The 112515-nt window shown below is 61.1% G+C and carries 108 protein-coding genes and 3 pseudogenes (1 of these 111 only partly in view); 65 read left to right on the top strand and 46 right to left on the bottom strand.

Annotated elements, in window-relative coordinates; translation table 11 throughout:
- The 8 genes from ACM6JM_RS01630 to ACM6JM_RS01595 all read left to right on the top strand — a co-directional run.
- Positions 1–538: the 3' portion of a LysR family transcriptional regulator gene (locus ACM6JM_RS01630; protein ID WP_039770870.1), read on the top strand. It extends 362 nt beyond the left edge of the window; the window shows 538 of its 900 coding nt (coding positions 363–900); its start codon lies beyond the left edge, outside the window; its stop codon occupies positions 536–538.
- Positions 539–698: 160 nt separating this feature from the next.
- Complete coding sequence (fdhD, locus tag ACM6JM_RS01625) at positions 699–1541, top strand: formate dehydrogenase accessory sulfurtransferase FdhD (RefSeq protein ID WP_414881207.1); 843 nt, start codon at positions 699–701, stop codon at positions 1539–1541.
- Positions 1538–2023 carry a cyclic pyranopterin monophosphate synthase MoaC gene (gene moaC, locus ACM6JM_RS01620; RefSeq protein ID WP_039770876.1) on the top strand — a complete coding sequence of 162 codons (486 nt, stop codon included), beginning with the start codon at positions 1538–1540 and terminating at the stop codon, positions 2021–2023. Before fdhD ends, moaC begins: the two co-directional genes overlap by 4 nt.
- Positions 2020–2271 carry a MoaD/ThiS family protein gene (locus tag ACM6JM_RS01615; RefSeq protein WP_007957033.1) on the top strand — a complete coding sequence of 84 codons (252 nt, stop codon included), beginning with the start codon at positions 2020–2022 and terminating at the stop codon, positions 2269–2271. Before moaC ends, ACM6JM_RS01615 begins: the two co-directional genes overlap by 4 nt.
- Before the next feature lie 3 nt (positions 2272–2274).
- Positions 2275–2736 (top strand): molybdopterin synthase catalytic subunit MoaE, encoded by a 462-nt coding sequence (moaE, locus tag ACM6JM_RS01610; RefSeq protein ID WP_285414341.1) that lies wholly within the window; start codon positions 2275–2277, stop codon positions 2734–2736.
- Between the two features lie 391 nt (positions 2737–3127).
- Entirely contained in the window at positions 3128–4471 is a 1344-nt protein-coding gene (gene chrA, locus ACM6JM_RS01605) for a chromate efflux transporter (RefSeq protein WP_414881206.1), read from the top strand.
- A gap of 424 nt (positions 4472–4895) precedes the next feature.
- The gene (locus ACM6JM_RS01600; protein ID WP_103386505.1) at positions 4896–6260 is read left to right on the top strand and encodes a glutamine synthetase family protein; all 1365 of its coding nucleotides are present in this window, start codon (positions 4896–4898) and stop codon (positions 6258–6260) included.
- Positions 6261–6407: 147 nt separating this feature from the next.
- Complete coding sequence (locus tag ACM6JM_RS01595) at positions 6408–7691, top strand: NAD(P)/FAD-dependent oxidoreductase (protein ID WP_039770885.1); 1284 nt, start codon at positions 6408–6410, stop codon at positions 7689–7691.
- 48 nt (positions 7692–7739) lie between these two features.
- Here the strand turns inward: ACM6JM_RS01595 and ACM6JM_RS01590 are convergent, their stop codons facing one another.
- Both ACM6JM_RS01590 and ACM6JM_RS01585 read right to left on the bottom strand, forming a co-directional pair.
- Positions 7740–8525: a DeoR/GlpR family DNA-binding transcription regulator gene (locus tag ACM6JM_RS01590; protein WP_414881205.1), complete on the bottom strand. Its 786-nt coding sequence runs from the start codon at positions 8523–8525 to the stop codon at positions 7740–7742.
- 269 nt (positions 8526–8794) lie between these two features.
- On the bottom strand, positions 8795–9307 hold the full coding sequence (locus ACM6JM_RS01585; protein ID WP_414881204.1) for a transporter suffix domain-containing protein: 513 nt from the start codon (positions 9305–9307) through the stop codon (positions 8795–8797).
- Between the two features lie 131 nt (positions 9308–9438).
- Here ACM6JM_RS01585 and ACM6JM_RS01580 point away from each other — a divergent pair, with 131 nt between their 5' ends.
- Genes ACM6JM_RS01580 through ACM6JM_RS01570 form a run of 3 tightly spaced genes read left to right on the top strand, consistent with a single transcriptional unit; the run spans position 9439 to position 13109 of the window.
- Entirely contained in the window at positions 9439–10992 is a 1554-nt protein-coding gene (locus ACM6JM_RS01580; protein ID WP_414881203.1) for an efflux transporter outer membrane subunit, read from the top strand.
- A complete protein-coding gene (locus ACM6JM_RS01575) occupies positions 10985–12082 on the top strand; it encodes an HlyD family secretion protein (RefSeq protein ID WP_074687831.1) in 1098 nt (365 codons plus the stop codon). The genes ACM6JM_RS01580 and ACM6JM_RS01575 overlap by 8 nt, the downstream gene beginning before the upstream one ends.
- Entirely contained in the window at positions 12072–13109 is a 1038-nt protein-coding gene (locus tag ACM6JM_RS01570) for a DUF2955 domain-containing protein (RefSeq protein ID WP_414881202.1), read from the top strand. The genes ACM6JM_RS01575 and ACM6JM_RS01570 overlap by 11 nt, the downstream gene beginning before the upstream one ends.
- On the opposite strand, the gene ACM6JM_RS01565 is transcribed toward ACM6JM_RS01570, so the two are convergent.
- Positions 13094–13534 (bottom strand): hypothetical protein, encoded by a 441-nt coding sequence (locus ACM6JM_RS01565; RefSeq protein WP_414881201.1) that lies wholly within the window; start codon positions 13532–13534, stop codon positions 13094–13096. The genes ACM6JM_RS01570 and ACM6JM_RS01565 overlap by 16 nt on opposite strands.
- A gap of 176 nt (positions 13535–13710) precedes the next feature.
- On the opposite strand from ACM6JM_RS01565, the gene ACM6JM_RS01560 reads away from it, so the two are divergent.
- Complete coding sequence (locus ACM6JM_RS01560) at positions 13711–14310, top strand: hypothetical protein (RefSeq protein ID WP_414881200.1); 600 nt, start codon at positions 13711–13713, stop codon at positions 14308–14310.
- 28 nt (positions 14311–14338) lie between these two features.
- Here ACM6JM_RS01560 and ACM6JM_RS01555 read toward each other — a convergent pair whose 3' ends face one another.
- From ACM6JM_RS01555 to ACM6JM_RS01535, 5 genes are all read right to left on the bottom strand, one after another.
- Positions 14339–15358 (bottom strand): AbrB family transcriptional regulator, encoded by a 1020-nt coding sequence (locus tag ACM6JM_RS01555; protein WP_414881199.1) that lies wholly within the window; start codon positions 15356–15358, stop codon positions 14339–14341.
- A 28-nt stretch (positions 15359–15386) separates the two neighbouring features.
- Positions 15387–15809: an HD domain-containing protein gene (locus ACM6JM_RS01550; protein ID WP_414881198.1), complete on the bottom strand. Its 423-nt coding sequence runs from the start codon at positions 15807–15809 to the stop codon at positions 15387–15389.
- A 15-nt stretch (positions 15810–15824) separates the two neighbouring features.
- Positions 15825–16214: a hypothetical protein gene (locus tag ACM6JM_RS01545; RefSeq protein WP_414881197.1), complete on the bottom strand. Its 390-nt coding sequence runs from the start codon at positions 16212–16214 to the stop codon at positions 15825–15827.
- A gap of 202 nt (positions 16215–16416) precedes the next feature.
- The gene (locus ACM6JM_RS01540) at positions 16417–16830 is read right to left on the bottom strand and encodes a hypothetical protein (RefSeq protein WP_085655704.1); all 414 of its coding nucleotides are present in this window, start codon (positions 16828–16830) and stop codon (positions 16417–16419) included.
- Between the two features lie 62 nt (positions 16831–16892).
- Complete coding sequence (locus ACM6JM_RS01535) at positions 16893–17318, bottom strand: hypothetical protein (RefSeq protein ID WP_039770908.1); 426 nt, start codon at positions 17316–17318, stop codon at positions 16893–16895.
- Between the two features lie 586 nt (positions 17319–17904).
- Between ACM6JM_RS01535 and ACM6JM_RS01530 the strand changes: the two are divergent.
- A pseudogene (locus ACM6JM_RS01530) lies at positions 17905–18179 on the top strand (fructose-bisphosphate aldolase).
- Between the two features lie 233 nt (positions 18180–18412).
- Positions 18413–18598: a hypothetical protein gene (locus ACM6JM_RS01525; RefSeq protein ID WP_039770912.1), complete on the top strand. Its 186-nt coding sequence runs from the start codon at positions 18413–18415 to the stop codon at positions 18596–18598.
- Between the two features lie 83 nt (positions 18599–18681).
- Here the strand turns inward: ACM6JM_RS01525 and ACM6JM_RS01520 are convergent, their stop codons facing one another.
- The 4 genes from ACM6JM_RS01520 to ACM6JM_RS01505 all read right to left on the bottom strand — a co-directional run bounded on the left by ACM6JM_RS01520 (position 18682) and on the right by ACM6JM_RS01505 (position 23902).
- A complete protein-coding gene (locus tag ACM6JM_RS01520) occupies positions 18682–19230 on the bottom strand; it encodes a cupin domain-containing protein (RefSeq protein ID WP_011333561.1) in 549 nt (182 codons plus the stop codon).
- Between the two features lie 205 nt (positions 19231–19435).
- On the bottom strand, positions 19436–20719 hold the full coding sequence (locus ACM6JM_RS01515) for an NAD(P)/FAD-dependent oxidoreductase (RefSeq protein ID WP_039770913.1): 1284 nt from the start codon (positions 20717–20719) through the stop codon (positions 19436–19438).
- 53 nt (positions 20720–20772) lie between these two features.
- On the bottom strand, positions 20773–22263 hold the full coding sequence (locus ACM6JM_RS01510; protein ID WP_414881196.1) for an aldehyde dehydrogenase: 1491 nt from the start codon (positions 22261–22263) through the stop codon (positions 20773–20775).
- Positions 22264–22525: 262 nt separating this feature from the next.
- Positions 22526–23902: a glutamine synthetase family protein gene (locus ACM6JM_RS01505; protein ID WP_011333558.1), complete on the bottom strand. Its 1377-nt coding sequence runs from the start codon at positions 23900–23902 to the stop codon at positions 22526–22528.
- A gap of 282 nt (positions 23903–24184) precedes the next feature.
- Between ACM6JM_RS01505 and ACM6JM_RS01500 the strand changes: the two genes are divergently transcribed.
- The 5 genes from ACM6JM_RS01500 to ACM6JM_RS01480 all read left to right on the top strand — a co-directional run bounded on the left by ACM6JM_RS01500 (position 24185) and on the right by ACM6JM_RS01480 (position 29268).
- Complete coding sequence (locus ACM6JM_RS01500) at positions 24185–24946, top strand: gamma-glutamyl-gamma-aminobutyrate hydrolase family protein (protein WP_085613021.1); 762 nt, start codon at positions 24185–24187, stop codon at positions 24944–24946.
- Positions 24947–25166: 220 nt separating this feature from the next.
- The gene (potA, locus tag ACM6JM_RS01495) at positions 25167–26309 is read left to right on the top strand and encodes a polyamine ABC transporter ATP-binding protein (protein WP_007957110.1); all 1143 of its coding nucleotides are present in this window, start codon (positions 25167–25169) and stop codon (positions 26307–26309) included.
- Positions 26306–27220, top strand: coding sequence for an ABC transporter permease subunit (locus ACM6JM_RS01490; RefSeq protein WP_064595393.1), 915 nt, complete (start codon positions 26306–26308; stop codon positions 27218–27220). Before potA ends, ACM6JM_RS01490 begins: the two co-directional genes overlap by 4 nt.
- Positions 27217–28101: an ABC transporter permease subunit gene (locus ACM6JM_RS01485; protein WP_414881195.1), complete on the top strand. Its 885-nt coding sequence runs from the start codon at positions 27217–27219 to the stop codon at positions 28099–28101. Before ACM6JM_RS01490 ends, ACM6JM_RS01485 begins: the two co-directional genes overlap by 4 nt.
- Positions 28102–28170: 69 nt before the next feature.
- Positions 28171–29268: a polyamine ABC transporter substrate-binding protein gene (locus ACM6JM_RS01480; protein WP_039770922.1), complete on the top strand. Its 1098-nt coding sequence runs from the start codon at positions 28171–28173 to the stop codon at positions 29266–29268.
- A gap of 261 nt (positions 29269–29529) precedes the next feature.
- Here the strand turns inward: ACM6JM_RS01480 and thpR are convergent, their stop codons facing one another.
- A complete protein-coding gene (thpR, locus tag ACM6JM_RS01475; protein ID WP_210709525.1) occupies positions 29530–30069 on the bottom strand; it encodes an RNA 2',3'-cyclic phosphodiesterase in 540 nt (179 codons plus the stop codon).
- A gap of 107 nt (positions 30070–30176) precedes the next feature.
- Here thpR and ACM6JM_RS01470 point away from each other — a divergent pair, with 107 nt between their 5' ends.
- The gene (locus ACM6JM_RS01470) at positions 30177–30371 is read left to right on the top strand and encodes a hypothetical protein (protein ID WP_007957125.1); all 195 of its coding nucleotides are present in this window, start codon (positions 30177–30179) and stop codon (positions 30369–30371) included.
- Positions 30372–30386: 15 nt separating this feature from the next.
- Here the strand turns inward: ACM6JM_RS01470 and ACM6JM_RS01465 are convergent, their stop codons facing one another.
- Positions 30387–30740, bottom strand: coding sequence for a DUF1428 domain-containing protein (locus tag ACM6JM_RS01465; protein ID WP_039770926.1), 354 nt, complete (start codon positions 30738–30740; stop codon positions 30387–30389).
- Between the two features lie 2 nt (positions 30741–30742).
- Positions 30743–31822, bottom strand: coding sequence for a hypothetical protein (locus ACM6JM_RS01460; protein WP_414881194.1), 1080 nt, complete (start codon positions 31820–31822; stop codon positions 30743–30745).
- A 223-nt stretch (positions 31823–32045) separates the two neighbouring features.
- On the opposite strand from ACM6JM_RS01460, the gene ACM6JM_RS01455 reads away from it, so the two are divergent.
- The gene (locus ACM6JM_RS01455; RefSeq protein WP_039770930.1) at positions 32046–32318 is read left to right on the top strand and encodes a hypothetical protein; all 273 of its coding nucleotides are present in this window, start codon (positions 32046–32048) and stop codon (positions 32316–32318) included.
- A gap of 43 nt (positions 32319–32361) precedes the next feature.
- Here the strand turns inward: ACM6JM_RS01455 and ACM6JM_RS01450 are convergent, their stop codons facing one another.
- Positions 32362–32568, bottom strand: coding sequence for a hypothetical protein (locus ACM6JM_RS01450; protein ID WP_064382340.1), 207 nt, complete (start codon positions 32566–32568; stop codon positions 32362–32364).
- A gap of 234 nt (positions 32569–32802) precedes the next feature.
- On the opposite strand from ACM6JM_RS01450, the gene ACM6JM_RS01445 reads away from it, so the two are divergent.
- From ACM6JM_RS01445 to paoC, 4 genes are all read left to right on the top strand, one after another.
- Positions 32803–34557 (top strand): L-lactate permease, encoded by a 1755-nt coding sequence (locus ACM6JM_RS01445; protein WP_064595387.1) that lies wholly within the window; start codon positions 32803–32805, stop codon positions 34555–34557.
- A 242-nt stretch (positions 34558–34799) separates the two neighbouring features.
- Entirely contained in the window at positions 34800–35423 is a 624-nt protein-coding gene (gene paoA / locus ACM6JM_RS01440) for an aldehyde dehydrogenase iron-sulfur subunit PaoA (protein WP_408980501.1), read from the top strand.
- Positions 35420–36376 carry an FAD binding domain-containing protein gene (locus ACM6JM_RS01435; protein ID WP_103387348.1) on the top strand — a complete coding sequence of 319 codons (957 nt, stop codon included), beginning with the start codon at positions 35420–35422 and terminating at the stop codon, positions 36374–36376. Before paoA ends, ACM6JM_RS01435 begins: the two co-directional genes overlap by 4 nt.
- The gene (gene paoC / locus ACM6JM_RS01430) at positions 36373–38571 is read left to right on the top strand and encodes an aldehyde oxidoreductase molybdenum-binding subunit PaoC (protein ID WP_414881193.1); all 2199 of its coding nucleotides are present in this window, start codon (positions 36373–36375) and stop codon (positions 38569–38571) included. The genes ACM6JM_RS01435 and paoC overlap by 4 nt, the downstream gene beginning before the upstream one ends.
- Positions 38572–38655: 84 nt before the next feature.
- On the opposite strand, the gene ACM6JM_RS01425 is transcribed toward paoC, so the two are convergent.
- On the bottom strand, positions 38656–39999 hold the full coding sequence (locus tag ACM6JM_RS01425) for a dicarboxylate/amino acid:cation symporter (RefSeq protein WP_039770940.1): 1344 nt from the start codon (positions 39997–39999) through the stop codon (positions 38656–38658).
- Positions 40000–40096: 97 nt separating this feature from the next.
- Positions 40097–41152 carry a tartrate dehydrogenase gene (locus ACM6JM_RS01420; RefSeq protein ID WP_039770942.1) on the bottom strand — a complete coding sequence of 352 codons (1056 nt, stop codon included), beginning with the start codon at positions 41150–41152 and terminating at the stop codon, positions 40097–40099.
- A 136-nt stretch (positions 41153–41288) separates the two neighbouring features.
- On the opposite strand from ACM6JM_RS01420, the gene ACM6JM_RS01415 reads away from it, so the two are divergent.
- Positions 41289–42203, top strand: coding sequence for a LysR family transcriptional regulator (locus ACM6JM_RS01415; RefSeq protein ID WP_039770944.1), 915 nt, complete (start codon positions 41289–41291; stop codon positions 42201–42203).
- Here ACM6JM_RS01415 and ACM6JM_RS01410 read toward each other — a convergent pair.
- Complete coding sequence (locus ACM6JM_RS01410) at positions 42200–43144, bottom strand: aldo/keto reductase (RefSeq protein WP_414881192.1); 945 nt, start codon at positions 43142–43144, stop codon at positions 42200–42202. The genes ACM6JM_RS01415 and ACM6JM_RS01410 overlap by 4 nt on opposite strands.
- Positions 43145–43255: 111 nt before the next feature.
- On the opposite strand from ACM6JM_RS01410, the gene ACM6JM_RS01405 reads away from it, so the two are divergent.
- The 3 genes from ACM6JM_RS01405 (at position 43256) to ACM6JM_RS01395 (ending at position 45855) form a co-directional block, all read left to right on the top strand.
- Positions 43256–44026, top strand: a complete 771-nt coding sequence (locus ACM6JM_RS01405) for an alpha/beta hydrolase (protein ID WP_414881191.1) — start codon at positions 43256–43258, stop codon at positions 44024–44026.
- A gap of 130 nt (positions 44027–44156) precedes the next feature.
- Complete coding sequence (locus ACM6JM_RS01400; protein WP_102688483.1) at positions 44157–45023, top strand: CAP domain-containing protein; 867 nt, start codon at positions 44157–44159, stop codon at positions 45021–45023.
- Between the two features lie 403 nt (positions 45024–45426).
- Complete coding sequence (locus ACM6JM_RS01395; RefSeq protein ID WP_163974653.1) at positions 45427–45855, top strand: nuclear transport factor 2 family protein; 429 nt, start codon at positions 45427–45429, stop codon at positions 45853–45855.
- A gap of 66 nt (positions 45856–45921) precedes the next feature.
- Here ACM6JM_RS01395 and mqo read toward each other — a convergent pair whose 3' ends face one another.
- Complete coding sequence (gene mqo, locus ACM6JM_RS01390) at positions 45922–47571, bottom strand: malate dehydrogenase (quinone) (protein ID WP_414881190.1); 1650 nt, start codon at positions 47569–47571, stop codon at positions 45922–45924.
- 433 nt (positions 47572–48004) lie between these two features.
- Here mqo and ACM6JM_RS01385 point away from each other — a divergent pair, with 433 nt between their 5' ends.
- From ACM6JM_RS01385 to ACM6JM_RS01375, 3 genes are all read left to right on the top strand, one after another.
- Positions 48005–48430 (top strand): nuclear transport factor 2 family protein, encoded by a 426-nt coding sequence (locus ACM6JM_RS01385; RefSeq protein ID WP_039770952.1) that lies wholly within the window; start codon positions 48005–48007, stop codon positions 48428–48430.
- A 159-nt stretch (positions 48431–48589) separates the two neighbouring features.
- On the top strand, positions 48590–49825 hold the full coding sequence (locus ACM6JM_RS01380; RefSeq protein WP_414881189.1) for an AAA family ATPase: 1236 nt from the start codon (positions 48590–48592) through the stop codon (positions 49823–49825).
- Positions 49822–50328 carry a hypothetical protein gene (locus ACM6JM_RS01375; protein ID WP_285414306.1) on the top strand — a complete coding sequence of 169 codons (507 nt, stop codon included), beginning with the start codon at positions 49822–49824 and terminating at the stop codon, positions 50326–50328. The genes ACM6JM_RS01380 and ACM6JM_RS01375 overlap by 4 nt, the downstream gene beginning before the upstream one ends.
- Before the next feature lie 42 nt (positions 50329–50370).
- Here the strand turns inward: ACM6JM_RS01375 and ACM6JM_RS01370 are convergent, their stop codons facing one another.
- Both ACM6JM_RS01370 and ACM6JM_RS01365 read right to left on the bottom strand, forming a co-directional pair.
- A complete protein-coding gene (locus tag ACM6JM_RS01370) occupies positions 50371–51096 on the bottom strand; it encodes a methyl-accepting chemotaxis protein (protein ID WP_371916419.1) in 726 nt (241 codons plus the stop codon).
- 129 nt (positions 51097–51225) lie between these two features.
- Positions 51226–51984: pseudogene (locus tag ACM6JM_RS01365) on the bottom strand (MCP four helix bundle domain-containing protein); the annotation flags it as partial.
- A 247-nt stretch (positions 51985–52231) separates the two neighbouring features.
- Here ACM6JM_RS01365 and ACM6JM_RS01360 point away from each other — a divergent pair.
- On the top strand, positions 52232–52546 hold the full coding sequence (locus ACM6JM_RS01360) for a DUF2388 domain-containing protein (RefSeq protein ID WP_414881188.1): 315 nt from the start codon (positions 52232–52234) through the stop codon (positions 52544–52546).
- 114 nt (positions 52547–52660) lie between these two features.
- Positions 52661–53065: a hypothetical protein gene (locus ACM6JM_RS01355; protein WP_178082889.1), complete on the top strand. Its 405-nt coding sequence runs from the start codon at positions 52661–52663 to the stop codon at positions 53063–53065.
- On the opposite strand, the gene ligD is transcribed toward ACM6JM_RS01355, so the two are convergent.
- The 4 genes from ligD to ACM6JM_RS01335 form a co-directional block, all read right to left on the bottom strand.
- Complete coding sequence (gene ligD, locus ACM6JM_RS01350; protein ID WP_414881187.1) at positions 53066–55612, bottom strand: DNA ligase D; 2547 nt, start codon at positions 55610–55612, stop codon at positions 53066–53068.
- A gap of 17 nt (positions 55613–55629) precedes the next feature.
- Entirely contained in the window at positions 55630–56583 is a 954-nt protein-coding gene (locus ACM6JM_RS01345) for a methyltransferase (RefSeq protein WP_414881186.1), read from the bottom strand.
- Between the two features lie 11 nt (positions 56584–56594).
- A complete protein-coding gene (locus ACM6JM_RS01340) occupies positions 56595–57971 on the bottom strand; it encodes an iron-containing redox enzyme family protein (RefSeq protein ID WP_414881185.1) in 1377 nt (458 codons plus the stop codon).
- 167 nt (positions 57972–58138) lie between these two features.
- On the bottom strand, positions 58139–58864 hold the full coding sequence (locus ACM6JM_RS01335; protein ID WP_414881184.1) for a tellurite resistance TerB family protein: 726 nt from the start codon (positions 58862–58864) through the stop codon (positions 58139–58141).
- 261 nt (positions 58865–59125) lie between these two features.
- Here ACM6JM_RS01335 and pcsA point away from each other — a divergent pair, with 261 nt between their 5' ends.
- Positions 59126–59848: a phosphatidylcholine synthase gene (pcsA, locus tag ACM6JM_RS01330; protein WP_039767868.1), complete on the top strand. Its 723-nt coding sequence runs from the start codon at positions 59126–59128 to the stop codon at positions 59846–59848.
- Between the two features lie 63 nt (positions 59849–59911).
- Here the strand turns inward: pcsA and ACM6JM_RS01325 are convergent, their stop codons facing one another.
- Both ACM6JM_RS01325 and ACM6JM_RS01320 read right to left on the bottom strand, forming a co-directional pair.
- Positions 59912–60724 carry a class I SAM-dependent methyltransferase gene (locus ACM6JM_RS01325; RefSeq protein ID WP_103387128.1) on the bottom strand — a complete coding sequence of 271 codons (813 nt, stop codon included), beginning with the start codon at positions 60722–60724 and terminating at the stop codon, positions 59912–59914.
- Between the two features lie 25 nt (positions 60725–60749).
- A complete protein-coding gene (locus ACM6JM_RS01320; protein WP_007957179.1) occupies positions 60750–61022 on the bottom strand; it encodes a DUF4242 domain-containing protein in 273 nt (90 codons plus the stop codon).
- Between the two features lie 229 nt (positions 61023–61251).
- Here ACM6JM_RS01320 and ACM6JM_RS01315 point away from each other — a divergent pair, with 229 nt between their 5' ends.
- Positions 61252–61713, top strand: coding sequence for a GNAT family N-acetyltransferase (locus ACM6JM_RS01315; RefSeq protein ID WP_103387127.1), 462 nt, complete (start codon positions 61252–61254; stop codon positions 61711–61713).
- 18 nt (positions 61714–61731) lie between these two features.
- Here ACM6JM_RS01315 and ACM6JM_RS01310 read toward each other — a convergent pair whose 3' ends face one another.
- From ACM6JM_RS01310 to ACM6JM_RS01300, 3 genes are all read right to left on the bottom strand, one after another.
- Positions 61732–62946, bottom strand: a complete 1215-nt coding sequence (locus ACM6JM_RS01310; RefSeq protein ID WP_414881183.1) for a cytochrome c biogenesis protein DipZ — start codon at positions 62944–62946, stop codon at positions 61732–61734.
- Positions 62947–63023: 77 nt separating this feature from the next.
- Positions 63024–63362, bottom strand: coding sequence for a hypothetical protein (locus tag ACM6JM_RS01305; RefSeq protein WP_039767845.1), 339 nt, complete (start codon positions 63360–63362; stop codon positions 63024–63026).
- A gap of 29 nt (positions 63363–63391) precedes the next feature.
- Positions 63392–63661 (bottom strand): DUF2790 domain-containing protein, encoded by a 270-nt coding sequence (locus ACM6JM_RS01300; protein ID WP_039767844.1) that lies wholly within the window; start codon positions 63659–63661, stop codon positions 63392–63394.
- Positions 63662–63967: 306 nt separating this feature from the next.
- Here ACM6JM_RS01300 and ACM6JM_RS01295 point away from each other — a divergent pair, with 306 nt between their 5' ends.
- From ACM6JM_RS01295 to ACM6JM_RS01280, 4 genes are all read left to right on the top strand, one after another.
- Positions 63968–64708, top strand: coding sequence for a response regulator (locus tag ACM6JM_RS01295; RefSeq protein WP_011333526.1), 741 nt, complete (start codon positions 63968–63970; stop codon positions 64706–64708).
- The gene (locus ACM6JM_RS01290; RefSeq protein WP_103387125.1) at positions 64705–66009 is read left to right on the top strand and encodes an ATP-binding protein; all 1305 of its coding nucleotides are present in this window, start codon (positions 64705–64707) and stop codon (positions 66007–66009) included. Before ACM6JM_RS01295 ends, ACM6JM_RS01290 begins: the two co-directional genes overlap by 4 nt.
- 92 nt (positions 66010–66101) lie before the next feature.
- Entirely contained in the window at positions 66102–68282 is a 2181-nt protein-coding gene (locus ACM6JM_RS01285) for a hypothetical protein (RefSeq protein WP_414881182.1), read from the top strand.
- Positions 68269–69303 carry an NAD(P)/FAD-dependent oxidoreductase gene (locus ACM6JM_RS01280; protein ID WP_414881181.1) on the top strand — a complete coding sequence of 345 codons (1035 nt, stop codon included), beginning with the start codon at positions 68269–68271 and terminating at the stop codon, positions 69301–69303. Before ACM6JM_RS01285 ends, ACM6JM_RS01280 begins: the two co-directional genes overlap by 14 nt.
- 2 nt (positions 69304–69305) lie before the next feature.
- Here ACM6JM_RS01280 and ACM6JM_RS01275 read toward each other — a convergent pair whose 3' ends face one another.
- Positions 69306–70055: a DUF2063 domain-containing protein gene (locus tag ACM6JM_RS01275; protein WP_285414287.1), complete on the bottom strand. Its 750-nt coding sequence runs from the start codon at positions 70053–70055 to the stop codon at positions 69306–69308.
- Entirely contained in the window at positions 70048–70887 is an 840-nt protein-coding gene (locus ACM6JM_RS01270) for a DUF692 domain-containing protein (RefSeq protein WP_103387122.1), read from the bottom strand. The genes ACM6JM_RS01275 and ACM6JM_RS01270 overlap by 8 nt, the downstream gene beginning before the upstream one ends.
- Before the next feature lie 343 nt (positions 70888–71230).
- Here ACM6JM_RS01270 and ACM6JM_RS01265 point away from each other — a divergent pair, with 343 nt between their 5' ends.
- Positions 71231–72277: a class I SAM-dependent methyltransferase gene (locus tag ACM6JM_RS01265; RefSeq protein ID WP_074687794.1), complete on the top strand. Its 1047-nt coding sequence runs from the start codon at positions 71231–71233 to the stop codon at positions 72275–72277.
- 81 nt (positions 72278–72358) lie between these two features.
- Positions 72359–73207: an NAD-dependent protein deacetylase gene (locus ACM6JM_RS01260; protein WP_414881180.1), complete on the top strand. Its 849-nt coding sequence runs from the start codon at positions 72359–72361 to the stop codon at positions 73205–73207.
- Here the strand turns inward: ACM6JM_RS01260 and ACM6JM_RS01255 are convergent.
- Positions 73191–74069 carry a LysR family transcriptional regulator gene (locus ACM6JM_RS01255; protein WP_039767829.1) on the bottom strand — a complete coding sequence of 293 codons (879 nt, stop codon included), beginning with the start codon at positions 74067–74069 and terminating at the stop codon, positions 73191–73193. The genes ACM6JM_RS01260 and ACM6JM_RS01255 overlap by 17 nt on opposite strands.
- A 274-nt stretch (positions 74070–74343) precedes the next feature.
- On the opposite strand from ACM6JM_RS01255, the gene ACM6JM_RS01250 reads away from it, so the two are divergent.
- From ACM6JM_RS01250 to ACM6JM_RS01240, 3 genes are read left to right on the top strand one after another with little or no spacing between them, the layout of a single operon-like run.
- The gene (locus ACM6JM_RS01250; RefSeq protein ID WP_007956274.1) at positions 74344–75042 is read left to right on the top strand and encodes a CoA transferase subunit A; all 699 of its coding nucleotides are present in this window, start codon (positions 74344–74346) and stop codon (positions 75040–75042) included.
- A gap of 24 nt (positions 75043–75066) precedes the next feature.
- Complete coding sequence (locus tag ACM6JM_RS01245) at positions 75067–75732, top strand: CoA transferase subunit B (RefSeq protein ID WP_039767826.1); 666 nt, start codon at positions 75067–75069, stop codon at positions 75730–75732.
- A gap of 11 nt (positions 75733–75743) precedes the next feature.
- Positions 75744–76925 carry an acetyl-CoA C-acetyltransferase gene (locus tag ACM6JM_RS01240; RefSeq protein ID WP_039767824.1) on the top strand — a complete coding sequence of 394 codons (1182 nt, stop codon included), beginning with the start codon at positions 75744–75746 and terminating at the stop codon, positions 76923–76925.
- Between the two features lie 106 nt (positions 76926–77031).
- On the opposite strand, the gene ACM6JM_RS01235 is transcribed toward ACM6JM_RS01240, so the two are convergent.
- Positions 77032–77634 (bottom strand): NADPH-dependent F420 reductase, encoded by a 603-nt coding sequence (locus ACM6JM_RS01235; protein ID WP_011333514.1) that lies wholly within the window; start codon positions 77632–77634, stop codon positions 77032–77034.
- 115 nt (positions 77635–77749) lie between these two features.
- Here ACM6JM_RS01235 and ACM6JM_RS01230 point away from each other — a divergent pair, with 115 nt between their 5' ends.
- Positions 77750–78643, top strand: a complete 894-nt coding sequence (locus ACM6JM_RS01230) for a LysR family transcriptional regulator (protein ID WP_103387117.1) — start codon at positions 77750–77752, stop codon at positions 78641–78643.
- Positions 78644–78757: 114 nt separating this feature from the next.
- Here ACM6JM_RS01230 and ACM6JM_RS01225 read toward each other — a convergent pair whose 3' ends face one another.
- Positions 78758–80077 carry an Nramp family divalent metal transporter gene (locus ACM6JM_RS01225; protein ID WP_039767861.1) on the bottom strand — a complete coding sequence of 440 codons (1320 nt, stop codon included), beginning with the start codon at positions 80075–80077 and terminating at the stop codon, positions 78758–78760.
- A 76-nt stretch (positions 80078–80153) separates the two neighbouring features.
- Positions 80154–80693 (bottom strand): chalcone isomerase family protein, encoded by a 540-nt coding sequence (locus tag ACM6JM_RS01220; protein ID WP_039767821.1) that lies wholly within the window; start codon positions 80691–80693, stop codon positions 80154–80156.
- Positions 80694–80840: 147 nt separating this feature from the next.
- On the opposite strand from ACM6JM_RS01220, the gene ACM6JM_RS01215 reads away from it, so the two are divergent.
- The gene (locus tag ACM6JM_RS01215; protein ID WP_414881179.1) at positions 80841–81614 is read left to right on the top strand and encodes a hypothetical protein; all 774 of its coding nucleotides are present in this window, start codon (positions 80841–80843) and stop codon (positions 81612–81614) included.
- Positions 81615–81701: 87 nt separating this feature from the next.
- Positions 81702–82268, top strand: a complete 567-nt coding sequence (locus tag ACM6JM_RS01210; protein ID WP_064595309.1) for a hypothetical protein — start codon at positions 81702–81704, stop codon at positions 82266–82268.
- Positions 82269–82271: 3 nt separating this feature from the next.
- On the opposite strand, the gene ACM6JM_RS01205 is transcribed toward ACM6JM_RS01210, so the two are convergent.
- From ACM6JM_RS01205 to ACM6JM_RS01190, 4 genes are all read right to left on the bottom strand, one after another.
- Positions 82272–82988: an alpha/beta hydrolase gene (locus tag ACM6JM_RS01205; RefSeq protein WP_414881178.1), complete on the bottom strand. Its 717-nt coding sequence runs from the start codon at positions 82986–82988 to the stop codon at positions 82272–82274.
- Between the two features lie 66 nt (positions 82989–83054).
- On the bottom strand, positions 83055–84167 hold the full coding sequence (locus ACM6JM_RS01200) for a succinylglutamate desuccinylase/aspartoacylase family protein (RefSeq protein WP_414881177.1): 1113 nt from the start codon (positions 84165–84167) through the stop codon (positions 83055–83057).
- 128 nt (positions 84168–84295) lie between these two features.
- Positions 84296–85075 (bottom strand): ABC transporter substrate-binding protein, encoded by a 780-nt coding sequence (locus tag ACM6JM_RS01195; protein WP_039767817.1) that lies wholly within the window; start codon positions 85073–85075, stop codon positions 84296–84298.
- A gap of 253 nt (positions 85076–85328) precedes the next feature.
- Positions 85329–85763, bottom strand: a complete 435-nt coding sequence (locus ACM6JM_RS01190; protein ID WP_039767816.1) for a rhodanese-like domain-containing protein — start codon at positions 85761–85763, stop codon at positions 85329–85331.
- A gap of 100 nt (positions 85764–85863) precedes the next feature.
- Here ACM6JM_RS01190 and ftrA point away from each other — a divergent pair, with 100 nt between their 5' ends.
- Entirely contained in the window at positions 85864–86853 is a 990-nt protein-coding gene (gene ftrA, locus ACM6JM_RS01185) for a transcriptional regulator FtrA (protein WP_039767815.1), read from the top strand.
- Here ftrA and cobF read toward each other — a convergent pair.
- Both cobF and ACM6JM_RS01175 read right to left on the bottom strand, forming a co-directional pair.
- On the bottom strand, positions 86822–87577 hold the full coding sequence (cobF, locus tag ACM6JM_RS01180; RefSeq protein WP_039767814.1) for a precorrin-6A synthase (deacetylating): 756 nt from the start codon (positions 87575–87577) through the stop codon (positions 86822–86824). The two genes, ftrA and cobF, sit on opposite strands and share 32 nt — an antisense overlap.
- The gene (locus ACM6JM_RS01175) at positions 87574–88146 is read right to left on the bottom strand and encodes a histidine phosphatase family protein (RefSeq protein ID WP_414881176.1); all 573 of its coding nucleotides are present in this window, start codon (positions 88144–88146) and stop codon (positions 87574–87576) included. The genes cobF and ACM6JM_RS01175 overlap by 4 nt, the downstream gene beginning before the upstream one ends.
- A 319-nt stretch (positions 88147–88465) precedes the next feature.
- Here ACM6JM_RS01175 and ACM6JM_RS01170 point away from each other — a divergent pair, with 319 nt between their 5' ends.
- The 8 genes from ACM6JM_RS01170 (at position 88466) to ACM6JM_RS01135 (ending at position 96723) form a co-directional block, all read left to right on the top strand.
- The gene (locus ACM6JM_RS01170) at positions 88466–89320 is read left to right on the top strand and encodes a MurR/RpiR family transcriptional regulator (protein WP_039767812.1); all 855 of its coding nucleotides are present in this window, start codon (positions 88466–88468) and stop codon (positions 89318–89320) included.
- Between the two features lie 2 nt (positions 89321–89322).
- Positions 89323–89967, top strand: a complete 645-nt coding sequence (locus ACM6JM_RS01165) for an isochorismatase family cysteine hydrolase (protein ID WP_039767811.1) — start codon at positions 89323–89325, stop codon at positions 89965–89967.
- Positions 89964–91295: a glutamine synthetase family protein gene (locus ACM6JM_RS01160; protein WP_163974621.1), complete on the top strand. Its 1332-nt coding sequence runs from the start codon at positions 89964–89966 to the stop codon at positions 91293–91295. The genes ACM6JM_RS01165 and ACM6JM_RS01160 overlap by 4 nt, the downstream gene beginning before the upstream one ends.
- Entirely contained in the window at positions 91279–92031 is a 753-nt protein-coding gene (locus ACM6JM_RS01155; protein WP_285414258.1) for an N-formylglutamate amidohydrolase, read from the top strand. The genes ACM6JM_RS01160 and ACM6JM_RS01155 overlap by 17 nt, the downstream gene beginning before the upstream one ends.
- An 87-nt stretch (positions 92032–92118) precedes the next feature.
- Positions 92119–93468 carry an APC family permease gene (locus tag ACM6JM_RS01150; RefSeq protein ID WP_414881175.1) on the top strand — a complete coding sequence of 450 codons (1350 nt, stop codon included), beginning with the start codon at positions 92119–92121 and terminating at the stop codon, positions 93466–93468.
- A 118-nt stretch (positions 93469–93586) separates the two neighbouring features.
- Complete coding sequence (locus ACM6JM_RS01145) at positions 93587–94603, top strand: arginine N-succinyltransferase (protein WP_039767807.1); 1017 nt, start codon at positions 93587–93589, stop codon at positions 94601–94603.
- A 55-nt stretch (positions 94604–94658) separates the two neighbouring features.
- The gene (gene astA / locus ACM6JM_RS01140) at positions 94659–95693 is read left to right on the top strand and encodes an arginine N-succinyltransferase (RefSeq protein ID WP_074687779.1); all 1035 of its coding nucleotides are present in this window, start codon (positions 94659–94661) and stop codon (positions 95691–95693) included.
- Positions 95694–95853: 160 nt separating this feature from the next.
- On the top strand, positions 95854–96723 hold the full coding sequence (locus ACM6JM_RS01135) for an isocitrate lyase/PEP mutase family protein (protein ID WP_007956238.1): 870 nt from the start codon (positions 95854–95856) through the stop codon (positions 96721–96723).
- A 78-nt stretch (positions 96724–96801) separates the two neighbouring features.
- Here ACM6JM_RS01135 and ACM6JM_RS01130 read toward each other — a convergent pair.
- The 3 genes and pseudogenes from ACM6JM_RS01130 to ACM6JM_RS01120 form a co-directional block, all read right to left on the bottom strand.
- A pseudogene (locus tag ACM6JM_RS01130) lies at positions 96802–96993 on the bottom strand (hypothetical protein); the annotation flags it as partial.
- Between the two features lie 129 nt (positions 96994–97122).
- Complete coding sequence (locus tag ACM6JM_RS01125) at positions 97123–98349, bottom strand: M20/M25/M40 family metallo-hydrolase (protein ID WP_414881174.1); 1227 nt, start codon at positions 98347–98349, stop codon at positions 97123–97125.
- Positions 98350–98433: 84 nt separating this feature from the next.
- Entirely contained in the window at positions 98434–99507 is a 1074-nt protein-coding gene (locus ACM6JM_RS01120; protein WP_039767803.1) for a diguanylate cyclase, read from the bottom strand.
- A 190-nt stretch (positions 99508–99697) separates the two neighbouring features.
- Here ACM6JM_RS01120 and ACM6JM_RS01115 point away from each other — a divergent pair, with 190 nt between their 5' ends.
- The 8 genes from ACM6JM_RS01115 (at position 99698) to ACM6JM_RS01080 (ending at position 112299) form a co-directional block, all read left to right on the top strand.
- On the top strand, positions 99698–101152 hold the full coding sequence (locus ACM6JM_RS01115) for a flavin-containing monooxygenase (RefSeq protein WP_074687777.1): 1455 nt from the start codon (positions 99698–99700) through the stop codon (positions 101150–101152).
- A gap of 16 nt (positions 101153–101168) precedes the next feature.
- Positions 101169–102107, top strand: coding sequence for an alpha/beta fold hydrolase (locus ACM6JM_RS01110; RefSeq protein WP_039767801.1), 939 nt, complete (start codon positions 101169–101171; stop codon positions 102105–102107).
- Positions 102108–102218: 111 nt separating this feature from the next.
- The gene (locus ACM6JM_RS01105) at positions 102219–103595 is read left to right on the top strand and encodes a VOC family protein (RefSeq protein ID WP_414881173.1); all 1377 of its coding nucleotides are present in this window, start codon (positions 102219–102221) and stop codon (positions 103593–103595) included.
- Between the two features lie 314 nt (positions 103596–103909).
- Complete coding sequence (locus tag ACM6JM_RS01100; RefSeq protein WP_039767797.1) at positions 103910–104425, top strand: Hcp family type VI secretion system effector; 516 nt, start codon at positions 103910–103912, stop codon at positions 104423–104425.
- 130 nt (positions 104426–104555) lie between these two features.
- Entirely contained in the window at positions 104556–106598 is a 2043-nt protein-coding gene (gene tssI, locus ACM6JM_RS01095) for a type VI secretion system tip protein TssI/VgrG (protein WP_414881172.1), read from the top strand.
- Positions 106588–107325, top strand: coding sequence for a DUF4123 domain-containing protein (locus tag ACM6JM_RS01090; RefSeq protein ID WP_414881171.1), 738 nt, complete (start codon positions 106588–106590; stop codon positions 107323–107325). The genes tssI and ACM6JM_RS01090 overlap by 11 nt, the downstream gene beginning before the upstream one ends.
- Positions 107325–111986 (top strand): RHS repeat-associated core domain-containing protein, encoded by a 4662-nt coding sequence (locus tag ACM6JM_RS01085; RefSeq protein ID WP_414881170.1) that lies wholly within the window; start codon positions 107325–107327, stop codon positions 111984–111986. The genes ACM6JM_RS01090 and ACM6JM_RS01085 overlap by 1 nt, the downstream gene beginning before the upstream one ends.
- Before the next feature lies 1 nt (position 111987).
- Positions 111988–112299, top strand: coding sequence for a hypothetical protein (locus ACM6JM_RS01080; protein ID WP_414881169.1), 312 nt, complete (start codon positions 111988–111990; stop codon positions 112297–112299).
- The last annotated feature ends 216 nt before the right edge of the window (positions 112300–112515 follow it).

Here is a 112515-nt window from a genome sequence, read left to right as displayed (position 1 = left end):
CAGCCTGTCGTCGCTGAGTTCGGACGAGATCATCGAAGGCCTGGGCAACAATCAGCTGGATCTGGGCGTGTGTTATCTGGACCACGTCAACCCGAACTATTTCGAGTTCTTCGAGATCGGCGAAACCCGCGTCGGCCTGCTCTACGACACCCGCCACTTCCATTTCGAAGGCCCGGAAATGAGCTGGGAAGACGCCGCCGAACTGCCGCTGGGGATGATCACTACCGGCATGCACTACCGCAAATCCATCGACCTGAGTTTCCGCAGTCGCGGGTTGAATCCGCAGCCGATCCTGGAAAGCGACTCGACCTATCAACTGCTGCAGGCGATTCACCAGGGCTTCTGCTGCTCGATCATGCCGCTGGACAGCGGGCTGGAAGAGCCGATCGAACATCTGGCTTTCATTAACCTGCCGGATGCCAGCGTGCTCGCGCCGCTGGGGCTGGTGATGCGCAAGACCGAACCGCGCTCGGCGATTGCCGAGAAGTGTTTTGCCGAGGCGCGCAAGATGTTCGGGATCGAGGCGCCTGCCGTTTAACCCTCCCCAAGTTGCCTGAAACGTTGCACTTCGGTGCAACGACTTCAGGTGCGCCTGCGGTCATCGACCAATCCAATCACTGCATCGGAACAAGCGATTGGACGCACTTTTCCCTGCCCCGTAGCCTGAACCCACTTCAGCGCTTCGTGGGACTTTCAAGATGCTGTGCCAAGTTGAACAACTCATCGAACCGGGCGACGCCAACGCCCCCGCGCCACAACCGGCGCAAGTGGCCTACCGCGAATACCTCGACGACGCGCCGGTGTCCCACGCGGCGCTGGCGGCGGAAATCGCCCTGGCCATCAGCTACAACGGCCTGAATCAGGCGGTGATGATGGTCTCTCCAGGCAACATCGAGGACTTCATTCGCGGGTTCAGCCTGAGCAACGCCATCGTCGACCGCCTCGACGATATCCACGACATTCGCCTGACCCATTTCGACCAGGCCTGCCAGGCCGACGTGCAGATTTCCAGCCGCGCGTTCTGGGCCCTGAAGGATCACCGGCGGCAGATGGCAGGCACCAGCGGTTGCGGCCTCTGCGGCGTGGAAGCCCTTGAGCAGGCGCTGCCGCAACTGGAGATCCTGACCCCGACACCCTTGCCACCTTCCGCACATTTCGAGGGGATCCGCCAACGCATCGAACAGGCCCAGCAACTGGCCCGCAGCAGCGGCGCCCTGCACGCGGCGTTGTACTTCGACGCCGACGGCCAAGCGTTGCTGTGCCGCGAAGACATCGGCCGCCACAACGCCCTCGACAAGCTGATCGGCGCCCTGCAATTCGAAGGTCTCGATGCGCGTCAGGGCTTCGTCGTGGTCACCAGCCGTTGCAGCCTCGAACTGATTCACAAAGCCGTGCGCGCCCGCCTCGGCACCCTCGTCAGCCTGTCTGCCCCCACCGCGCTGACCGTGCGCTGGGCGCTCAAGCACCGCTTGAACCTGATCCACGTCCCGCACCGCAACGCCCCGCGAATCTACAGCCCGATCCAGGAGCCCACCGCATGAGCAACACCCTCACCCACCTCGACGATCAGGGTCGCGCCAACATGGTCGACGTCAGCGACAAAGCCGCCACCCGCCGCGAAGCCACCGCGCAAGCCTGGGTGCAGATGCGTCCGGAAACCCTGCAAATGATCCAGTCCAACGGCCACCCCAAGGGCGATGTGTTCGCCGTGGCGCGGATCGCCGGGATTCAGGCGGCCAAGCGCACTCATGAGTTGATTCCACTGTGTCATGCGCTGCTGCTCAGCTCGATCCACGTCGAGCTCAAAGCCTGCGAACCGGACCGCGTACAGATCACCAGCACCTGCCGCCTCACCGGCCAGACCGGCGTCGAACTCGAGGCCCTGACCGCCGCCAGCGTCGCCGCACTGACGATCTACGACATGTGCAAGGCGGTGGACCGGGCGATGGTCATCGGCGACATCCGCCTGCTGAGCAAACAGGGCGGCCGCTCCGGCCACTTTCAATGGGAGAACCCGCAATGATTCTGATCAACTACTTCGCCAGCTACCGTGACCGGCTCAATCTGGGCGGTGAAAAGATCCCGGCCAGCGACACCCTCGCTTGTGTCGAGGATGTACGACAGATGCTGATGCAGCGCGGCGATGTCTGGCGTGAAGTGCTCGGCGCCGGCAACCTGATGTGCGCGGTGAATCAGGAGCTGTGTCAGCCGGATCAGGCAATCGAGGATTTCGACGAGATCGCGTTTTTCCCGCCAGTCACGGGGGGTTGAGGCATGGGTGTTCGAGTCCAGCGTAAAAGCTTCGATGTCGGTCAGTTGATTGCGGATTTACATGCGCGCAATCCACGGGTCGGCGCGGTGGTTAATTTCATTGGTTATGTGCGGGATCTGAACGTCGGGCAGTCGGTGACCGAGCTGTTTCTGGAGCACTATCCGGGCATGACCGAAAAGGCTCTGGAGCAGATCGCCGAACAGGCCCGCGAGCGGTGGCCGCTATTGGCGGTGGAGATTGTGCATCGGGTCGGTGCGTTGTCGGTGACCGAACCGATCGTGTTCGTTGGCGTCAGCAGCAAGCATCGGCATGCGGCGTTCGAGGCCTGTGCGTTCATCATGGATGTGCTGAAAACGCGTGCGCCGTTCTGGAAGCGTGAGACTACCCAGGAGGGTTCGCAATGGGTCGAGGCTCGGGAGAGTGATCAGAATGCGGCGTTTCGCTGGAGTCTGGCGCATGCCTGAAGACCGAAAGCCCTCACCCTGGCCCTCTCCCAGAGGGAGAGGGAACCGACCCGGGGATATTGCAGTACTACGCCGACCTGAACCTATAGCGTTGAATCCGGATGCCGGTCTGAACGCATAGGACTGAATCCGAATGCCAGTCTGAGGGCAGTTTGCCGAATCCGAATACTGAACTGAACGCATAGTGTTGAATCCGGATGCCCGTCTGAGGGCGGTGTGCTGAATCCATAATCGACTCGATTCTTCAGGTCGATGTATGACGCAAGACACCTCGGTCGGCCCCCTCTCCCTCCGGGAGAGGGCTGGGGTGAGGGCTGCAATCTCGATACCACTCCTTAACAAAAGCCTGATTAGATAGCCGCTCCACCACAACTCGACTCAGGAGCCACACTTGAGCCAAACGCCAAAAGACTTGCCCCGTCCTCAACCCATCACCCTGCGCCAGGCCTGGCCGTTCTGGCTCAAACTCGGCTGCATCGGCTTCGGCGGCCCCGCCGGGCAGATCGCGATCATGCATCAGGAACTGGTGGAGCGCCGGCGCTGGATCTCGGAGCGACGTTTCCTGCATGCGCTCAACTACTGCATGTTGCTGCCAGGCCCCGAGGCCCAACAACTGGCGACTTACATCGGCTGGCTGCTGCACCGAACCCCTGGCGGCATATTGGCCGGAGTGCTGTTTGTATTGCCTTCGCTGCTGATTCTGATCGCTCTGTCGTGGGTCTACATCGCGCTCGGCGATGTGCCGGCGGTAGCCGGGGTGTTTTACGGAATCAAACCGGCGGTGACCGCGATTGTGTTGCACGCGGCCCATCGCATCGGTTCGCGAGCGTTGAAGAACAGTTGGTTATGGGCGATCGCCGGGGCAGCGTTCGTGGCGATTTTTGCCTTCAACCTGCCGTTCCCGCTGATCGTGCTCGGCGCGGCATTGATCGGTTATTTCGGCGGACGCTGGGCGCCGCAGCGGTTCAGCAACGGCGGCCATCGCGGCGGCGAAAAATCCTTCGGCCCGGCGCTGATCGATGACGACACACCGCCGCCCGAACATGCGCGGTTCAACTTGCCGAGGCTGCTGCGTCTGGCGCTGATCGGTACGCTGCTGTGGTGCCTGCCGATGGCGTTGCTGACCGCGTTGTTCGGCTGGGACGGCACCTTCACGCAGATGGGCTGGTTCTTCACCAAAGCGGCGCTGCTGACATTCGGCGGTGCTTATGCCGTGCTGCCCTACGTGTATCAGGGCGCGGTCGGACATTACGGCTGGCTGACGCCAACGCAGATGATCGACGGCCTGGCCCTGGGCGAAACCACGCCGGGGCCACTGATCATGGTCGTGGCGTTTGTCGGGTTCGTCGGCGCTTACGTGCAACCGACGTTCGGTCCGGAACACGCGTTCGCCGCCGGAGCCTTGGCCGCGACGCTGGTGACCTGGTTCACCTTCCTGCCCTCGTTCCTGTTCATCCTCGCCGGCGGGCCATTGGTGGAGTCGACCCACAACGAATTGAAGTTCACCGCGCCGCTGACCGCGATCACGGCGGCGGTGGTCGGGGTGATCCTCAATCTGGCGTGTTTCTTTGCTTACCACGTGTTCTGGCCCGCCGGTTTTACCGGTCAGCCCGATGTGTTCTCGATCGTGCTGGCCCTCATGGCCGCCCTCGCCCTGTTCTTTTTCAAGCGCGGCGTGATCGAGGTGTTGATCGTTTGCGCCCTCGTCGGGCTGGGGTTTTACCTGCTGCGCTGAACCGGGGTGCACGCCAACGCCTGCGGAAACAGGCGTTTACTTATCCGGGGATTCCCCCTTACTATCCAGCCACACCGGCATGGCGGGACGCTCCCGCCGCCGACGTTTTCCGCCAACGGAAACACGCGTCATGAGCACGTCACTCCAACAATCAGAATCGTTGAACGTCTCTGCACTGCGCGCCCTTCTTCACAGGGGCCGCGCATGAATCGCATCGTCAATCTCCCCATGGCCCTGAGCCGTTCCAAGCTGCGTCACTCCGCACGCCCGCCGGATATCTGCCTGCCCGTCTGATCGCGCCGGTAAAAATCGCGACAGCTCCCCCTCTTTTTTCGATATCCCTGCCAGGACGCCCGCGCCTTTTGCCGAGCTGCGTCCGGCCCGAATCTGCGCGCCTGTGCGGCGCCATCGTGAGTGATTGATTATGAAATTCGCAGCCATTGAAGACGCCCGTCATTTTCTCGAGCAGAACCCCGACATCGACATGATCGAGCTGTTCATCCTCGACGCCAACGGCGTGCCGCGCGGCAAGCTGTTGCACCGCGAAGAACTGCTCGCCGTGTACGAAAGCGGTCGCCCGCTGCCGAGCACCATCCTCGGTCTGACTGTGCATGGCGAAGACGTGGAAAACTCAGGCCTGGTGTGGGACGTCGGTGATATCGACTGCCGCGCCTACCCGCTGGAAGGCAGTCTGGTGCGCCTGCCGTGGCGGCAGATTCCGACTGCGGCGGTGCAGGTCAGCATGCACCCGGAACAAGGCATGCCGGCGAGCATTGCCGACCCGCGCCATCTGTTGATCAAGGTCATCGACCGCTTGAAAGCCGAGGGTTACCACCCGGTCATGGCCTGCGAGCTGGAGTTCTATCTGCTCGACGCCAAACGCGATCACAACGGTCGTCCGCAACCGGCGCTGGATGCCGACGGTGGGCGACCGCGACACACGCAGGTCTACGGTTTGCGTGAGCTGGAGCAGATCGAACCGTTCCTTGCCGACCTCTACAGCGCCTGCAAACTGCACGGCATTCCGGCGCGCACGGCTATCTCGGAATACGCGCCGGGCCAGGTGGAAATCACCCTCGAACACGGCGATGCGCTGGAAGCAATGGACCAGGCCGTGCGCTACAAACGGCTGGTCAAAGCCGTAGCGCACAAGCACGGGATGCAGGCGACGTTCATGGCCAAACCGTTCGATCACCTGGCCGGCACCGGCATGCACATGCACGTCAGCCTCGCCGATGCCGAGGGGCGCAATCTGTTCGCCTCCGAGGATCCGGCCGGCACCCCGCTGTTGCGCACGGCGATTGGCGGGATGCTCGCCTCCCTGCTCGATTCGCTGCTGCTGTTCTGTCCGAACGCCAACTCCTACCGCCGTTTCCAGGCCAACAGCTACGCACCGCTGGCACCGACCTGGGGCGTCGACAACCGCACCGTCAGCCTGCGCGTGCCCGGCGGCCCGGCCAACACCCGACACATCGAACACCGCATCTGCGGCGCCGATGCCAACCCCTATCTGGCAGCGGCAGCGATCCTGGCGGGCATTCATCGCGGGATAAAAGAAGACATCGATCCGGGTGAACCGGTGGAAGGCAACGGTTACGCGCAGGCGAAAGAATTGCTGCCGACCGACTGGCTGACCTCGCTTACGGCGCTGGAGAATTCGGCGTGGGCGCGGGATGCGCTGGGGCAGGAGTTTCTCGGGGTCTATCTGGCAGTGAAACGTGCGGAATACCGGCAGTTCATGGCCGAAGTGGGTGAGCAGGACTGGCGCTGGTACCTCACAGAGGCCTGACGCCTCCCACTGAACCCTGTGGGAGCCAGCCTGCTGGCGATAGCGGTGTGTCCTTCACCATCCATGTGTCTGACAGGCCCTCATCGCCATCAGGCTGGCTCCCACAAGGATTGCACTCTGCCTCCCGAATTTTGTGTGGACACTGAAATGACTCAACGCAGCAATTCCTACTACACCGCGACCCTCAACCGCGACACCGACTACCCGACCCTGCGAGGCCGGCACCAGGTCGATGTGGTGATCATCGGCGGAGGCTTCACCGGCGTCGCCACCGCCGTCGAACTGGCCGAAAAAGGCCTGAAAGTCGCCATCGTCGAAAGCCACAAGATCGGCTGGGGCGCCACCGGGCGCAATGGTGGGCAGGTCACCGGCAGCCTGTCCGGCGACGGCGCGATGCGCAAACAGATGCGCAATACATTGGGCGATGAGGTCGATGATTTCATCTGGCACCTGCGCTGGCGCGGCCACGAAATCATCAAGCAACGGGTCGAGAAATACACGATCGATTGCGACCTCAAGCACGGCCACTTGCACGCCGCCTACAAGCCGAGCCACATGGCCGGTTTGCGCAGCGACTACGACGAAGCCGTGCGCCGAGGCATGGGCGATGAGGTCAGTCTGCTCGACCGCAGCCAGGTGCGCGATCTGCTGCAAAGTGAGCTCTACCACGGCGCCATCAAGAACACCCGCAACATGCACCTGCACCCACTCAACCTGTGCATCGGCGAAGCGCGGGCGGCGCAAAGCCTCGGCGCGCAGATCTTCGAAAACAGCGAAGTGCTGGAGATCATTCACGGCGACAGCCCTGGCGTGCGCACCGCCCACGGCCGGATCGACGCCAATCAGGTGCTGCTGGCCGGCGACGTCTACCACAAACTCGAGCCGGGCCAGCTCAAGGGCAAGATCTTCCCGGCCATGGGCGGCATCGTCACCACCGAACCATTGGGCGATCTGGCCAAACAGATCAACCCTGAAGACCTCGCCGTCTACGACTGCCGCTTCGTCCTTGATTACTACCGCCTCACCGCCGACGGGCGCCTGCTGTTCGGCGGCGGCGCCAACTACAGCGGCAAGGACTCACGAGACATCGCCGGCGAACTGCGGCCGTGCATCGAACAGACTTTCCCGGCGCTCAAAGGGGTGAAGATCGATTACCAGTGGAGCTGCGCGATGGGCATCGTCATCAACCGCATCCCGCAACTGGGCAAGCTTTCGGACAACGTCTGGTATTGCCAGGGTTACTCCGGCCACGGCATCGCCACGACCCACATCATGGGCGAGATCATGAGCCGGGCGATCACCGGGCAGATGCAGCAGTTCGACACGTTTGCCGCGTGCTCGCACATTCGCGTGCCGATGGGCGATCTGCTGGGGAATCCGATGTTGGCGGCGGGCATGTGGTACTACCAGATGCTGGAAAAACTGCGCTGATCGAACAGGCCCCATCGCCAGTGATGGGGCCTTTTTTGCCGCAAAACCTCAGTCAGGCAACTGCTCCACCTCAATCCCCAACCGCCGGTAGTCCTCAATATTCCCCGACGCCACATGCCGCTCGGTGATCAGCGTGTGCAAGCGCTCGCACGGCGCCACCACAAACGGCTCCACCGCACCGAGCTTGTCCGCCGTGGTCACGGCAATCACCCGCGCCGCACAGTCGAGCAGCGCCTGCTTGACCGGCACTTCATCGAAATGCAGCGAGGTGATGCCCACCTCCGGATGAATCGCGCAGACCCCGGTGATCGCCAGATCCGCCTTGATCCCCGACAGCAGACGCAACGCCTCGTGACCGCCAGCAGACAGGGTTTTCGGATTCAACTGCCCGCCTGCCAGAATCACCTTGATGCCCGGGTATTCGGACAACGCGATCGCCGTCATCGGTGAGGCCGTGACCGCCGTGAGGCTGATGTCCCTGGGCAACGACCGCGCCACCTGCAACGAGGTGGAACCGGAATCGAACATCACCGTCTGCCCGTTGCGCACCTGCTGCGCCGCCAACTGCGCCAGACGAATCTTCACCTCGTCGATCTCATCCAGCCGGGTGAAGTAATCCTTGCCGGTGTCCTTGGGCCTCGGCAGCGCGCCGCCGTACACTCGCTGCACCAGTCCGGCGTTGTCCAGCTCGGCGAGATCGCGGCGGATGGTGTCTTCGGACACCGCAAAATGCTGGCTCAACTCGGACGCCATGACCTTGCCGTCACGTTCGAGGATCAGAAGGATTTTCTGCCGACGCAGGGACGGAAGCTCGGAAGCGGAATGATCGTGCATGGTTTTGCCTGTTTGTGCCTTTAATTGCAGGTTTGCGCGAGCTTAGCCAAGCAAACCGGCAAACACAACGCCGGTATCAATGGCTTCGATCATTGGAATCACGAAGCCGAATTTTTTCTTTTGACCCGCCCCCGGCAGAATGGCCCCACTTTCAAAAGGACCAGGATGAACACCCCATGAACCTCAATTTCGCTTTCGCCTGCATGGTCGTCGTATCGTTTGCCATCGCGCTCGTGCACGCCTGATCAAAATCAAGGCTCACTTGGCGATCATTCCACCACCCGCGCCTTGCGCACGAACAACGCATGCACCTTGTCCCAGAAGTTGCCGCCCAGCACGAAGAAGCTGCCGATGAACATCAAGTCGCCGAGCGCCTGCAACTGCCAGAGATTGGGCCGCACGCCCGGAAAGAAGTTATCGAAATACGGCTCCAGGAATGACGACAGCAGCGGCAGGCAGAACATCACCACGCCGATCTTGTGGCGCAGCGGGCTGACTTCGGCCACCGGGGTCGGAATCACGCCGGAAATATAGTGGCCGATCGTGCGCTTGAGTTCGGCGAACCCGGCCTTGCCCATCACCGCGATCACCAGCAGCAACAGCACTTTATTACTGATGAACAGCACCCCGGTCAGCGCCGCGACTTTCGAGCCCGGCACGTCGAGGGCGGCGGCAATCGGCACCATCAGCCACGAACCGAGCATCAGGCAGATGATTGCCACGCCGACCTTGAAACGCCAGCTGGCGCTGGTGGGGGCAAGCGGTTCTTGAGCAGTGTCCATGGCTTCCTACCTTTTTATCCGGGGCGGGGTTCGGTGGCGTTCGCCTGAAAAAGCGTAGCAGCTGATTGCTTCGAACAACCCGCAATCTGCGGTCTATGCTCCAGTGACATTTCCCGCTGGGGCCTCCCGGTATGCCTGCAACGCCAGCCCTGCTGATCCGTCCCGGCCACCTGCTGCTGCTCGGTGCGCTGAGCCTTGGCGGCTGCCTGCGGCTGGGCCCGGATTTCCAGCCGCCGGCCGAGGCCTGGAGCAAGCAGTGGCAAAGTCCGGCGCTCGAGCAGGCCAGCGAACGCGGCACCGTGCCGGATCTGCGCCAGTGGTGGCAGGTGTTTGCCGATCCGATCCTCGACCGTTTGATCAGCGACGCCGAAGCCCGCAACAGCAGCCTGAAGATCGCCGGCCTGCGAGTCCTCGAAGCCCGCGCGCAACTGGGCATCGCCGACAGCGGTCGCTACCCGCAGCTGCAACAGGCCAGCGCCGACAGCCTGTACATCGACCGCCATCAGTCCGGCGGCAACAACCCGCAGGACTTGCACTTCTGGCAGCACAGCGCCGCATTCGATGTCGGCTGGGAGCTGGATTTCTGGGGTCGCTTCAGCCGCGCCATCGAATCCGCCGACGCCAGCTACTTCGCCGCCCAGGCCAACTACGAAGACGCCCTCGTGCTGCTGCGCGCTCAAGTGGCCGACACCTACTTTGCCCTGCGCACCACCGAAGCCCGGCTGCGGGTCGCACGGGAAAATGCCGCCCAGCAAAAGCGTAACTTCGAGATCACCGAAAAACTCTTTCGCAGCGGCCAGACCGCCGAACTCGACCTGCAACAGGCCAGGACCCAATACCTCGGCACCCTGAGCAGCATTCCGGCGTTCGAAGACCAATTGCTGCGTACCCGCAATGCGCTGGCGGTGCTGGTCGGCCAGCCGCCCGGTGGCGCGGCGTTTCTGGCGGAGCAACCGGGGCTGATTCCGTTGGTGGATCGCGCCGTGTTGCAGGATGTCCCGGCCAACCTGCTGTTGCGCCGTCCCGATGTGCGCGCGGCAGAGCTGAACGTTGCTGCGCAATCGGCGCTGGTCGGCGTGGCTGAAACCGATCTGTATCCCTCGCTGACCCTGCTCGGCAGCATCGTCTGGTCCAGCGACACCCTCGGCGCCACCCCGCGCAGCCTCGACCTGATCGGCGGCCCGAGCCTGCGCTGGAACCTGTTCGATTACGGTCGCATCCACAACAACATCCGCGTACAGGATGCGCGCTTGCAGCAACTGATCGAGGCCTATCGCGACAAGGTCCGCCAGGCTGCCCGCGAAGCCGACGACGCCGCCAGCGGCCTGACCAAAGCGCTGGAACGCGAGCGCATTCTCGGCGAGGCCGAAGGTGCAGCGCGGCGTTCGCTGGTGCTGGCCAACACCCAATACCGCGAAGGCTATTCAGACTTTCAGCGGGTGCTCGATGCCCAGCGTGCGTTGCTGGAGCTGCAGGACAACTATCTGGTCAGCCGCAGCAACGCCGTGAGCAATCTGATCGCGCTGTACCGCGCCGTTGGCGGTGGCTGGCAAAGCGCCGGGCCGCAGATTGATTCAGCAACCCGCCAGCAGATGCAACAACGCACCGACTGGGGCGATCTGCTGAGCGCCCCGCCGCCGCAACCGACCTATCCGATTCCCTCGCAGGTAGACCGCCATGAGTGATGAAGCGCCGCCGGATCCGGCGAAAAAAGGCATCCGCTGGGTGCTGCTGGTGATTGTGCTGAGCCTAGTCTGGTATCTGCTGGCCGACCGTTTTACGCCCTACACCCAACAGGCGCGGGTCGGCGCATTCGTGATCCCGGTGGCAGCGGAAGTCGCGGGCCGGGTGATCAAGGTCAACGTGCGCAACAATCAGGACGTGCAGGCCGGCGACATCCTTTTCGAGCTCGATCCACAGCCGCTGCAAATTGCTGTCGACCGGGCCCGCGCCGATCTGGAAAACACCCGGCGCACGGTCGGCGCCAGCACCGCGGGCATCGCTTCGGCACAGGCGTCGTTGCGGGCCGCGCAAGCCAATGAACTCAAAACGCGCCAGGACAATCGACGGCTGGAAGGCTTGTACAAAGAAGATCCGGGCACGGTGTCCGTAAGGCTTCTGGAAGTGTCCCGGGCCAATCACGAGGCCGCCGTCAGCCAGGTCGCCGCCGCCCGGGCCGAAGTGCTGCGCGCGCAGGAGCAGGAAGGCGGCAACACCGACACCAACGCCAAACTGCTCAGCGCCGCCGCCACGCTGGCCAAGGCCGAACTGGATCTGGCCAACACTCGCATCGGCGCACGTTCGGCGGGTCTGATTACCGACCTGCGCACCGACGTCGGCCAGTTCGCCGCTGCCGGCAGTCCGGTGATGACGCTGATCACGATCCAGGACGTGTGGGTCAGCGCCGACCTCACCGAGAACAACCTCGGCCGGATCAAGCCCGGCACGCCGGTGTCGATCATCCTCGACGCCCTGCCCGGCGAAGTGCTCGACGGCCGGGTGCGCAGCGTCGGTTACGGGGTCAGCGTCGGCCAGACGCCGCCGCCCGGCACCCTGCCGACGATCCAGAACAGCCGCGACTGGCTGCGTCCGGCCCAGCGTTTTCCGGTGATCATCGAGTTCAGCGAAGAGGCGAAAAGGCGCCTGTTCGAGAGTCGTTCGATTCGCGCCGGTGGGCAGGCGGAAGTCATGGCGTTTCCCAGCGAAGGCAATCTGCTCAATCCGTTGGGCCGGATGTTTGTCTGGCTGATGAGCTGGCTGAGCTATGCCTACTGAGCGGCCTATTGAGCGCAGCGTCCCGGCGCAACGGGCCTTGCGCCTGGCCTGCGGCACCGCGTTGTGCACCGCCGCCAGTTACGGCCTCGCCTTGCCGTTGTCGTTTCTGTCGCCGGTGCTCGCGGTGTTGCTGCTGGCCAGCATGCCTCGACCGTTGCCAGTCAAAATGGCGCTGGTACTGACGTTGGTCGCCGCATTCACCACCAGCATCGGCCTGCTGCTGGTGCCGTTGCTGCGTTATTACCCGGTGTGCGGCGTGCTGCTGATCGGTGTCGGACTGTTTCTGGTGTTCACCTACGGCTTGCGCGGCGGCAACGTGCTGATCATGACGTTTCTGGTGATCGGCATGACCATGATCTCCGCCGCCGGCTTCGCCTCATTCGAGCTAGCGATGGCGGTGATCGGCGCGCTGGTCAAAGGCCTGTTGCTGGCCGTCGTCATGGTCGGTCTGAGCCACGTCCTGTTCCCGGAACCGGCCAACAGCCCCACGCCACCACCCGCTCCCGCCCTGCCCGCCGAAGACGTGCCCCGCGTAGCGATGCGCGCAACATTGATCGTGCTGCCGACCTTCCTGCTGGTGCTGATCGACCCGGCCAGCTACCTGCCGATCATCCTCAAAGCCGTCAGCCTCGGCCAGCAGAGCACCACCACCCGCACCCACCACGCCGGGCGCGAATTGCTCGGCTCGACCTTATTGGGCGGGCTGCTGGCGGTGTTGTTCTGGTGTGCGTTGAGCCTGTTCGTGCACCTGTGGATGTTCTTCCTGTGGATGCTGCTGTTCGGGCTGTTTCTGGCGCGCAAACTCTATCGACTGCACCCGACGCAGCTCGCGCCAGGGTTCTGGCTCAATACGCTGATCACCATGATCATCCTGCTCGGCCAATCGGTGGAGGACAGCGCGGCGGGCAAGGACGTCTACACCGCCTTCGCGGTGCGCATGGGGTTGTTCATTCTGGTGACGCTCTACAGCGGCGTGATGATGCACCTGCTCGTCGCGCACCGGGAAAACCGTCAGGGCGTGACCTGATAACCCCGCCCTTGCAGGCAACCGGTGTAGGCGCTTGAACTGGCTGAAGCATCGGTCCGCCGCTGCTCGCGTCGATCCTGCCGCTGCCGCGCACCGCCGACTACCGCACCGGCGGCAGCCGTCTCTTTGGCTCGGTTCTGGCGGTAATCCTGCTTGCGATCATCGTCCACGGCTTCATAGAACTCGTCGTGCTGACGACCGCGCACTTCAGCGGCAGTAGCGCCGGCAGCGGCTCCCACTGCGGCGCCCTTCAACCGACCGCCGGCCTGGGGTGTCGACGTGGTTGAGGCGGACGCGATGGAGAGGCAGTCGTTGATGTCGATCTGGGTTTGTTGAGAGGTCTGGCCCTTGAGCGGGACGACAGATTCAGCGCTGGCCTGTGTGGCGCACAGGCACGCTGCGATAAAGAGTGACAAGCGGAACATGATGACCTCCGACGCGGCGGGGTTGCCTGTGGGGCGGGGTAATCTGGGAGTGTAGTTCACGGGGGTTCACAACTCCGGGCGAACGCATCAATGGTTCATACCCCGCTTGTTGGGTACCATCCCGGCACGCCAATTTCTTTGTGTCCCCCATCCCGATGAATCTACTCAGCCGAATCATGGCTTTCGTGAAACCCGCAAGACCAAAGCTTTTTGCCGGTTACAGCGAGCAAGCGCTCAAGACCCGATTCGCCTCACCGTTACCAAGCGCCAGCCTGCCGAAACTATCGACGGTGGTATCTGTAGCAGCGTCCGGGATCAATGCTTATTACAGCTCCCTTCTGATGGTCGCCGATGACTTTTGCAAGTTTCAGCGACTGGTGGAATCACATTTCCAAAAGATCGACGAGCGCAGATTCAAAGACCTGACCGTTTTTGAACACGAAGATGTCACGAAGCAGGAGCTGTTGATTTACTTCCCCTCCACCACCGAGTTCAACGCGCTGACCATTCGTATCTTGACCAACAGCGTCGAGTTTCTGAGTAGCCTTGGAAATCACACCTTTTGCGTGCCTCCGCCCTGGATTGCCTTCGACGATTACCCCGCCTCGTGGTGGGGCGGCAATATGCAGGGCACGCAGGGTTTCTATAACGACAACTACTTTCTTCCGTATTTCATCCGACTCGGTGACGCTGAGAAACAAGCGTACTTTGCAAGATTCCAAGCCCCTACCGAGTGGATTGAACAGTTAGCGCTGATGTATGCCGACGGATGTTGACCCCTGAAGGTGGCTATCGAAGTCCCGGTCAGACGCCCTCCCGCACCCGCCGAACCTGTACCAGCAACGCCGGTGCAAAGTGCAACACCACCATTCGCGCCAGATGGTGAGTCAGGATAAACACCACATTCAGCCCGCCCGCGAACGCCACAATCGCGATGGTTTCGATTGCCCCCGGCATGTAGGCCAGCCACAGCGACAACGCATCGCTGCCCAGCAACCGTGCCGCCGCCAATGCAAAAACCGCCGCGACCAGAATCATCAAACCCACCGACACCAATGCCGTGCGACCATGACGTCCCAGTTCCGCGAGGCCAAGTCCCTGGAATCGCGAACCGATCCGCACACCCAGAATCAGCGCCGCCAGATTCAGGCTCCAATCCGGCATGTGAAAGCCCTGCAGCCATCCTGATTTCACGAATACGGCGGTGATGATGATTGCCGTCAACATGAACGGCGCCGGCACGCCAACGGCCAGCAGCAAACGCCCGACCACCACGCTCAAACCGATCACCGACAGCACGGTCAACGCCATGCCCGTCGACAGCGGCTCGACCTCGGCCACGTCAACCGGTGCCGTTCCGGGAATCAGCAAACTCACCAGCACCGTGATCAGCAGCAGCCGCATCAAGTGCACGATGATCACCTTGCTCGACGCCTGATGCGATTCCAGCAAATCGAACACCGCCGCCAGCGCGCCCGGATACACCGCCAGCAAGGCATCCGTGCGATTCCACCCAGCCCCGCGCGCTAGCCACCATGCGGCCAGCGCCACTTGCACTGCCAGGCACAGCAGCAACACGCCGAGGCTCGGCAACATCGTGGAGACGGTCGCGCTGTCCCACGCTTCGAACATCAACCCGGTGGCGATGCCCAGCGTGATCTGGATGTAGCCCAGGCCATAGGGCGTCGCTGGCGCGAATTTGAATTTGGTGACGACCAATGCCGTCGCGAGAATCGAGCCCAGCAGCAAACCGTGGGGCACGCCTTCGAACTGCAACAGCGCGCCGAACCCGGCAGCAATCAACAAACACAGAATGGATTTCATGGTCGCCTTCCTGGCTATTCAATTTGAGTTACGCGCGCAGCCGTCCAATCGCCCGCCGATATTTTTCGATCCGCTCCAGATCCTCCCAACTTGGCGAGGCAATCCGCGACAGGTCGCTGTTCTCTTCCAGATCCGCCAGTTTCACCACCCGCCCGATCGGGTTCTGCGCCGCGCGCTCAACGAAATCCTCGTAGGATTCGCCGGGCACTTTGGTCACCGATTCGATGGCGGACAAAACGACTTCGCTGAAGCCTTCCTTGCGCAAATCCTCCAGGCTGATGCCGCAGTCCTCGACCACATCGTGCAGCACCGCGACGATGCGTTCTTCCAGGCTGCTCATGCGCAACATGACCTTCAGCGGATGCAAAATGTACGGTGCACCGCCCTTGTCCACCTGCCCCGCGTGGGCCGTGGCGGCAATGGCGATGGCGCGTTCCAGTGTCTGAGTCATGGGCTTTTCCTCGGGTCAGACGCCGTACCGGCCGCCAATATAGAAGTGACGCTTGAACCAGCGCCCAATCGCCTGCAAACGTCCGGCTGGCTGCGCCGGCTCGGCATGGCGCTGAAGGATCAGCGAGACCAGATCAGCCTGACTCTCCCCCGAACGCGCGTCCAGCAACTCGGCCACCCAGACGCATCCGGCCTTCTTCAAATGCTCACGCCATTCACCGGGCCAGCCATCCAGCTCATCCAGCGCCAACCACCGCGCACCACCCTGCTCGACATGCCCGCCGCCGATCGATTGCTCGAAGCAGAGCGGCGTCGCCGGGCGAGACAGGTCGATGCTGAAGATGTAGATGTCCTGGGTTTGGTGCTGCGGCGTGGGGGCGTTGTTGCGGCTGCCGATGTGAATCATGCGCGGTTCCGTCCGTGGGAGAGGCGTTACAACTTGTTTCGCAGTCTACGACGTGGTGCTGATGGGGGGAACCTTTGGCGATGAGCCGGGTTGTGACAAGTGAAAGCTTTGACTGGGCAGTCCGGGGATTCCCTTTCAGTCGCCCACAAAAAAGGGACACCGTTGGGGTGTCCCTGTTTGCTTGTGGATTCAGGCTGATGGATCAGCGTTTCATGGCTTCGCATTGATTGCGCAGATCATGATCGCCGATTGACGAACAACTACTGCCCTTCTTCGCTTCACAAAAGGCACGTTGGTCATGATCCCCGATGCTTGAACACGAACTGCCTTTCTCCGCTTCGCACGCCGAACGCATGTCGTGATCGCCGATGGAGGAACAACTGCTGCCCTTTTTGGCTTCGCAATAAGCGCGTTGGTCATGGTCGCCAATGCTTGAGCACGAACTGCCTTTCTCCGCTTCGCAGGCCGAACGCAAATCGTGGTCGCCGATGGAAGAACAACTGCTGCCTTCCTCCCTGGCCTGGCAATAACTGCGTTTGTCGTGATCACTGATGCTGGAGCAACTGGCGGAAACGTAACCGCTGAACAGCAACAACATCGCAAGAATCAGTTTCATCTCACACTTCCTTGGGCTTGCCGGGAAACAGCCTGGCACTGGGTGACGCAATCAAAACCAGATCAGCGCTTCATAGCCTCACACCGCGTACGCAAATCATGGTTGTCGATATTCCCGCAACTGCTTCCACCCGTGGTGGCATTGCAGTAGGCACGCTGGTCGTGGTCATCGATGTTGCCGCAGGAACTGCCACCCTGCTCCGCGTTGCACCGCGCACGCAGGTCATGATCATCGATGTTGCCGCAACTGCTGCCGCTCTTTTTGGCATTGCAATAGGCGCGCTGGTCATGGTCGTCAATGTTGCCGCAGGAACTGCCGCCCTGCTCCGCGTTACACGCCGCCCGCAGATCGTGATTGTCGATGTTGCCGCAACTGCTGCCGCTCTCCCTTGCATTGCAATAGGCGCGCTGATCGTGGTCATCAATGTTGCCGCAACTGGCAAAGCTGTAGCCGCTGAACATCAACAACATTGCGAGTAATAGTCTCATCACACACTTCCATGGTTGACCAGGAACCAGCCTGGCACTGCTTGAGCCGATGAATGAGCGTCGCGACACGCCATCAAATTGACATCGGTTTTGGGGAAAGTTCCGGGGGTGGAATGTGTGATGAGTTTTTTGATCTGAAAACGCCGTAGGAAATTGCTCCGCGTGGTGAGGGAGTTTGTTCTTGCGGGGCTGCGAAGCGGTTCCAAACCCGGCAAGTGTTTTTCCCCTGACACGCCGCAGCCCCTGATTTACGCCGGTTGCGTCGCCGAGCGGGAGCGAACGCTCTGGCCAGACGTGGTGATTTAGCGTCCTACAGGCTGATTGCGACGGTGGGAATCGGTGCCTAGAGTGGATCTGTCGCTGAACGAATTTGGCGATAGGGTTTCGCAGCCCTAGCGAGCTAAGTCCACACCCGGCACAATGCGGCCCGGCTATTTGCCTGTGCTTCATTTTCATGGCGGTTGTGCGTGGGAGACCTTCGGGTCTGCCGGGTCTTAGCTCCTCGGTCTGCGAACCCGCGCATAACTGCCACCCAAATCGTTTCGCAGCGAATGGTGGAAACTTTCTGAGCTAAGGATTTTTACCCATGACAAGTAAGTCGCAGCTGTGCAACTACGCTCCAATGTCCCACCCCGCCACTGACCATCCCGTCCTGTTCATCGATTCCGACGCCGCACTGCGCGATCTCCACGCCTGCGTCAGCGAACGCCTCAACGCAGTCCTCAAATACCTTGACCTCATGGCCTGCATCCGACTCCAAGACCATGCCGAACACGACATCCACACCGTCACCACCCTCGCAAGAATCATGGTGCAAGACTGAAGGATGTTTTTGGGGTTATTGAGCGACGGCGGGATTGATATTTAACTCACAACATTTCAAGAAAGTTCTCTATTGAAACAGTCCTCCTGAAATACGAGCGCATGTCACAACGTCAATTAACATCTTAAAAATCATTCTGTAATTATAAAAAACTCTAAAAAACTGTCAGATCCAACAGGTGCCACCTCTGCCAACTTCCTCGACTCTGTCTTGGCGAATAACAAGCTTATTTCGCAAACAATGCAGGGTAATTTTAATTAAGGAAAAAATTATGAAAATCAATAAAAAATCCATCATCATCCCATCACTTTTCTTCGCAGTGAGTGGTATCGGCTACGCAGGTACAGCATTGGCTAGCCTTGCAAGCACCGAGTTGTCTGTGAAAGAGCAAAAAGTGATTTATGCAGAGCAATGCGCAGAAAAGGACAAAATCGACGGAAAATGTACTCAAAAATAACGATAGACGAAAAAGAGAAACCGCACTTTTGCGGTTTCTCTCGAGTACTTAATACATGCACTACGGACTGATAAAATCCGAACTCAAAAATTCGCCGGCGTATTCGCACTAATAATCTCGGCCTCATCCGCCCCGATATTCCGGAACTTGTGCGGCAGCGTCGTCGGAAAGTAATACCCATCCCCCGCACTCAACACGCTCACCTGCCCATCCACCGTCAACTCCACGGTGCCACGGGTCACCAACCCACACTCCTCGCCTTCCGCGTGAACAATCGGCTCTTCCCCGGAACTCGCGCCCGGTGCGTATTGCTCGCGCAGCAAGCGCATCTGGCGGCTTGGGACCGAGGCGCCGATCAGCAGCAGGCGCAGGCCGTGGCGGCCGAGGTCGGGTTGTTCGTTGGCGCGGAAGACGTATTGGTGTTCGCGGGGGGGCTGGTCGAAGGTGAAGAAGTCGGCCAGGGACATCGGGATGCCTTCGAGCAGCTTTTTCAGTGAGCTGACGGAAGGACTGACACGATTCTGTTCGATCAGGGAGATGGTGGCATTGGTCACGCCGCTACGCCGGGCCAGCTCGCGCTGGGAGAGTTTGTAGCTTTCGCGTACTAGTTTGAGTCGAGAACCCGTATCCATGACAGCCTTATGTGAGAACGACTTAAGGGCGATGGGGGTGGGTGGCGGGTGCCGCGCAGGTCGCGCGGATCACGTTGCTCCCGTGTCCCGGAACCGTGAAAGGCGGCTATTAAATCACGTTTGTCGGTGTTGCTCAGCAGGTTCGATAGACGGCACATGAAAAAGCCGGCGACGCCCTTTTTGGGGCAGCCGCCGGGGAGGTAACTCAGATGCCGAAACGGTCGCGCAGCGAGTAGTACACGGCGCCGAGGGCGGTCAGTGGCGCGGAGAAGGTGCGCCCGCCGAGCATCGGCATGTGTGGCAGGGAGGCGAAGGCGTCGAAGCGTTCGGCGTCGCCGCGGATCATTTCCGAGATCAGTTTGCCGGCCAGGTGCGAGCAGGTGACGCCGTGGCCGCTGTAGCCCTGCATGTAGTAGGCGTTTTTTTCGATGCGGCCGAATTGCGGCATGCGTGACATGGTCAGCAGGAAGTTGCCGGTCCAGCGGTAGTCGATTTTCACGTCCTTGAGCTGCGGGAAGGTCTTGAGGATCTTCGGGCGGATCAGGGTTTCGATGTCGTCCGGTTCACGGGCACCGTAAACCACGCCGCCGCCGTAGAGCAGACGGTTGTCGGCGGTGAGGCGGTAGTAGTCGAGCAGGTAGTTGCAGTCCTCGACGCAATAGTTGTTGGTGATCAGGCTGCGGGCCTGTTTTTCGGTCAACGGTTCGGTGACGCAGATCTGCGAGCCGCACGGCATGCTCTTGGCCGTCACGCGGTTGTCGAGGCCTTGCGGCAGGTAGGCGTTGCCGGCGATCAGCAGGTACTTGGCGCGGACTTGGCCTTTGGCGGTGCGCACGACGTTGGGTTCGCCGTACTTGATTTCCACCGCAGCGGACTGCTCGTAGATCTTGCCGCCCAGACGCACGATGGCCGCGGCTTCACCGAGGGCCAGGTTCAGCGGGTGAATGTGGCCGCCCTGCATGTCCAGCAGACCGCCGACGTAGGCGTCGGAACCGACTTCGCGACGGATGTCCGCAGCGTCGAGCATCTTCAGGTTTTTATTGCCGTAACGTTCCCAGCTGCGTTTTTGTTCGGCCAGGCCGTTCAATTGTTTCTTGTTCATCGCTGCGAAGATGCCGCCCGGGCGGTAGTCGCACTTGATGTCGTATTCCTTGATGCGCGAACGAATGATGTCGGCGCCTTCGAAGATCATGCTGCCGAGGATTTCGGCGGTCTTGTCGCCGTAACGCTCTTCGATCACGTCGACGTCGCGGCTGTAGGAGTTGACCAGTTGGCCGCCGTTGCGACCGCTGGCGCCATAGCCGACTTTCGCCGCTTCCAGCACCGTCACCTTGTAGCCGGCTTCGCTCAGGAACAGCGCCGAGGAAAGGCCGGTGTAGCCGGCGCCGATGATGCAGACATCGCACTCCACCGACTCTTCAAGCGTCGGGAAGTCGATGACTTCGTTGCGGGTGGCGGCGTAATAACTGTTGACGTGTTGTTGTTTCATTATTGTTCTCCGAGGGACGCCGGAAAAACCGGCGTCCACCGTTGTAAATAGAATTAGAGCTTGATCCAGGTCGCTTTCAGCTCGGTGTACTTGTCGAACGCGTGCAGCGATTTGTCGCGACCGTTGCCCGACTGCTTGAAGCCACCGAACGGCGCGGTCATGTCACCGCCGTCGTACTGGTTGACCCACACGCTGCCGGCGCGCAGGCCACGGGCGAAGGTGTGAGCCTTGCTCAGGTTGCTGGTCCAGACCCCGGCAGCGAGGCCAAAGATGCTGTCGTTGGCGATGTGCAGTGCTTCTTCAACGGTGTCGAAGGTGATCAGCGACAGCACCGGGCCGAAGATTTCTTCCTTGGCGATGGTCATGGCGTTGGTCACGCCGTCGAAAATCGTCGGCTCGATGTAAGTGCCGCCGGTTTCCTCGAGGGTGCGTCGGCCGCCGGCGATCAGTTCGGCGCCCTGCTCGCGGCCGATGCTGATGTAGCGCAGCACGTTGTCCAGTTGACGCTGATCGACCACGGCGCCGACGGTGGTCGCCGGATCCAGGGCGTGCCCCGGTTTCCACGCTTGCAGCGCTTCCACCAGCAGCGGGATGAATTGCTCGCGGATCGAACGCTCCACCAGCAGGCGCGAGCCGGCGGTGCAGACTTCGCCCTGGTTGAACGCAATGGCGCCGGCCGCCGCTTGTGCTGCCGCGCGCAAGTCCGGTGCGTCGGCAAACACCACGTTCGGGCTCTTGCCCCCTGCTTCGAGCCAGACGCGTTTCATGTTGCTTTGGCCGGCATAAATCATCAGTTGCTTGGCAATCGCGGTGGAGCCGGTGAAGGCCAGCACATCGACGTCCATGTGCAGCGCCAGCGCCTTGCCGACGGTGTGACCGAAGCCTGGCAGGACGTTGAACACGCCTTTCGGAATGCCGGCATCCAGCGCCAGTTGCGCGATGCGGATCGCGGTCAGCGGGGATTTTTCCGAAGGCTTGAGGATGAACGAGTTACCTGCCGCCAGCGCCGGGGCGAATTTCCAGCTGGCCATGATCAGCGGGAAGTTCCACGGCACGATCGCAGCAACTACGCCGGACGGCTCGCGAGTGACCAGACCGAGTTGATCGTGCGGGGTGGCGGCGACTTCGTCGTAGATCTTGTCGATCGCTTCGGCGCTCCAGCGGATCGCGTTGGCGGTCGCCGGGATGTCGATGCTCATCGAGTCGCTGATCGGCTTGCCCATGTCGAGGGTTTCGAGCAGCGCCAGTTCTTCCTGGTGTTGCAGGATCAGGTCGGCGAAGCGAATCAGGATGCGCTTGCGCTCGGCCGGGGCCTTGCTGGCCCACACGCCGGAGTTGAAGGATTGGCGCGCGGCTTCGACGGCGAGGTTGGCATCGGCTTCATCGGTGCTGGCGACGGAGGCCAGGAAACGGCCGTCGACGGGGCTCAGGCATTCGAAGGTTTCGCCGCTGATGGCCGGGCGGTATTCGCCGTTGATGAAGGCGCGGGATTCGAGGGTCAGGGACTGGAAGCGTTGTTCCCAGTCGTTGCGGGTCGTTGTCATGGTGGTGGCTCGACGCGGGGGAATTTGGGGGTGTCTGGTGTGTGTGTGTGTGTGTTCGGCTTGAGATGGCTGCCCTCACCCTAGCCCTCTCCCGGGGGGAGAGGGGACCGACCGAAGTGTCTCGGGAGATGCACCGACGTGAACGACCGAGTCGAATATGGATTCGGTAAAAATCGTTCAGGTCGGCGGATTTCCCGAGCATCCCCCGGGTCAGTCCCCTCTCCTTCCGGGAGAGGGTTAGGGTGAGGGGCTTTTAAAGGCCTCACACCGTATGCAGATACCAGTTGTACTCAAGGTCAGAGATCGAGTTCTCGAACTCGGCCAGCTCGCTTTCCTTGCACGCGACGAACACGTCGATGTACATCGGGTCGATGTAGCGGGCCATGACTTCGCTGTCGTCCAGCTCACGCAGGGCGTCGCGCAGGTTGTTCGGCAGGCTCTGTTCGTTCTGCTCGTAGCTGTTGCCTTCGACCGGAGCGCCCGGCTCGATTTCGTTGGTCAGGCCGTGGTGGATACCGGCCAAAACGGAAGCCATCAGCAGGTACGGGTTGGCGTCGGCACCGGCGACACGGTGCTCGATGCGCACGGCATCCGGCGAACCGGTCGGCACGCGGACGGCCACGGTGCGGTTGTCGATGCCCCAGCTCGGCGAGTTCGGCACGTAGAACTGTGCGCCGAAGCGGCGGTACGAGTTGACGTTCGGGCACAGGAAAGCCATTTGCGCAGGCAGGGTCTCCAGCACACCGCCGATCGCGTGGCGTAGCGCGGCGTTCTGCTCGGGATCCTCGCTGGCGAAGATGTTGTTGCCTTCTTTATCCAGAATCGAAATGTGTACGTGCAGACCGTTGCCCGCCTGGCCCGGATACGGCTTGGCCATGAAGGTGGTGTCCATCTCGTGGTCGTAGGCGATGTTCTTCACCAGACGCTTGAGCAGGACGGCGTAGTCGCAGGCCTTGATCGGGTCGGACACGTGGTGCAGGTTGACTTCGAACTGCGCCGGGGCGCTTTCCTTGACGATGGCGTCGGCAGGAATGCCCTGCTCTTTCGCGCCTTCCAGAATGTCCTGAAGGCAGTCGACGTATTCGTCGAGGTCGTCGATCAGGTAGACCTGGGTCGACACCGGACGCTTGCCCGAAACCGGCGAACGCGGCGATTGCGGACGGCCGTTCACGTTGTCCTGGTCGATCAGGTAGAACTCGAGTTCGAACGCGGCGCAGATGGTCAGGCCCAGTGCGTCGAACTTGCGCACCACGTTGGCCAGCACTTCACGCGGGTCGGCGAAGAACGGCTCGCCTTCCAGTTCGTGCATGGTCATCAGCAGTTGCGCGGTCGGACGCTTCTGCCAGGGCTCGATGCTCAGGGTGCCGGGGATCGGGTAGCAGATGCGGTCGGCGTCGCCGATGTCCAGGCCCAGGCCGGTGCTTTCCACCGTGGAGCCATTGATGTCGAGGGCAAAGAGCGAGGCCGGCAGGTTGATGCCTTTCTCGTAAACCTTGTGAAGACTGGTGCGCTCGATGCGCTTGCCGCGCACCACACCGTTCATGTCTGCAATCAGAAGGTCGACGTACAAAACCTCAGGATGTTTCTTAAGGAATGCGTTTGCTTCGTTGAGTTGAACGGCACGCAGAGGGACCGACATGATGCACCTATTTAGCTGTTAATTATTATGTTCACTGCTGTTTCGCCGAGCCAGTCAACCCGAACGGCAAAGTGAAGTCAATAGCGAACACAGAGCCGCCCAGCGTTTATTTTTCGGGCTTTTTTTAACACTCTCGTGCCAATGCAGGCGCCAGAGCCCCGGTCTTGATGAAGACTTGATGAACGGCGTTTAGAATTTTTTACATGGGAGTTGTTAATTAAAATCAACGAGGCTAAGCTCCGGAAAAGCTCGTTCAAGTGTCAAACTTCGAGGTGAATAAAAATGGCATTCAAGCCATTGATCGGCGTTACTGCGTGCGTCAAACAGATTGGCCTGCACCCCTATCACATCAGCGGCGACAAGTACGTTCGCGCTGTCAGCGTTGCGGCGCTGGGGTTGCCCGTCGTCATTCCTTCCCTTGGCAAACTGACTGAAATCGAAGACCTGCTGGGTCAGCTCGACGGTCTGTTGCTGACCGGCTCGCCGTCCAATGTGGAACCCTTCCACTATCAGGGCCCGGACAGCGCTCCCGGCACGGACCACGATCCGGCGCGGGATGCCACTACCCTTCCTCTATTGCGTGCAGCCATCGCGGCGGGCGTTCCGGTACTCGGCATCTGCCGGGGTTTCCAGGAAATGAACGTGGCGTTCGGCGGCAGCCTGCACCAGAAGGTGCATGAGCTGCCGGGCATGCTCGATCACCGCGAAGCCGACAGCCCGGACGTCGCCGTGCAATACGCCCCGGCCCACGCCGTGAAGGTATTGCCGGGTGGTGTGTTCGAAGCGCTGGAGCTGCCGGGTGAATTCCAGGTCAACTCGATTCACAGTCAGGGCATCGACCGCCTCGCTCCCGGCCTGCGCGCCGAAGCCGTGGCGCCGGATGGCCTGATCGAGGCGGTCTCGGTGGAGCACAGCCCGACCTTCGCCCTCGGCGTGCAATGGCACCCGGAATGGCAGGTGCTGGACAACCCGAACTACCTGCGGATTTTCCAGGCATTCGGCGAGGCTTGCCGCCAGCGTGCGGCGCGACGCAACCAGCGCTGACGCCACCCAACGATTGCAAAACCATTTACTGCCCCCCGCGGGGTCGGCGGTTGCGCGCTTGCGCATCCGTCATCCGCGATCAGCAACACACCGCGAAAACAAAAAGCACCACCCGGCAGCCAGGACGGCGGCGCCGAACAACCCGCACGGTGCGGGTCTGCAATCCACTCTTAAGCCAGGCCGCGTTGGCCCGGCGACTGAAACCTGTTGGGAGTTTCACATGGCAAACGCCTCCAGCACTTACAGGAAGGCTCTTGAAGGTCATCAGCAACCGAAAAAGGTTCTGGTGAAGGTCGATCGAGTCACCAAGAAGTTCGACGAAACCACGGCGGTGGACGATGTGTCCCTGGAGATCCATCAGGGCGAAATCTTCGCCCTGCTCGGCGGCTCCGGCTCGGGCAAATCGACCCTGCTGCGCATGCTCGCCGGTTTCGAACGGCCGACTGAAGGACGCATTCTGCTCGACGGTGTCGACATCACCGACATGCCGCCGTACGAGCGGCCGATCAACATGATGTTCCAGTCCTACGCCCTGTTCCCGCACATGACTGTTGCGCAGAACATCGCCTTCGGCCTCAAGCAGGACCGTTTGCCGGCCAGCGAAATCGACGCCCGCGTCGAAGAAATGCTGCGCCTCGTCCACATGACCCAATATGCCAAACGCCGCCCGCATCAGCTGTCCGGCGGCCAGCGTCAGCGCGTGGCCCTCGCCCGCTCCCTGGCCAAGCGACCGAAGCTGTTGCTGCTCGACGAACCGATGGGCGCGCTGGATAAAAAGCTGCGTTCGCAAATGCAGCTGGAACTGGTGGAAATCATCGAGCGCGTCGGCGTGACCTGCGTGATGGTGACCCACGACCAGGAAGAGGCCATGACCATGGCCGAGCGCATCGCCATCATGCACCTGGGCTGGATCGCCCAGATCGGCAGCCCGGTCGACATCTATGAAGCGCCGGTCAGCCGCATGGTCTGCGAATTCATCGGCAACGTGAACGCCTTCGACGGCACCGTGGTCGAGGACCTTGAAGGCCACGCGATCATTCACAGCCCGGACTTGCAGCAAAAGATCTACGTCGGTCATGGCGTCAGCACGTCGGTGCAGGACAAGTCGATCACCTACGCTATCCGCCCGGAAAAAATGCTGGTCAGCACGATCAAGCCCGAGACCCGCTACAACTGGTCCGAAGGCAAGGTGCATGACATCGCCTACCTCGGCGGCCACTCGGTGTTCTACGTCGAGTTGCCGAGCGGCAAGATCGTCCAGTCGTTCATGGCCAACGCCGAACGCCGTGGCGCGCGGCCGACCTGGGACGACAAGGTCTACGTTTGGTGGGAAGACGACAGCGGCGTGGTACTGCGCTCATGAGAACCTTCAATCAGCAATTCCTGCGTCTGGTGCCCAGCGGGCGAAAGTTCGTCATCGGCATCCCGTTCATCTGGCTGTTCCTGTTCTTCATGCTGCCGTTCTTCCTGGTGATGAAGATCAGCTTCTCGGAAGCCGCGCTGTCGATCCCGCCGTACTCGGAGATCTACACCTACGCCGAACAGAAATTCCAGCTGCTGCTGAACATCGGCAACTACACCCTGCTCGGCGAAGACGAGCTGTACCTGTCGGCCTACCTCGGGTCGTTGAAGGTGGCGCTGCTCAGTACGCTGATGTGCCTGGTGATCGGTTTCCCGATGGCCTACGCGATCACCAAGACCGGCAAGGAAACGCAAAACGTCCTGCTGCTGTTGATCATGATGCCGACCTGGACCGCGATCCTGATCCGCGTGTATGCGTGGATGGGCATCCTCAGCAACAACGGTCTGCTCAACGCGTTCCTGATGTGGACCGGGCTCACCGATCACCCGATCGAGATCCTCAACACCAACACCGCCGTCTACATTGGGGTCGTGTATGCGTATCTGCCATTCATGGTGCTGCCGCTCTACGCCAACCTGGTGAAGCACGACGGAAGCCTGCTGGAAGCCGCGCAGGATCTGGGTTCGAGCAACTTCAACAACTTCTGGAAAATCACCGTGCCGCTGGCCAAGAACGGCATCATCGCCGGCTGCATGCTGGTGTTCATTCCGGTGGTGGGCGAGTTCGTGATTCCGGAACTGCTGGGCGGCCCGGAGACCCTGATGATCGGTCGCGTGCTGTGGCAAGAGTTCTTCAATAACCGCGACTGGCCGGTGGCGTCCGCGCTGGCGGTGGTGATGCTGTTGATCCTGATTGTGCCGATTCTGCTGTTCAACCGCAGCCAGGCCAAAGAGATGGAGGCACGGGGATGAAACGCTTCGGTTTTGCAAAGTTCATGTTGATCTTCGGCCTGACGTTCATTTATCTGCCGATGCTGATTCTGGTGATCTACTCGTTCAACGCCTCGAAACTGGTGACGGTCTGGGGCGGCTGGTCGGTGAAGTGGTACGTCGGTTTGCTCGACAACACCCAACTGATGGGCTCGGTAGTGCGCTCGCTGGAAATCGCCTGCTACACCGCGATTGCCGCCGTGGCGCTGGGCACCCTCGCCGCTTTCGTGCTGACCCGCGTAACGCGCTTCAAGGGTCGTACGCTGTTCGGTGGTCTGGTCACCGCGCCGCTGGTGATGCCTGAGGTGATCACCGGTCTGTCGCTGTTGCTGCTGTTCGTGGCGATGGCGCAACTGATCGGCTGGCCGCGGGAGCGTGGCATCGTCACCATCTGGATCGCCCACACCACGTTTTGTGCCGCTTATGTGGCGGTGGTAGTCTCCGCCCGCTTGCGCGAGCTGGACCTGTCGATCGAAGAAGCGGCGATGGATCTGGGCGCGAAACCGTTCAAGGTGTTTTTCCTGATCACCATCCCGATGATCGCGCCGTCGCTGGCGGCGGGCGGCATGATGTCGTTCGCCCTGTCGCTGGATGACCTGGTGCTGGCGAGCTTCGTGTCGGGCCCGGGTTCGACGACCCTGCCGATGGAAGTCTTCTCGGCCGTGCGTCTGGGCGTTAAGCCCGAGATCAACGCCGTGGCCAGCCTGATTCTGCTGGCGGTGTCGCTTGTGACCTTCCTGGTCTGGTACTTCGGCCGCAAGGCAGAAGCCAACCGCAAGCGGGCGATTCAGGAAGCGATGGATCAGACCGCCAACGAATCGTGGCAGCAACCGCAACCTCAACGAGTGGCAGCGACGGCCTAGGGCCGTCGCGTTTTACGGCTTTGCGCTTTGGCTTAAAAGCTTTTGAATAAAAAGAATGGAGTTTCACCGATGAAAATGTTTGGCAGGACTCTGCTGACACTGTCCTTATTGGGCGCAATCGCCACGGGCGCCCAGGCCAACGACAAGGTGCTGCGCGTTTACAACTGGTCGGATTACATCGCCCCGGACACCGTCAAGAAGTTCGAGGACGAGACCGGCATCCGCGTGACCTACGATGTGTTCGACAGCAACGAAACCCTTGAGGCGCGTTTGCTCGCGGGTAAATCCGGCTACGACATCGTGGTGCCGTCCAACAGTTTCCTGGCCAAGCAGATCAAGGCCGGGGTCTACCAGACTCTGGACAAATCGAAGCTGCCAAACTGGAAAAACCTCAACCCGGTGCTGCTGAAAAACGCCTCCGCCAGTGATCCGGACAACGCCCACGCGTTCCCGTACATGTGGGGCTCGATCGGCATCGGCTTCAACCCGGACAAGGTCAAGGAAGTGCTCGGCAAGAATGCGCCGACCAATTCCTGGGACCTGCTGTTCAAACCGGAGAATGCCGAGAAGCTGAAGGCCTGCGGCATCAGTTTCCTCGACTCGCCGACCGAAATGCTCCCGGCCGCCCTGCACTACCTGGGTTATCCGGTGAACGACAAGGACGTGAAGCACATCGCCGAAGCCGAAGCGCTGTTCATGAAAATCCGGCCGTCGGTGGCGTATTTCCATTCGTCGAAGTACATCTCCGATCTGGCCAACGGCAACATCTGCGTAGCCGTCGGCTACTCGGGTGACGTGTTGCAGGCCAAGGCCCGCGCGGTGGAATCGGGCAACAAGGTCGAGATCGACTACAGCATTCCCAAGGAAGGCGCCGGCAGTTTCTATGACATGGTCGCCATCCCGCGCGATGCCGCCAACGTCGAGAACGCCTACCTGTTCATGAACTTCCTGATGCGCCCGGACATCATCGCCGAAGTCACCAACAGCATCGGCTACAGCAACGCCAACGAAGCCGCGACGCCGCTGGTGGACGAAGCGATCCGCAACGACCCGGGCTCGTACCCGCCGCAAGCGGTGATGGCCACGTTGTATGCGGTGCCGGATCAGCCGATTGCCACCCAGCGGATCATGACCCGGGGCTGGACCCGCGTGAAACTCGGCAAGTAATGGCACCACCGATGATCGTTCCCACGCTCTGCGTGGGAATGCCTCAAGGGACGCTCCGCGTTCCAGCTCCGGAAGGGACGCGGAGCGTCCCGGGCTGCATTCCCACGCGGAGCGTGGGAACGATCAGACAGTCAGCGATCAGTCTAGAAAGTTTCCGTTCACGCAGCGCCTTACCACCGCTGCCCCCTGCTCTGAACGGCCTCACCTGGCTTCCTCGGTTCAGGTGAATTCAGGCGCCCTCGGGCGCCTTTTTTTGTCGGCTCAGATCAGTGGCCAATCGGCCAGCGAGCAATAACGGCCCTTGTGGGATTCGAACAACGCAAAACGCTCGGCACGCAGGAAAAACTCCGGCGACGTGGCGGATTCCGGTTCCGGCGCGCGATAGTCCCGGGCCAGCGTCAGGTGCGGACGATACTCCCGCGTCGCCTCTTCAAACCCGAACGGCAACATTGCCTGCTCCAGCGCATACACCAGTCGCAGCAATGCCTGCGGCGCCTGCTCCGGCGCCAGCGACAATACCCCGGCACGACGCCAGACCTGCAACCGATCCAGTGAAATCCTCAGCGCCTCCCCCGGCGTGCGCACCTTCGCCGCCGCCTCGCAGACTTCGCCAATCTGCACCAACGGCACCGCGCCGAGAAACAGCAGCGTCAGGTGAAAGTTGTCGGCCGGCACCGGTCTGCCGGTGCGCAACCCCAGTTCGCTGCGCCACTGGGCAATCGCCTTGCGCTGTGCCGGCGGGCAGTCCAGGGCGAAGAACAGCCGCTTGACCGGTTGATCCCCGCGCGTTTCGTCCGTCATGGCCACGCTCCTTCGTTCGTCGAGATCCCTGGATTCTACACGCCCGTTTCTGGCGACTCCCGGCATGGGGTTTATAGTTCAACGATTGCCATCAACCGGAGGACGTCATGCGCGAGATCCTCAGCAAAGAACCCTGGTGGGCCCGACCGCCGAATCCCGGGCAGGATGAGAGCGAACTGGAATGGGGCTGGCTGGTGCATTACAGCGAAGGTGAGCCGCGTTTCGAATTCGTCCGCGAGCGGCCGACGGACGAGCAGATCCGCAACCGCAAAGGTTGCCGGATCACCCCGTCGGCGGAGTGACCCGGCAACGCGGCATCAAGGCTCAAGAATGTCCTTGAAGCCACCGAAGATCATCCGCTGCCCATCGAACGGCATCGGATTGACGTCCGGCTGCATGCGCGGGTCTTCCATCATTTTCGCCATGCCGCTGTCGCGGGTGGCCTTGTCCGGCCAGACCAGCCAACCGGCCGATACGACTTCGCCTTCCTTGAGTTTTACGGCCATCGGGAATGAGGTGACCTTGCCGTCCGGCACGTCATCACCCCAGCCCTGAATCACCTCCAGCGCGCCGTATTCCTTGAACAGCTTGGCGGCGATTTCGCAGTGTTTTTTGTACTGTTCGCGGTTGGCATTCGGCACGGGCGCCACGAAAACATCGATGTAAGCCATGATCATTCTCCTTGCAGGGTGGGTTCGATCTGCTGAGTAGTCGACTCGGGCGGCCGCCATTCGACACGGTTGACGCCCAACCCGACCGACGGCTCGTCCCGCCCGCCCAGATTGCCCTCGACCTGCGCCGCCATGTGCAGGGTGCCGGCCATCACGCCGGTGGTCGGGTTTTGCACCAGTTTCAGCCAGGCCTTGTCGAAGGTGTTGCCCAGGCTGCTGCGGATCAGCGCTTCGCTGTCCGGGCGGTCGTTGGCCTGAATGATTGCGCGCACGCCCGCCACCCCGACCGAAATCAGCGCCCCGGCCAGTTTGCCTGCCGCTGCCGCCACCGCACTGGCCGCGCCGCGCGGGGCCATTTCCGCCTCCATGCGCTGGCTGGCACGCTTGGCTACCGGCGCCATGGCCGACTCAGTCGAGGTCACGCCTTTGGAGCCGCCGTCGGTGTGAATCTTGTCGATCAGCGCCGCGTAGGCCGGCAGCGTGTTCAACGGTTCAGTGCTGACAACCTGATACAGCGAAGCATCCCTCGCCGGCGGCGGGCCAAGGGCGATGGCAGGGATTTTCTGCAATCGTCCGTTGAGCTGGGCGATGGGCACGCCGTGGCGCTGGGCAATGACTGGCATCTGCTGCGCCATCAGTTGCGCGTAGAACGCGGTGGACTGGCCGAGGATCGCGTCCGGGTCGATCTCCACCGCCACCGGCGCCAGCACGCGTTCCTGATATTGCTCCAGCAGATAGGCCGCCAGACGTGTGGCCGAAGCATCCTGCTCGCCGCTGGCACTGATCGTGTACCAGCTGACCTTCATCGACAGCCATTCCTGGGTCCAGTAACTGCTGAACCACGGGATGAAATTTTCTTCAGTTTGCTCATAGACCCGAATGCGCCAATGTTCCATCGAGCCACGGGCGAACACCTTGACCTGCTCGGTGGCCTGTTTCGAGGCGCTGACGATTTCCCGGTCGATCTGCTGCCAGGTCGCCGGCGAAACCACCACCGCCGGCGCGGTCACCGGGGCCCGCGCCGTGGTGGCGCAGCCGGCCAGCAACACCAGTGCGGCGACGAGCAGCGCACGCAGGTTCACGGTGGCGGTCCTTATCTGTTCTTTGGTCGCAAGACCTGAAGAATCCGGGGGAGATGACATGAGTATAGGTGCGTGCGGTGCGCCGTTTATCCGCTGGTCAGGGCCGCTCCGGTCCAACCATCAATGCCGTCGATATTCACCATCGCGACGATTGCCTTCCGCATGTTGCTCGCCAAAGGCACGATTAGCCCATCCGAAACACACAGCACGAGGAGTTCACATCATGATCAATACCGTCACCCTCGCCGTGAGTTTCCCGGTCTTCGGCAGCAACTACTACGATCAGCACGCCGTGTCGCGCAAGACCCAGGCGCTGGTGTTCGACGAAGCCTTCGAAGATCTGTTGATGCCCGCCGCGAGCAATCATTTCAGCAATGAAGTGGTCGGCCTCAACGATCAGTTCCGGTTTCTGAGCGACATTCTCGCCACCCATTTGCTGGACATCGAGGCCTCAGTGCCTGCGCGATCCAGCGTCCGGGCGAGCGCTCATTTTTAATGCCAGAGGGCGTTCCCGTCGGGGAACGCCCTCTTCGTTTCAGTCAGTCATCATCCCGGTCGCGGTGATAGCGACGCCCGTCGCGGCGGTCGTCATCGCGGTCGTCCCAGCGCCGGTCATGATCGTAGTAACGGCCATGATCGCGGTCGTAATGCCGGCCATGGCGATGGTCATCATCGAAATCCGCCACACAGCCGCCCAGCAGTACAGCGGCGGAAACGGTCAGCAGCAGGCTTGTTGCACGCATCATTCAGAATTTCCCTAAAACCAAGGTCTTGACGACGGAAACGGCAGCGCTGCCCGCACCGAAGAGGCGCGGTGTGCGCTGCCGCAGATACGACCGGGGAAAACGACGATGATTCACCGACCGCCGATGACCGTTGATCGCCTCGCCCGCCTCGCCCGAGCGGCGGCCAAATGCCACCTATACTGCTTGCAACGCGCAAAGGATCTGCCCCTCAAAAACAACAAGTAGAGGTGCGACATGGTCTGGCAACAAGTCTATGACCCGTTCGGCAATCCGGTGATTTCCACGATCATGGCCGCCGTTCCAGTGGTGGTGATGCTGGCGGCGCTGGCCTTCTTTCATGTGAAGGCGCATCTGGCCGCACTGCTGGCGCTGGCCTCGGCACTGCTGATCTCGATCTTCGCCTTCGGCATGCCCGCCAACATGGCCGGTTCCGCGGCGCTGTTCGGGGCGGCCAACGGGCTGCTGCCGATTGGCTGGATCGTGCTCAACATCATTTTTCTGCATCGCCTGACCACCGAGAACGGCTCGTTCAAGGTGTTGCAGGATTCGCTCGCCCGCATCACCGACGACCGGCGCCTGCAATTGCTGCTGATCGCCTTCTGTTTTGGCGCCTTCTTTGAAGGTGCCGCCGGATTCGGCACGCCGGTGGCGGTCACCGGCGCCATTCTGATCGGTCTTGGTTTTTCGCCACTGGCAGCGTCCGGTCTGGCGCTGATCGCCAACACCGCGCCGGTGGCCTTCGGCGCACTGGGCACGCCGATCATTACGCTGGCAAAGGTCACCGGGCTGGATGAGATGGAGCTCTCGATGATGGTGGGACGGCAGCTGCCGTTTTTTTCGGTGCTGGTGCCGTTCTGGCTGATCTGGGCCTTCGCCGGATGGCGCAAGATGCTGGAGGTATGGCCGGCGATTCTGGTGGCGGGCGTCAGTTTCGCCATCCCGCAGTTTCTGGTTTCGAACTACCACGGGCCGATGCTGGTGGACGTGATCGCCGCGCTGATTTCCATGGCGTGCCTGACGTTGTTCCTCAAGGTCTGGAAACCGGCAACCGTCCACACCTCGGCCGCGCTGTCGGGGCGGCATGACGACTCGAAGGTCGAAGAAGAAAAGGTCACGGCCAGCGCCGCATTCAGCGATCAGGCGCGCCCGGCAGTGATGCGCGCGTGGATGCCGTGGATCATCCTCACGGTGTTCGTGTTTGCCTGGGGCACCCAGGGTTTCAAGAACATGTTCGACACCCGTCCGGCGATTGATCCCGTCAGCCAATCGGCCAGGCTCGATCCGCAGGGCAAACCGCTGCGCGAGGCCAATCCGGTGTTCGCCCCGGCCGTGACTTTCAGCTCCCTGCATCTGCAGATCGAAAAAGTCCCGCCGGTGGTCGCCGCGCCGAAAGCTGAAGAGGCGGTGTACAAGTTCACCTGGTTCACTGCCACCGGCAGCGGCATCCTGCTCGCGGCGATTGTCGGTGGATTGCTGATGGGCTACTCGATCCCCCAACTGATCAAACAGTACCTTCGCACACTGTGGGTGGTGCGCTTTTCGCTGATCACAATTGCCGCGATGCTGGCGCTGGGATTCCTGACCCGCTACTCGGGGCTGGACGCGACCATGGGCCTGGCATTCGCTGCCACGGGTATTTTCTACCCGATGTTCGGCACCTTGCTCGGCTGGCTTGGCGTAGCACTGACCGGGTCGGATACCGCGTCCAACGTGCTGTTTGGCGGCTTGCAACGGGTGACGTCGGAACAGCTGGGCATCAGCCCGGTCCTGATGGCGGCGGCCAACAGCTCCGGCGGAGTGATGGGCAAAATGGTCGACGCGCAGTCGATCGTGGTCGCCTCGACGGCGACTCGCTGGTACGGGCATGAAGGGGAAATCCTGCGTTACGTGTTCTTCCATTCCATCGTGCTGGCAATCCTGGTCGGCGGCCTGGTGACGTTGCAGGCGTATGTGGCGCCGTTTACGTCCATGGTGGTCGGCGCACATTGAGAATCGCGGGTGCCTCGGTTGTGAGAGCGATCTGACTCACAGCCAAGGCACCCACCTTCATTCCGTCGATTCATGAAGCGTGCGCATGAGGCCATGCGCAAATCAAAGAAAACCTTTTCCTCTCCAGCGTGGTCACTCCTAGAACAGAGCGAGACTGGCAACCACGCCAGCGTACCCGTGCGGGTCTTTCACACCCTGCCGACCTGATAGAGGAAGCCAAGCCAATGAACGACCATCCGCCAATGGCGATCTCCCGACGCCGTTTCCTGATTCTCGGTGCCGTGACCGCAACCGCGTTCGCGATGCCCCCTTTCATCAGCCTCAAGGCCTACGCGGCCAGCCTGGAGCAACCGGCCATGGCCAAAGTAACCATCGAAGTCAACGGCAAGCCACAGGCGCTGGAGGTTGATACTCGCACCACCCTGCTCGACGCCCTGCGCGAACACCTGCACCTGACCGGCAGCAAAAAGGGCTGCGACCACGGCCAGTGCGGCGCCTGCACGGTGATCGTCGATGGCCGGCGAATCAATTCCTGCCTGACCCTGGCGGTAATGCAGGACGGCGCCAAAGTCACCACCATCGAAGGCCTCGGCATGCCGGACCACCTGCACCCGATGCAGGCCGCGTTCATCAAGCATGACGGCTATCAATGCGGCTACTGCACGCCGGGGCAGATCTGCTCGGCGGTCGCCGTGCTCCAGGAAATCCGTGACGGCATCCCCAGCCACGCCAGCGCCAGCCTCACCGAAGCGCCGCAACTGATCGCCAGCGAATTGCAGGAACGCATGAGCGGCAACATCTGCCGATGCGGCGCCTATTCGAACATCATCGAAGCCATCAGCGAAGTCGCGGAGGTGCCAGCATGAGAGCGTTCAATTACAGCCGCGCCGACTCTCCCGCCGCAGCCGCCGCTCAAGCTGCACAAATCGAAGGTGCGCGTTTCATCGCCGGCGGCACCAACCTGCTGGACTTGATGAAACTCGACATCGAAACGCCGCAGCAGCTGATTGACGTCAATCACCTGGGCCTCGACCGGATCGAAGCCACCGAAGACGGCGGCTTGCGCATCGGCGCACTGGTGCGCAACACCGATCTGGCCGCCGACAGCCGCGTCCGGAAAGACTATGCGCTGCTGTCCCGTGCCTTGCTCGCCGGTGCATCGGGCCAGTTGCGCAACATGGCGACCACCGCCGGCAATCTGCTCCAGCGCACGCGCTGCCCGTATTTCTACGACACCAATCAAGCCTGCAATAAACGCAATCCCGGCAGCGGTTGCGCGGCGATTGGCGGGGTCAGTCGACAACTCGGCATTATCGGCGTCAGCGACGCTTGCATCGCGACCCATCCGAGTGACATGGCAATTGCAATGCGGGCGCTGGATGCCCAGGTCGAAACGCTCAAGGCCGATGGCAGCACCCGGCGCATCGCCATGGCGGATTTCCATCAATTACCCGGCACCACGCCGAATGTCGAAACCAGCCTGACTCCGGGCGAACTGATTACCGCCGTTACCCTGCCCGCGCCAGTGGGCGGTACCCATGTCTATCACAAGGTGCGCGACCGCTCGTCGTACGCCTTCGCCCTGGTCTCCGTCGGCCTGATCCTGCAGAAGGATGGCAGCGGCCGCATCGCCGTCGGTGGCATCGCGCCGAAACCCTGGCGAGTCGAAGCGGCGGAAGCGCTGCTGCCGCAAGGTGCGAAAGCCGTCAGTGCGCGCCTGCTCGACGGCGCCACGCCTACTTCTGACAACCAGTTCAAAGTGACATTGGTCGAGCGCACGATTGCCTCGGTGCTGGCCCAAGCGAGGGACGAAGCATGAAATTCGACACGCCCGCCACGACCAACCCGATTGATCAGTTGAACGTCATCGGCAAACCCACCGACCGCATCGAAGGTCCGCTGAAAACCAGCGGCCAGGCGCCTTACGCCTACGAGCAACATGAGGCGGTCAAGAATCAGGCCTACGGCGTGATGGTCGGTTCGGCCATCGCCAAGGGTCGCATCACCCGCATCGATCTGGAGGCCGCCCGCTCCGCGCCGGGCGTGCTGACCATCGTCACCGCCGCCAATGCCGGCAAGCTCGGCAAAGGCCAGTACAACGCCGCGCACCTGCTGGCCGGGCCGCAAGTGCAGCACTATCACCAGGCAGTAGCGCTGGTGGTCGCCGAAACCTTCGAACAGGCGCGAGCTGCTGCGCAACTGGTCAACGTCGAATACGCGCAAGACAAAGGCCAGTTTGATCTGGCCAGCGTGCGCGACCAGGGCGTGGAACCGAAAGACGATCTGCCGGACGTCAAGCACGGCGATTTCGCCAGCGCCTTCGCCGCCGCGCCCGTGCAGTTCGACCAGACCTACACTACGCCGGATCAGTCCCACGCGATGATGGAGCCCCACGCGACCCTCGCCGCCTGGAAAGGCGATCACGTGACGCTCTGGACCTCCAACCAGATGATCGCCTGGAGCGTCGGCGACATCGCCGCCACCCTAGGCCTGCCCAAGGAAAACGTGCGGCTGATCTCGCCGTACATTGGTGGTGGTTTCGGCGGCAAGCTGTTCATTCGTGCCGACGCGATCCTCGCCGCCCTCGGCGCACGGCTGGCGAACCGACCCGTGAAGGTCGCCCTCGCCCGTCCGCAGATCGCCAACAACACCACCCACCGACCCGCCACCATTCAACGCATTCGCATGGGCGCCACGGCGGACGGCAAACTCACCGCCATCGCCCATGAAGGCTGGTCGGGCAACCTCGCCGACGGCAAGGTCGAAGTCGCGGCGCAGCCGAGTCAATTGCTTTATGCCGCTGAAAATCGCTTGGTGACCATGCGCCTGGCGCCGCTGGATCTGCCGGAAGGCAACGCCATGCGCGCGCCGGGTGAAACGCCGGGGCTGATGGCACTGGAGATCGCCATGGACGAGATGGCGGAACAGCTCAAACTCGATCCGATCCAGTTCCGCATCCTCAACGACACCCAGGTCGATCCGGTGAAAACCGAGCGGCCGTTCTCCCAGCGACGCCTGATCGAATGCCTGCAAACCGGTGCCGAACGCTTCGGCTGGGATAAGCGCAATGCGACGCCCGGCACCCGTCGCGAAGGTCGCTGGCTGATCGGGATGGGCGTTGCGGCGGCGATTCGCAACAACCTGCTGGTGAAGTCCGGCGCACGGGTACGACTGGAGCGCGACGGCAAGATCACCGTTGAAACCGACATGACCGACATTGGCACCGGCAGCTATACGATCATTGGTCAGACTGCAGCGGAAATGATGGGGGTCAGCCTGGACGATGTGGTGGTGCGACTCGGCGATTCGAATTTCCCGGTGTCGGCAGGCTCCGGCGGCCAGTTCGGCGCCAATTGCTCGACCGCCGGGGTTTACGCGGCTTGCATGAAACTGCGCGAAGCGATCACGGCCAAACTCGGCATGAGTGCGGGTGATGCGCAGTTTGCCGATGGCCACGTGCGACTGGGCAGCAAGAACGTGCCGTTACGCGAGGCCGCGCAACATGCCCCGATCGAAGTCGAGGACAGCATCGAATTCGCCGACCTCGCCAAGCAGTACCAGCAATCGACCTTCGGCGCGCACTTCGTCGAAGTCGCCGTCGATGCCGCCACCGGCGAAGTCCGCGTGCGGCGCATGCTCGCGGTCTGCGCCGCCGGGCGGATTCTCAATCCGAAATCGGCCCGCAGCCAGGTGATCGGCGCGATGACCATGGGCGTCGGCGCAGCATTGATGGAAGAACTCGCGGTGGACAAGCGCCAGGGCTTTTTCGTCAACCATGACCTGGCGGGCTACGAAGTGCCGGTGCATGCCGACATCCCGCATCAGGAGGTGATTTTCCTCGATGAAACCGACCCCATTTCCTCGCCGATGAAAGCCAAGGGGGTCGGTGAACTGGGGATCTGCGGCGTGAGTGCGGCGGTGGCAAATGCGGTCTATAACGCCACGGGTGCGCGGGTGCGGGAATACCCGATTACTCTCGACAAGGTTCTGGATGCGTTGCCTGAGATGATCTGAAACCGAATGAAAAACGCCCGGCGTGAGCCGGGCGTTTTTGTGCCTGAGACGGCATGGCACCTGCGGTTGCTGTATCCGATTCGTCTACCTGGCGGCCACGCGCTCAAGGCCTGGGCGCAGAGATTCGCTGGCGTGGAGAGTGATCTCGGCTTCCGGCACCTGCGCACTCCGTTCCTCGGCCTCGCCATTGAGCGCCCTGTGCATTTTTTCGCTATCGAGCGCCCCGACCCATTTGGCGATGGCCATGGTGCCCACGCCATTACCGATGGTGTTGGTGATTGCCCGAGCCTCCGACATGAAGCGATCGACCCCGAGCAACAGCACCATGCCTGCCACCGGAATCGTGCCGAGCGAGGCCAATGTCGCGGCCAGTATGATGAACCCTGAACCGGTTACCCCCGCCGAGCCCTTGGAGGTGAACATCAACACCGCCAGCACAATCAATTGGTCGGTCAGCGTCAGCGGTGTGTTCGTCGCCTGAGCGATGAAGATCGCCGCGATGGTGTAGTAGATGGCCTGGCCGTCCGGGTTGAAAGTCAGCCCCGAGGGGATGATCATCCCGGCCACCGGTTTCGATACGCCGGCCTTTTCCATCTTCGAGATCATCTGCGGCAGCACCGACTCCGAGGAGCTGGTGCCGAGTACCGTAAACAGCTCTTCCTTGATGAACCTGAGGAATTTCCACAAGCTGAAACCGCTGTAACGGCAGATCGGGCCGAGCACAAAAATCACGAACACCGCACAGGTCAGGTAAACGCAGGCCATCAGTTTTCCCAGCGAAAACAGCGAACTGAAACCGTACTTGCCAATGGTGAAGGCAATGGCGCCGAACGCACCAATCGGCGCCAGACGCATGACCATGTTGACGATTCGAAACATGCCCTGCATCAGACTCTCAAGCGCATCGACAAACACCTTGCCACGCGGCCCGACATGGGCCAGGGCGATGCCCAGCAGGATCGAAAACAACAGGATTTGCAAAACATTGCCCTTGGCAAATGCATCGACGATCGTGTCGGGGATGATGCCCATCACAAAATCCATGAACGACGCATGTTTGGCCGCTGTGGTGTACGTCGCCAGGCTGCTGGTGTCGAGACTGGCGACATCGACATTCATGCCCGCGCCAGGCTTGAACACGTCCACCACGATCAGCCCGATGACCAGCGCCAGCGTCGACACCACCTCGAAATAAATCAAAGCACGAAAGCCGACCCGACCCAGCTCCTTCATGTTTTCCATGCGGGCGATACCGGTCACCACCGTGAGAAAAATCACCGGTGCCAGCAGCATTTTGATCAGTTTGATGAAGGCGTCGCCCAAGGGTTTGAGCGCGGTGCCGGTCTCGGGCACCAGCACGCCGATGAGTGCGCCGAGAATCACGGCGACAAGGACTTGTACGTAAAGTTTGCCGAATATTCTTTTCATGACAGGGCCCTGATTTTTTATTGTTGTCAGGAAATGCCGAGGGGCGCGATACGCCCCTCGGCGGTGTGCCGCAGTACTGATTTGAATTGCAGAGGGATCAGCGGTTGATCAGCGCGATCACCGCGTCGGTGACTTGGCGCGTCGTGGCGGTGCCACCCAGATCCGGAGTGTGCAGACCGCTTTCCGTGACTGCCTCGATTGCCGACATCAGGTGTTTGGCGGCTGTTTTTTCGCCCAGATGCTCAAGCATCATCGCGGCAGTCCAGAACGTCGCGATCGGATTGGCCACGCCTTTGCCGGTGATATCAAACGCCGAGCCGTGGATCGGCTCGAACATCGAAGGGAAATCACGCCCTGGATTGAGGTTGGCCGTGGGCGCAATGCCGAGGCTGCCGGACAACGCAGCGGCCAGATCAGACAGAATGTCGGCGTGCAGGTTGGTCGCGACAATCACGTCCAGCGTCGCCGGCTTGAGCACCATGCGAGTGGTCACGGCATCGACCAGTTCCTTGTCGATCTTCACGTCCGGGAAGTCCTTGGCGACTTCGTAGAAGATTTCGTCCCACAGCACCATGCCGTGCCGCTGGGCATTGGATTTGGTGACCATGGTCAAATGTTTGCGCGGGCGGCTTTGCGCCAGTTCGAAGGCGAAACGATGAATGCGCTCGACCCCGGCACGGGTGAACACCGACACTTCGGTCGCCACTTCTTCCGGCAAGCCTCGATGAACGCGGCCGCCGTTGCCGGAATACTCGCCCTCGGAGTTTTCCCGGACCACGACCCAATCGATCTGCTCACCGTTGTGCAGCGGACTTTTCACCCCCGGCAGCACGCGGGCCGGACGCACGTTGGCGTATTGATCGAAACCCTGGCAGATCGGCAGACGCAGGCCCCACAGGGAAATGTGATCCGGCACATTGAGTGCGCCGACCGCACCGAAGAAAATTGCGTCGAAGGTTTTCAGTTCCTGCAAGCCGCCTTCAGGAATGTAGTGACCGTTTTTCAGGTAGTTGTCGGAGTTCCAGTCGAAGTGTTTGAAATCCAGTTCAAAACCGGATTTCTTCGCCAGGGCTTGTAGTACTTCGACGCCGGCGGCAATCACTTCCACACCAATGCCATCACCCGGAACCGCTGCAATCTTGTATGCACTCATGGTCAACTCCACTCTCTTCACGTTTTTGTTTTGCCTGCCGGACAGGGCTGTCAGGCGGGGTGTGATCGGAGTATATGTAGTGACCAGAAAGCGGTGAGTTACAGAAAATCACTACATCCATAACTTTGAGTTACTAATGAGCCAGACCCTCGATCTGTCGTTTTTTCATTTGCTGGCCAACAAAGGCAGCCTGGCCGCCACGGCTCGGGAATTGGGTGTGACGCCTCCAGCCGTAAGCAAACGCCTGAGTGCGCTGGAGGCTCGTCTGGGAGTGCGGCTGGTCAATCGCACCACGCGCTCAATGAGTCTCACGGCAGAAGGCGAACTGTATTTTTCCCATGCGGCGCGGATCCTGACGCAGATCGACGAGGTCGAGCAGTTGATCGGCGCCAGCCGGGCAACCCCTAAGGGGCTGATCCGGGTCAATGCCTCGCTGGGCTTTGGTCGTCGCTACATCGGTCCGGCCCTGGCGGCGTTTTTTGCCCGATACCCGGAGGTGGAAATCCAGCTGGAAATCAGCGACCACCCACTGGATCTGACGACCCACGGCTTTGATCTGGGGATCCGTTTCGGTACCCTGCCCGACGCGGCATTTCATGCCCGCAAGATCGCCTCCAACCGCCGCTTGCTCTGTGCCTCGCCGCTGTATCTGGAGAAACACGGGGTGCCACAGAAACTGTCGGACCTGCCGCAACACAACTGTATATTCCTGCGGCAGAACGAAACGCCCTACGGCGTCTGGAGTTTCACTGACGGCGGACGGACGCAAAACATCAAAGTGCGCGGTGCCCTGGGTTGCAACGATGGTGAGGTGGCTTTGAATTGGGCCCTGGAAGGCTATGGCATTCTGCTGCGTGCCGAATGGGACATCGCCCGCTACGTGCGCAGCGGCCGTTTGCGCCTGGTGCTGGAAGACCAGACCCCGACCCGCGCCGATGTGTACGCGGTGTATCCGCAACAGCTGCACCTGTCGGCACGGGTTCGCAGCCTGATCGATTTTCTTGTGGAGCGCTTCAAGCACATCGACAATCTGGATGACCCAGGCGACTAACTGACCAAGGCAATCAACTGCTGACGCTGCGCATCGGTGAGCATCAGCCCGAACCCGGCGCCGGCATTGTCGGCCATGTACAGCGGATTGCTGGTGCCGGGAATCACACAAGTCACAGCCGGATGCGCCAATAGAAATTTCAGCGCCAGTTGCGGCCAGCTCTTCGCCCCCACCTGAGCTGCCCAACCCGGCAGCGGTTTACCTTTGAGCCGCGCGAGCAGGTCGCCACCGCCGAATGGCCGGTTGCAGATCACCGCCACCCCACGCTCGCGGCACAGCGGCAGGATGCGCTTCTCGACCCCGCGATCATCCAGGGCGTAGTTGATTTGCAGGAAATCCAGCGACTCGGCCTTGAGCACCGCTTCGACCTCGTCATAGGCCGAAGGCGTGTAGTGGGTGATGCCGATGTAGCGGATGCGGCCCTGCTCTTTCCAGTCGCGCAGGGTCGGCAGGTGGGTTTGCCAGTCGAGCAGGTTGTGGATCTGCATCAGGTCGATGCGCTCGGTGCGCAGCAGGCTGAACGACTGCTCCATCTGCGCAATGCCCTCTTCGCGGCCACGGGTCCAGACCTTGGTCGCCAGAAATGCCGGTGAGCGCGGTTCATGGATCGACAGCAATTCACCGGTGGTTTCTTCCGCGCGGCCGTACATGGGCGAGCTGTCGATCAGCGTGCCGCCCTTTTTGAACAGCTCGCCGAGCACCGCCGGCAATTGTTTGTAGACCGGATCGCCAGGGCCGACGTCGAAACCGCGATAAGTGCCCAACCCCACCAGCGGCAGTGGCTCGGAGCTCGAAGGGATGGCGCGGGTCTGCATGGTCTGGGCTCCTGTGGCGTTCGGCGACGTAATGGCGGCCAGCGCCCGGTCAAAGGTGAAAACCGCTGACACCCCGGCTGCCAGCGTCAGCAACCGGCGGCGGGAATATCCCTCAGTGTGGTTCATGCTGGCGCCCTTGCCCTGTGGATCTGTTGCACCTTGTGTTTGGATGCAGCCCGCAAAACCGTTGGACTACACTGCGACAGCCAACCTGCGCGCCCGGTTAACGTTAGTCGAATGTCCAGAACCCTGTTGTCACTCGTCGCATTGATCCTCGCCGTGTACTTGATCCTGTGCGCGGCGCTGTTCGTGTTTCAGCGGACGCTGATTTATTTTCCGCAGCCCGCCACCCTCGATTCGCCGGAGTCACGGTTGACACTGGCCATGCCCGACGCCGAGATCCGCGTGACGGTGCGCGAGCGCGTCGGCCCCAGAGCGCTGATCTATTTCGGCGGCAATGCCGAGGACGTTTCGCGCAATCTGCCGGAGTTTTCCGAGGCGTTTCCTGACTATTCGTTGTATTTGCTGCATTACCGGGGATTTGGCGGCAGCGGCGGTTCGCCCTCCGAAGCGGCGATTGCCGAGGATGCGCTGGCGCTGTTTGATCAGGTGTATGCGAGTCATCCGCAGATTGCGCTGCTGGGGCGCAGCCTCGGTTCCGGCGTCGCGGTGCGGCTGGCCAGCCAGCGACCGGTGGAACGGTTGATTCTGGTCACGCCTTACAACAGCCTCGAGGAAATCGCCGCCCGTCAATACCCGTGGGTGCCGGTGCAGTGGTTGCTCAAGGATCGTTTCCGGTCGGGCCAGTACGCGGCGCACATCCGCGTGCCGACGTTGCTGCTGGCGGCGAGCGACGACGAGGTGATTCCACGGGCCAGCACCGAGCGCTTGCTGCACAGTTTTCCCGACGGTGTGGCCACGCTCAAAGTGGTGGCGGATTCGGCACACAATTCGATTTCCGAACGGCCGCAATATCTGCAATGGATGCAGGATCTGTTGAATCGCTGAGCACTTCGTCGGCAGCCGTAGAAACCCGGCGTCGCCTCGTGAACCAAGTGCAAAAAGGCCAGTCCTACCCGCGCCGCGTTCTGCGGTTCACTTTCCTTCAGCCTTGTCTTTGTTCAGAGCTTTGCGTCCCATGCGCCACGCCGTACGTTCGTCTCGCTTCGTTTCGCTGTGCCTGTTGATCCTTTCTCCCCTGCTTTCGCCCTCTGCCCACGCCGGCGCCGAGCGACAACTGGTGGCCGCCATAAACGACTACCGCGCCCATCCGCAACGATGTGACCGACGCCCGGCCCAACGGCTGGCGCCGCTGACACTGAAGTCGAACCTGGCGTTACCGGTCGGCTATGGCTACGGCGGTGGATTGCGCGAACGACTGAAAGATTCCGGCTACGCAGCCGTGGCGGTGCGCAGCATCCGGATCGTCGGCGCACAGGACGCCGAAGAGGCGTTCGAAATGCTGCAAGACGATTACTGCGGCGCGCTGCTCGACGGTCAATACGCCGACATCGGCATCAGCCGCGCCCGCAGCGAATGGCAGGTGGTGCTGGCCCGGCCGGTGCTCGACAGTCGCGTCGGCGACAACCGCAGTGTCGGCAAGGCCTTGCTGGCCGAGGTCAACGCCGCCCGCGCCCGACCGCGCATGTGCGGCCGCCAGCGCTTCGCCGCCGCCCGCCCGTTGAGCTGGAACCCGGCCCTTGGCGCCGCCGCCCAAGGGCACAGCAAGGCCATGGCCTACGGCAACTACTTCGCCCACCGCGACCCGGACGGCGACGGCCCGGCAGATCGCGCCCGTGCGGCCGGCTACCGTGGCCGGCAGATCGGCGAAAACATCGCCGCCGGGCAAAGCTCACCGGGCAAGGCCATGGCCGGCTGGCTGGCCAGCCCCGGACACTGCGCCAACCTGATGAACCCGATGTTCACCCAGGTCGGCGCCGGGTTTGCCAGTGAGGCACGCAGTGATGAAGGGGTTTACTGGACGATGCTGTTCGGGGCGCCCTGATCCGGTTCCATCCGAAACCGTCGAAGAGCGCTGCAAGTCGCAACTCGACGGCTGATCGTCAGACCGGAGAAATCGTGGCAAGGACGCCGATCATGATGGTCAACACAAGAAAGCCGCCGAGGAAAATCGCCATCTTAGCCATGAAGGCCTCCTGAATACTCAATGTCCGGCGCACCGGGCACTTCGGAATGAAGCGCGTCGCGTATGGCCGAACGGCAGGGCCATTTTGGGCCTGTGGCTGAGATGGTTACAGATGCAGATTCGACAGGAAAAAGCGGATCAGATGGATCGGGTTGGCGCATGGGGCGATATTCAGATCGGTACAGAGGGTTTCCATCGCGCCGCTTTGATCTAGAGTCATGGGCACCGCGCCTAAAACAACAAAAAATACAGGAGTGAAACCATGTCCGACCTGAACCTGCACCCCAAAGCCGCCGAATCCCTGAACCGCTGGCACGAGATGATCCGCACCGGCAACCTCAAGGCCCTGCCCGAATTGCTCGATCCCAAAGCGGTGTTCCGCTCGCCCATGGCCCACACGCCTTATCCAGGCGCGCCGGTGGTGTCGATGATCCTCAATACCGTGTTCGAGGTGTTTGAAGACTTCAAATACCACCGTGAACTGGCGACAGCCGATGGCCTGAATGTGGTGCTGGAATTCAGCGCCAAAGTGGGTTCAAAAGAGCTCAAGGGCATCGACATGATCCGCTTCGATGAACAGGGCAAGATCGTCGAGTTCGAGGTGATGGTGCGGCCGCTGAGCGGGTTGCAGGCGTTGGGCGAAGAGATGGGACGGCGGTTGGGAGCTTATCTGGCGGCCGCCAAAGCCTGAAACCCGGACACAAAAAAGCCCACTGACCGTCGCCGGTTCAGTGGGCTTCGTGTGTCTGGCGTCTAGTTACAGAGCCATGTCACGTGCAGCGCTTTCTTTCGGAGCCGGGGCTTTTTCAGCCGAGGCGTCCGCCGCTGGAGCTGCAACCTGGCCAATCACCGGAGGGGTTGGCAGTTGCAGGATCTTGGCGGTGTAAGCCCACTCTTCAGCCACTTTGGCTGGATCGTTGTTCAGCTGGGTGCCGTAGCTTGGAACGATCTGGTGCAGCTTGGCTTGCCACTCAGGGCTGGCGACTTTGTCTTTGAAGACTTTCTGCAGCACGCTCAGCATGATCGGTGCAGCGGTCGATGCGCCTGGGGATGCGCCCAGCAGACCGGCGATGGAGCCGTCTTTGGAAGCAACGATTTCGGTGCCCAGTTTCAGCACGCCGCCAGCAGCTTCATCACGCTTGATGATTTGCACACGCTGGCCGGCTTGCCACAGGCGCCAGTCTTCGGCCTTGGCGTTCGGGAAGTATTCCTTCAGCGCGTTCAGACGGTCTTCATCCGACAGCATCAGTTGACCGGCCAGGTACTCGACCAGCGGGTATTCCTTGATGCCGACCTTGGTCATAGGCCAGATGTTGTGGGTGGTGGTGGTGGTCAGCAGGTCCAGGTACGAACCTTCTTTCAGGAACTTGGTGCTGAAAGTCGCGAACGGGCCAAACAGGATGACGCGCTTGCCGTCCAGGACACGGGTGTCCAGGTGCGGAACGGACATCGGAGGCGCGCCCACCGAAGCTTTACCGTAGGCCTTGGCCAGGTGCTGTTCGGCGATGGCCGGGTTATCGGTCACCAGGAACGAGCCGCCTACCGGGAAGCCAGCGTATTCCTTGGCTTCTTCGATACCGGACTTCTGCAGCAGGTGCAGGGCACCGCCGCCGGCGCCGATGAACACGAACTTGGCGTCGGTTTCAGTCTTGGTGCCGTCTTTCAGGTTCTTGTAGCTGACGCGCCAAGTGCCATCGGCATTCTTGGTGATGTCCTGTACTTCGCTGGACAGCTTCAAGTTGAAGTTAGGCTTGGTCTGCAGGTAACCGGCGAACTGGCGGGTGATTTCGCCGAAGTTCATGTCGGTACCCAGCGGGCTCCAGGTGGCCGCGATTTTCTGGTTCGGGTCACGCCCTTCCATCATCAGCGGAACCCACTTCTTGATCACAGCCGGGTCTTCGGAGTACTGCATGCCGGCGAACAGCGGGCTCGCTTGCAGGGCTTCGTAGCGTTTTTTCAGGAACTTGATGTTGTCATCGCCCCACACGAAGCTCATGTGCGGAGTGGTGTTGATGAACGAACGAGGGTCCTTCAGGACGCCTTGACGAACCTGCCAGGCCCAGAACTGACGGGAGACCTGGAACGCTTCGTTGATCTCGACCGCTTTCGGGATCGTGACGTTGCCCTTGTCGTCTTCCGGGGTGTAGTTCAGCTCGGCCAGGGCGGAGTGACCGGTACCGGCGTTGTTCCAGCCGTTGGAGCTTTCCAGGGCGACGCCGTCGAGGCGCTCGACCATTTCCATCGACCAGGTCGGTTCCAGCTCATTGATCCACACACCCAGGGTGGTGCTCATGATGCCGCCGCCGATCAGCAGGACGTCGACTTTCTTCGCTTCTTCGGCATTGGCGGAAGACATCCCCATCGCCAAAGCCAGCCCCAGCAAGGCTGTGTTCACTTTTTTAAACATCTGTTGCACCTATGATAAAACGCCTTCCGCCCGCCGCTGTTGTACGTATGAGGTCCCCTCTTTCGCGACACTCAGGCCAGCGTCGCGGGTTCCGGCACACTTCAATTTTGACGGGTGGGCACACAAGACCGACAGGCAGTGTCGACCTCAGTTATATGTCCCTTCTGAACTGACTTCTTATCATTATTGGCTTCAGCTACTTGAGCGACAGGGGTTCTGCCTGGCCCGCCGAAAAGCGCACCAGACTGAATTGGGTCAAAACAAGTGGCGCGAAGAATATCACGTCATGGCAAACCCGCGCGTCTGTTCGCGACCGGATAGTTTTCGATTGGTTCCTCAAGCGCTTTCTAACGCCGATGAATTCCTGCTAAGTTGTACGACGACTGACAAATATTTCGGTCGCTCTCATCACCTACAACAACAAGGAATAGCCATGAACAAAACCAGATTGCTGCTCGTTCTCGCCTGCCTCTTCAGTGGTTACGTCGCCGCCGCCCCGGCGGAACAGGATGTCGCCCAGGCCGTCGATCACCTGACCCAGGCGATGCTGCACAAGGACATCGCCGAACTGAACGCCCTGACCGCCGACAACCTCACCTACGGCCACTCCAGCGGCAAGATCCAGGACAAGAAAGCCTTCATCGCCGATATCGAAACCGGCAAGAGCGCGTTCAAGACCCTGGAGATGCAGAACCAGACCATCACCCTGTCCGGGGACACCGCGCTGGTACGCCATCACTTCTCGGCGCAGGCCCTCAAAGGCACCGAAGTCGTGCCGACGGAAATCGAGAACTTCCAGATCTGGCAGAAGCAGTCTGGCAAGTGGTTGCTGGTGGGGCGTCAGGCGTACAAGTTCTGATTAAAGTAGAAGGCTCTGGCGAGTACCTCGTCAGAGTTCTCTCCCCTGGTGAGCACTTTACCTACCTGTCCATTTCGCTCCAATTTGCTCCTCCCGTTTGTCCCCTGCCCTGATATGCTGCATCGCTAAACCGTACAAGCTCGTCCTATGGAGTGATCAATGACCCGACTACGCGTCAAGCATTTCGGCCCTATCCGCGATGGTGTGAAGAACAATGGCTGGATAGAGTTCAAACGCGTGACGGTTTTCGTGGGTAACCAAGGCTCCGGGAAGAGCACGCTGGCCAAGCTTTACTCGACATTCTCCTGGATAGAGAAGGCGTTGGTGCGGGGTGATTACGATAAGAAATGGTTTGAAAGAAAGAACAAATTCATCAAACCTTTTTTGACATATCACAGGCTGGAGCACTACATCTCCGATGCAACAGAGATCGAATACGAGGGCGAGGCGTATTCGATTCTTTTCATGTGGGGACTGTTACATATCACTGAATCAAAAGGTGGTAGCTACCATCTGCCTCAGATCATGTACGTGCCTGCCGAGCGAAACTTCATCTCCTATGTCAGACACCCTCGCGAGCTGAAACTGTCCTCGGATTCTCTCAAGGAATTCCTGACCGAATTCGATGCTGCAAAAGCCAGTATGAAAGGCACTTTGTTATTGCCTATCAATCAGGCAGAACTCGAATATGACAAGCTCAACGATATCCTCAATATTCGTGAGTCCGACTACAAACTCAGGTTGGCAGACGCCTCCAGTGGCTTTCAGTCTGCCGTGCCATTGCATCTGGTAAGCCACTACCTGTCCAACGCGGTTCAAGAGCGTAGCGAAGAGCGGCAGGAAACCATGAGCGCCGATGAGCTGGATCGCTTCAGGAAAGAGGTTAAAGAGATCTTTGCCATTGATTCGCTGACAGAAGAACAAAGGCGCATTGCTCTCTCCACGCTGTCCTCCAGATTCAACAAGTCAGCGTTCATCAACATCGTCGAAGAGCCTGAGCAGAACCTTTATCCCCAGTCACAATGGAGCGTTTTGCAGAGTCTTCTGCAATTCAACCAAGGCCGGGCCAACCGCCTGGTGCTGACAACCCACAGCCCATACGTAGTGAATTACCTGACCATTTCGGTACAAGGCAAGCACCTGCAAGACAGCATTCTCCAGAAAAAGCGCGACAAGGATCTACTCCCTAAACTCGCCGCCGTTATTCCTTTGCATGCCTTGCTAGACGCTGAAGAGTTGGCGATATACCAAGCCGATGAAAGAACTGGATCGATCACGAAACTGCCTATGGTTGATGGCATTCCTTCCGATGACAATTTTCTGAACAGATCCTTGCAAGAAGGCAATGATTTATTTGACGCACTCCTCGATATCGAGGAGGAGCTTAAAGGGTGAATTTTCTTGATATCCGCTGCCAGACAGGCCCGTTTACTGATGCCGAATTTGGACTACGCGACGATCAAGAGCACCCTCTCGCTTATGTCGACTTGGACAATTCGAAAGAATGGGTAGCCACGGTATCGAACCCGCTCCAAAGACCGATCGTCTTTACCGCAATTGACAAATGCGTGATCAAAGACGCTGAGGAAATAGGTCGGGATCGATGTGACTGCATGCTGAGGACTGATGACGCGCTGTACCTTGTTGAGTTGAAAGACCGAGATGGAGGGGGCTGGCAAGGACAAGGGATCAAACAATTGGAGTCTACAATTCAATTTTTGATTGATGCACACGGCGAGCAATTCCTGGCTAACTACCACCCCAAAATTGCCTACGTCTGCAACAAAAAGTCCCCCTTCGTTAAACCAGAACTCAATGCGAAGAACCGCTTCAAGAAGTACAACTTCAGATTGAAGGTTGAGGCGACCATTAATGTACGGCGAAAAGCGGATCAGTGATCCGCTGGCTCATCTCACCTTGAGCAGATACTTACATTCCCCTCACAACCGAAACCGGTCCACCGACTGCGCCAGCCGCCCCGCCAGACTCGACAGCTCGTCCGTGGTATTGGCCGTCTGGCCGATGACCTTGCTGTTGCCCTCCGACATGCCCGCGATCATCTCCACCTGATGGGCAATTTCGTTGCTGGCCTGGCTCTGTTCGCCGATGGTGCGGGTGATGTCGTTGACCAGCTGCGTGGTGCTGAGAGTGGCCTCGAGGATTTCGCGGATGGCGCGTTCGACGTCGGCGGTGACCGCCATGCCCTTGTCGACCTGGGCGACACCGGCCTCCATGCTGCTGACGGCCTCGCGGGTGCTGTTCTGGATGCGCGCGACCATCGCGGCGATTTCCTGGGTCGAGGCGCTGGTGCGCGCAGCCAGACTGCGCACCTCATCGGCCACCACCGCAAAGCCCCTGCCCTGCTCACCCGCCCGGGCCGCCTCGATAGCTGCGTTGAGCGCCAGCAGGTTGGTCTGGTCGGCGATGCTCTTGATCACCTGGATGATGTTGAAAATGCCTTCGGATTCCTGATCGAGGGTGCGGATCACTTGCGCCGATTGCTGGGCGGAACGGGCGATGTCGTCCATGTCGCTGACGACCTGATGGATCACCTGTCCGCCATTCTTCGCCAGTGACTCGGCCTGGCTGGCCATGTCCAGTGCACGCTCGGCGTGCCGGGTGATTTCCTCGATGCTCGCGGTCATCTGGCTCGCGGCGGCGGCCATGGTGCCGGCGGCGGTGCTTTGCTGCTGACTGCTGTCGGCCACCTGATGGCAGCCGTGGCTCAATTGTTCGCTCATGCCGCTGACGCCGTGGGCGTTGCGCCGCACCACGTCGATCATGTCCCGCAGGTCGCGCTGCATCGTGGCCAGCGTGCGGATCAGCGCACTGGCTTCGTCCTTGCCGGACGGTTCGGCGATCGGCTCGCTGAGGTTGCCGTGAGCAATGCTTTCGGCGATGCGGCTGGCGGATTTCAGCGGCCCCATGATGCTCAGGATCACCCAGCGGCCCTGGGCCAACAGCAGCAACAGACTGGCGACCAGGACAATGCCGAGAGCGATATTGGCATTGTGGATCGCCGCCTCGGTGCCTTCGCTGGTTTGCCGGGTATTGGTTTCGATCAGCTCGCTGAGAGCGGCCATCTGTTCTTCGAGCTGGCTGAACGCGGTATTGAAGGTCCCCAGTTGCTGCTGGGCGCTGTCCGGATCTTCCAGTGCAAGACCGACGATCTGCTCGCCGGCGCTGATGTAGGTGTCGAGGCTAGGCTTGATCTGCTCGAGCGCGGACTTGATCGTGGGATTGACCGGCAGTTTGAGGTTTTCACCCAGCACCTCGCGAAAATGCGCCGCATGCTCTTCGACCGAACTTCGCACCTCGTCCGCCGAACTGGTGCTTTTGCCCAGCCCCACCAGCATCGCCGAATACACGTCCGCGCGCAGGGCGTCGTGCATCATGTCGGCTTCCATGTGGTTGCGCAGCGCGCTCATGCTGACCGCGTTGTCACTGACCGCCGAAGCCATCCGCTGATTGCCGACGTAACTGACCAGGCTCACGATCAGCGCCGTCAGCAGGCTGGTCGCAATCAGCAACACCAAACGCAGTTTGATCGACACCGTGATTTCCTCCCAGGTCGCGCCACGCGGCGCCGTTCAACGCTTCAGTTAAGCCTATTTCCATGAACCCGCTGCGTTAGAGCGTCTCAGCGTGTGTCGTTACATCCAGTAAAAATGCCGCACTGTGCGACGGTTCTCATTCCGCCCCCTACGGCCTGAGCCGACTTACGGAACTCCCGTGCCCGCCGACACCTCTCACATTATGTGGTACTTCCTTTTCGCTTTACGCTGCTGGAGGAACACCGTCATGCGTCGTTTACTACTGGTTTCGTCTCTTATGCTGTGCCTGCCTTTCGGTTCGGCTTTCGCCCGCGTGGATGCGGGGGATGTCGCCACTTCGGCCGGCGTTTCCGCCTCGCTGTATTCCACGTTCAAGGATCACAAAATGGTGATTCCGGCCCGTGACGACTTGTCGGCATTCGTCGCCAGCGGTGGAACGATCCGTGGCGTGTACCTCGAATCGGTACTGCAGCAGGTGCGTCAGGACAATCCTGGCCTGAACGCCAGCGATGAAGAGCTGGCCAATGCCATCCTGGTTCGCTACGAAGGTCTGTCGCAGTAACCACGGCACGTTCGATGATGGTGGCTGACGGACTTGCCACCGTTACGCCCTGCCGATGGACGGCTGGCGAACGACCATGGGCAAAACCGTCGAACGGCCTCTATGATGGAGGCCATGACGATTTCCGCCTCACTCCGCTCCCCTTGCCCGCCGGGTCTGTGCATCTGCGGGCGTGATCCGCTGCTGGATACGCCCGGCGCGGATGTGCGCATCCTGTTGCTGACCCGCGAGGAAGAAAAGCGTCTGCTCGAGCGTCTGGAAAACCTCAAAGACCTCGCCGACCTCGAGCGGCTGCAAGGCAAGATGTTCGATCAGCTCGGGATTCGTGTGCTGATCGCGCCGAAGTTCGGTGAAGTGCGGACTGTGCGCGGAGGCATCGAGATTGAGGTCGAAGAGCTTCCGGGGCTGTGCCGTAAAACCCGAAAAACCATCCCGGCCGCCATCCGCCGTGGCCTGGAAAACAATCCGCAAGTCGCCTTCGATCTGCTCAACGCCCACGACTTGCTGCGCGACACCTGATCATTTCTTCATGCCCACCCGCTTGCGCATCTCGGCCGTGATGCTTTGCCGGGTTTTCTTCATGTCCGCCCAAGGTTCATCGCCCACGTCCGCCAGCCGTTCGTGAACGTTGTGCACGGTCCATTGATCGGCACCTTTGATCTCGCCGACCTCCTCCCGAAACAGCGGCACCGACACCGGCAACCCTTCACGGGTACGCGCCGCGTAGGCGCAAATGGTGGTGGCGCCCAGGCCGTTGCGCAGGTAATCGATGAAGATCCGCCCTACGCGATTTTTCGGCCCGGACACCGCAGAAAAACGCTCCGGCAACAATTTCGCCATGTGCGTGACGATGGCGTGGCTGAAATCCTTGACCTCGTCCCAGTCATGCTTGCGGGTCAGCGGCACCACCAGATGAATGCCCTTGCCGCCGCTGGTCTTGAGGAACGCCTTGAGGCCCAGCTCGTCCAGCACGGTCAGGGTCAGCGCTGTGGCTTCGACCATGCTTTTCCACGGCAGCGCCGGGTCCGGGTCGAGGTCGAGGACAAAACGGTCGGGCTTGTCCAGATCGGTGGTGGTAGCGTTCCAGGTGTGCAGTTCGACCGTGCTCATCTGCACAGCGCCGATCAAGGCTTCGGCGTTGTTGATCAGCATCACCGGCTGGCCGGTCAGTTCCTTGTCCAGCGTGCGGATGCCGGGGATCGCCAGGTTTTCGGCGTTCTTCTGGAAGAACAGCTCACCGGCGATACCGTCCGGCGCGCGCACCAGCGCCACCGGGCGATCCTTGAGCTGCGGCAGAATCCATTCGGCGACGCTGGCGTAATACTCGGCCAGCTGCATTTTGGTGGTGCCACTGCTGGCGTCGATCACTCGGTCGGGATGGGTGATCCGCACCTTGCCGTCGGCCAGGCCGGATTGCGACGGCGCGGTAGATTCAGTCTTTGAAGTCTTCATGGGTTTGGCGCGCTCCTCGGTGATGTCCTTGGCCGGTTTGTCCTCGCGCAAGCCATGAAAAACGGCGTGACGCACCGAGCCGTCCTGGGTCATTTCGGCAAACGCGACTTCCGCCAGCAAACTCGGCTTGAGCCAGTGCACACCCTTGGCCTCGAACCCCGTGGGCGGGTTGGCCACCGCCGGCTTCTTCACCCGCAAGGGTTTGAGCTGCGCGAGGATGCTCTTGAGGGTGGTTTCATTAAATCCCGTGCCGACCTTGCCGGCGTACCGCAACTCGCCGCTGTCACGATCATGCAGACCCAGCAGCAACGCGCCGAACGAACTGCGCGCGCCTTTCGGATCGGTATAGCCGACGATCACGAATTCCTGGCGATGCTTGCACTTGAGCTTGATCCAGTCGCTACTGCGGCGCGACACGTAAGACGAGCCGAGGCGTTTACCGATCAGGCCTTCCATGCGCATCTGGCAGGCGCTGTTGAGCAACGCCTGCGGGGTTTCGTCGAACGCTTCGGAAAAACGCAGCAGCGGGTCTCGATGCGTTTTCAGCACCGTCGCCAGCGCAGCACGCCGTTCCTCCACGGGCACCTCGCGCAGGTCGACACCGTTCAGATACGGCAGATCAAACAGGTAATAGACGATGTTTTCGCTGCGTCCCGAATCGAACGCGTTTTGCAGGGCCTGAAAATCAGGTACGCCGTCCGCGTCGGCGACCACCATCTCACCATCCAGCCACGCAGACTCCAGGCCCAGCGCCGCCAGGGCTTGCGCCTGTTTCGGCAATTTGTGCGTCCAGTCATGGCCATTGCGAGTGAACAACTGCACCTCATCCTGATCGACGCGCGCCATGATCCGATAGCCGTCGAACTTGATTTCGTATTGCCAATCCCCTTCCGGCGCGCTCTCCACCAGAGTCGCCAGTTGAGGTTTCAACTGCGCCGGGATACTCGCCTTGTGGGCGCCAGTGAGTTTGCCGGAAGCTGGCTTGCGCGGTGCTTTCGCCGGGCCTTTCAGTGGCTTGACCTGCTTCGCACTCAGCCGGGGTTTGTCGACGATCGTGCGCTCGCTGAGCACGCTGTCGGGCTCGGCGACCAGCACGTCGTAATCGCTTTGCGGGCGTGCGGCGCTGTCCTGATGCTTGATCAGAAACCACTGCTCTTTCTTGCCCGGCATGTGGGTGCGCACCAGGTTCCATATCCCGGCGAGCTTCTCGCCGCGCAGTTCGAATTTGAGCTTGCCCTTGGCGTAGGCTTTCTCCGGGTCTTCCAGCGGAATCCACACGCCGCGATCCCAGACGATCACATCGCCGGCACCGTAATGCCCTTCGGGAATGCTGCCCTCGAACGTCGCGTAATCCAGCGGGTGATCCTCGACGTGCACCGCCAGCCGCTTGACCTTGGGATCCAGCGACGGGCCCTTGGGCACCGCCCAGCTCTTGAGCGCGCCGTCGAGTTCCAGGCGAAAGTCATAATGTAGGTGCGAGGCGTCATGCTTCTGGATGCAAAATTGCAAAGCCTGCTCACCGCCGGGCTTCTTGCCCCGCCGGTGGTCGGCCGCCGGTTCCGAGGTTGCCGAGAAGTCGCGCATCCGGTTGTAGTCGTCGAGATTCCTGCTCATCCTGCACCTGCCTTGTTTCAACCTGTTCGAGTCACCGTCAGCGCGACCACGGCAATCCGATCGACGCGCTGATAGCCGGGATTGAGCAACTCTTCGCCGAAAACATCGGGATCGAGTTCGCGGTAGGTCCAGCCGAAGCGTTTTTCATCCAGCCGTGGCAATACCGTGTCGAGGAAAGGATCGCGGCCATCGACCATCGCCACGCCGGTGTACAGCAGCAGCGAACCACCGGGGGTCAGGTGATTGAGCGCCTGTTCGACGATGCGCAACGACAGCCCCGCCCCCAGCGTCCCACCGCCATGGCGGTAAGCTCGTCCGGCCGGATCGGCCATGTACGGCGGGTTGGCGACGATCAGGTCGAATTCACCGTCCACGCCTTGCAATACATCACTGGCGCGCACCTCGACGTTGGCCACTTCGGCCAGCGCCGCGTTGATCGTGGTCAGGCGCAGCGCAGCGGGATTGATATCCACCGCCAGCACTTGCGCTTCGCGCCGGGCACGGCCGATCAGGATCGCGCCGACTCCGGCGCCACAACCGATGTCCACCGCACGGTGGATGGGCGCAAAGTTCTGCTGCAAATGGCTGTGAATCAGTTGGGCAAAGCGATAGGTATCCGGGCCGAAGAACACCGAATCGGCGGCATCCGTGGGAAACCCGGAATGCACGAACAGCATGTCATCCAGGCTCGACCAGCGCACCCGGCTCTTCAAGCGTCCGTCGAACGCATCAATCACCTGGGCGTCCTGCAATTGTCGCTGTTCATCGACAGACAGCAGGCCCGGTTCGAACGGGCGCGACCATCCGAACACATCCCGCAGGCAATCGGCGGCCTGCCCTTCGTCGCGCTGGTTGACCCGTTGATGGGTCAGCGGCGTCGGGGTGATGAAACGATAGCCGTCGGCCTGCAGGCGCCGCCCCAGTTGCAGCAGCACCAGATCGTTGGCAGACAGTTGTTCTTCCTGATTCATTGAATATTTCCTTAACGCAGGCCGGATTTGAGTTGGATGAATTGGCGAGTGGCAAGCAGCCCGGCCGGATGCGCGTGCCGGGCCGGCGCGAGCCAGGGGATCAACGTTGCGAACCTGGTGTGTGCGTCCTGCCCTTGCAGTGCCGCATTCAGGCGTTGCACATCGGGGTCCTGCTCGGGCACCTCGATCGGCGCGGGGACTGAGGGGCGGCGGCGGAACGCGACGGTTTTGTCCGCAGAAATCCAGTCACCGGCAATCCAGTCGTGCACCAGTTGTTTTTCATAGGCGCTGAACACACCGAACATCGCCGCACCATCGCCATCGATCAATTGCCAGAAGCGGCTGCCCTGTGGATCTTCGTGGCGCTTGATCCAGCCCTTGTCCTGCATGGCTTGCAGGAACCCGGACAGCTGCTGCGGATCGGCCAGCCACTGATTGACGGTCTTGCCTTCGAAGCGGCAATAGTCGGAGTGCATGTGCTGAGCGAATGGACACTTGCGTTCAAGCATCGCCAACAGTTCGCGCTCCAGATCGAACCCCTCGATGATTGCGCGGCTACCCTGCCCCAGGTCATTGAGCCGATAGCCCAGCGATACCCGGCGCAGGAAATCGCTGCGATCAGCCTCCAGAGGCAGCAGATCCAGAACGGCCTGAACGGCTTTTTGCGCATGACCGGTGCTGGCATTGTCGATGGTCACGTGCAGAGTGAAGTAGTAAGGATCGATCCCCAGTTCACTGAGTTCGTAACTGCTGATCAACAGGTGCAGGGGCAGTTGCTCGTAGCCAAGGTTGTAACCGATCACCTCCGGCAAAAAATCCATGCCGCCGGCACCCAGGGCCAATTGCAGCGCGCCTTGCAGATAGCGCTCATCGGGCAGCGGGTTGCCGGGTTCCAGACCGTGTTCGGCGAGCAATTGCCGGTAGATCACCACGTGATTCTGCGCCGGATTGCCCTCGCCCAGTTCTTCCAGATAAGTGCTGATCAGGCTGCTGAAGCGCGGATCGCGCCACTGTCCGAGCAAGCCGTAGAGCCAGGCGCCATCGACCAGTTTGGTCGGCGCCACCGCTTGCAGGAAATACAGCGCATGAGCCTTGCAACTGAAGAACTGCCGCGCGCCTCCAGCCTTGCGTTGTTGCAGGTAGTCGGCGTATTGCCGGGCGACATCGGCACAGTGCTCGGCCACCCAGGCATGCCACTGCGCGGGGTCCGATGGCAGCTCATCCTCCAACTGCGCGGCTTGCAGCAGGTGATCTTCCAGAAAGGCGCACGCCAGCGGCTGCGGATGTTCGTCGGCTAAAAGTGCTTCATGGATACACCGCAACTCGGTCAGAGAGTCGAGCGGACGCGATTGGGCGTGGGCAGCTTGCAGGTGAGTCAGGACAGTCATGGCAATATTCTCGATCGATTGGCAGGACGCTCAGTCACTCGCCTCTAATGAAGCAGAGAGGCTTGGCGCGTCAAAAATTCAATCGGCTTGAAAATTGCCCTGACGGACGGAGCCTTCGGCTCGCTCCTTGCTTGAACGGAACGGTCGAAGGCTGTGAGGTGAGAGGGTCAGGCCGTGCCTTTGGCCTGCTGTTCGAGGTGAACCTGCAACTCGGGGTCGATCTGCAACGCCGCTGCCAGTTCATCCAGATAATTGCGCTCGGCGTCCTGCTGATCGTCCACCAGCATCACGCTGGCCAGGTACATCTCGGCGGCCATGGCTGGATCGTTCTGCGCCGCCTGCGCCACTTCGGTGGGATCCAGCGGTTTGGCGACCTCGTCGTCGAGCCATTGCTGCAGGTTCGGGTCATCGGTGTGCTTGCCGATTTCACTGCTGATGAGGTGTTTTTCCGACTCGTCGATCCGCCCGTCAGCCTTGGCCGCCGCGATCAATGCACGCAGAACGGCGTGACTGTGTTCTTCGACTTGCGGGCCGGACAACAGGTCCGCAGTTTGCGGCGTCTGCTGCGGCGCGGCGGACGCCTGGCTGCGTTGCCAGGCTTGATACGCCTGGAAAGCCATCATGCCCAGCGAGGCCAGCGCCGCGTAATTGGTGCCGCCGGACCGACGCTGCGTGCCGCCACCCAGCGCCCCGCCACCGCCGAGCAATCCGCCAAGCAACCCGCCCAGGCCACCCAGCCCTCCGGCAGCAGAACCGCCGCCACTGCCGCCGCCCAGCAGACCGCCGAGCAACCCGCCAAGCCCACCCGCTCCCCCGCCGGCCGACGCGCCACCTGGTTGTCCCGCCGAGGCCTGGCCTCGCAGCAGTTGTTCGAGCAGATCGCTGGTGTTCATGACGTCGTCCTCAGGCAAAGGGGTATGACTGCGTCAGGCAACGATAGCCCTCCTGATGCGTTGCGCCAGCACCGTTTGGCTGACGTGGCCCTGGGGCGAGTGATTCTCCAGAGAAATTTTTCCCCGGCCAGCTAATCTTCACGAATGGGTGAACCTTGACCCGGCCCGACCGGTCGATAGCTGCAACCCCGACCCGGTTGGTCGCCGCCCTTGCTGCCCGAGGGTTTACGCGGCTTGCTGCATTTTCTGGAGAACGCCTTCGTGATATCGACCGTCCACATCGCCAGGCTCAAGGCCTGGGGCGCCCATGGTTTCACCGCGACCGGCGTGGTCACCGCCTTCCTGGCCACCCTTGCCCTGCTGGAAAACCAGCCGATCCACTGCCTGATGTGGCTGGGCGTGGCGCTGATCGTCGACGGCCTCGACGGAGCGCTGGCGCGCAAGGTCAACGTGCAGTCGGTGTTGCCGAGTTTCGACGGATCGATCCTCGATCTGGTGATCGACTACCTGACCTACGTGTTCATCCCGGCGCTGTTCATCTATCGCTACATTCCCCTGCCCGACTACACCCTGCTGCTGACCGTGTCGCTGATTCTGGTGTCGTCGCTGTTCTGCTTCTGCAACGTCAACATGAAGAGCAAGGACAACTATTTCGTCGGTTTCCCCGCCGCCTGGAACGTGGTTGCCTTGTGTCTGTACATCATCGATCCGGGGCCGTGGCTCACCTTCCTGACGGTGATTGGCCTGGCGCTGCTGACCGTGACCCGCATGAAGTTCCTCCACCCGTTCCGGGTACGCCGGTTCATGCCGATCAACATTGCGGTGACGGCGATCTGGCTGTTGTGCAGCCTGTCGCTGGTGCTGAATCACCCGGTGATCAACCCGCTGGTGATGGGCTTGTGGTTGCTGGCGTCGGCATACTTCCTCGGCATCTGCATCTGGCGCACCGCGCTGGAGTGGTTTGACAGTGCGCATCTGAAATAGAAGCCCTGTCGCAATCCCTGCGGGATCGAGCAGGCTCGCTCCCGCAGTTGTTTTGCATGACGCTCAGCGTTTAGTGATGACCACCTCCAGATACTCGCTCGGCACCACCATCGATTCCGCCCCCGCCCGGTTCAGCCCGTCGATCAGTAGCGTCAGATCCGTCTCCAACGCCTGCCCACTCTCCGGCGGCAACGCCGCGAACGCCTTGTGTACCGGCCCGTACCAGTGGCGAAACACATCAATGAAATGCGCCGCCGAGCGATAGCGGAAGTTGAAGTGGCGCCGAGTCACCTGCAACTGAAACTGGCGATCGTCGAAATGCGAATGCAGCCAGGCTTCCGCGCCCCAGTTCGAGGGCGGTTGCGCAACGGGTGGCGGTGGCAGGTAGCGACCGAGGGTCTTGAACATCTGGCCGACGAAGCCTTCCGGCGTCCAGTTGGCCAGGCCGATCCGTCCGCCCCGGCGACAGACCCGCGCCAGCTCCTTGGCCGCTTTCGCCTGATCCGGGGCGAACATCACGCCGAAGGTCGACAGCACCGCATCGAAACTGGAATCGGCAAACGGCAGCGCTTCGGCATCGGCGACCTGAAAGGTCACCTCCAGATGCTCGGCGCGCGCCCGGTCCTGGCCGCGTTCCAGCAACGCCGCGACATAGTCGGTGGACGTCACCAGACAACCCCGGCGTGCCGCCGCCAGCGTGGCATTGCCGTTGCCGGCGGCGACATCCAGCACTTCTTCATCGCAACGCAGGTCGCAGGCTTCGGCGAGGGTTTCGCCGACGATCTGCAGCGTGGTGCCGATCACGGCGTAGTCGCCACTGGCCCAGGCGACTTTCTGGCGTTCCTTCAGGGCAGTGAGATCAATGGGGGTACTCATGAATGGGGGCTCCACGGCAGAGGGGTCAATCGGCGGTCGTCGGGTCGATGATGCTCGTCACCCGGGACACGCTGTTGGCCGGAAATCCCCCACGCTTTGCGTGTTCGCGCACCAGTTCCTCGTTGGGTGCGATGTACACGCAATAGATCTTGTCGGCAGTCACATAACTCTGCAGCCACTGCACCTCTGGCCCGAGTTCACGCAGCACGTTGCAGGACGTTTGCGATACGGCCTTGAGTTCTTGCTCCGATAGCTTTCCGGCTCCTGGAATCTCGCGTTCAATCACGAACTTCGGCATGGCAACCTCGCATTCTTTTTATGGATGTCAGAGCCGTTGGCGGCCCTGCTCGCCCACTATCGCGCGGGCGCTGTCCGGCGTCCCTGCCAATCGTCCGGAGAGCCCGTAAAACCGGGCATTGGCCGATGAATGGCGGGATTTTGTAAAGGCCCCGAAACACTGTCGGGGGGTTGCCAACGCGCCGGCTGATCGGCTCTCATGCAGGCCCTCACCGGAACGGAATTCGATCATGTCCTTGCGCTTCGAATGGCTCGCCGATCACCTGCAGCACAGCGACACTTACGCGGCGTGGATCCACCGCCAGTTTCACTACGAATATGCCGAGCAACCTTTGGCCGAATGGCAGCGCGAATTTGCCGAGGGCCAGACCAATGGCGACTGGCGTTGCCTGATTGCGCTGGACGGAGATCGACTGCTGGGCGGTGCGGCACTGGCTCGGGCGGATCTGGCCCTTCGACCGGATCTGGGGCCGTGGCTGGCCTGTGTGCTGGTCAGCCCCGAATCACGCGACCAGGGTCTGGCAGAAAGGCTGATCGAGGGAATTGCTGAGGAGGCGAGAAAACGGGGCCTGCCGCGTTTCTATCTGCACACCCAGAGCAAACAGGACTATTACGCCAAACGCGGCTGGACGGTGCTGGAGCGTTTTCACGCCTGGGGCAACGAACAATGGCTCATGGTGCGCGACCTGTGAGCCATTGAGTTTTGCGGTTTACGCAGCCGGCGCCTTGGCCTCTTTGAGCAGTTGCTGAATCATCTGCTCCTGCGCCTGATAACTGCCTTCGCCAAAGTGGGTGTAACGCACCTGCCCCTTGGCGTCGACCAGATAATGCGCCGGCCAGTACTGGTTATCGAAGTTGCGCCAGATCGCGTAGTTGTTGTCGATGGCTACCGGGTAGGTGATGCCGAGCTTCTTCACCTGATCCTTGACGTTGTCGATGATCCGCTCATAGCCGTATTCCGGGGTGTGCACACCGATCACCACCAGGCCGTCCTTGCCGTACTTCTTCTCCCACTCTTTGACGTACGGCAGGGTGTGCTGGCAGTTGATGCAGTCATACGTCCAGAAGTCCACCAGCACCACTTTGCCGCGCAGGGACTCAGCGGTCAGTTCCGGCGAGTTCAGCCATTGCACCGCACCGGACAGCGACGGCATCGCGCCTTTGCCCGCCTCGTCTTCAGTCGAGTCTGCACGGACTTTGCTGACGAAGTAGTCCACGACTTTCGGCACGTTCTCCAGCACGCTTTTCTCGACCGATGCCACGCCTTGGGACGAGGTATTGGCCAGCAGCACGTTGTCGGTACCGGTGGCGATCACCGCCGCCGTCGCCAGCACCGCAACACCCGCGCCGCGGCGGAACCAGCCAGTGAAAGGAATCGACGGTTTCAGTCGGTTGACCAGGCCGCGACCGGCGAAGATCAGCGTTCCCAGCGACAACGCACTGCCTGCGCCGTAGGCCAGCAGCAACAGGCTGGTCTGGGCGTTGGCGCCTTGCAGCATGGCAACGGTGAGGATCACGCCGAGGATCGGCCCGGCGCACGGCGCCCACAGCAGACCGGTGGCGACACCGATCATGATCGACGCCATGGGCCCGGTCTTTTTCCGGGCGTCGGGGTCGAGGCGATTGCCCAGCAGTACGAAGGGCCGGGCCAGCCAGTCACCGATGCGCGCGGAAATCAGCGACAGCGCAAACAGCACCATCACCGCCAGCGCAATGTGGCGACCGGTGTTGCTGGCCTCGATCACCCACTCGCTGCTGACCACCGCCAGGCTGGAGATCAGGGCAAAGGTCAGGGCCATGCCGCCGAGGGTCAGCAGGATCGAAGAACGGGTGCGGTCGGCACCGGCGAACAGAAACGGCACCACCGGCAGGATGCACGGGCTGAGGACAGTCAACAGACCGCCCAGGAAAGCGATGAGAAACATGAGGTTCACCTTTTGAATGAGGGGTGGTCTGTTGAGTGGTTCGGGGGGCGCCCGTTACGGGCAGCCCCCTTCAATCCTCAAACCGTCTGGCTGTCCAGCCATTGGCTTTGCGGCGTGCGGCTGGCACCGTTCTCGGCCAGCGTCTGGCCTTGCGGCGTACGGCTGGAGCCGTCGGCAGCCAATGTCTGGCCCTGTGGCGTGCGGCTGGAGCCGTCGGCAGCCAGTGTTTGGCCTTGTGGTGTGCGGCTGGCGCCGTCGGCGGCGATCAGGCCGTCGCTGCCCGGCTTGGCCACCGGAGCCAGTTGGAAGCAGGTGCTGCTGCCACAGCTGTTCTGTTCGACGGCAGCGTTGGCGTGGGCCGCGACGCCGGCGAGGGAGAAGGCAACAGCGGTCAGATAGCGCGATACGTTGTTCATGGCGATGTTCCTTTTATAGAGGTGGGTAATCAGTTGTCTTCGTTGCAGCCGTCGGCGAATTTGCGGTAGTCGAGCACCTGGGTCTTGCCGGCCGAGTCGAGGTAGGTCAGGCGGGCGTCGACGATGCCGCAGGTCATCGAGTTGTCCTGTTTCAGCGACACCACTTTCTGGATGTCCAGGTGGCTGCCGTAGGAGTAGGTTTGCGGGGTGACATCGGCTTCGGCGCGGGCCGACAGGGTGCAGATGTTCAGAGCGGCAAACAGGCAAGCGGCAGCGATCGATTTGGTCTTGGCGTTCATGGCGTTTTCCTCGGGGCTTCAATGGTTGAATCGTTGATTGGGCCGAGGCGTTCTGTGTGTGCCTCGATGGAGCTCATTTAAAGCTCGCGAGGTATCGCGCATGTGTCGGCAAATGCCGTGTATAAATCGCTACGTATCCGCGCCCGCCCGGGATACACAGCGATACAAAACCCTGTAAAAATCCGCTTTTTGCGTCGGCGTGTATCCGTCACAGCGCTGGATACACTGCAATACAAAGGCAGGCAGGCGGCCTCGCGCAGGCTCGATAGACTGCCCGGCAATCCCCTTTGATTGAGGTTTGGCCCCATGGAACATGTCGATCACATCCTGATCGTCGACGACGACCGCGAGATTCGCGAACTGGTCGGCAATTACCTGAAGAAAAACGGCCTGCGCACCACGGTGGTTGCCGATGGCCGGCAGATGCGCAGTTTTCTGGAAGCCAACACCGTCGACCTGATCGTGCTCGACATCATGATGCCCGGCGACGACGGCCTGCTGCTGTGCCGCGAACTGCGCTCGGGCAAACACAAGGCCACGCCGATCCTGATGCTCACCGCGCGCAATGATGAAACCGACCGCATCCTCGGCCTGGAAATGGGCGCCGATGACTACCTGACCAAACCCTTCGCCGCCCGCGAGCTGCTGGCGCGGATCAACGCCGTGCTGCGCCGCACGCGAATGCTGCCGCCGAATCTGGTGGTCACCGAAAGTGGCCGGCTGCTGGCGTTCGGTCGCTGGCAGCTCGACACATCGGCCCGGCATCTGCTGGACAAGGACGGCACCATGGTCGCGCTCAGTGGCGCGGAATACCGTTTGCTGCGGGTGTTCCTCGACCATCCGCAACGGGTGCTGAGCCGTGATCAATTGCTCAACCTGACCCAGGGGCGTGACGCCGATCTGTTCGACCGATCCATCGATCTGCTGGTCAGTCGCCTGCGCCAGCGCCTGCTGGATGACGCCCGCGAACCGGCCTACATCAAGACCGTGCGCAGCGAAGGCTATGTGTTCTCGCTGCCGGTCGAAGTCCTCGGAGCCCCCGCATGAATCTCGCCCTGCGCTGGCCGCGCACCCTTGCCTCCCGCTTGTCGCTGATTTTCCTGATCGGCCTGATCCTCGCTCAGGCGCTGTCGTTCGGCGCACAGTATTACGAGCGCTACGAAAGCGCGAAAAACACCATGCTCGGCAACCTCGAAACCGACGTTTCGACCTCGATTGCCATCCTCGACCGTCTGCCCGCCGAAGAACGCCCGATGTGGCTCAAGCGCCTGGCCCGCAAGAATTACGGCTATCTGCTGAGCGAGGGCGAACCGGGCACACCGCTGGACCCGCAGGACGTGCCGATTGCCGTCACCTCGATCACCGATGCGATCGGCGAAGCGTACCCGCTGACCTTCACCGATATTCCCGGCCCGAAAAAACACTTTCAGGGCCACCTGCGCCTGAGCGACGGCAGCCCGGTGACCATCGATGTGCGCCCGTCGATGGTGCCGCTGTCACCGTGGCTGCCGGTGGTGTTGCTCGGGCAACTGGCGCTGATGCTCGCCTGCACCTGGCTGGCGGTGCGCATCGCCATCCGCCCCCTCACCCGCCTCGCCAACGCCGTGGAAACCCTCGACCCCAACGCTCACCCGATCAACCTCGACGAAAAAGGCCCGAACGAAGTGGCCTACGCCGCCCGCGCCTTCAACTCGATGCAGGCGCGCATCGCCGCGTACCTGAAAGAGCGCATGCAACTGCTGGCGGCGATCTCCCACGACCTGCAAACCCCGATCACCCGCATGAAACTGCGAGCGGAGTTCATGGACGATTCGGCCGAGAAAGACAAACTGTGGAACGACCTCGGCGAGATGGAACATCTGGTGCGCGAAGGCGTGGCCTATGCCCGCAGCATCCACGGCTCGACCGAGGAAAGCCGGCGCACCAACCTGGATTCGTTCCTCGACAGCCTGGTGTTCGACTATCAGGACATGGGCAAGCAAGTGCAGTTGAGCGGCAAGAGTGAGGCGGTCATCGACACCCGCCCCCACGCCTTGCGCCGGGTGCTGGTCAACCTGACCGACAACGCGTTGAAGTTCGCCGGCGCTGCCGAACTGCTGATTCAACGCGACAGGAACGGCCTCTCGATCAAGGTCATGGATCGCGGCCCGGGCATCGCCGAAGAAGAGCTGGCCCAGGTGATGGAGCCGTTCTACCGCGTGGAGAACTCACGCAACCGCAGCACCGGCGGCACCGGGCTGGGGCTGGCGATCGCCCAGCAACTGGCGCTGGCGCTGGGCGGTTCGCTGACCCTGAGCAATCGTGAAGGTGGCGGATTGTGTGCGGAGCTGAAATTGCCACTGAGCTGAGCGCCAGCGGTCGCTACTGTCAGATCTGACAGTAGCCGGCCGGGCAGAATTATTGTGGGATGACACCTCGCTCAGCCGTCGCGTGGTGAACCATGTCTCTGCTCGAAACTGTCAATCAAGCATGCCGGCGGCTCGCGCCAGGTGGCTGGCACTCGCTGTTGCTGGCCCATGGTCTGGACATTCTTGCGGTACCGCTCAAGGCCGAACTGCTCAAACCGCTGCGTATCGACCGGACTGTTCCCGGTTTCGAGGACTTTTGCCCGGCCGGCAATCGAGCGATCGAACCTTCCCGGCCCGCTCAGAGCCTGCTCTTTCATGCATTGGCGTCACCACGGGTCACGCGCGACGCGGGCGGTCAGCCCCTGCAAACGTATCCAACCCCAGCCGAAATCGAGGCGGTGCTGAACTATGTCTTCGGCGTCCAGCCGCCCACGCTCAAGGATTTACAGCGACAAGTCCAGGGCGCACCGCTGGCCGTGGCAGTGTTTGCCAGCGAATACCGTTGCGCCGCCGACACGGTGCATGGTGAGCACGCCGATCTGTGTTTCTCGCGTACAGGCGTTGCCCGGGTAGGCAATACCAGCGAACTGTACTCCCCCGATCTGCGCTCTTTCTTGCCCTTTGTTAGGAATGACGCCTACGGCATTCGCATAATGCCGGTGCGTTACAGCGCCTATATCGCCGTGCAACGCCAAGGAAATCACCAGCAGTTCGGACCCATGGACTTTCAGCAGGACATCGATCCCAGGCTGAACTTTTGGGTTCCGATACATAAGCTGTTCAACGAAAAGGAATGCCTTGCGGGGCTGGATCTGGACGTAAGATTCGAAGCCTTTCATATCAATGAAAAGATTCGCCACATCCATCTGCGTCACAGCGACACCGGCTGGCAAGAGCCGGATATTTCACAATCTCCCTTTGTCATCATCGACGATCTGGCAACGCTGGAGGTGGAGCGCGGATCGGGGTCGAGTCTACTGTTGCCCCGGCCCAGACCCAGGCTCGCCGAGCAGGCCCATTACCGGGGCCAGTTGTTGTCATTCACGATGCCCAGGGACTCGGGAGGCATGATCCACGGTCGGTCAATGCTCCACGACGATGGCACGATCGAAGATCTGAACCACCGCGAGGGTGTCGCCGAGCTGGTGAGGCAAGGCGGCTATCGCGCCCTGCACCATCGGGACGGCACGGCCGACGGTTGTATCAGTGCGCACTGCACGTCGCTGGGGCATCTGCAGTCGATACCTGCCTATTCGATCATTGCCCCCCCGGATTTCTTTCCGTTTTGCCACCCGCGCCGCCTGATGCACTGGGCCAGCCAGGTGCCAGCCTTTACCGACCCGAACATCTGGCATGCCCGACTGCAGGCGTTATCGAATGTGCGCTATTGCCCCAACCTGGCCCTCAAGGGTCAACCGTTCTCCCCGGAGGATCGAGGAGTCACCGCGATAGTCGGCTTGCCGCACAAGCTTGGCTCAACGCCGTTGGCAGGCACACACCTTCCCGGTATTGATCGCCCTTCTACATTGCCGGACGGCGAAGCCGGGCTTTTCGCCCCCGGGTGGGGGGTGGGCCAGGTTCGCGAGCAGAGCCCGGACGGCAGCTGGATCAACCGTCTCGCCGGTTACCAGATGGCCAGCCCTTTTCCCGAGGATGCAAGAATCTGCGCAGCATTGGGCTCTTTCTGGCCAGGCCTGGCACCCGATTCCGCTCGCATATACGAACCACGCTCCAGCCTGCCCACCATCATCCCGTTGACCGATGCGGAAACCGGAACCGGCAACGTCGCCTGGGACAACCAGCCACCCCCGCAACTGATCCAGAATCAGGGTCGGATGTTCGTCCGCTATCGCGCCTACGAATACAGCGATTACACACAAGTCGCCCTTGAAAACAGATTCTCCCTGCAACAGACCGGCGCAATAACCCAGCAGGAATATCAAGACCGGGTGCTCTCGATGTACCGCGTGTACAACGTACTCGGTGCGGGAACCGACATGACCTTGCGTAATACGTGGCCGTTGCTGTCCTTCATCCGTGTGCAGCGCCCCGACCCGGAACTTGATTCGGCGCAACAGCAGGTCGGCATCGTGTTACGCGGTTGGGTCTTTCGCTTCCTGATATACAAACGTGGCACCGAAAGCATCCCTGTCGAAGACTTCAGATGGAGGGATGTGCAGGTCAAGCAACTGGTACGACTGTTTGTCAGCGCCGAAACGATACTGGTCAAACACGAAAACACCACGTGGCAGCTCGCCCTTGAAGTCCTTTGATGTCGTGGTGATCGGCGGCGGTCCGGCAGGGTCTGCGGCGGCGATCGGTTGCGCACAGCGCGGCTTGCGCGCGGCATTGATCGAGCGTCATGACTTCCCGCGATTTCGCCCCGGTGAAAGCCTGCATCCAGGCATTGAACCTGTTTTGCAGCAACTGGGCGTCGCCGGGCAACTGTGTGCGCAGGATGCGTTGCGCTTCAACGGGTACTGGGTGCAATGGAACGAGCCGTTGCGTTTCAACGGTTTCGGTAGTGACGACAAGGGTCCATGGCAGGGCTTTCAGATTCCCCGTGAAACGCTGGACACGACGTTATTGCAGCACGCCGCAGCGCTGGGAGTGATGGTGCGTCAGCCGTGTCGCGCACTCGCCGTCCTCAGCGAAAAGAACCGCGTGGCCGGTGTGCGAACCGATTCAGGCCCGTTGCACGCCGACTATGTGATCGATGCCAGCGGTGCGTCAGCCTGGCTGCATCGACAGCTGGGATTGACCGTCCGCCGCTGTTCGCCACGCCTGATTGCCCGCTTCGGTTATGTCCGGGGTTGTCCACTCGCTTACCAACACGCACCGCACTTGTCGGCGGGCCCTGCTGGATGGACGTGGATCGCCAGGGTACAGGCGCAATTGACGCACTGGACGCATCTGGCATTCGAAGCGCCAAACCTTGGCCACCCAACCGTGCCGGAACCGCTGCAACATTTGCCCACGCAAGGCGCCATCCACGGCGCCGATGTGACGTGGCGCATCAGCACCGCAGCAGCCGGTGGCGGCTACTTCGTGGTCGGCGACGCGGCCAGTCAGCTTGACCCGGCGTCTTCCCATGGCGTGCTCAAGGCCTTGATGACCGGCATGCAAGCCGCGCAGGCGGTGTATGACTGCCTCGGGCAACCCTCTGTCCAAACGTCGGCTCAGCGGCAATACAAACAATGGCTGGGTGACTGGTTCGAGAAGGACATGGCACAACTGCGTCGCTTCTACCGCCTTCATCCTGATCCTCCACGCTGGCTGGCTGCTGACGACTGATTTCAGACAATGCCGATCACACCGTCCTCATGCATCTGGCGCAGCAACGCCAGTCCGCTGTCCATGAACGACGCAGTTCCGGGCAATCCCGCCTCCATCGCCAACCCTTGCAACTGCTCGCGACCGCTCAGCAACGGGAACTCGTCGATCCGCTGCAACAGCCGCCACGCCAATGGGCTCAACTCGGAAAACTTCACACTCCAGTCCGTCGTGCGCCGTACCAGCAACAGCGTCGGCTGGGCCGGCGGCGTGGCCGGTTGATGATCCGGCCCGAGCATCTGCACCGGCCAGGTGTACGCCAATGCCCAGGCCAGCGCCGAGACCTGCAACGGCCGCTCCAACAAGTGCGCCGGATTGCTCGCAGGCAAGGGTTCAGCGTCAGACTGCTGCAACACCATTTCGACCCATTCGTAATGCGCCAGCTCCACCAGGAACGCCGGCCAGTCACCCTGGCTCAACACGGCCGGTTCCGAGGCGAGGTAACCGACAAACTCCTCGGCGATCTCGCCGAATTTCGGCGTCTGTGCGCGATAGTCCCGCAGGAAGCCGCGGATCAATGTGCGCCAGCGTTCCTGGCCGATGATCCGGATCAACACTGGAAACGTGCTGCCCAGCAGTTGCGAGACGTTGTTGAACACCAGATCGCGATAGACATTGACCCGCGCCGCGTTCATGTCGGCCGGTGGCGCTTCATGCTCTGGATCGCGCAGGTAGCGGGTCAACGCCTGTTGTTGCCGCAGAAGATTATCCACGCGGGCCTCCTTCGATTTGCAGACGGCGAATGGTTTGCAGCTCGGCCACCAGTTCAGAGAACGCGGGGAAATTGAAATCCCGCTCCAGCAAGGTCGGCTGCGCGCCGAATCGGGCATAAGCGTCGGCCAACAACGACCAGACAACCGGTTTGACCGAGGCGCCATGGGTGTCGATCTTCAGCGTGTCGGACTCGTCAAAGTGCCCAGCCACGTGCATCCCGACCACCCGGCCCGGCTCGATGGCGGCCAGGAACGTCTGCGGGTCGAAACCGTGGTTGATCGAGTTGACGTAGACGTTGTTCACGTCGAGAAGCAGGTCGCAATCGGCCTCGCGCAGCACGGCGTTGGTGAAGGTCACTTCGTCCATGTCCTGCCGGGGCGCGGCGTAGTAGGAAACGTTTTCCACCGCCAGCCGCCTGCCGAGAATGTCCTGGGCCTGGCGAATCCGCGCGGCGACGTGGTGCACCGCTTCTTCGGTGAACGGCAGCGGCAGCAGGTCGTAGAGGTGACCGTCGTCGCTGCAATAGCTCAGGTGTTCGCTGTACAGCGGCACCTTGTGCTGATCGAGAAAGGTTCGCACTTCCCGGAGAAAGCCCACGTCCAGCGGCGCCGAACCGCCGAGCGACAACGACAACCCGTGGCAGGACAACGGATAGCGCTCGGCCAGCTCGCGCAACGCGGCGCCATGGGCACCGCCGACGCCGATCCAGTTTTCCGGCGCCACTTCGAGAAAGTCGAAATCGCCGGTACGCGCGGCCTGCAGGTCTTTCATCAGGCCGCGACGCAGGCCGAGCCCGACACTGGCCTGCAAGGTGGGGTGGGGAATCTGCATGGGCAAGATCTCTGCTGAGGAGCCGCCGGGCGTGGCGACTGACAGGTTCAGTAAAACCGGCGGGTGTATCGCGGCTGTGTGGGCAATGCGCGGGAAGTGGCGGGTTTTGTATCGGCGGCGGGTCTGTACACAGTGGGATACAGACACCGTCGCGATACACAACCCCGAAATCCACACAGCCCGCTCCCGCCGCCGCCAACAGCGGCTAGACTCAATCAGTACCCAGTCGAGGGGGACGCAGGACAGCAGTGTCGCCCTGCCCGTTTCCACGACCACCGCCCGGTGGTGAATGCCTCGACCCCCAACGCCACCGGACTGTGATCCTGTCAAAGGAGCACATGAAATGGACGAGGCCAGACTCAATGAATTCATGGGCAAACTGGTCAACGACATGGGCGGCGCGGCGATGCTGGCCAATGTCATTGTCGGCGAAGAACTCGGCCTCTATCGGGCAATGGCCGACAGCCAGCCGATCAGCCCCGAAACCCTCGCTGCAAAAACCACCTGCAACCCGCGACTGGTGCGCGAATGGCTGAGCGCCCACGCGGCGTCCGGCTACATGGAACACCACGACGGCAAATTTCGTCTGCCGGAAGAACAGGCGCTGGCCCTGGCCAAGGAGGATTCGCCGGTGTACGTGGCCGGCGGCTTGGGCGTGGTGGCGTCGTTTTTCCATGACAAAGACAAACTGGTCAAAGCCATGCGCGGCAACGGCGCCCTGCCCTGGGGCGATCACCATCCGTGCATGTTCACCGGCACCGAGCGCTTCTTCCGCCCCGGCTACAAGGGGCATTTGATCGCCGAGTGGCTGCCGGCGCTGGACGGCGTGGTGGCCAAACTCGAAGCAGGCGCCAAGGTCGCCGACATCGGCTGCGGTCACGGTGCGTCCACGGTGATCATGGCTCAGGCCTATCCCAACTCGCGGTTCGTCGGCTTCGACTATCACGCACCTTCGATCACCGTCGCCACCCAACGGGCCGAAGAAGGCGGCGTCAGCAGTCGCGCGCGGTTCTTCCAGGGCACGGCGAAAAGTTATCCCGGCGATGACTATGACCTGATCTGCTATTTCGACTGCCTGCACGACATGGGCGACCCGGTCGGTGCGGCAAAGCATGCGTTTGAATCGTTGAAGGACGACGGCACAGTGCTGCTGGTCGAGCCGTTCGCCAACGACACCCTGGACGAAAACATCACGCCGGTCGGACGCTTGTTCTATGCCGCGTCGACGTTCATCTGCACGCCAAACTCGCTGTCCCAGGAAGTGGGACTCGGTCTCGGTGCGCAGGCCGGCGAGTTGCGCCTGCGCAAGGTATTTACCGAAGCGGGCTTCAAACACTTCCGGCGGGCGACGCAGACGCCGTTCAACCTGATTCTGGAGGCGCGCAAGTAACCTCGGGCAGCGGACGCCTCTGAAAAGAGGCGTCCGTCGGTGCTAACCTGCAAGGCACTTACAGCCTGCGGAGCGCTGATCATGCTCGACCGTCCCCTCCCCGACCCGCTCGACTCTCTGCAACAGGTTATGGCCGACGGCGACTTCATTGTGCTGACCGGCGCCGGCATCAGTACGCCGTCGGGCATTCCGGATTACCGCGACAGCGACGGCGTACGCCGTGGCCGGCAGCCAATGATGTACCAGGAATTCCTCGCCGCCCCGCAATCGCGCCGGCGCTATTGGGCCCGGGCCATGCTCGGCTGGCCACGGGTGCGCCAGGCGCGACCGAACGCTGCCCATGAGGCGCTGGCCAGTCTGCAAAGCCACGGCCGGATCGGCGGCCTGATTACCCAGAATGTCGACACCCTGCACGATCAGGCCGGCAGCCACGATGTCATCGAACTGCACGGCAGCCTGCACCGGGTGTTGTGCCTGGATTGCGGGCAGCGAAGCGAGCGGGATTCGATTCAGCAATTGATGGAAACGCAGAACCCGTATCTGGCGGGCGTCGATGCCGTGCAGGCACCGGACGGCGATACTCTGCTCGATCCGGCCTTCGAGGCGCGCTTCCAGGTGCCGCATTGCCCGTATTGCGCAGGCGAACGGATGAAACCGGACGTGGTGTTTTTTGGTGAGAACGTGGCTCAACCGACGGCGGCGCGGGCCATGGCGCTGGCGGAAAATGCCGCCGGGATGCTGGTGGTCGGTTCGTCGCTGATGGCGTATTCGGCGTTTCGCTTGTGCCGGGTGATTGCGGATCGGGGCAAGCCGCTGATTGCGATCAACCTGGGGAAGACGCGGGCGGATGAGTTGCTGGATTTGAAGATTGAAGCGTCGTGCGAACAGTTGCTGCCGCTACTGGCACAACGCCTCAATGCTCAGCCTTAAGGATGTCGAACAACGCCTGCGCCGCCGCCGACAGTTCATTCCCCGGATCCGTCAGCACGCCAATCGCCCGCTCCACCACCGGCTCGTGCAAGGTCAGGCAATGCGCGCCCAACTCGCGCATCTGCCCGGCACACAAGGCCGGCACCGCACTGACGCCCAGCCCGCTCGCCACCATCCGCCCGACCGTCGCCAGTTGATGGCTTTCAAATTCCACCGGCAGTTTCATGCCTCGAGCCTGCAAGTGTTCTTCCAGCATCACCCGCACCGTGGACGGTCGCTGCAGGGTGATGAACGGCTCCTGCAGCAAGGTCTGCCAATCAATGTCACTGCGATCAGCCAGCGGCGAATCCTGCGGCACCACGGCGACGAAGCGATCGCGGTAAAGCGGTGTAAACGTCAGCGAGGTGTTCTGCATCGGCTCGAAGGCCACGCCGAGTTCGACCTGACGATCGCGAACCATTTCCAGCACTTGCTCGTTGATCACGTCGTTGACCGTGACATTGACGTTCGGATAACGCGCGCGGAAGGTCTTGAGGATCGGCGGCAGCAGATTGCCGGCAAACGACGGCATCGCCGCCAGCGTCACCCGCCCGCGCTGAAGGCTGAAGCGCTGGCGCATTTCGTCTTCGGCGTTGTCCCAATCGGCGATCAGGCGCCGGGCCAGCGGCAGCAGCGATTCCCCTTCCGGGGTCAGCGCCACGTTGCGCGTGTTGCGACTGAACAGGCGCCCGCCCAGGCCTTCTTCCAGCGCCTTGATGGTCAGGCTCAGTGCCGACTGCGACAGGTGCAGACGCTCGCAGGCCACGGCGAAGCTCAGGCTCTGGGCGACGGCGAGAAAGGCGCGGATCTGCTTGATGGTCATGAACGCTATGCTTCCCTATCAGAGTCTTGATCGTTCCCACGTCGAGGCGTCGAACCGTCTGCGTGGTAACGCAGCCCGTGACGCTCCGCGTCACTGGGACGCTCCGCGTCCCCGGAGGCGTTCCCACGCGGAGCATGGGAACGATCAACGAAGCCAATTATTGAGCTTTATCAATCAATCAACCTTAAAAATCAACTTAACAAATATATCCTTGAGCGCGACACTCCAGTCATTCGGCTAGCCAGCCGCCCGACAAACAATAAAAGAGGTGCATATGGCAGGTTTCGACAAGCGCGTGTATTCCTACGAGGAAGCCATGGCAGGTCTCGAAGACGGCATGACCGTGATCGCCGGCGGCTTCGGCCTGTGCGGCATTCCGGAAAACCTGATCGCCGAGATCAAGCGCAAGGGCACCCGCGACCTCACCGTCGTCTCCAACAACTGCGGCGTGGATGGCTTCGGCCTCGGCGTGCTGCTGACCGACCGCCAGATCAGCAAGGTGGTCGCCTCCTACGTCGGCGAAAACAAACTGTTCGAAGAGCAACTGCTCAAAGGCGACATCGAAGTCGTCCTGACCCCGCAAGGCACCCTCGCCGAGAAAATGCGCGCAGGCGGTGCCGGCATTCCAGCGTTCTTCACCGCCACCGGCGTCGGCACTCCGGTTGCCGAAGGCAAGGAAGTGCGTGAGTTCCACGGTCGCAAGTACCTGATGGAAGAATCCATCACCGGCGACTTCGCCATCGTCAAAGGCTGGAAAGCCGACCATTTCGGTAACGTCATCTATCGCCACACCGCCCAGAACTTCAACCCGCTGGCCGCCACCGCCGGCAAGATCACCGTGGTCGAAGTCGAAGAAATCGTCGAACCCGGCGAGCTGGATCCGGCACACATCCACACGCCCGGCATCTACGTCGACCGGGTCATTTGCGGCACGTTCGAAAAACGCATCGAACAACGCACCATCCGCAAATAATCCAGGCTGACGGAGAACAAGAACATGGCACTTACCCGCGAACAAATGGCTCAACGCGTCGCCCGCGAAATGCAGGACGGCTACTACGTTAACCTCGGCATCGGCATTCCGACTCTGGTCGCCAACTACATCCCCGAAGGCATGGAAGTCATGCTGCAATCGGAAAACGGCCTGCTCGGCATGGGCCCTTTCCCGACTGAAGACACCATCGACGCCGACATGATCAATGCCGGCAAACAGACCGTAACTGCGCGCATCGGCGCATCGATTTTCAACTCCGCCGAGTCCTTCGCCATGATCCGCGGCGGCCACGTCGACCTGACCGTGCTCGGCGCCTTCGAAGTCGACGTACAAGGCAACATCGCCTCGTGGATGATCCCCGGCAAACTGGTCAAGGGCATGGGCGGCGCGATGGACCTCGTAGCCAGCGCCGACAACATCATCGTCATCATGACCCACGCGTCCAAGGACGGTGAGTCCAAGTTGCTGAGCCAATGCAGCCTGCCGCTGACCGGCGCCGGGTGCATCAAGCGCGTCCTGACTGACCTGGCCTACCTGGAAATCGAAAATGGCGCTTTTGTCCTCAAGGAACGCGCACCTGGCGTCAGCGTCGAGGAAATCGTCGCCAAAACCGCTGGTAAGCTGATCGTCCCGGATCACGTACCAGAAATGCAGTTCGCTGCCGAGTGAGGAATTCGAAAATGCAAGACGTCGTCATTGTTGCCGCCACGCGTACCGCGATCGGCAGTTTCCAGGGTTCGCTGGCCAGCGTCTCCGCCGTGGATCTGGGCGCAGCGGTCATCCGCCAGTTGCTTGAGCAGACCGGTCTGGACGGTGCCCAGGTCGATGAAGTGATCATGGGCCAAGTGCTGACCGCCGGCGCCGGCCAGAACCCGGCGCGCCAGTCGGCGATCAAGGCCGGTCTGCCCCACGCCGTACCGGCCATGACCCTGAACAAGGTCTGTGGCTCGGGCCTCAAGGCCCTGCACCTCGGCGCTCAGGCGATCCGTTGCGGCGACGCGGACGTGATCATCGCCGGTGGCCAGGAAAACATGAGCTTGGCCAACTATGTAATGCCGGGCGCGCGCACCGGTCTGCGCATGGGTCACGCACAAATCGTCGACACCATGATCAGCGATGGCCTGTGGGATGCGTTCAACGATTACCACATGGGCATCACCGCCGAGAATCTGGTCGAGAAATACGAGATCAGCCGCGAACAGCAAGACGCCTTCGCTGCCGCGTCGCAACAGAAAGCCGCCGCCGCCATCGAGGCCGGTCGTTTTGTCGATGAAATCACCCCGATCCTGATCCCGCAGCGCAAAGGCGATCCGGTGGCGTTCAAGGTCGACGAGCAGCCACGCGGCGACACCACCGCCGAATCCCTGGCCAAGCTGCGTCCGGCCTTCAAGAAGGACGGCAGCGTCACCGCCGGCAACGCTTCGTCGCTGAACGACGGCGCGGCTGCCGTGATCCTGATGAGCGCCGAAAAAGCCAAGGCCCTGGGCCTGCCGGTGCTGGCGAAAATCGCCGCCTACGCCAACGCCGGCGTCGACCCGGCGATCATGGGCATCGGCCCGGTTTCCGCCACTCGCCGCTGCCTGGACAAGGCCGGCTGGAGCATCGGCCAACTCGACCTGATCGAAGCCAACGAAGCCTTCGCCGCACAGTCCCTGGCGGTGGCCAAGGATCTGCAATGGGATCTGGACAAGGTCAACGTCAACGGCGGCGCCATTGCCCTCGGTCACCCGATCGGTGCGTCGGGCTGCCGTGTGCTGGTGACCTTGCTGCACGAAATGATCAAGCGTGATGCGAAAAAGGGTCTGGCGACCCTGTGCATCGGCGGCGGTCAGGGCGTGGCCCTGGCACTGGAACGCGCTTAAGCGCAAAAGAGGTTCAACAGCGGGCGGCGGATCCACGACATCCACTGCCCGTTGGCAACAAACCCGGTACGACTCACGTCGCACCGGGTATTTTTTTGCCCGGACGTCAGGCGAACTTCACCAGATTCAGCACCGGCAACGGCCCGCCCGGGAACTGCACCAGCCGCGCGCCCACGCTCAATTCGCCCAGATCGATACCGAAGAAGCCGAGCTGATCGATCAGCGCACCCACTTCCGCCTTGGCCTGCGCATCATCCCCGGACAGGAACAACACGCGCTTGCCACCCTCCGACGCCGGATCCGCTTCCAGCAAGCGTGCCAGCAAATGGTTGAACGCTTTGACCACCCGCGCACCCGGCACCCACTCGGCGAACACTTCGCTGGAAGGTCGACCCTGCAAGTCCACCGGTTTGAACGACGGTGCTTCAATCGAGTTGTTGGCGTCGATGACGATCCGTCCGCCGAAGTCCGGCAGCCCGGCCAATGCCGTCGGCAGTTTCGACCAGTTCACCGCGACCAGCACGATGTCTTGGGCCGCCGCTTCTTCACGGGTAACGGCACGGGCAGTCGGGCCGAGTTCTGCGACCAGTTCAGCCAGGGTCTCCGGCCCGCGACTGTTGGCGATGACCAACGGGATGCCCTGACGCGACAAGGCTTTGGCAAACGCTGAACCGATGGCGCCGGCGCCGATGATTCCGATAGTGCTCATGGTGTTCTCCTCAAAGTGGGGTAAGACTCGAAACGAATCTTGCGCTTGCCATTCCCACTTGATTAGCCGGTAATGCCTTGAATGATCTTCAAGTATCACTATCAGGTCGAAATCCATGGAAACCCTCGCCAATCTCGAATCCTTCGTTCGCAGCGCCGAGACCGGCAGCTTCTCTGCTGCTGCGCGGTTGCTGGCGCTGACTCCGGCGGCGGTCAGTCGCAACGTGGCGATCCTTGAGCGCAACCTCGGCGTGCGGCTGTTTCAGCGCTCGACCCGCAAACTATCGCTGACCGAGGCCGGTGAGGGTTTTCTGGCGAGTATCGGCGGCAACCTCGACGCCTTGCAGGCAGCGATTGCGACGGTGGCGACCGAGCGCGGCGAGCCGGCGGGTGTGCTCAAGATCAGCCTGCCGCCGACATTCGGCATCGATCACATGCTGCCGCTGCTGCCGGAGTTTCTGGCGCGTTATCCTCTGATTCGCCCGGAATGGCACTTCGAAAATCGTCAGGTGGATCTGATCGCCGAGGGTTACGACGTGGCGATTGGCGGCGGGTTCGAACTGACGCCCGGCGTGGTCGCCCGGCCATTGTCGTCCGCCGAAGTGCTGGCGGTGGCGTCGCCGGCGTATCTGGCGGGCCGCACACTGCCGAGACATCCGGCCGATCTCGCCGATCACCACGGCATCGTCATGCGCGGCCTGCGCACCGGACGCCTGCGCCAATGGCAGATGCACAACGAAGCCGGCGAACAGGCCAGCGCCCTGCTCAACCCGAACATCGTGCTGAATGATCCGATGGCCATGCGCAAGGCTGCGCTGCTGGGCTTGGGCGTGACGATGCTGGTGCTGCCCGATGTCAGCGCGCAGATCGAACGCGGTGAACTGGTGCGACTGTTGCCCGACTGGCAATGCGATGCCGGCGCGATTTCGCTGTACTACCCCAGCCGTACCTTGCTGCCGGCCAAGACCCGGGTGTTCATTGATTTTGTAGTCGAAGCGTTTGGCTCATGATCGTAATGATCGCCCCACGCTTCACGCATGATCGTTCCCACGCTCCGCGTGGGAATGCAGCCCGGGACGCTCTGCGTCCCATTGGAACGCGGAGCGCGGGGCCAATCATGCCGATTACGCCGCCAATTGCAGAATCAACCAGGCATTCGCCCCGCTGATCACCAGAAACAATCCCCACGCGAGAACCTTGGTTGGCAACCGATTCACAAACGGCCCCATCAGTTGCTTGTCGTTGGTCATGCGAATCAGCGGATACAGCGCAAACGGCAATTGCAGGCTCAGCACCACCTGGCTCAACACCAGCAACTTGCCCACCGCGCCGTCACCCATCAGCCACACGCCGATGAACGCAGGGATCAGCGCCAGCCCACGGGTGATCAGACGTCGCTGCCAGCAAGGGATCCGCAGTTTCAGATAGCCTTCCATGATCACTTGCCCGGCGATGGTGCCGGTGAAGGTCGAACTCTGCCCCGAAGCCAGCAGCGCCACGCCGAACAGCACACTGGCCAGCGCGCCGCCCACCAGCGGATCGAGCAAGTGATAGGCGTCCTGGATGTCGACCACGTCGGTGTGCCCGGACTGATGAAAGGCTGCCGCCGCGAGAATCAGGATCGCCGCGTTGACCAGCAACGCCAGCGCCAGCGAGCCGATGGTGTCGATGCGCGCCAGTTTTACCGCATCCTGCTTGCTGGCCAGATCCTTGCCGATCAGCCGTGTCTGCACGATCGAGGTGTGCAGGTACAGGTTGTGCGGCATCACCGTGGCACCGAGGATGCCGATGGCCAGGTACAACGGCGCGGCATCGCTGATCGCCGACAGTGAGGGTTTGAAGCCTTGGGCGACGTCCGGCCAGTACGGTTTGATCAGCAGCAGCTCGACGAAGAAACACGCGCCGATGGTGCCCACCAGCACCAGCATGATCGCCTCCAGCCGGCGGAAACCGCGGTTTTGCAGGGCCAACACCAGCAGCGTATCGAATGCGGTCAGCGCGATGCCGAACGTCAGCGAACAACCCAGCAACAAGTGAAACGCCAGTGCGCAACCAAGCACTTCTGCCAGGTCAGTGGCGATGATCGAGATTTCCGCCAGCACCCATTGCAGCCGCGCCGTCGGAGTGCTGTAGCGTTCGCGGGAAAGCTGCGCCAGATCGCGCCCGGTGGCGATGCCCAGCCGCGAGCACAGGCATTGCACGACCATGCCCGCCAGACTCGCCAGCAACACCACGAACAGCAAGCTGTAACCGAAACGCGAACCGGCCTCGATGGCGGTGGCCCAGTTGCCCGGATCCATGTAGCCGATCGACACCAGCAAACCGGGGCCGGCAAAGCGCAGCACGCGTTTGAAGAACGAGGCGTTGGGATCGACCGGGACACTTCCGGCCACTTCCGGCGGGCAGAACGGCGCCGTGGCGATTTTGGGCAAGCTGAACTTCACAAACACATCCAGAAACAAGTCGAAAGGCGCAGCTTAGACGTTTCAGTCGGCAGGCCCAAGCGCCGATGTGCTGCGTTCAGGGTTGGGCAGTACCCAGCAATTGCCGGCGCAGTTCGGGATTGCGTGTGCGTGGATCCAGCCAGATGTTGAAAAAAGCCTGGGCGAACAACGGGTCGTTGATTTCGTGCTGCAACTGTTGGCCAACAAAGAACCGCGCGCCCTGCCCCGGCAGATACACCCCCGTGATCCGCGTGCCGGCCTGCACGTCGACGAACGATTGCTGCATCTGGGCCTGCCACACCGCCAGTTGCGCAGGACTGATGGAGGCGCCTGCCAGGCGTTTGATCTCGTCGACGCTGGCCTTGACCAAATCTTCGCGGGACACGCTGCGCCGGTAGATCAGCTCCAGGGCGAAGGGCTGACCATCGGCCAATGGACGCGCGGCGCTCCACAACCGGGCGTTGTAAACGTCGAAACCGAAAATGCTGAAATCGCCGGTGCCAATGATTTGCGCACCGGGCACCACGTCTTGCCAACTGGCCCAGGTGGGTGTCAGCAACAAGGCCCACAAGCCGATCCCGCAGCATCCACGCAACAACTTCGGTGTACTGCTCATTGCGGCATCGACTCCGGTAAACCCTGATACCCAAAGCATAGTCGGCAATCGCACCCATGTTTTTGTATACATGTTTTGCATGCATATGCAGCAATCCGTGAACCACAATGCTAACGTGGCCCTCATTGACCCGACGGAGACACCTGCGTGCTGATCCTCAAACTGCTGCTGATTCCCGGTTTCCTGCTGCTGATTTCCCTCGCGGGCAAGCGCTGGGGCCCCAGCGTCGCCGGGTGGCTGTCGGGATTGCCGGTGGTGGTCGGGCCGATCCTGTTTTTCCTCGCCATCGAGCAAGGGCCGGCGTTTGCCGCGCAATCGGCGGTCGCGGCGCTGTCGGCCATGTTTGCGATGATCGCGTTTTGTGTCACTTATGCGCAGGTGGCGCAGCGGGCGAACTGGCCGCTGGCATTGATAGTTTCTTTATCGGTCTGGGCCGTGCTGGCGCTGATTCTGTCGCTGATTCCCGCGTCGTTGTCTTTCTCGATTGTCGCTGCTGCGACCGCCCTCCTCGCCGCGCCGTACCTGTTTCCCAAGGTGCAACCGGTCGTCAGCGGCCCGGCGCCGAAGTCGGACAAACTGATTTGGCGGATGATTGCCGGCGCGGCATTGACGCTGGTGGTGACAATGCTGGCCAGCACCGTCGGCGAGCGCTGGAGCGGTCTGCTCGCGGTGTTCCCGGTGTTGGGCAGCGTGATGGCGGTGTTTTCCCAGCAGACCCGTGGCCCGGCGTTTACCGCCGCGTTGTTGCGGGCGACGGCGACGGGGATGTATTCGTTTTCGGCGTTTTGTCTGGTGCTGGCGCTGACGGTTCCCAATCTGGGTTTCGGTGGTTTCGTGGTGGCCGTGGCCGTTTCGGTGGCGATGCTCGGCGTCACTCGACAGCTGTTGGCCAAACCGGCGCCGGCGCCATCACCGAACTGAACCCGCCCGGACAAACCGCTCTGGAGTGCCAGGTGTGCTCCGTGGGATGATCGCCGCCCAAGCGCGACCCATCCCTCGGAGATTCGAATGTCATTGCTTTGCAAGAAAGCCGCCGTCCTGTTGTTGGCCGCGGTGGCCGGTTTCGGCGCCATCAATGCTCAAGCGGCCAAGGCCAAAGAGAAGGCTGTCACCGAGAAGGTCTCGATGCTCGACGGCAAATTCAGTTTTGTCCTTCCCAAGGGCTTTGTCGCCGACCCTCTGCCCGCCGGCCCGACCGGTGCCAAAGGCACGATGTACACCAACCAGACGACAAAGACCGTGGTCATCGCCGCCGAAAACCAGATTCCCGAAGGCAACAACGTCAAGGACAACGACAGTGCGTTCCTCGACGGCACGGTGTCCGACTTCATCGACGCCCAGCGCAAGGCCCTGCCGGACTTCAACAAGCTCAGCGAAAAGAGCCTGACCCAGAAAGGCAACGGCCTGGGCCTGCGCCAAGTCGACAGCACCGCCACCCAGGGCGGCGGCCAGACCCTCAACACCACGTTGCTGGCCGGTTCCGGCACGCGCATGGCGCTGGTCCAGGTGATTTCCCGGGCCAGCGACAAGAGCGGTCACGAAGCGCTGGTGAAAACCATCCTCAAGGAAAAATGATCCTCACGGGTTGAGTTGCTGCAACCAGTCGTTCAAATCCCGAAGCTCGGCCGCGCTGATGCTGTGGCCGACGCCGGGATAGGCATGAAATTGCGTTTTGTACGACAGCTTCTGCAACAACGCATCGGCTTCGGTGCCACCGCTGTACGGCACCCGGTCATCCGCCGTGCCGTGGCCGATGAAGATTTCCAGCGGCGGATGCTGTTGCTCCGACTTCAGCTCGCTCTTGAGCACCGGCAACACCCGCCCGCTCAACGCCGCGATGCCACCCACCGCCGCAGGCTGCCGCAACCCGACCTCATAGGTCATCATCGCGCCCTGGCTGAAACCGATCAGGTACACCTTCTCCGGTTGCGCGTGATATTTCTGCGCCGCAGCGGCGATAAAGGCCCGCAGTTTCTGGCTGCTGGCCTTCAGATCATCAGTCTCGCCGTTGTAGGCACCTTCGCCTTTCTTGCGAAACCACTGGAAACGCCCTTCTCCCAACGCCATCGGTGCCTGCACCGACAGGTAGTTGTACTGCTTGGGCAGCTGAAATTTCATACCGATCAAGTCTGCTTCGTTGCTGCCATAGCCATGCAGGAAAATCACCAGCGGACGCGGTTCGGCGTCCGGGTGCACCTGTGCCAGGTAGTTGAGCGGCAGATCGTTTTGCAGCGAGGTCTGAGCCTGAACGGCAGTGGACGCCAGCAGCGTCAACAGCGCAAACACCTTCAACATAAGCCTTCCTTCACACAGTGCAGGGTTCGGAGCAGAGCCTAACACTGTGATCCGGAGGATAGGGTGTCAGTCGTTGATCAGCTTCCCGACTCGAATCGGCTCACGCCCCGCCACTTTCGCCTGCCAGATCCCCGGCTGGGTGTAGCGTCCGCGATCGATGGCGAACAACACGCCGCTGGTGCCGGCGCGAACGGTGGTCACGCGGTCGTTCAGCGGATCGACCACTTCGAACAGCGCATCGCCACGCTCGACCCACTCACCTGCATCCCGCAGGAAACTCACCACGCCGTGGTGCGGGGCGAACAGGTATTCGGTGCCTTCGAACGGCATGCCTTCGCAGCATTCGTCCGGCGCTTTCGGCCATTCGCCGCTGATAAAGCCCTGCTCGGCCAAGAAGCCCAGGATCGCCTCGCAATTGGCCTGGGCCTGATCGACGCGGGTGTCGCCCATGCTGCCCAGTTCCAGGGTGGTGGCGAGGTTGGCCGGCGGAATCGCCGCGTTCGGGAAGGCCCGGGCCAGGCGCAACCACGGCGACGAGCAGGATTCATCGAACGAACTGCCGCCGGAGTCTTCACACAACAGCGCCACGCCAGCCTTCAGCCGTGCGGCGAGGGACTGCCACTGTGGCCAGTGCTGCGGCAGTGCATAAATATGAATTGCGGCGTCGAAGTCGCAATGCAGATCGAGGGTGATATCGGCCTCGCAGGCGTGGCGCAGCAACAGTCGGTGCAGCGCTTCCAGTTGCGATGCCGGGGCCGGCAGTTCGTCGAGTACCTGCCCCATGGTCTGGCGGATCAGCGCGATGTTGGCTTCCGCATCACTGCCCAACTGATGCCCGATGCGCTCGGCCACCGGCGCACTGAGTTCCACGAAGGAGCGGTTGAAGTTCTTGCCGCTGCCCAGCTCGAAACGCCCCATGTGGCTGCCTTGCAGGTGCTGATCGAGACCGATCGGGTTGGCCACTGGCACCAGTTCTATCACGCCTTGCAACTGGCCGTTGCTCTCCAGCTCGGCCAGGCGTTTTTTCAGTTCCCACGCGGTGCGCATGCCCGGCAGTTCATCGGCGTGCAGGCTGGCCTGGATGTAGACCTTGCGCGGGCCGGCGCCGTAACGGAACACGCTCAGAGAACGTTCGCTGCCCAGGTGGCTCCAGGGCAGAAGATGGTCGATGCGTTGCATGGGGAACTCCGGGAATTCTGTGGTCGTTGCCGGGGCAATGACTGCATTGAAAATGTGCTGACAGGATAAATCACGGGCGAAAAAAAAGTGGCCACCGCGTCAACGGGGCCACTTTTTTCTACGGCGTATTAATGGCCGTACACGTCAAAGTCGAAGTACTTGTCCTGCACTTGCTTGTACTTGCCGTTGGCGCGGATTTCGTTGATGGCGGCGTTGAATTTCTCCGCCAGCTCGGTATCGCCTTTACGCACCGCAATACCGGCGCCACCGCCGAAGTACTTGGCGTCTTCGTAGGTCGGGCCGACGAATTCGAAGCCTTTGCCGGCGTCGGTTTTCAGGAAGCCGTCGCTCAGGTTGACCGAGTCGGCCAGCATCGCGTCGATACGACCGGAGACCATGTCCAGGTTGGCTTCCTGCTGCGAGCCGTAACGCACCAGCTCGATCCCGGCCGGCACCAGCACTTCGGTGGCGTAACGGTCGTGGGTACTGGCACGCAGCACGCCGACTTTCTTGCCTTTGAGCTCGACCAGCGGGTCTTTCACGCCGGAACCGGCCTTCATCACGAAGCGCGCCGGGGTGTGGTAGTACTTGATGGTGAAATCGACGTTTTTCTTGCGGTCGTCAGTGATGGTCATCGAGGACAGGATCGCGTCGATCTTCTTCACTTTCAACGCCGGGATCAGGCCGTCGAACTCCTGCTCGACCCAGGTGCATTTGACTTTCATCTGCTCACACAGCGCGTCGCCGATGTCCACGTCGAAACCGGCCAGTTTGCCGTCAGGGGTTTTCATCGAGAATGGCGGGTAACCGGCTTCGATACCGATACGGATCGGCTTGGCGTCTTCGGCCACGGCGGTCAGGGACAACATCGACAGTGCCAGGGCACCGAACATAACCAGCTTTTTCATTTATTACTCCCGTGTGCGGAGGCTTTTATTGGCAGCTTTCGATTGTCAGGTTCGGCCTTGGGCTGTACAGCGCAAAAAAACCGAAGTGGCCGGCAGTCTATGGCGGCGCGCACGGGGCAAATTGTTTTTAAGCGACAAATACTTACAGAAAATCGGCGAGTGCCATCACGTGGGAAAAGTGTGCGCCGGAGCGGTGCGAGGGTTGTAGGACAAAGCCGACAAAAGTGCCGCCGAAGCGGCAACCCTCCGGCTATCAGCAATCGCAGGCGATCGGCGCGGTGGCGACGCGTGGTGTCGCGACACTCAACTGAAAGCCTTCATCCAGCCACCCGGTCACCCCGCCGATCATCTCTTTGACCGGATAGCCCAACGCCGCCAGCTTCACCGCGGCCTTATTGGCACCATTGCAGTGAGGGCCGGCGCAATAAACCACGAAAAGCGTGTTTTTTGGGTAGTCCACCAGCCCTTCCGCCGTCAGCAAACGCCCGGGAATGTTGATCGCCCCTGGCACATGTCCACGCTCGAAGGCCAGCGGCCCGCGCACGTCCACCAGCACAAAGTCGACTTCGCCGGCCTGCTGGCTGCTGAAGACATCGGAACAATCGGTTTCGAAGGTCAGACGGTTGCTGAAATGCATCAGGGCAATGGCCGAAGGCGCTGCAGGAATCTCGCGAACCAGGCTGGGCATGTTGAATCACTCCGTTGTCGGTGGGGATGAACAGACTTTATCGAGGCGCCGCTTGCCGCTACAGTGGCGCACAAGACACTCACCGGGAATTTTCCGCCAAATGCCTGATTCACCTGGATTGGTCGCGATTCTGGCCTACGACGGCCTCTGCACATTCGAGTTCGGCATCGCCGTGGAGATCTTCGGCCTGGCCCGGCCGGAGTTCGATTTCCCTTGGTACGCGCACTGCATTGCGGCGGTCGATCAAGGGCCGATGCGCGCGATGGGCGGGATTCAGGTGCTGGCGGACGGTGGTCTGGAATTGTTGGCGGATGCGCGGACCATCATCATTCCCGGCTGGCGCGACCGAAATGCGCCGGTGCCGGAAGCCTTGCTTGAAGCATTGCGTGATGCCCATTCACGCGGCGCCCGGTTGCTGTCGATCTGCTCGGGCGTGTTTGTTCTGGCGGCCAGCGGCCTGCTCGACGGTCACGGCGCCACCACTCACTGGCGCTACACCTCGGAGCTGGCCGAGCGCTTTCCGGCCATCGATGTCGATCCGGATGTGCTTTACGTGGATTCCGGCCAATTGATTACCTCGGCCGGCAGCGCGGCCGGGATCGACGCCTGCCTGCACCTGGTGGCACGGGACTTCGGCACCCAGATCGCCAACTCGGTGGCCCGACGACTGGTGATGTCGCCGCAGCGCACCGGCGGTCAGGCGCAATTCATTCCCACCCCGGTCAGCCCGACGCCGCGCAGCGATCTGTCGCGCGTGATGCAGTGGGCCCGCGAGCGCCTGCACGAACCGCTGGAAGTGCGCGATCTGGCCAGCGAAGCGGCGATGAGCGAACGCACCTTCCTGCGCAAATTCAGCGAAGCCAGCGGCCAGTCACCCAAGGCCTGGTTGCAACACGAACGTCTGGCCCGAGCCCGGGAATTGCTGGAAAGCACGCCGCAGAACACCGAGCAGATCGCCTTGCGCTGCGGTTATCGCTCGGTGGAAAGCTTTCGTGTGGCGTTTCGCAGCGTGGTCGGGGTGCCGCCGTCGGTGTATCGCGAACGCTTTGGTCGAGAGATCAAGGCTTGCGCAACAGATAAGTGTCCATGATCCAGCCATGCTCGACCCGCGCAGCTTTGCGCACCCGCTCGATCTCATCGGCAACGTCGCTGAGCTTGCCATGGATGAGGATTTCGTCCGGCGTGCCGAGGTAGGCGCCCCAGTAAATCTCGGTCTCCCGATCCGCCACCTGGTGGTAGGAATCTTCCGCGTCGAGCATCACCACCAGACTGTCCGTGTCACTCACCTGCCCCGCCGCCAGGCGTCGGCCGGTGGTGATCTCAATCGAGCGGCCGATGGTGTTCAACGGCACCTTGTGTTGCGCCGCCAAGGCCTGAACGCTGGTGATGCCGGGAATGACCTCGAATTCAAACGCACATCGCCCCGAGGCCAGAATCGCCTGCAGGATGCGAATGGTGCTGTCGTACAACGCCGGGTCGCCCCACACCAGAAAACCGCCGCACTGCCCGTCAGACAATTCGTCATTGATCAGGCGTTCGAAGGTTTGCTGCTTGGCGCGGTTCAGATCATCGACGCTGGCGCTGTAGTCCACATCGCCACGCTCGCGTTCCGGGCTGTGGGCTTCGGCGAAACGGTAGGTACGATCGGTGATGTAGCGTTCGCAGATTTCTCGCCGCAGGTCGATCAGCTTGTCCTTGCTCTGGCCCTTGTCCATCAGGAAAAACACGTCCACCCGATTCAGCGCCTTCACCGCCTGCATCGTGATGTAGTCCGGGTTGCCGGCACCGATGCCGATCACCAGCAATCGCTTCATTGCTCTGCTCCTTCCAGATTCATGCCGGACAAGCGTAGCCGCCAGCGCCCGGTAAACCGCAGATCGACCGTGGCCAGTGGCTCGACATCGATGCTGTGAAACGCCTCGCCCTGCACGACCTGCATCAATGCAGCACGAATCACGAACGGATGGGTAACCGCCACCACGTGCCCCGGGGTGGCTTGCAGTGCAACCAGCCACGCCGCCACTCGCTCGCGCAGTTGCGCCACCGACTCACCGCCATGGGGGGCGGCGTGCGGATCTTCGAGCCAGGCTTGCAAGGCCTCGGGTTCGTTCCGTTGCAAATCCTTGATCGACTGACCTTGCCAGCGTCCCCAGTCGCAATCACGCAGGGCCTGATCGATTTGCGCTTCATGGCCAAACCACGCCGCTGTCTGGCGAGTGCGCAGTTCCGGGGCGCAAATCAGACGCGATGCTGTGTCGAAACGCAAAGCCAGCGAGCAGGACGCCAGCGCCGTTTCTTCAACAGGTTCGTTCGTAGGAAAACACGCCAATTTTTGTGCGACGGTTCTGGCATGGCAGATCAATGTCAAACGGGTGGTCTGCACGGGAAGTCACTCGGCTGGAAAACAAGACGGTCATCGACAAAGTCGCTGATGCGGCGGCAATTGTGCCGTAAACCGGGAGGCTCCGGACAAGTCGATTGATGCCTTAAGCATTTGAAAGCGGCAATGTCTGACACCACGATGGGCAATGGACTACAAGACTGATCGACATCCGTGTAGCCCTTGCGTTACGGGCATTGCGCCCCATTTTGGGGCCTGGTCTAAACGCCGAAAAATTCGCTAGACATGTAGCGCCAGTTACATAAATACTGTTTTAACGGATTGTGAAGCGAATTCAACACCCCATCCAGCAGGAGCCCGGATGCCCCCTTTAAGAGACCTGATCACCGACCCCGGCCTTGACCTGACGCCGTCGGAGCGCAAAGTCGTTCGCGCCTTGCTCGATCAGTATCCACGCAACGGACTTGGCCCGATGGCGCGCCTGGCCGAACATGCCGGCGTCAGCGATCCGACCATCGTGCGGCTGGTGAAAAAACTCGGCTTCGGTGGTTACGCCGACTTCCAGGACGCCCTGCTCAGCGACATGGACCATCGCCTGCGCTCGCCGCGTACCCTGTTGCAGCCGCGCTCGCATCAGAACAAGGACGACGCCTGGAGTCACTATCTGGCTCACAGCCACAATTTACTGGCCGAAACCCAGGCCCTGACCCAGCCGGAAGACGTGCGCATTCTCGCCGACTGGCTGCTCGACACCCGGCATCAGATCTACTGTTTCGGTGGACGCTTCAGCAGTCTGATGGCGACTTACCTGCTCAATCATTTGCGCTTGCTGCGCCCCGGTTGCTTTGCGCTGGAGGACAACGCGCAACTGCCCGACCGCCTGTTCGACCTGCAACGTCAGGATGTGGTGCTGGTGTTCGACTATCGCCGTTACCAGACCCAGGCCTTGCGCGTGGCCAGCGCCGCGAAAAACAACAACGCTCGCGTCGTGCTGTTCACCGACATCTATGCCTCACCGCTGCGCGAACTGGCCGACATGATCATCAGCGCCCCGGTGGAGTCGGCTTCGCCGTTCGACACGATGGTCCCGGCGCTGGCTCAGGTTGAAGCGCTGATTGCCTGCCTGACCCTGCGCAGCCCGGACCTGGCCGATCGCCTGGAAGGCATCGATGCCCTGCGCAACGACTTCGACACCCACTTGCTGGAGGATAAATAAGGATGTTCAGCCTTCCCCATCGCTCGCCACGGGACCTGCCGTTTGTCACCGACCACACCGCCCTGTTGCTGGTGGACATGCAGCGTGCCTGGCTCGAGCCGCAGTTCGACCCGCACCTCGAAGGCCCGGACGCCGCGTACTTCCTCAACCGCACGCGCTCGCAAGTGGTGCCCAATCAAGTCCGCCTGCTCAAGGCCTTCCGCGACGCTCGGCAGAACGTGCTGCATACCCTGATCGAAAGCCTCACCGCCGATGGCCGTGACCGCTCGCTGGATCACAAACTGTCGGACATGCACCTGCCCAAGGGCAGCCCGCAGGCACAGGTGATCGCCGAACTGAGCCCGGTGGAAAACGAAATCGTGCTGCCGAAGACCTCTTCCGGCGTCTTCAACTCGACCAACATCGACTACGTGCTGCGCAATCTGCAAACCCGTCACCTGATTATTGCCGGGATCGTCACCGACCAGTGCGTGGACATGGCCGTGCGCGACGCCGCCGACCGTGGCTACCTCGTCACTCTGGTGGCGGACGCCTGCGCGACCTGGACCGAAGCACGTCACGACGCCTGCCTGAACGCGATCAAGGGCTACTGCTGGATCACCGACACCGACACCGTGCTCGGCCGGTTGCAGGAGATGCAGCCATGAGCGAGCGCCTGTCGCCGTTGCCGATGACCACCATCGTCACCACCGACCTGATCGGCGTCACCCGTGGCCGTTCGTTTCCCACCGATGAGCTGGAGCACTATCAGGCCGCCGGTTGTGGCTGGGTGCCGGCCAACAGCGCGCTGACGCCGCAGGACATCATCGCTTCGACCAGTCCGTGGGGCGCTTATGGCGACCTGCGGCTGATTCCCGATCTGGCCAGCCGCGTCACCGTCGGCAACGGCCCGGACGCCGCAGCGCCGGCGCTGGATTTCATTCATGGCGACATCCGCGAGACCGATGGCCGGCCATGGGCGGCCTGCCCGCGCACGCTGTTGCGCAACGAGGTCGAGCGCTACCGCGATGAGCTCGGCTTGCAGGTCAACGCCGCGTTCGAACACGAATTCAACCTGCACGCCGGGTTTGCCGAACATTTGGCGTTCTCGCTCGAAGCCCAGCGCCAGGGCGCCGAATTCGGTGGCTGGCTGCTCAGCGCGTTGCGCGCCGGGGGCGTCGAGCCGGAAATGTTCCTGCCCGAATACGGCAAGCACCAATACGAAATCACCTGCCGCCCGACCCTTGGCGTGGCGGCGGCAGATCGCGCGGTGAACGTGCGCGAGATCACCCGCGAAATCGCCCGGCAGATGGGCCTGGATCTGAGCTTTGCGCCGAAGACCGCTGCCGACGCGGTGTGCAATGGCGTGCACCTGCACGTCAGCCTGCTCGATCTGGCCGGTCAGCCGATGTTCTACGACGCCGGCACCAGCAATGGCCTGTCGACCCTCGGCCAGCATTGGGCGGCGGGTGTGCTGCATTACTTGCCGGCACTGTGCGCGTTCACTGCACCGACGCCGGTGTCGTATGAGCGTTTGCAACCGCATCACTGGAGCGCGTCCTACGCCTGTCTGGGCCAGCAGAATCGCGAAGCGGCGCTGCGCATCTGCCCGACCGTGAGCGTGGGCAACAAGCCCGTGGCGAGGCAATACAACCTGGAATTCCGCGCCATGGACGCCACCGCCTCACCGCATCTGGCAATGGCTGCGCTGCTGATCGCCGGACGCCTGGGCATCGAGCAGCGTCTGGCGCTGAACGCGATCACCGATGAAATCCCCGATTCACTCAACGACGAACAACGCAAGGCCCGGGGCATCGTTGCCCTGCCCGCCTCCCTGGCCCAGGCACTGGATTGCCTGCGTCGCAGTGAAGCGCTGGTCGAAGCGCTGCCAAGCGCGTTGCTCGATACTTTTTTCGCCCTTAAAACCGAGGAACTGGCGCTGACGGAACAGCTCTCGCCCGCTGATCTTTGTGAGCACTATGCACGCCTGTACTGAATCCGTTGAGCTTGGGTTGTACACCCGACCGGTCTACAACCTGAGCCGTGAAGATTCGACGCACCCGCTGATTCTGGTGTGCGAACACGCCAGCCGCTACATCCCCGAGGCCCTGAACAACCTGGGCCTGGATGACACGGCCGCGCGCGAACACATCGCCTGGGACATTGGAGCCCTGGCGCTGGCCGAGCAACTGTCGGAGCAACTGGGTGCGACGCTGCTGAGCGCCAACTATTCGCGCCTGCTGATCGACCTCAACCGCCCCCGGCATGCGGCCGACAGCATCCCGGCACAGAGCGAGATCTATCAGGTGCCGGGCAACCGTGAGCTCGACGAGGCCACCCGCGAATACCGTCGCCAGTGCCTGTTCAAGCCGTTTCACACGCGGCTGCAACAACTGATCGATGCACGTCTGGCCGAAGGTCGACCGGTGCGGGTGGTAGGGATTCACAGTTTCACCCCGGTGTATTACGGCCAGCCGCGCGAGCTGGAAGTCGGCGTACTGTTCGGTCAGGCCCGGGCCTATGCCCAACGGATGCTCGACGGTCTGGAGCGACATCCGCTGAAAGTCGCCGGCAACCAGCCGTACAGGATCGACCCGCTGGGCGACATGACCGTGCCGGTGCACGGCGACGCCCGGGGCCTCGATTCGGTGTTGATCGAAGTGCGCAACGACCTGCTGCGCAGCCCGGAAGCGGTTTCTCGCTGGGCGAATTATCTGGCACCACTGCTGTAAAAAATGTTGTAACCACTGCTGATGCTGTAAACGACGGACCGATATAACAACTAAAACGACCGATTGGCTGACAAGGAGTTGCGCTTCATGGAAATAGAAGAGTTCGGCTACAAACAGGAGTTGAAACGTAGCCTGACACTGACCGACCTGGTGGTGTACGGGATGATCTTCATGATCCCCATCGCCCCGTTTGGCGTGTATGGCTACGTCAACGCCGAGGCACCGGGGATGGTGCCTCTGGCGTACATCATCGGCATGGTGGCGATGGTTTTCACCGCGCTCAGCTACGGCAGCATGGCCCGAGCCTTTCCGATTGCCGGATCGGTGTATTCCTACGCGCAACGGGGTCTGAATCAACACGTCGGCTTCATCGCCGGCTGGCTGATGCTGCTCGATTACCTGCTGATTCCGCCGCTGCTTTACGTCTACGCGGCGATGGCGCTCAACCATCTGTACCCGGACATCCCGAAAGTCGGCTTCATTCTGGCGTTCCTGGTCAGCGCGACCTTCGTCAACCTGCGCGGCATCACCTTCACTGCTCGCATGAACATCCTGTTTCTGCTGGCGCAACTGGTGGTACTGGGGATTTTCCTGTTCTACGCCTGGAACGCCCTGCACAACGGTGGCGGCAACGGCCAGTTGACCCTCGCGCCGCTGTATCACCCGGAAACCTTCAACTTCGCCCTGCTGATGCAAGCGGTGTCGATTGCGGTGCTGTCGTTCCTCGGCTTCGATGCGATCTCCACCCTCGCCGAGGAGATCAAGGGCGATCCGGGCCGCAGCGTCGGCAAAGCGGCGTTGATCACGCTGGTGGTGATGGGTCTGATTTTCGTCGCGCAAACCTGGATCGCTACCGATCTGGCAGCGGGCATGGGCTTCAAGTCCGCCGACACTGCGTTCTATGAAATCGCCGAAATCGCTGCCGGCAGCTGGCTCGCGACCTTGACCGGCGTGGCCACGGCCCTGGCCTGGGGCGTGGCGGTGGCAATCACTTCGCAAGCGGCGGTCTCGCGCCTGCTGTTCGGCATGGCCCGCGACGGCAAGTTGCCGAAAGTGCTGGCCAAGGTGCACCCGAAACACAACACGCCGTACCTGAGCATTTATCTGGTGGCCGTGCTGTCGCTGGTGATCTGCTACCTGTTCATCAATTCGGTGGACACCCTGACTTCGCTGGTCAACTTCGGCGCCCTGAGCGGCTTCATGCTGCTGCACCTGACCGTGATCAATTACTACTGGCGCCGGCAGAAATCCGGCCAGGTGATCCGTCACCTGATCTGCCCGGTGATCGGCTTCATCATCGTCGCGGCCATCATGTACAACATGGGCGTCGATGCACAAAAACTCGGCCTGATCTGGATCGCACTGGGTCTGGTGTACCTGTTCTTCCTGAACAAGCTCGGCGCCAGTACCGCGCTGCCTGACCCGAGCAATGGCTGACAAGAAAAAGAGCGGCGTCTGACAACAAATCAGGCGACCGCCGCTTTAACGCGTGGAAACCGACAGTGATAGTCAGGTTCGGCGAATGGGCCGAACCTTTTGATACAGGAGTGCATCCATGCTGGTCTTACGTCCAGTCGAGCCAAACGACCTGCCTCAATTGCAACAATTGGCGCGCGACAGTCTGGTGGGCGTCACGTCCCTGCCGGACGACAGCGAGCGCCTGGGCGAGAAAATCGCCGCGTCCTGCGCCTCGTTCGACAGCGATGCTGAGGCCCAGGGCCCGGAAAATTACTTCTTCGTACTGGAAGACCTGGGCAGCCGCCAACTGGTTGGCTGTTCGGAAATTCTCGCCACCGCAGGTTTCAACGAGCCGTTCTACAGTCTGCGCAACCGCCACTTCACCAGCGCCTCGCGGGAGCTGAATATCGAGCACGGCGTGCCGGCGCTGTCGCTGTGTCACGACCTGAGCGGGCATACGCTGCTGCGCGGTTTCCACATCGACGCGGCACTGGTGCGCACGCCGTTTTCCGAATTGCTGTCGCGGGCACGGCTGCTGTTCATCGCCGGCCACGCGCCTCGATTTGCTGAAGCGGTGATCACCGAAATCGTCGGTTACAGCGACGAGCAAGGGCATTCACCGTTCTGGGATGCGCTGGGCAAACATTTCTTCGACCTGCCCTACGTCGAGGCCGAGCGCCTGTGCGGCTTGCAGAGCCGTACGTTTCTCGCCGAGCTGATGCCGCAATACCCGATCTACGTACCAATGCTGCCGCAAGCGGCGCAGGACTGCATCGGCCGCATCCACCCGGACGGTCAGGAAGCCTTCGACATCCTCGAGCGCGAAGGTTTCGAAACCAACAGCTACATCGACCTGTTCGATGCCGGCCCGACCTTGTATGCACGTACCGCCAACATCCGTTCGATCGCGCAGAGCCAGACCGCCACGGTTCAGGAGCAATCCCTGATTGATGCCCGCGGTCGCTATCTGGTGAGCAATGAGGCGCTGCATGGCTTTCGGGCGGTGGTCGCCGAGCTGGATTTCCAGCCCGGTCAGCCCCTGGCGCTTGACCCGGCCCTGTGCGCGGCGCTCAACGTCCGCACTGGCGGTACGATCCGGGTAATCGCCCTGTGAACCGCGCCCCTACCCAACGACAGTGCCCGAGCAGGCGCGCAAAAGGAGTTGCAGCATGATTGTCCGTCCGGTCCAAGTCAGCGACCTGCCAGCGTTGATGACGCTGGTGCAACAGGCCGGGCCGGGGTTCACCACCCTGCCCGCCAACGAAGATCGCCTGGCCCACCGGGTGCGCTGGGCACAACGGGCGTTCGCCGAGCAGGTCGAGCGGGCCGATGCCGATTACCTGTTCGTGCTTGAAGACGACGAACAGCGCGTGGTCGGCGTCAGCGCCCTGGCCGGGGCCGTCGGCCTGCGCGAGCCGTGGTACAACTATCGGGTCGGGCTGACCGTCAGTTCGGCGCCGGACCTGGGTATTCAGCGGCAGATTCCGACGCTGTTCCTCAACAATGAACTGACCGGCCAATCGGAACTGTGCTCGCTGTTCCTGCGCCACGACCAGCGCCACGGCAGCAATGGACGTCTGCTGTCGCTGGGGCGTTTGCTGTTTGTTGCCGAATTCCCGCACCTGTTCGGCGAAAAAATGATCGCCGAACTGCGCGGCAGTGCCGACGAACAAGGCCGTTCGCCGTTCTGGGACAGTCTGGGCCGGCACTTCTTCCAGATGGACTTCAGCCACGCCGACCACTTGTCCGGGCTCGGCAACAAGGCCTTCATCGCCGAACTGATGCCGCGCCAGCCGCTGTACACCTGCCTGCTCACCGAACAGGCCCAGGCCGTGATCGGCCAGGCCCACCCGAACACCGAGCCGGCGCTGAAAATCCTCCAGGCCGAGGGTTTTGCCCATAAAGGCTATATCGACATATTTGACGGCGGCCCGGTGATCGAGGCGCCGATCCGAAGCATCCGCACGGTGCGCGACAGCCTGGAACTGACCCTGAGCATCGGCACGCCGGACGATCAGGCGCCGCTGTGGCTGATCCACAATCGGCGCCTGGAAAACTGCCGCATCACCGTCGCGGCGGGACGCCGGGTCGGCAGTAGTCTGGTGATCGACCGCCTGACCGCCAAACGCCTGCAATTGCAACCGGGCAACTCGGTGCGGGCGGTGCCGTTGCCCAATCGACAGCAGCAGGCGGTGGCGGCCTGAGCTCAGATTCCTGGAGAGAAAGCGCCTGAACAGGTTTTTCCTGGTTAACGTCCTCGTTAATTCGTCATGATCCTTGACCCATTGGCGTGATAGCCTTTTCACCTTCGGCGTTGACACCTTTGCTCAAGCCTTTCCATTCCTTTGTATTGGTGGAACTCGTATGACCAGGCTTTCTCATCAAGATTTGCGCCGTAACTTCCGTCAGCTGCTGGCTTCCGACACCTGCTATCACACCGCCTCGGTGTTCGATCCGATGTCTGCCCGCATCGCCGCTGACCTGGGTTTTGAAGTAGGGATTCTCGGCGGCTCGGTCGCCTCGTTGCAGGTGCTGGGCGCTCCGGACTTTGCCCTGATCACCCTCAGCGAATTCGCTGAGCAGGCCACGCGCATCGGCCGCGTCGCCCAATTGCCGGTGATCGCCGACGCCGACCACGGCTACGGCAATGCGCTCAACGTGATGCGCACCATCGTTGAACTGGAACGCGCTGGCGTCGCCGCGCTGACCATCGAAGACACACTGCTGCCAGCACAATTCGGCCGCAAATCCACCGACCTGATCACCGTCGCAGAAGGCGTCGGCAAGATCCGCGCGGCACTGGAAGCCCGGGTCGATTCGGAAATGGCGATCATCGCCCGGACCAACGCCGGCATCCTGCCGAACCAGGAAATCATCAGCCGCACCAAGCAGTACCAGGCCGCCGGTGCCGACGGTATCTGCATGGTGGGTATCCAGGACTTCGACCAGCTCGAGCAGATCGCCGAACACCTGACCGTCCCGCTGATGCTGGTGACCTACGGCAACCCGGCGCTGCGCGACGACAAACGCTTGGCCGAACTGGGTGTGCGCGTGACCATCGACGGCCACGGTGCCTACTTCGCGGCGATCAAAGCGACTTACGACAGCCTTCGCGAACAGCGCCAGATCTTCACCCAGGCTTCCGACCTGAGCGCCACCGAACTGACCCACACCTACACCCAGCCTGAGGAATACATCCTCTGGGCCAAGGAATACATGAGCGTCAAAGAGTAACCTCGCACCACGCTACAAAGAGGCAGAGCGGCCCGACGCCATCACGAGTCCACTCGCATGGCGCCCGCCGCGAAACCGCTAGACCGCTGTCTTGAAGCCTTCCTCCCGCTGTAATGCCCGCGTCTGAATCACGTTCAGAATGGCGCAGCCCTCTCGCATCAACAGATGCACTGCGCTGGTAATGCGCGTCAGATCACAATCGGAAATGCCCTTGAGGTCGAGACTGGAAAAGGTGTCCGCCAGATCGCGCACGACCACAAAACGGTGCACCTGATCGTCGATCGTTCCCACGCTCCGCGTGGGAATGCAGCCCGGGACGCTCTGCGTCCCTTCCAGAGCCGAACGCGGAGCGTCCGTTGAGGCATTCCCACGCAGAGCGTGGGAACGATCAGGCGGCTGTTACCGTTTCGCCAACTCCATAATCATCCGCGACAACAGATAAATCCGCGGCGCCACGCTCTCCACCTCCGCGTATTCCTCCGGCGTATGAATGTTGCCGCCGACAATCCCGAACCCGTCCAGCGTCGGTGTCCCCACTCCGGCCGACAGGCTCGCATCCGCCGCCCCGCCGCTGCCTTCTTCGGTCAACTTGCGGCCGATTTCGCCGTAGATCCCTTGCGCCATCGCCATCAAACGATCCGACTCCGCCGTCTGCGGCATCGGTGGCAAGCCTCGCTGCAATGAGGTCTTCACTTCGATGTCAGGAATCAGTTTGTCCTGGGACACCCGCGCCAGATCCTTCTCGATCCGGTCGAACTCTTCCGGCACCGCCGCCCGCACGTCAGCCTTGGCCGTGGCCTGATCCGGGATCACGTTGGTGCGATCACCGGCCTTGAGCACGGTGAAGTTGATGGTGGTTTTCCTGGCTTCGTCGCCCAGCTTGCCCAGTTGCAGGATCTGATGCGCCGCCTCCATCGCCGCGTTGCGCCCCAGTTCCGGCGCGACGCCGGCGTGGGCCGCCTTGCCCTTGACTTCGACCAGAGCGGTTGCGCTGCCCTTGCGCCACACCACCAGGCCATCGGCCGGGCGGCCCGGTTCGAGGTTGAGGGTGACGTCGTGAAGTTTGGCGGTTTTCTTGATCAGGTCGGTGGCGACGTCCGAGCCGGTTTCTTCGCTGGCATCGAGCAGGAAGGTGATTTGCGCGTAGTCCTTGAAGTCGAGGTTCTTCAGAATTTTCAGCGCGTAGATGCCGGCGACGATCCCGCCCTTGTCGTCCATCACGCCCGGCCCGTAGGCGCGGCCGTCCTTGATGTGGAACGGTCGCTCGGCGGCGGAGCCTTCCTTGAACACCGTGTCCATATGCGCCATCAGCAGGATTTTCGCCTTGCCTGTGCCTTTGAGCGTGGCGAGCACATGGTTGGTTTTTTCCGGCGTATTGGGCACCAGCTCGATGGTGGCGCCGAGCTTTTTCAGCTCGTCGATGGCGATTTCGCTGACTTGCTTGAGCCCCGGTTCATAGCCGGAACCGGAGTCGATATTGACCAGGCGCTCGAGCAATTTCAGGGCTTCGGGCTTGTATTGCTCGGCGTCGGCCAGCACTTGTTTGTGTGGTTCGGCAAAGACACCGGAGGCTGCAAAAGTGAGGGACAGACCGGCCAGCAGAGAACGACGGAAATTGAACGTCATGAATCAATCCTTGTTTCGTGTCGGGTACTGAACCGTACCTGACATCGCCCCAAGGCTCCATCCCGGATGCGACACCCGATCCGTTCAAACCGAATCGAATACCTCGCGCCGCGGCTTGTCGTCGCTGCAGCAAATCACCCGGTTACGCCCGCCGGCCTTGGCTTCGTACAGCGCCTGGTCGGCGTCATCGAGCCAGCGTGTCGCGTCGCCTTGGGCCGGATCGAGTGCCGCCAGACCGATGCTCAGGCTGACTTTCAGCGCCGGGTTCTGTTCGTACACCAGAAAGGAAAAACGCTCACGCAAGGCTTCCATCGCCTGCACCGCATTGAACAGCGGCAAGTCCGGCAGGATCACGCAAAATTCGTCACCGCCGTAGCGCCCCGCCACATCGGCCAAACGCAGGTTCTGCTTGAGCATCTTGCTCAGCTGGCGCAGGACGATATCGCCAGCCACATGGCCGTAGGTGTCGTTGATCGCCTTGAAATGGTCGATGTCGATCAGCGCAATCGCCGCACCGCTCTGCTGGCGTTTGCAGCGTTGAAACTCGACTTCCAGTTGATCCTTCCAGGCGCCGTGATTGAGCAGACCGGTGAGGCTGTCGGTGCGGCTCAGGGCCAGCAATTCGCGTTTATGCAAGCCGAGGGTGTAGGCCTGGCGAAAGCAGATCCAGCCCAGCGCCAGCGGATACAGCATCAACAACGGCAGACAGGCATAGAGCTGTGCCGGCGTGGTCATCGGGACGAGCGCGGGGGCAAACACCACCAGCCCGACGCCGACGCCGAGCAACTGCGCCGCCGCTCCGGCCAATAGAAAACGAGCACCACCGATAGCGACGTTGTTCATCGCCATCATCGAAATGGTCGTGGCACTGGGCAAGGGATTGAAGTGCATGGCGGCGACCCAGAAGCCACCGAGAAAGGCGTCGATCAACAAATTACGGTGTTCGGCGTGGTACGGAACCTTCGCCCGGCGCGCCCATTGATACGCGAGGTGCGGCCAGACCAGGCCGTTGAACAGCATCACCGCCCAGACCCAGGCCGGCGGATCGAGTGGATACATCGCGACGCTCACGCACAAAAGCCCCAGAACCAGCCCGAGGATTCGCGATGTATAGAGCCTCCTGGCCAGTGAAAGTCCCTTTCCTCCCGTTCTTCCCATAGGGGCCTCGACCACTCGACGGCACTGCGCAGACCGCAGACCCGATGTATTGGGAGTCTATCAGGGCAACGTCAAATAGCCATCACCGGCCAGCGGGCCGAATACCCCGTCATCAGCACCACACGGCGAGCAAATGATTGGCTATACATGAAAGGAAGAAAATGGAAAAAAGACTCTAAAAAGGAGGCCCATGCAGACCTATCAAGTGTTGATCATCGGCAGCGGTTTTGGCGGCCAGTGCGCGGCGGTCAACCTGCTCAAGGCCGGTATCGACGACTTTCGCTTGCTGGAGCGCCGCGACTTCTTCGGCGGCACCTGGTGCCAGAACACCTACCCCGGCGCAGCAGTGGATGTGCCGTCGCCGCTGTATTCGCTGTCGTTTGCGCCTTACCGCTGGACCCAGATGTTCGCCGAACAGGCTGAACTGCACCGCTACACCGACCATGTGGTGGAGCGCTTCGGCCTCGGTGATCGGGTAGAACTGGAGGCCAATGTCGAGCGCGTCGAATGGAACGACAACGACAAACGCTGGGCCGTATACACCGGAACCAAAGGCATTTTTTATGCGCAGTTCCTGATCAATGCCACCGGGCCGCTGAGCCAGCCGGTTATCCCACACTTTCCCGGCCAGGATCGCTTTCAGGGCAAGACCTTTCATACAAACAATTGGGATCACAGCTACGACTATCACGGTAAACGCGTGGCGATTGTCGGCAGCGGTGCCAGTGCGGCTCAGGTGATTCCGGCCATTGCACCGAAGGTCGCCCAATTGCACGTGTTTCAGCGCACAGCGCATTGGGTGCTGCCCCGTGCCGATCGTACGTTCGGGCGATTCCAGCGCTGGCTGCTGGGTCTGAAACCGGCCTACAAGCTGCTGCGCTGGATGATCTACTGGCAGTTCGAAACCCGGGTTATCGCCTTCAAATATTCGAAACCGGCGATTCACATGGTGCAGCGACACGCCCTGAAGTTTCTCAAACGCCAGGTGACTGACCCCGAGTTGCGGAAAAAACTGACACCGGACTTCACCATCGGCTGCAAACGGGTGCTGCTCTCCAGCACCTACTACCCGGCACTGACCCGGCCCAACGTCACGTTGCACAGCCGCGAGCAAGGCATCGCCAGCCTCGACGAAACCGGCATCGTCACCACCGATGGCCAGCACATCGACGTCGATCTGATCGTCTGGTCGACCGGTTACGACGCCACCGACGGCGTGATTTCCTACCCGGTCAGCGGAAAAAACGCCGTGCAACTGCGCGATGTCTGGGCGCAGTACCCGCGCGCCTACCTCGGCACGAGCCTGCCGGACTTTCCCAACCTGTTTATCGTCACCGGGCCGAACACCGGCATCGGCCACACCTCGGCGCTGTTCATCATCGAATCGCAGATGAACTACATCCTCGACTGCATCCGCATCTTGCAGGCCAATGGTCTGCGCAGCATCGAGGTTCGCCCCGAAGCAGAACGTACCTACACTCAGATGATTCACCGAGAAATGGAACGCACGGTCTGGAAAACCGGCGGCTGCCACAGTTGGTATCAAAGCAAAAGCGGTCATGTGATCGCGATGTTCCCCGGCTTCAGTTTCAGCTACCACCGGTTGACCCGGGCGCTGAAACCGGCCGACCACATTCTGTCTTGAACAAGGAAGACCCACGATGCTTTTGCTGTTTGTCGCCCTCGCGGTTTTCGTGGCCTGGAGCTGGTTGAGTTACCCGGCGGTCGGCCACTGGCTCTACGATCTGAGCGCGGCCCTGGAGGCCAGGCTATACCGGTTGCACAAGATTGAAGTGCCGATTGCCGAAATGACCGTGTCGACCTGGCAAGGCGGGCCTTATGAAGCGTCGAGCAGCATTTTGATGCTGCACGGCTACAGCGCTGAAAAAAACCTGTGGCTGCGCTTCGCCCGGCATTTTGTCGGGCAGTACCGGGTGATCATTCCGGACCTGGCCGGCCACGGCGAAACCGGCTTCAAGGCCGGCGGTGGCTACGACATTCCGGTGCAGGCCAAACGCATGATCCAGTTGCTCGACGTCTGCGGCGTCGAGAAAGTCCATGTGATCGGCAACTCCATGGGCGGCTACATCGCCGCGTGGCTGGCGGCGACCTACCCGGATCGCATTGCTTCGGTGGCGCTGATCGACCCGGCGGGTGTCACAGCGCCCGAGCCCAGCGACATGGAGCGCCACCTCGCCCGTGGGCACAATCCGTTTCTGATCAATTCCCGGGAAGAATTCCGACGTTTCTATGCCATGACCATGGCCTCGCCACCGTGGGTGCCCGGTCTGGTGCTCGACGCGATCGCCCAGCGCTACGAACAATGCCGCGACGAACTGGAAGAGATCTTCCGGGATTTTCGCGCCAGCCCGCCGATGGAACCGAAACTGCCGGACATCAAATGCCCGGCGCTGTTGCTATGGGGCCGCAAGGACCGGTTGATCGACGTCAGCAGCGTACCGGTGTGGAGCAAAGGCATCAGCAATCTGCGGGTCGATGTCTGGGATGGTGTCGGCCATATGCCGATGGTCGAACAACCGTCGAACACGGCACGTCTGTATCGGGAGTTTCTGGGGGAAAACTCGCGCCAGGACAGGTAAACGGTCAGTCGTTGGCAGAATGAAGTTCGTAGGATTCTTCGTTTGCCCGCGTCGGCGAAGGCTGCGATCTTTTCCGACATCCTTTACGTGACCGTGCCAGGAATTTTTTTCATGACCGTGCAGCCTTTCGTCAGCCCCGACCTGATCCGCCAACGCTTCTCCAAAGCTATGTCCGACATGTACCGCGAAGAAGTGCCGCTGTACGGCGCGTTGATGGAACTGGTGGAACAGACCAACCGCGACGTGCTGGCACGCGAGCCGCAAGTCGCCAGTCAACTGCACAGCACCGGCGAAATCGAACGGCTGGACATGGAGCGCCACGGCGCCATCCGCGTCGGCACCGCCACCGAACTCGCCACCCTCGCCCGTTTGTTCGCAGTGATGGGCATGCAACCGGTGGGCTATTACGACCTGACCCCTGCCGGGGTGCCAGTGCATTCCACGGCGTTCCGGGCGGTGCATGAAGATGCGCTGCAGGTCAGCCCGTTCCGGGTGTTCACTTCGTTGTTGCGACTGGAATTGATTGAAGACCCCGAGCTGCGGGCCTTCGCGCAATTGGTGCTGGATAAGCGTTCGATCTTTACGCCATCGGCGCTAAGGCTGATCGAACAGGCTGAATCTGCTGGCGGCCTGAATGAGTCCGAGGCCGGGGAATTTGTCCTGCAAGCGCTGGAGACTTTTCGCTGGCACCACAGCGCCACCGTCACCGCCGCGCAATACCAGACGCTCAGCGCCCAGCATCGCCTGATCGCCGATGTCGTCGCGTTCAAGGGCCCGCACATCAACCACCTGACCCCGCGCACACTGGACATCGACATCGTTCAGGCGCAGATGCCACTGCATGGCATCACGCCCAAAGCGGTGATCGAAGGCCCTCCGCGCCGGCAGCATCCGATCCTGTTGCGTCAGACTAGTTTCAAGGCGCTGGACGAGCCGATTGCCTTCACCGACCAGACGCAAACCCGCGGCAGCCACAGCGCCCGCTTCGGCGAAATCGAACAACGTGGCGCGGCGCTGACCCCCAAGGGCCGTGCGTTGTACGACCGGCTGCTGAACGCGGCACGCGATGAACTGGGCGATTTCCCCAACGAAGCCAATGCCTCACGCTACAACTCGCTGATGGCCCGGCACTTCAGCGAATTCCCTGACAGCCTCGAGGGCATGCGCGAGCAGGAATTGGCGTATTTCCGTTATTTCCTGACAGGCAAAGGAAGTCGTCCCGCTGATGTTTCGCTGCAAGGGTTATTACGCGAAGGCTATGTGAAAGCCGAACCGCTGGTGTACGAAGATTTCCTGCCAGTCAGTGCGGCAGGGATTTTTCAGTCGAACCTGGGGGATGCGGCGCAGACACACTATGGCGAGCATTCCAATCGACAGGCGTTCGAGCTGGCCCTGGGGCGTTCGACCATTGATGAGTTGGGCCTGTATGCCGAAACCCAGCAACGTTCGATTGAGGAATGTCTCGCTACAATCGCCCGATCCGCGTGAAAAGCGGCGATTGGCCATACTGCGCAAGAAGTTGCGCACTTGTTTCGTAAAAATGCTCACCGATTCCGCTGGAGGCCATGTGTTTAAAGGCCTCCAGCCAAGTGCGCAAGAAGTTGCGCAGTACTGCGCAACTTCTTGCGCACTTTGAGCTACCTGGCTGATCAAAATACGCTCAAACCCGCGATGCAAAGCGGTCAAGTCCCCGGCTCCCGGGGACGTGGAAAAAGCTGGCACGCTCCTTGATAACAGTCAGGCACCCACCGGGCGATTTCGCCTCCCGGGCACCCTAACTTTATCCGCAAGGAGAGCATCCCATGGCAACACCAGCGTACATGTCGGTTACCGGCGAAAAACAAGGCCTGATCACTGCCGGCGCCTTCACCGCCGACTCCGTTGGCAACACCTACCAGGAAGGCCACGAAGACCAGGTCATGGTTCAGGCGTTCAGCCACGACGTGATCATCCCGCGTGACCCGCAATCCGGTCAGCCAACCGGTCAGCGCGTTCACAAGCCAGTGATCATCACCAAGGTCTACGACAAGGCTTCGCCACTGCTGCAAGCTGCTCTGACCTCCGGCGAGCGCATGAGCGAAATCGTTATCCAGTGGTACCGCACTTCGGCTCAAGGCACCCAAGAGCACTACTACACCACCAAACTGGAAGACGCGATCATCGTCGCCATCAACAACAAGATGCACAACTGCCAGGATCCATCGAACGCCCACTTCACCCACCTGGAAGAAGTGCAGTTCACCTACCGCAAAATCACCTGGACCCACGAAGTATCCGGTACTTCGGGTTCCGATGACTGGCGTGCTCCAGTCGTTTAATTACGGCTGATCGTTACAAGCATCGGCCAGCTCTGCTGGTCGATGTTGTTTACGCCCCTCCAGAATTTCGCGTGCGTTGAACCGCCTGGCGGTCGTCGACACACGCCGTATGCAGCACGAGGAACAAGGGATGTTCGCGCCGGCCAATGAAACCCACTTTGCCCTGACCATCGAAGGTCTTTCCGCCGACTTTCAGGTGTTTACCCTGACCGGCCGGGAAGCCATCAGCCAGCCTTTTGTGTTCGAGGTGGAGCTGGTCAGTGAGCAGCCGTCGCTGGACCTCGAAACCCTGCTGCACAAACCGGCCTTCCTGCAGCTGTCGCCCGACGGCAGCGGCATCCACGGCCTGATCTACCGCGCCGCGCAAGGCGATTCCGGCAAGCGCCTGACGCGCTACTCCGTGACCCTGCGCCCGCAACTGGCGTATCTCGCGCACCGGATCAACCAGCGGATCTTCCAGAACCTCAGCGTGCCGAAAATCATCGGCAAGGTCCTCGAAGAACACGGCATCCAGGGCAACGCCTACGCCTTCCAGACCGGTTCGATCTACCCCGACCGCATTTACTGCGTGCAATACGACGAATCGGACCTGCATTTCATCCAGCGCCTGTGCGAAGAAGAGGGCATTCACTACCACTTCCAGCACAGCGCCACGGGCCACAAACTGGTGTTCGGCGATGACCAGACGGTGTTCAAGAAACTGGCGCCGGTGGCCTATCAGCAGGACTCCGGCATGGTCGCCAGCAACCCGGTGATCAAACGCTTCGACCTGCGCCTGGAAACCCGTACCAGCCGCACCACCCGCCGCGACTACGACTTCGAAAAACCGCGCCTGACGCTGGAAAGCGAAAACCGCGGCGACGCCCTGCCCGACCTCGAGGACTACGATTACCCGGGCCGTTTCATCGACCGCGAACGCGGCAAGCGCCTGGCCAAACGCGCCCTCGAACGCCACCGCAGCGACTTCCAGCTCGCCGAAGGCAAGAGTGATCAGCCGCTGCTGGTCAGCGGCCATTTCCTCGCACTCAAAGAACACCCGAAAGCCAAGTGGAATGACCTGTGGCTGCTCACCGAAGTCCATCACGAAGGCAAGCAGCCGCAGGTGCTGGAAGAATCGGTCACCAGCGACACCACCGCGCTGAAAGACGATTTCCATCAGGGCTACCGCAACCGCTTCCAGGCCACCCCGTGGGACGTGCCGAACCGCCCGCCCCTGCGCCACCCGAAACCGCGCATCCTCGGCAGCCAGAGCGCCGTGGTCACCGGACCGAAAGGTGAAGAAATCCACTGCGACGAATACGGCCGCGTGAAAGTCCAGTTCCACTGGGACCGCGACGGCCAGGCCGACGACAAGACCAGCTGCTGGCTGCGTGTCTCCAGCGCCTGGGCCGGCGCCCAGTACGGCGGCATCGCCATCCCGCGCATCGGCATGGAAGTGCTGGTCACTTTCCTCGAAGGCGACCCCGACCAGCCGCTGATCAGCGGCTGCCTGTACCACAAGGAAAACACCGTCCCGTACGCCCTGCCGGCAAACAAGACCCGCACCACCTTCAAGACCCTGAGTTCGATGGGTGGCGGCGGCTTCAACGAACTGCGCATCGAAGACAAGAAAGGCCAGGAACAGATCTTCCTCCACGCCCAGCGCGACTGGGACGAGAACATCGAACACGACCAGAAAATCCGCGTCGGCAACGAACGCCACGACGTCGTGGAAAAAAACAGCTACACGGAATTCAAGGCCGAAGAACACCACACGGTTTACGAAGACCGCAAAGTCGAAGCACGCGCCAACGACCACCTGACCGTGGGCGTGAACCAGCACATCAAGATCGGCACCGGGCAATTCATCGACGCGGGGCAGGAAATTCACCTGAGCAGCGGGATGAAGGTGGTGCTGGAGGCTGGGGCTGAGCTGACGCTGGTCGGCGGTGGCAGCTTCATCAAGATCGATGGCGGCGGCGTGACCATGAGCGGGCCGGCGATCAACATCAACTCCGGCGGAGGACCGGGCAGCGGCACCGGTGCAGCCCCGTTGATGCCGGGCGTACTGAAGCAGGCAGATGCCGACAAGGCTGGCGCCGTACTGACCCCGGCGCAAATCAACACCCTCAAACGTAATGCGCCGTTCTGCGAAGAGTGCGAAAAATGCAAGGCAGGTGCCTGTGCCATCTAATCGACTGACACCCAAAGACTGGCTGGCGCAACAGCCGCTGCAAAAAGATGAGCGTCTGTATCTGGTCATCAGCGCCGCCAGTGATGCCGAAGCGCTCAAAGCCTTGTATCAGAGCGAACCGTCCGTCCAGGCCATTCCCGTCTGGGGCGGAACGCCCTACTCCACCTGGCAACCGGTGATGCCTTACGTCGCCGAACTCAAGGCCAACTCGGCCTTCCTGCCCTGGATCACCGAAACCGACGCCCTCGACTGGGGCTGGCTGGCGGTCTCCCGCTCGGAGCCCAACGAAGTTTTCGAACATCTGCGCAGTTTGACCCAGGTGAAGATGCCAGACGGGACCGAAGTGTTTTTCCGGTTCTGGGATGGACGGCATATCTATCCGATTCTTGAAGGGTTGGGTGAGACGGCTGGGGAAGTGTTGCCGGTGTTTGAGCGGTATCTGATTAATGGTCGGAGCCTGGAAGTCGGGCCGAGGGTGGTGCCGAAGGCGAAGGATTGGCCGTGGTGGGAGGTGCCGAAGAAGTTGCTGGATCAGTTGGCGAAAGAGGATCACACGACGCTGGTCGCCAACTTGATGCAATGGCTCGAAGAAGCACGCCCGGACCTCTACAGCGCATGGCCCGAGAACAACCTGAAACTGAAAATCACCCGTTTCGTGCGTCGCCCGGATGCTCCGGACAACCTTAAAGAAGCACTGTTAAACCACCTGATTCTGGAGCAAGGCTGATGGATCGCGTTGCCTTTGTTGACAACCAACTGAACACCTTCAAGGACAGTCTGAAGCTGTATCAGGAACAGACCAAAACCTGGTACGCCAGCGTCGCCGACAAAGCCAGCCGGGCGGCTGATCTCCCTTCCCTGCTGGGCATGGAGCGAGTGATCAAGGTAGGTGATACCAGCAAGTCGGTGAGCATGACCGACGGCGACTTCACTTCGAACGTGGCCCAGTGCCCGTTGAAGGGACCGCTGCTGATCGAGAGCAAGTTCGAATCGGTTTATGACATTCCTGTAGGCGATATCGAAGTCGAGATCGTCGCTGTGGAAGGTGGAGCAGTCAGCAAGGTCAAACTCGATCAACAAGGCAAAGCCAGCTGGACCGGTGGGATTCCCGGCAAGTTCTACAAAATCCGGGTTCACAACGAAGTGACACCCGCGCAGATCGACGCTCTGTTCAGCTCCTACAGCGGCGTGACAGCAGACCTCGAAGGTTTCCTGCGCAAGGAGTGGGCCGGGTTCAAACCACAGTGGTCGAACCTGTCGGCTTCGGGCACTGCGATGGCGATCGGCAACGGCATTCTTGAAGGTGGCTGGGAAGCCATCAAAGGCGTGTGGGATGGCATCAGTCTGGTGCTCGACATTCTGCAAGACCCCAAGAAGTTTGCGAATGATCTCGGTGCCGGCGTCCAGGACCTGATCAACGTCGCCAAAAGCTCGCCAGACATCATGAAAAAAGCCATGTTGCTGGCCAGCGACGAAGCCGCTTTGTTCCTGCTGGTACGCAGTGCCGTGATCTGGCTGGCAGGCTTGCCGCCAATGAAGATGGCCGGCGACGTTGCGAAGATGACCACGGCCATTGTCGTCGGCATCGCGATCGACATCGTGATTGGCGTGGTACTGACGATTGCAGCTGAAGGCACAGGGGTTATCTACCTCGCCGCCCGACTGAAGAAGTACGGTGAGCTTGTCATCAACGCTGTCACCAGCTTCGTGAAGTCGCTATTCAAGATCATCAATGGCTTTATGGAGTACGTTGCCAAATACACTGCCGTTGCGGCACGTGGGGTGACGGCGAAGGTGAGAAACGGCGTCTCGGAGTTGCGTTTCGACGGTAAGCGAGTGACAACCGTCGAAGCACCAAAAGCCCATCACGACGCGCCTGCACAATCCAAGACGCCTGACGAAAAAAGTGCAACTTGCGCTAAAAACACATGCACGAATGGTTGCCCGGTTTCGATGGTGACCGGAGAAGAACTGCTGACACTGACTGATGGGGAACTGAATGGTATTTTTCCATTTTCCTGGACTCGTCTTTATCGCACTAGCGCAGCAGAAATCGATTGTGGCCTTGGCTATGGCTGGAGTCATGCGCTGGCACAACGGGTTGACGTCAACAATGATGAAGTAGTCTGGACTGACCACGAAAATCGAGTTATCACATTCCCGCTGCCGAGCCTGCAACGTCCAGCAATAACAAACAGCCTTTCTGAAGCTGCAATTTTTATTGGTGATGATCCCTCTGAGATCATCCTTGCTCAGGCTGGCGAACGCTCCCAGTTTTATCATTTCCGCTACAACCGTACCGGCGCAACACTGATTGCTGTCAGCGACGCGTATGGCAACAGGCTGCATATCACTCGCGATATCCATGGCCGCATCAAGCGAGTCGATAACGGTGCAGGTCGTGCGTTGCTACTGCGGTATGACCGCAAACACATCGTAGCCATCGAATATCAGCAATTCATCCCAGCAGACAATCTGGAAGATGCATGGAGCACAATCCAGACCATAGTTGCTTATAGCTACGACTCAGAACATCGACTGATCGCGGCAAAAAACGCAGCAGGTGAAACGGAGCACTACGCATACAACGCTCAGAACGTCATCCTAGAACGACGCCTTGCTGGTGGTGCCATCTTTTACTGGGAATGGGAAAAGGAAGGTAAATCTGCCAGGTGCATCCATCACTGGGCTAACTTTTCGCAAATGGACACGCACTACGCTTGGGATGATAAAGGTAGTGTTACTGTCACCAATGCGGACGGCAGTGAAGAGGTCTACACCCACGATGACAAAGCACGACTGGTCGCCAAAGTTGACCCTGACGGTGCTGAAAATCTCAAAGCCTATGATGACAAGGGTCGTTTGGTCGCAGAGCAAGATCCTTTAGGTGCAATTACTGAATTCCATTACAACGAAACCGGGCGACTGATTGCGGTTATTCCACCAGAAGACGAACCCACCGGCTATGAGTACAGCCATGGATTCGTGAGCAAGGTCAGTCGCGGAAAAGCCACTTGGAAGTACCAACGCAACAACCAGGGCGATGTAACGCAGCAGACTGATCCAGATGGCAACACGACCCACTACAGCTACGACAACCGGGGACGACTGCTGGAAATCAGTTACGCCGACGGTGGCCGTCATCAATTGGGCTGGAACAACCTTGGCCAATTGTTGGAGGAGCGCCTCCCCGACGGCGGTAAGCGTAAATATCGCTACGACGCACTCGGCCGGCAAATCACGCGCCAAGATGAGTCCGGCCAGATTACCCAGTATCAGTGGGATGCCGCTAACCGTCTCTCGCAAATCACCCTGCCAGGCGGAGCCACTCGCGCTTACACCTATAACCCATATGGGCGCGTGACTGCCGAACGCGACGAACTCGGCCGCGTCACCCGTTACGAATATGCCGACAACCTGCACCTTGTCAGCCGTCGCATCAATCCTGACGGCAGCCAGCTGCGCTATCGCTACGACAACTCGCGCCTGCTGCTGACCGAAATCGAAAACGAGCGCGGCGAGCACTACAACCTCGACTACTTCCCGAATGGCCTGATCCAGCAGGAAACCGGCTTCGACGGTCGTCGCACTGCGTACGAATACGACCTCAATGGCCAGTTGCTGAAGAAAACCGAATTCGGCGATGACGGCAGCGAGTTGGTGACTGAATACCAACGCGATGCCGCAGGCAGGCTTCTGGTGAAAACTCTTCCCGATGGCGAAGAAATTCACTACAGCTACGACGCCCTCGGCCGCCTGGTCAACGTCGACGACGGACACTGGCCGCTCGCCTACGAATACGACCTGCAAGATCGCCTCGTCACCGAACACCAAGGCTGGGGCACCTTGCGCTATGAGTACGACAGCGTCGGCCAGCTCAAGCATTGTCGCTTGCCCGATGGCAGCAAACTCGATTACCGCCATCAACCCGGCGGCCTGCTCAGCGGCATCGATCTCAACGGCTCGCGCCTGACGTCTCACCAGTTCAGCGGTGGTCGCGAACAGCAGCGCCAGCAGGGCCTGCTGCTCAGCCAGTATCAATATGACGAACAGGGCCGCTTGCAGGCTCACAGTGTCAGCCAACGCGACAAAAACCTGTTCCAGCGCCGCTACAACTACGACGCAAACGGCAACCTCGCCGGTATCGACGACAGCCGCAAAGGTAGCCGCAGCTACCACTACGACCCGCTTGATCGCTTGATCAGCGTTCGTGGCTCGACACCGGAAAGCTTTGCTCATGATCCGGCCGGTAACCTGCTCGGCCAGAACAACGAAGGCACAGCCAACCTCGCCAACGTCAAAGGCAACCGTCTGCTGATGCAGGGCGACCGCCACTACGACTACGACGCCTTTGGCAACCTGATTCGCGAACGCCGTGGCGCTGGCCAGAAACTCGTCACTGAATACCGCTACGACTCCCAGCATCGACTGATCGGCGCGAGCCTGCCGGGTGGCAGCACCGCGTCCTACAAGTACGACGCTTTCGGTCGTCGCATCGAGAAAACTGTCGATGGCCATACCACCGAATTCTTGTGGCAAGGCGAACGTCTGATTGCCGAAAGCGGTGACAATCGTTATCGCACTTATATCTACGAACCCGGCAGCTTCCGCCCGCTGGCCATGCTCGACGGCGAAGGCCCGCGCAAGGCAACGCCGTTCTACTACCAGCTCGATCATCTCGGCACACCGCAGGAGCTCACCGACTACAGTGGCGAGATCATGTGGTCCGCGAAGTACCGCGCATACGGCAACCTTGCCGCGCTGGACGTTAGCGAAATCGATAACCCGTTGCGCTTCCAGGGTCAGTATTTCGATGCAGAGACGGGCCTACACTACAACCGTCATCGCTACTACAATCCGGGGACTGGGCGTTTTCTGACTCCGGATCCGATCAAGCTTGCGGGTGGGTTGAATAACTACCAGTACGTGCCTAACCCTACGGGGTGGGTGGATCCGTTGGGGTTAAATACGTGTCCGGGAGGAACAAACTGTCAGCCGGGCCAACAACCCGATGATCACAGTAATGCAGCAACAAAGGATGGGGCTCCGACACCTCCAACGCCCTATACACACTTCCCTAGTGACCCGAATGAACTGACTCAAGCGCTAGGAGTTCAACCGAAGGTATCGCAGACTCAGCACGGAACGCAGCGAATGCTTTGGGAACCGAACGCAGATACACGCATAAGATATGAAAGCCATCCTGGAGATGCAGGACCTTTCAATGCAAGACACCATGGTGAGCATTATCATATTGAGTTGAAACCTTCTAACGTGACTTGGAATCAAGCTAAAAAACAAGGTTTGGTAGAGAAAGCCAAGCCTGACAACTACCAACCTGGGCATGGAACTGGCTTCCTGCCTGGTGAAAAACACCCAGGACAGTAAAATGAACGATTTTTCCATCACTGACGGCACGATACAAAAAATAACAAGCCTTCCGGGAAAACTTTCAATAGATTTTAAAGATTGGAAAGAAGATAGCTGGACGCTTATATTTGAGAACCTTATTGCGTTTCAAAGTATTGGCGCAGAAGGCGAGGAAATTGCGGAGATCTCGATGCAAAAATCAGAATTTCTAGAAAATCTGGATCAGGATGATTTGGAACAAGATTCAAAAAGCTATTCTTTTCTCTGTGCCTGGTACCAAAAACCAGTATTAATAGTAATCGCAAGCAGTTTCGAACAAATAAAATCATAAAAATCAAAAAACAAAAAGGGGCAGATTTATTCTTCACCAATTCAAATAACTCTGCCCCTGAGGGATCGAAGGTGCGACGCGCGCGTTCACCTACAACGTCTACATCAACGCCACTGCAAAGTCGCTGCAAACTCAAAAACTCAAAGGGGACAACTCAAAGGTGACAGATTTATTTTCTTTAGCGAAGAATAAATCTGTCCCCTTTTCAAAAAATAT

The sequence above is a fragment of the Pseudomonas sp. IT-P2 genome (genome assembly GCF_949767575.1).
GTDB classification, from domain to species: domain Bacteria; phylum Pseudomonadota; class Gammaproteobacteria; order Pseudomonadales; family Pseudomonadaceae; genus Aquipseudomonas; species Aquipseudomonas pharyngis.
Note: the sequence above shows the minus strand (reverse complement) of the source record. Positions and strands in the feature narration are given on the sequence as shown.

Coding starts and splice junctions, on each gene's coding strand:
- fdhD (WP_414881207.1), top strand. CDS start 699: ATGCTGTGCCAAGTTGAACAACTCATCGAACCGGGCGACGCCAACGCC.
- moaC (WP_039770876.1), top strand. CDS start 1,538: ATGAGCAACACCCTCACCCACCTCGACGATCAGGGTCGCGCCAACATG.
- ACM6JM_RS01615 (WP_007957033.1), top strand. CDS start 2,020: ATGATTCTGATCAACTACTTCGCCAGCTACCGTGACCGGCTCAATCTG.
- moaE (WP_285414341.1), top strand. CDS start 2,275: ATGGGTGTTCGAGTCCAGCGTAAAAGCTTCGATGTCGGTCAGTTGATT.
- ACM6JM_RS01600 (WP_103386505.1), top strand. CDS start 4,896: ATGAAATTCGCAGCCATTGAAGACGCCCGTCATTTTCTCGAGCAGAAC.
- ACM6JM_RS01595 (WP_039770885.1), top strand. CDS start 6,408: ATGACTCAACGCAGCAATTCCTACTACACCGCGACCCTCAACCGCGAC.
- ACM6JM_RS01590 (WP_414881205.1), bottom strand. CDS start 8,525: ATGCACGATCATTCCGCTTCCGAGCTTCCGTCCCTGCGTCGGCAGAAA.
- ACM6JM_RS01585 (WP_414881204.1), bottom strand. CDS start 9,307: ATGGACACTGCTCAAGAACCGCTTGCCCCCACCAGCGCCAGCTGGCGT.
- ACM6JM_RS01580 (WP_414881203.1), top strand. CDS start 9,439: ATGCCTGCAACGCCAGCCCTGCTGATCCGTCCCGGCCACCTGCTGCTG.
- ACM6JM_RS01575 (WP_074687831.1), top strand. CDS start 10,985: ATGAGTGATGAAGCGCCGCCGGATCCGGCGAAAAAAGGCATCCGCTGG.
- ACM6JM_RS01570 (WP_414881202.1), top strand. CDS start 12,072: ATGCCTACTGAGCGGCCTATTGAGCGCAGCGTCCCGGCGCAACGGGCC.
- ACM6JM_RS01565 (WP_414881201.1), bottom strand. CDS start 13,534: ATGTTCCGCTTGTCACTCTTTATCGCAGCGTGCCTGTGCGCCACACAG.
- ACM6JM_RS01560 (WP_414881200.1), top strand. CDS start 13,711: ATGGCTTTCGTGAAACCCGCAAGACCAAAGCTTTTTGCCGGTTACAGC.
- ACM6JM_RS01555 (WP_414881199.1), bottom strand. CDS start 15,358: ATGAAATCCATTCTGTGTTTGTTGATTGCTGCCGGGTTCGGCGCGCTG.
- ACM6JM_RS01550 (WP_414881198.1), bottom strand. CDS start 15,809: ATGACTCAGACACTGGAACGCGCCATCGCCATTGCCGCCACGGCCCAC.
- ACM6JM_RS01545 (WP_414881197.1), bottom strand. CDS start 16,214: ATGATTCACATCGGCAGCCGCAACAACGCCCCCACGCCGCAGCACCAA.
- ACM6JM_RS01540 (WP_085655704.1), bottom strand. CDS start 16,830: ATGAAACTGATTCTTGCGATGTTGTTGCTGTTCAGCGGTTACGTTTCC.
- ACM6JM_RS01535 (WP_039770908.1), bottom strand. CDS start 17,318: ATGAGACTATTACTCGCAATGTTGTTGATGTTCAGCGGCTACAGCTTT.
- ACM6JM_RS01525 (WP_039770912.1), top strand. CDS start 18,413: ATGAAAATCAATAAAAAATCCATCATCATCCCATCACTTTTCTTCGCA.
- ACM6JM_RS01520 (WP_011333561.1), bottom strand. CDS start 19,230: ATGGATACGGGTTCTCGACTCAAACTAGTACGCGAAAGCTACAAACTC.
- ACM6JM_RS01515 (WP_039770913.1), bottom strand. CDS start 20,719: ATGAAACAACAACACGTCAACAGTTATTACGCCGCCACCCGCAACGAA.
- ACM6JM_RS01510 (WP_414881196.1), bottom strand. CDS start 22,263: ATGACAACGACCCGCAACGACTGGGAACAACGCTTCCAGTCCCTGACC.
- ACM6JM_RS01505 (WP_011333558.1), bottom strand. CDS start 23,902: ATGTCGGTCCCTCTGCGTGCCGTTCAACTCAACGAAGCAAACGCATTC.
- ACM6JM_RS01500 (WP_085613021.1), top strand. CDS start 24,185: ATGGCATTCAAGCCATTGATCGGCGTTACTGCGTGCGTCAAACAGATT.
- potA (WP_007957110.1), top strand. CDS start 25,167: ATGGCAAACGCCTCCAGCACTTACAGGAAGGCTCTTGAAGGTCATCAG.
- ACM6JM_RS01490 (WP_064595393.1), top strand. CDS start 26,306: ATGAGAACCTTCAATCAGCAATTCCTGCGTCTGGTGCCCAGCGGGCGA.
- ACM6JM_RS01485 (WP_414881195.1), top strand. CDS start 27,217: ATGAAACGCTTCGGTTTTGCAAAGTTCATGTTGATCTTCGGCCTGACG.
- ACM6JM_RS01480 (WP_039770922.1), top strand. CDS start 28,171: ATGAAAATGTTTGGCAGGACTCTGCTGACACTGTCCTTATTGGGCGCA.
- thpR (WP_210709525.1), bottom strand. CDS start 30,069: ATGACGGACGAAACGCGCGGGGATCAACCGGTCAAGCGGCTGTTCTTC.
- ACM6JM_RS01470 (WP_007957125.1), top strand. CDS start 30,177: ATGCGCGAGATCCTCAGCAAAGAACCCTGGTGGGCCCGACCGCCGAAT.
- ACM6JM_RS01465 (WP_039770926.1), bottom strand. CDS start 30,740: ATGGCTTACATCGATGTTTTCGTGGCGCCCGTGCCGAATGCCAACCGC.
- ACM6JM_RS01455 (WP_039770930.1), top strand. CDS start 32,046: ATGATCAATACCGTCACCCTCGCCGTGAGTTTCCCGGTCTTCGGCAGC.
- ACM6JM_RS01450 (WP_064382340.1), bottom strand. CDS start 32,568: ATGATGCGTGCAACAAGCCTGCTGCTGACCGTTTCCGCCGCTGTACTG.
- ACM6JM_RS01445 (WP_064595387.1), top strand. CDS start 32,803: ATGGTCTGGCAACAAGTCTATGACCCGTTCGGCAATCCGGTGATTTCC.
- paoA (WP_408980501.1), top strand. CDS start 34,800: ATGGCGATCTCCCGACGCCGTTTCCTGATTCTCGGTGCCGTGACCGCA.
- ACM6JM_RS01435 (WP_103387348.1), top strand. CDS start 35,420: ATGAGAGCGTTCAATTACAGCCGCGCCGACTCTCCCGCCGCAGCCGCC.
- paoC (WP_414881193.1), top strand. CDS start 36,373: ATGAAATTCGACACGCCCGCCACGACCAACCCGATTGATCAGTTGAAC.
- ACM6JM_RS01425 (WP_039770940.1), bottom strand. CDS start 39,999: ATGAAAAGAATATTCGGCAAACTTTACGTACAAGTCCTTGTCGCCGTG.
- ACM6JM_RS01420 (WP_039770942.1), bottom strand. CDS start 41,152: ATGAGTGCATACAAGATTGCAGCGGTTCCGGGTGATGGCATTGGTGTG.
- ACM6JM_RS01415 (WP_039770944.1), top strand. CDS start 41,289: ATGAGCCAGACCCTCGATCTGTCGTTTTTTCATTTGCTGGCCAACAAA.
- ACM6JM_RS01410 (WP_414881192.1), bottom strand. CDS start 43,144: ATGAACCACACTGAGGGATATTCCCGCCGCCGGTTGCTGACGCTGGCA.
- ACM6JM_RS01405 (WP_414881191.1), top strand. CDS start 43,256: ATGTCCAGAACCCTGTTGTCACTCGTCGCATTGATCCTCGCCGTGTAC.
- ACM6JM_RS01400 (WP_102688483.1), top strand. CDS start 44,157: ATGCGCCACGCCGTACGTTCGTCTCGCTTCGTTTCGCTGTGCCTGTTG.
- ACM6JM_RS01395 (WP_163974653.1), top strand. CDS start 45,427: ATGTCCGACCTGAACCTGCACCCCAAAGCCGCCGAATCCCTGAACCGC.
- mqo (WP_414881190.1), bottom strand. CDS start 47,571: ATGTTTAAAAAAGTGAACACAGCCTTGCTGGGGCTGGCTTTGGCGATG.
- ACM6JM_RS01385 (WP_039770952.1), top strand. CDS start 48,005: ATGAACAAAACCAGATTGCTGCTCGTTCTCGCCTGCCTCTTCAGTGGT.
- ACM6JM_RS01380 (WP_414881189.1), top strand. CDS start 48,590: ATGACCCGACTACGCGTCAAGCATTTCGGCCCTATCCGCGATGGTGTG.
- ACM6JM_RS01370 (WP_371916419.1), bottom strand. CDS start 51,096: ATGGCCGCCGCCGCGAGCCAGATGACCGCGAGCATCGAGGAAATCACC.
- ACM6JM_RS01360 (WP_414881188.1), top strand. CDS start 52,232: ATGCGTCGTTTACTACTGGTTTCGTCTCTTATGCTGTGCCTGCCTTTC.
- ACM6JM_RS01355 (WP_178082889.1), top strand. CDS start 52,661: ATGACGATTTCCGCCTCACTCCGCTCCCCTTGCCCGCCGGGTCTGTGC.
- ligD (WP_414881187.1), bottom strand. CDS start 55,612: ATGAGCAGGAATCTCGACGACTACAACCGGATGCGCGACTTCTCGGCA.
- ACM6JM_RS01345 (WP_414881186.1), bottom strand. CDS start 56,583: ATGAATCAGGAAGAACAACTGTCTGCCAACGATCTGGTGCTGCTGCAA.
- ACM6JM_RS01340 (WP_414881185.1), bottom strand. CDS start 57,971: ATGACTGTCCTGACTCACCTGCAAGCTGCCCACGCCCAATCGCGTCCG.
- ACM6JM_RS01335 (WP_414881184.1), bottom strand. CDS start 58,864: ATGAACACCAGCGATCTGCTCGAACAACTGCTGCGAGGCCAGGCCTCG.
- ACM6JM_RS01325 (WP_103387128.1), bottom strand. CDS start 60,724: ATGAGTACCCCCATTGATCTCACTGCCCTGAAGGAACGCCAGAAAGTC.
- ACM6JM_RS01320 (WP_007957179.1), bottom strand. CDS start 61,022: ATGCCGAAGTTCGTGATTGAACGCGAGATTCCAGGAGCCGGAAAGCTA.
- ACM6JM_RS01315 (WP_103387127.1), top strand. CDS start 61,252: ATGTCCTTGCGCTTCGAATGGCTCGCCGATCACCTGCAGCACAGCGAC.
- ACM6JM_RS01310 (WP_414881183.1), bottom strand. CDS start 62,946: ATGTTTCTCATCGCTTTCCTGGGCGGTCTGTTGACTGTCCTCAGCCCG.
- ACM6JM_RS01305 (WP_039767845.1), bottom strand. CDS start 63,362: ATGAACAACGTATCGCGCTATCTGACCGCTGTTGCCTTCTCCCTCGCC.
- ACM6JM_RS01300 (WP_039767844.1), bottom strand. CDS start 63,661: ATGAACGCCAAGACCAAATCGATCGCTGCCGCTTGCCTGTTTGCCGCT.
- ACM6JM_RS01295 (WP_011333526.1), top strand. CDS start 63,968: ATGGAACATGTCGATCACATCCTGATCGTCGACGACGACCGCGAGATT.
- ACM6JM_RS01290 (WP_103387125.1), top strand. CDS start 64,705: ATGAATCTCGCCCTGCGCTGGCCGCGCACCCTTGCCTCCCGCTTGTCG.
- ACM6JM_RS01285 (WP_414881182.1), top strand. CDS start 66,102: ATGTCTCTGCTCGAAACTGTCAATCAAGCATGCCGGCGGCTCGCGCCA.
- ACM6JM_RS01270 (WP_103387122.1), bottom strand. CDS start 70,887: ATGCAGATTCCCCACCCCACCTTGCAGGCCAGTGTCGGGCTCGGCCTG.
- ACM6JM_RS01265 (WP_074687794.1), top strand. CDS start 71,231: ATGGACGAGGCCAGACTCAATGAATTCATGGGCAAACTGGTCAACGAC.
- ACM6JM_RS01260 (WP_414881180.1), top strand. CDS start 72,359: ATGCTCGACCGTCCCCTCCCCGACCCGCTCGACTCTCTGCAACAGGTT.
- ACM6JM_RS01255 (WP_039767829.1), bottom strand. CDS start 74,069: ATGACCATCAAGCAGATCCGCGCCTTTCTCGCCGTCGCCCAGAGCCTG.
- ACM6JM_RS01250 (WP_007956274.1), top strand. CDS start 74,344: ATGGCAGGTTTCGACAAGCGCGTGTATTCCTACGAGGAAGCCATGGCA.
- ACM6JM_RS01245 (WP_039767826.1), top strand. CDS start 75,067: ATGGCACTTACCCGCGAACAAATGGCTCAACGCGTCGCCCGCGAAATG.
- ACM6JM_RS01240 (WP_039767824.1), top strand. CDS start 75,744: ATGCAAGACGTCGTCATTGTTGCCGCCACGCGTACCGCGATCGGCAGT.
- ACM6JM_RS01235 (WP_011333514.1), bottom strand. CDS start 77,634: ATGAGCACTATCGGAATCATCGGCGCCGGCGCCATCGGTTCAGCGTTT.
- ACM6JM_RS01230 (WP_103387117.1), top strand. CDS start 77,750: ATGGAAACCCTCGCCAATCTCGAATCCTTCGTTCGCAGCGCCGAGACC.
- ACM6JM_RS01220 (WP_039767821.1), bottom strand. CDS start 80,693: ATGAGCAGTACACCGAAGTTGTTGCGTGGATGCTGCGGGATCGGCTTG.
- ACM6JM_RS01210 (WP_064595309.1), top strand. CDS start 81,702: ATGTCATTGCTTTGCAAGAAAGCCGCCGTCCTGTTGTTGGCCGCGGTG.
- ACM6JM_RS01205 (WP_414881178.1), bottom strand. CDS start 82,988: ATGTTGAAGGTGTTTGCGCTGTTGACGCTGCTGGCGTCCACTGCCGTT.
- ACM6JM_RS01200 (WP_414881177.1), bottom strand. CDS start 84,167: ATGCAACGCATCGACCATCTTCTGCCCTGGAGCCACCTGGGCAGCGAA.
- ACM6JM_RS01195 (WP_039767817.1), bottom strand. CDS start 85,075: ATGAAAAAGCTGGTTATGTTCGGTGCCCTGGCACTGTCGATGTTGTCC.
- ACM6JM_RS01190 (WP_039767816.1), bottom strand. CDS start 85,763: ATGCCCAGCCTGGTTCGCGAGATTCCTGCAGCGCCTTCGGCCATTGCC.
- ftrA (WP_039767815.1), top strand. CDS start 85,864: ATGCCTGATTCACCTGGATTGGTCGCGATTCTGGCCTACGACGGCCTC.
- cobF (WP_039767814.1), bottom strand. CDS start 87,577: ATGAAGCGATTGCTGGTGATCGGCATCGGTGCCGGCAACCCGGACTAC.
- ACM6JM_RS01170 (WP_039767812.1), top strand. CDS start 88,466: ATGCCCCCTTTAAGAGACCTGATCACCGACCCCGGCCTTGACCTGACG.
- ACM6JM_RS01165 (WP_039767811.1), top strand. CDS start 89,323: ATGTTCAGCCTTCCCCATCGCTCGCCACGGGACCTGCCGTTTGTCACC.
- ACM6JM_RS01160 (WP_163974621.1), top strand. CDS start 89,964: ATGAGCGAGCGCCTGTCGCCGTTGCCGATGACCACCATCGTCACCACC.
- ACM6JM_RS01155 (WP_285414258.1), top strand. CDS start 91,279: ATGCACGCCTGTACTGAATCCGTTGAGCTTGGGTTGTACACCCGACCG.
- ACM6JM_RS01150 (WP_414881175.1), top strand. CDS start 92,119: ATGGAAATAGAAGAGTTCGGCTACAAACAGGAGTTGAAACGTAGCCTG.
- ACM6JM_RS01145 (WP_039767807.1), top strand. CDS start 93,587: ATGCTGGTCTTACGTCCAGTCGAGCCAAACGACCTGCCTCAATTGCAA.
- astA (WP_074687779.1), top strand. CDS start 94,659: ATGATTGTCCGTCCGGTCCAAGTCAGCGACCTGCCAGCGTTGATGACG.
- ACM6JM_RS01135 (WP_007956238.1), top strand. CDS start 95,854: ATGACCAGGCTTTCTCATCAAGATTTGCGCCGTAACTTCCGTCAGCTG.
- ACM6JM_RS01125 (WP_414881174.1), bottom strand. CDS start 98,349: ATGACGTTCAATTTCCGTCGTTCTCTGCTGGCCGGTCTGTCCCTCACT.
- ACM6JM_RS01120 (WP_039767803.1), bottom strand. CDS start 99,507: ATGGGAAGAACGGGAGGAAAGGGACTTTCACTGGCCAGGAGGCTCTAT.
- ACM6JM_RS01115 (WP_074687777.1), top strand. CDS start 99,698: ATGCAGACCTATCAAGTGTTGATCATCGGCAGCGGTTTTGGCGGCCAG.
- ACM6JM_RS01110 (WP_039767801.1), top strand. CDS start 101,169: ATGCTTTTGCTGTTTGTCGCCCTCGCGGTTTTCGTGGCCTGGAGCTGG.
- ACM6JM_RS01105 (WP_414881173.1), top strand. CDS start 102,219: ATGACCGTGCAGCCTTTCGTCAGCCCCGACCTGATCCGCCAACGCTTC.
- ACM6JM_RS01100 (WP_039767797.1), top strand. CDS start 103,910: ATGGCAACACCAGCGTACATGTCGGTTACCGGCGAAAAACAAGGCCTG.
- tssI (WP_414881172.1), top strand. CDS start 104,556: ATGTTCGCGCCGGCCAATGAAACCCACTTTGCCCTGACCATCGAAGGT.
- ACM6JM_RS01085 (WP_414881170.1), top strand. CDS start 107,325: ATGGATCGCGTTGCCTTTGTTGACAACCAACTGAACACCTTCAAGGAC.
- ACM6JM_RS01080 (WP_414881169.1), top strand. CDS start 111,988: ATGAACGATTTTTCCATCACTGACGGCACGATACAAAAAATAACAAGC.